Here is a 115,343-nt window from a genome sequence, read left to right on the forward strand (position 1 = left end):
AAAGCGGCCCAGCAGGCCGTCGCGCACCACGGCGGCGTAGGTGGTGCCGACGATTTCCTTGCGCGTGAAATCGATGGACAGGTATTTCTCGTGGATCAGGATGCTGGAGACATAAATCACCGCGGACAGGTCCAGCAGGTAAATCAGCATCAACTTGCGACCCACACTCAGGCGTCCCAACCAACTCGAAACCCGGTACATCAACGACATGGCGCCTCCGCGGCGGCCCGTCCTGCGCTGGCAGCGGCCGCCCTGTGGTGAATCTGACAAAGCCTGGAGGCTCTAGCAAATTCCGCACCCAATTGCACCGGCATGCGTGGCGGCGGTGGCCCCCAGGCGACAGCGAGCGCAGCGAAGCCCAGGCTGGAGGCGGGACACGACAGGAAACGATGGGCAGCGACTGGAAGCCACTGAGAACGACAGGAATCGGCAGGCGGCGCTGCGGGCCGGTTCCTGCCGGGGCCGCCCGCCGCATCAGCGCCTTCCAGAGGAATCCGCAGGCCCCCCTGCGCGCAGCGGAGACAGGGCGAAATGCGCTGGCTGCGGCCGGGCGGCTTGCATGCGCCAAGGATGCGGCTATAATGCTCGACTTTGCTGGCAACCCCGTCCGCCATACTAGTTCATAGAGACGGGGACAACCGCTGTACATGGCTCTTAGGCCCGATCTTCCCGAGAACCCGCTGGCAGCACAGATATATCTGGAAATTGAATGACTACCATCCGCGTCAAAGAAAACGAACCCTATGAAGTTGCTCTGCGCCGCTTCAAGCGCACCATCGAAAAGCTGGGCCTGCTGACCGACCTGCGCGCTCGTGAATTCTACGAAAAGCCCACCGCTGAACGTAAGCGCAAGAAGGCTGCCGCCGTCAAGCGCCACTACAAGCGCGTGCGCAGCATGCAGCTGCCCAAGAAGCTGTACTAATCAGCCTCTAGGATTCGTCGGCCCTTAAAAGCCGCAACCCGCGCTAGGGACGCCAAGCGCGGGTTTTTTGTTTTCTGGCCACTGCGAACACAGATTGCGGCGCAGTGACCTCCCCGCAGATGGAGCGCCACACCGAGGCAAGGCACTGCAACGCCGTGACCAGTGTCACGCCCCATCCGCCCGCACCCAGGAGAGAGCGATGAGCTTGAAGGCCCAGATTACCGAAGATATGAAAACCGCCATGCGTGCCAAGGACAGCGCACGCCTGGGCACCATCCGCCTGCTGCAGGCCGCGATGAAGCAAAAGGAAGTGGACGAGCGCGTGGAGCTCGATGATGCAGCCATCATCGCCATCGTCGACAAGCTGATCAAGCAGCGCAAGGATTCCATCGCCGCCTTCGAAAGCGCCAACCGCCAGGATCTGGCCGATGTCGAAAAGGCCGAAGTGGAAGTGCTGAAGGTCTACCTGCCCGAACGCATGGGCGAGGCCGAAATCACCGCCGCCGTGGCCGCGATCGTGGCCGCAGTCGGTGCCACCGGCCCCGGCGACATGGGCAAGGTCATGGGCGCCGTGAAGTCCCAGCTGGCAGGCAAGGCCGATATGGGACTGGTGTCGGCCGCCGTGAAGGCTGCGCTGAGCAAGTAAGCGCCGGACTCTTGGAGAGCCATGGAAAAAAGCGCCTGCGGGCGCTTTTTTTATGCCTGCAGCACAGCTACAGCCAGCTGCTCATCCGCTGCGGGCTTCACGCGCCAGGCCCCTGCAGGCCCGCCTCCTCCACCAGGTAGCGCTGCAGGAACTCCACCGCCACGCGCACCTTGGCCGAGCGGCTCAGGCGGCTGGGATAGACCGCCCAGACATTGGCCTCCTGGGTCCAGCCGGCCAGCACCGGCACCAGACGACCGTCGTCCAGCATGGGCTGCACATCCCAGATGGAGCGCAGGATGATGCCGTGGCCATCCACGGCCCATTGCACGGCCATCTCCCCGTTGTTGGTGGACAGCGGGCCGGTCACCTTCAGCGTGCGCTCCTCGGCACCGGCGCGCAGCTTCCACACGCCAAACGGGTGGTCGCGCTCCTTGATGACGAGGCAGTCGTGGGCCGGCAGCTCATCGATGCTGCGCAGTGCCCCGCGCCGCTGCAGATAGGCGGGTGCTGCGCAGAGCACGCGGTGGTTGGCCGCCAGCCGCCTGGCCAGCAGATGGGGGGCAATCTCGTCGCCCACCCGCACATCCAGATCGAACCCTTCGGCCGCCACGTCGACAATGCGGTCCAAGACTTCCAGCCGCACCTGCAGGCCGGGGTGCTGCGCGATCAGCCTGGAGCAGGCCGGCGCAATCACATTGCGGCCGAAGCCAAAGCTGCTGCTCACGCGCAGCAGACCACGCACTTCGGCGCGGGTGGTGCTCACATCCTGCACCAGATGGTCGATGTCATCCAGGATGCGCTGTGCCCATTGGAAGACGCGCTCACCCTCCTCCGTCACCGCCACGCGGCGGGTGGTACGGTGCAACAGCCTGACGGCCAGTTCTTGCTCCAGCAGGCGGATGCGCTTGCTCACATAGGCCGGCGAGGCCCCCAGCTCCTGCGCGGCCGCCACAAAGCTGGCGCGGCGCACCACGACCAGGAACACGCGCAGGTCTTCAGGCAGCAGGTTTTTAAACACGATATGTAAATAATCAAAGCACAAACAAAGGATTGGCTTCATTACATCATGGGTCAGAATCAGGCCCACGCACTTTGATGGAAAGCACGACCATGAGCATCCCCCCCAAGAAAATTGCCGTCATCGCCGGCGACGGCATCGGCAAGGAAGTCATGCCCGAAGGCCTGCGCGCGCTGGAAGCCGCGGCCGAGAAATTCCAGCTGCCGCTGGAATTCCACCACTTCGACTGGGCACACTGCGATTACTACGCGGCCCACGGCACGATGATGCCGGACGACTGGAAGGCCCAGCTCAGCGGCATGGACGCCATCTTCTTCGGCGCCGTGGGCTGGCCGGCCACCGTGCCCGACCATGTCTCCCTGTGGGGTTCGCTGCTCAAGTTCCGCCGCGAGTTCGACCAGTACATCAATCTGCGCCCGGTGCGCCTGTTCGAAGGCGTGCCCTGCCCGCTGGCCGGCCGCAAGCCCGGTGATATCGACTACTACGTGGTGCGCGAGAACACCGAGGGCGAGTACACCGCGCTGGGCGGCATCATGTTCGAAGGCACGGACCGCGAGATCTGCATCCAGGAATCGGTCTACAGCAAGCACGGCGCCCAGCGCCTGCTGAAATACGCGTTCGATCTGGCGCAGAGCCGCAGCAAAAAGCATGTGACCCTGGCCACCAAGAGCAATGGCATTGCCATCAGCATGCCGTGGTGGGACAGGCAGGCCGACGCCATGCACCAGGCCTACCCCGAAGTCACGCTGGACAAGCAGCACATCGACATCCTGACCGCGCGCTTTGTGCTGCAGCCGGGCCGCTTCGATGTGGTAGCGGCCACCAATCTGTTCGGCGACATCCTCTCCGACCTGGGCCCGGCTACCACCGGCACCATCGGCCTGGCTCCGTCGGCCAACCTGAACCCGGAGCGCAGCTTCCCGTCGCTGTTCGAGCCCGTACACGGTTCGGCCCCCGACATCTATGGCCAGAATATCGCCAACCCGATCGCCATGGTCTGGTCCGGCGCGCTAATGCTGGATTTCCTGGGCCACAGCGAGGGCAACTGGCGCGCCGCCCACGATGCCATCGTGGCGGCCATCGAAACCGTCATCAAGACCGGCCCCAAGACACCCGACCTGGGCGGCAGCGCCAACACCACGCAGGTGGGCGAGGCCATTGCAGCGCAGATTGCCCAGGGCTGATGCGCTGACAAAGGGGCGGCGGCGGTCAGCGCGGCCGTCCATCGGCATCGCCGGTCCTGCCTTTGGAACGGTTTTCCCGGCCTTTCAGACCGGAACCTTTGCGTTCCGGCCGCTCCGGCTCTAGAAAGCAGGTGGCCGCGTGCACAGCGACGGCTTCCTGCTTTTTCCTTTTCTGGAGCCGGTATGGACACAGACCAGCTGTTGCACTCCTTTCTGGAGGCGTCGCCCTGCACCCCTGCGCTGGGGGACAGCACGGCCCGCAAGATTTTCTTTGCGGCCCTGGGCCAGCTCAGCGGCGGGGCCATCCGCGTCGCACCGCGCGACCCGGCTGCGCTGCACATCCTGAAGCAACTGCAGACCCACTACGCAGACCGGCTGCTGTTGCATGAGGTCTACAGCTTTGGCCTGGCCGCAGACCGGTTCAAGGATGAATCCAAGCGCCACTGGCGCACCACCGGGCACCTGCTCACGCTGGACGGCACCCCCATCCTCGCAGTGCACTGCCACGAGGACGGTGAAGCCGCCGTGCAGGTGCTGCACCAGCCCGCGGTGGCGGCGCTGTGCAAGGTGGTCACCGACAGCCTGCATGCCATGCTCACCCGCCACATTGCGCAGCAGAACCCCGGCTTCAACGCGTTGGCCTTTTTCAGCGACTACCGCCGCGTGATGCCCCATGGCGGCGGTTTCTTCCAGCTGCACGCACCGCGCGAGCTGGACGACTTCAGCTCCGTCACCGACCGCTACCGCATGTACCTGCTGGGCAAGGAAGGCATGCCCACGCGCCTGAGCCGCTTTCTCGGCTGGAGCGCGGACAGCGGCACCCAGGCCCGCTTCGCCAGCGAGGCCGGCGAGGTGGAAGTGAATGCCCGCGACGTGCTGTTCTACGTGGGCGTGCAGGAGGACCGCCCGCGCCTGCTCAAGCTGGCCGAGCGGGCCGCACGCCCCACCTCCTGGGCGCTGCGCCAGCGCATCCACTATGTGCCGTTCGACGCCTCGCCCTACAGCGTGGTGCTGGAGCAGGCTTTTCACGGCCACCTGCGCCTGGAGGCCGTGTGGGCGTACTTTGTGAAAAAAGCCGACGCCGTGGCCTTCTGTGCGCATTTCCAGGGGCCACAGATGGGGCCGCTGGATGCGGTGGACCCCGCCACGCTGGCCGCGCTGGGCGTGACCCGGCTGGAAGGAGCGGCACTGGGCAAGCTGGACGGGCAAGCCCTGGCACCCGCCCCCCAGCCCCTGGTCTGGGGCAAAGCCTAGTCCCGCCCGCACCGGACTGCGGAGCGGCGGGCGCACCCGCATTCCCCCCCAGAGCCCGTAGCCCTTGCCGCAAGGCCACACACAGTCCTGACAGCCCGGACGGCCCCGCGTCAGCCTTGCTTGCGTGCCTCGTCGTCGTGGCGCGGCGGGGCAATGTGCTCGATATTGCCCAGCACCAGGGCCCGGCCGGCAAACATGCCTCCGGCGGTTTCCAGCGCAAAGCGTTCGGCATCGCGGCTGCGCACCTGTTCCAGCAGCAGGTCGGCCTCACCATCGTCCACGCCGATCACCTTCAGCGTCTGGCGGGCCATCACCATGGCCGATTCAAAGGTCTCGCGCACCACATGGTCGGCATCCTGGCGCACCAGCTCCAGCGCATGTTCCCGGTCGAAGGCCCGCACCACCATTTGCACATGCGGGCATTCGCGCCGCACGTTCTCCACGATGCGGGTGGCCGCGGCCTTGTCGTCCACGCAGACGACGATGGCCTGGGCGTGCTTGGCCCCTGCCGCATGCAGGATGTCCGGCCGTGCACCGTCGCCGTAATAGACCTTGAAGCCATACAGCGCCGCCGCGCGGATGGTGTCCGGGTCGTTGTCGATGATGGACAGCTGCACCCCCTTGGCCAGCGGGCCCTGGCTGGCGATCTGCCCCACGCGGCCAAAGCCGATGATCAGCACGTTGCCCTGCAGGTCCTGCGGCGCTTCCACGCCGTCCAGCGACAGCGCATCGGCCCGCGCCCAGCGCTTGTACAGCACCACCACCAGGGGCGTGAGGGCCATTGACAGCACCACGATGGCTGTCATATTGGCGTTCACCTCGGCGTCCATGACGCGCAGCTTCAGCGCTTCGGTGAACAGCACGAACGCGAACTCGCCACCCTGCGCCATCAGGATGGCGCGGTCCATGGCCTCGGCATGCGGGCTTTTGGCAAAGCGCGCCACCAGATAGATGCACAGCGCCTTGCCTACCATCAGTGCCAGCACCCCGGCCACGATCAGCGGCCAGTTGCGCCCCACCACCTCCAGGTTCAGGGCCATGCCCACCCCCAGGAAGAACAGGCCCAGCAGCAGGCCGCGGAAGGGCTCGATATCGGCCTCGAGCTGGTGGCGGAAGCTGGATTCCGACAGCAGCACGCCGGCCACAAAGGCCCCCAACGCCATCGACAGACCGCCCCACTCCATCAGCAGCGCCGCCCCCAGCACCACCAGCAGCGCGGCGGCGGTCATCACCTCGCGTGCCTTGGCCCGGGCCAGCACCTGGAACATGGGATTCAGCAGCCAGCGGCCGGCGGCCACCAGCGCGCCCAGCGACAGCACGGCAACGCCGATGCGCTGCCACAGCGGCGAAGCCGATGCACTGGCGGCGGCCGCATCGGCCGGCGCCAGAAAGGCCACCACCGCCAGCAGCGGCACGATCAACAGATCCTCAAACAGCAGAATGGACACGATGCGCTGGCCCTGTGGCGCATGCAGATCGCCCCGTTCGGCCAGCACCTGCATCACGATGGCGGTGGACGTCAGCACAAAGCCCGCGCCGCTGACGAAGGCCACCTGCCACGGGAAGCCAAACGACACCCCCACCCCGGTCAGCAGCAGGGCCGACAGCACCACCTGCATGCTGCCCAGGCCGAAGATCTGCCCGCGCAGGCCCCACAGATGGGAGGGTTTCATCTCCAGCCCGATGACGAAGAGGAACATCACCACCCCGAGCTCAGCCACATGGATGATGGTCTGCGCATCGGTCAGCAGGCCCATGCCGAATGGACCGATCACCAGACCGGCCGCCAGATAGCCCAGCACGGCGCCCAGCCCCAGGCGCTTGAACAGCGGCACACCGACGACGGCGGCCCCCAGCAAAGTCACGATTCCCACCAGTTGGCTGGTATTGCCGTCTGCGGCCATTGGCAGTTCCTTGTACGTGCATTCCGAATGCCACGGCAAGCGCGGCGGGGTCAGCGATGCTAACGCACATCCCATGCCATTTCGGCCGCTTCCGCGGGATGGCCATGCGGCAGAAATGCACCGGCTGAGGCCCCTCCACCGGCGGCCTCAGAGCCCGGGCAGCAGCGGCTCAGAGCTGCGCCACGGGCGCCAAGGCCGGCGCTTCCGCCTGGCGCCGTATCAGCCACTGCTCCAGGTCCTGGGGCGACAGCGGACGCGAAAACAGAAAGCCCTGGGCCACCGGGTAGCCTTGTTCACGCAGCATCACGTTCTGGGTGGCGGTTTCCACCCCTTCGGCCACCACGGTCAGGTGCAGGCTTTTGCCGATACCCAGGATGGCGCTGCTCAGTGCGCGGGCAGCTTCGTCGTGCTCCAGGTCCGCCACAAAGCTGCGGTCGAGCTTCAGCTCGCTGACCGGCAGGCGGCGCAGATAGCTGAGGCTGGAATAGCCGGTGCCGAAGTCGTCCATGGACAGGCGCACGCCGTGCGCATGCACCTCGTCGATGGTCTTCATGGTGCTGGGGTTGGTGTCCAGCAGAATGCTTTCGGTCAGCTCCAGCGTCAGATCCTGGGGGGCCAGCGCATTGCGGTCCAGCGTGTCGGCAATCATGCGCGGCAGGTCCAGGTTGTGGAAGCTCGACGGCGAGAGGTTGACCGACACCGCCGGCACCGCCAGCCCCTGGGTGCGCCACTGCGCCAGCTGGCGGCAGGCCTCGCCCAGTGCCCAGCGGCCCAGATCCGCGATCAGACCGCACTCCTCCGCCAGCGGAATGAAACGGGCCGGCGACACCTCGCCCAGCTCCGCATGGGTCCAGCGGGCCAGGGCTTCCACGCCGTAGAGCTGGCCGCTGGCCATATCAATTTGCGGCTGGTAGTGCAGGCGCAGCCCGCCTTCCTGCAGCGCCTTGCGCAGTGCGGTCTCCAATGCCAGCCGCTCCTGGGCCAGGCGGTTCATCTCGCTGCTGAAGAAGCTGAAGCGGCCGCGGCCCTGGCTCTTGGCCTGGTACATGGCCATGTCGGCGCGGTGTACCAGCGTTTCCATATCGCGTCCGTCGGCCGGGAACATGGCGATGCCGATGCTGGCGGACACGGCCAGCGAGGTCTCGGCAATGGTCAGCGGTGCGGCCAGCAGCTCCTGCAGCCGCTCGATGGTGTTGGCGACATGCTCGGCGTCACACTGCGGCAGCACCGCCACAAACTCGTCACCCGACAGGCGCCCGGCAATGTCGGAGCCGCGCAGCACCTGCTGCACGCGGCTGGCGACATTGCGCAGCAGCTCGTCACCCGCTGGATGGCCCAGGGAGTCATTGACCTGCTTGAAGCGGTCCAGATCGATGAACAGCACGGCCAGCTGTTCGTCGTTGCGTGCGGCCGAGGCAATGGCCTGGTCGGCCTTGGCCTGCAGCAGGCTGCGGTTGGGCAGGCCCGTCAAGCCATCATAGAACGCCAGCTGGCGGATGCGTGCGCGGGCATGTTCCCGCTCGAGCGCCAGCGCGCACAGGTGCGAGCAGGCATCCACCAGCTGCTGGTGAAAGGCCGACGAGGCATCGGTGCGGGGTTCACGGTAGTAGAAGGCAAAGGTGCCGATGGGATGGCCCTGGCTGTTGCGGATCGGGGTGGACCAGCAGGCGTGGTAGCCCAGCGGCAGGATTAGGTGCTTGTAGTTGCTCCACAGCGGATCCTGCGCGATGTCGTCCACCAGCACCGGCGCATTGCGCCATGCTGCCGTGCCGCAGGAGCCCACCTGGGGACCGATGGCCACGCCGTCGAGCTGCTGCGAATACGACGCTGGCAGGCTTAGGCCCGCCAGCGGGTGCATCAGGCCCTGCGCATCCACTTCCAGAATGGACGCCGTCACTTCCGGGGCGATGCGCTCCACCTCCTGGCAGACCATTTCCAGCACCTCGGCCAGCGGCCGCTCGCGCGCCATGGCTTCGAGCACCCGGTGCTGCAGCGCTTCGTGCATCTTGGAGCGGGTGATGTCGGTGAGCATGGACACCGTGTAGCGCCACTGCCCGTCGGCATCCAGAATCGGATTGCTGATGACCTTGGCCCAGTAGCGCTGGCCGTTCTTGCCAACCACGATCTCTTCGCGCCCCACCGGCCGGCCGGCACGCAGCTCGGTGCGGTAGATGTTGACGAATTCTTCCGACATCTGGGGCGCCAGCAGGGCGATCGGTGTGCGCCCGGCCACTTCTTCGGTGGTCCAGCCGAACATACGGGTAAAGCCGCCGTTGACGTGGAGGATGCAGGAAGCCCCGTCGCTGATGAGCACCGCCGTGTCGGAGGCGTCCGCCACCAGCGACAGGCGGCGCAAGTGCTCCTGCTGCGCCTGCTCGCGGGCATGGCGCGCCGTGATGTCGGTGGCGACCTTCAGGATCTGCAGCACCCGGCCCTGGGCATCCAGCACCGGCGAATAGGTGGCTTCCAGCCAGCAGCTGCTGCCGTCGCTGCGCAGGCGTTCCACTATGCCCGAATAGGCATGGCCCGCGCACAGACTAGACCAGATGGTCTCGTACTTGTCGCTGCCCAGCAGGGCGGGCGTGCAAAAGCTGCTGTGGCAGCGCCCCCGGGCCTGTGCCGCTGAGAGCCCCATCAGTTTCAGGTAATTGGCATTGGCATGGCACAAGGTGCCATCGACCTCGAACGCGGCTATGGCCATCACCCGGTCCAGGGCCTGCAACTGTGCCAGTTGCAGCGCCTGCGACAGTGCGCCGTGCGCAGCTCCCTCTTGCATGCTGATTCCTTTTGCTTCATCCGACGAATCGGTGGCGAGGCAACGGTCGGCAGCCCTCCTCTGCGTGGACCGGTGACTTTTTATATTGATCGCAATAATAATAAGGACGAACGCGATATTTACAAACTATATATCTGGTGTATTTCGCGCACCGGCGCCGCCCTGCTGCCGCCTGCAGACGACCGGCACGGCGTCCGCCACATGGACAGGCCGCAGCCGCCTGTCCATCTGTGAAAAGTAACCGCCCACCACAGCAGGAGCCACCAAGCCGACCCCCATGCCAGGAGTGCTGCACCCCATGGCCCCAAGCCACAGGGTTATCAGTTGCGTGTCAGCTTACTGACGATGCGGCCGCTCTTGCCGCGACCCCAGGCCGGAGGCGGCCTGTGCCGCCCGGCGCGCTCAGCGCCGCAGCCATTTCCCGCCGAACTGGTTGACCACCATGCCCAGCAGCACCCCGGCGGTCCCCAGCCACTGCAAGGCCGTGGGGAACTCCCCCAGCAGCAGCATGGCCGACAGCAGGCCGATCACCGGCACCAGCAGGGACAGCGGCGCCACGGTGCTGGCGGCATAGCGCTGCAGCAGGCGCGTCCACAGGCCATAGCCCAGCAGTGTGGAAAGGAAGGCCAGGTAGGCGATCACCCCCAGCTCCCGCACACCGATGGCCTGCAGCTGCTGCGCCACCTGGTCGGCGCCGTCCAGCCACAGCGACAGCAGCAGCAGCGGAACAATGGGAAACAGGCTGGTCCAGACGATGAAGGACACCGGCTCATACGGCCCCTGCTTGGCGGCCATGCGCGTGAGCAGATTGGAGCTGGCCCACATGGCAGCAGCCCCCACGGTGAAGAGAAAACCCAGCAGCGTCATCTGGCTGGCTCCGTCGCCATGGGCCGCGCCAATCAGCACCAGGCCGGCAATGGCCACCGTCAGGCCGATCCACTGCCAGCGCTGCGGCTTTTCGCCCAGCAGCGCAGCGGCCATCAGCATGGTGATGAAGGCCTGGGTCTGCAGCACCACAGAGGCCATGCCGGCCGGCATGCCCAGCTTCATGCCGGTGAACAGCAGGCCGAACTGCCCCACCCCTTGCACCAGGCCGTAGGCGGCCAGCAGCCCCCAGGACAGATTGCGCGGCGGGCGCACGAACAGCAGAAACGGCAGCGATGCCGCGACAAAGCGCAGCGCGCACAGCAGCAAGGGCGAGAGCGTGGCCAGGCCCCACTTCATCACCACAAAGTTCAGCCCCCAGACCACGATGACGATGAGAGCGCTGAGCCAGTCGGCGCGGGACATGCCCGCGGTGGCAGAAGGGGAGGCAGAAGTCATGAAGCTTTGTTGTTATGCGTGAATGGAAAGCAGCCGTTCAGTATCGCCCGACTGCGCCCGCCGTGCAGGCCAGATGGCATGCAGCAAATTGGATGCCACGGTGCCGCGTGGCCATGGCGGGTCCGCCGGGCTGTGTGCAAACCCCGGCCAGGCCCCCTGCGCGCTCGCCAGGCATGTGCGGGCCACGATGAAAAAAGCAGCCCGCAGGCTGCTTTCACGGAGACGGCCCTGTGCAGCGCTCAGCTGCCGGCCACCTTCATGCGGTTGATCAGGATGGAGCCCACGGTCTTGGCACCGTAGTTGTAGGCATCGGCGCCCACGGCTTCGATGCCCTGGTACATGTCCTTCAGGTTGCCGGCGATGGTGATCTCCTGCACCGGGAAGGCGATCTGGCCGTTTTCCACCCAGAAGCCGCTGGCGCCGCGCGAATAGTCGCCGGTCACGTAGTTCACGCCCTGGCCCATCAGCTCGATCACGAACAGGCCGGTGCCCAGCTTCTTCAGCATGGCGTCCAGGTCGTCGCCCGCGCGGGTCAGGCGCGAGGTCAGGCTCAGGTTGTGCGATCCGCCCGCATTGCCGGTGGTCTTCATGCCCAGCTTGCGTGCCGAGTAGCTGGACAGGAAATAGCCTTCCACCCGGCCGGCGTCCACCACCTTGCGCGCCTGCACCTTCACACCTTCGTCGTCATAGGGCGAGCTGCCCTTGCCGCGCAGGATGAAGGGGTCTTCCGCGATGTCGATGTGCTTGGGAAAAACCTTCTTGCCCAGGGAATCCAGCAAGAAGCTGCTCTTGCGGTAGAGCGTGCCGCCGCTGATGGCCTGCACAAAACCGCCCAGCAGGCCGGATGCCAGCGTGGACTCGAACAGCACCGGGCATTCGGTGGTGGGGATCTTGCGGCTGCCCAGGCGGCTCAGGGCGCGCTGGGCGGCATAGCGGCCCACGGCCTCGGGCGATGCCAGTTCCTTGGCATCGCGCATGGAGCTGTACCAGTAATCGCGCTGCATCTCGCCGTTCCGGCCGGGCAGCGAGGCAATCGGCGCCACCGACAGGCTGTGGCGCGAGCTGGCATAGCCGCCGCTGAAGCCCCGGGTGTGGGCACTGAAGAAATGGCTTTGCTGGGCCGAGACGCTGGCGCCTTCGCTGTTGGTGATGCGCTTGTGCGTGCCCAGGGCGGCCGCTTCGCATTCCAGGGCGATGCGTGCGGCTTCTTCGCTGCTCACGTCCCAGGGGAAGAACAGGTCCAGATCGCGGTGGGTGCCGGGCAGGGCAATGTCTTCGGCGTCGGGCAGACCGGCGGTCGGGTCTTCGGCCGTGAAGCGGGCGATGTCATAGGCGGCCTGCACCGTGCGCTTGACGGCTTCTTCCGAGAAGTCGGAGGTGCTGGCGTTGCCGCGGCGCTGGCCCACATAGACCGTCACGCCCAGCGACTTGTCGCGGTTGCGTTCCACCGTCTCCAGCTCGCCCTTGCGCACGCTCACGCTCAGGCCGCAGCCCTCGGAGGCATCGGCGCCGGCATCGGTGGCTCCCAGCTTTTTGGCATGTGCCAGCGCCTGGTCGACCAGGCCCTCAAAAAAGTCGCGGCGGTAGCTGAATCCGGAATCGGCCTGCACGCTGCTGGTGCTTGTGGAGCTGGGACGGGGTTTTTTCATAGCGGCAGCTATGATACTTGCCACTGCGGCGCTCCCTGCGCCGCCAAGACAATTGCCCCCTCACCATGTCACGCAAACCCACCAAGGGCTACTTCGTACGAGGCAAGTTCGTCGCCGAAGGCAGCGAACTCGACCTTGAACTGAAGGCCGAACTCAAAGGCACTTGGGATTCCACCAAGACCGACCTCAAGCGCGAAAGCGATGCCCTCCAGGACCTGGGCAAGGAGCTGCTCACGCTGCGCCGCGGCCTGCTGGAGCGCCTGCAACTGCCCGACAAGCTGGTCGAAGCACTGGCCGAAGCGCTGCGCATCACCAACTTCGAAGGCAAGCGCCGCCAGATGCAGTTCATCGGCAAGCAGATGCGCAAGCTCGACGAGCAGCAGATCGCTGCCATCAAGGACGCGCTCAATGAACAACGCAACGGCGCCAGCATCGGCAAGCAGCAGACGCAGATTGCCGAGCACTGGCGCGACCGCCTGATCGAAAGCGACGACCACCTGGGCGTGTGGATGGACCAGTTCCCGGCCACCGACACCCAGCAGCTGCGCGCGCTGATGCGCCAGGCCCGCAAGGACGATGCCGCCGCCAAGGCCAAGGCCGCCGAGGCCGAAGCCAAGGGCCTGACGCCCCCGCCCGCTACCAAGGGCCGCGCCTACCGCGAACTGTTCCAGCTGGTGCGCTTCCACATCACCGGTGGTGAAGCTGCCGAAGGCGGTGACGCCGAGGACGATGCCGATGAATGAGCCGGTGCACCAGGCGCCTGCCGCCGATCCGGTGAAGATCGGCATTGTCTCCATCAGCGACCGCGCCAGCAGCGGGGTCTACGAGGACAAAGGCCTGCCGGCACTGCAGGACTGGCTGGGCCGTGCGCTGCACAACCCCATCACCTTCGCCGCGCGCCTGATCCCCGACGAGCAGGCCACCATCAGCCAGACCCTGGTGGAACTGGTGGATGCCGGCTGCAGCCTGGTGCTGACCACCGGCGGCACCGGCCCGGCGCTGCGCGATGTGACGCCCGAAGCCACGCTGGCCGTGGCCGACAAAGAAATGCCCGGCTTTGGCGAGCAGATGCGCCAAATCAGCCTGGCCTTTGTGCCCACGGCCATTCTCTCGCGCCAGGTGGCGGTGGTCCGCGGCAACTGCCTGATCATCAACCTGCCCGGCCAGCCCAAGGCGATCGCCGAGACGCTGGAAGGCCTAAAGGACGCCGAGGGCGTGCAGAAGGTGCATGGCATCTTTGCCGCCGTGCCCTATTGCATCGACCTGATTGGCGGCCCCTACCTGGAGACCCAGGACAGCGTCTGCAAGGCTTTCCGCCCCAAGAACGCGGTGCGCGTGCGCGCCGCCTGACTGCCTGACTGCCTGACTCCGGCGCCGCGTGGCGCCGTGGCGGCCCTCGGCCACGCTTCCAGGGCCGCCCCACTCCCCGGGCGCCCTTCCCCCTGCCGCTCACGTGCCCCCGCTTGCGCACAGCCGGCCGCTTTACGCAGCGTTTACCGGCGGTGCCCAGCCACCTGCAGCGGTCTTGCGCGCCCGGCGCGCGGGCTGGTGCGTTTTCCCGTCCAATCGACCGCTAGCGCCACGCCAAGGCGCTGCCATCGCCAGTTATTCCAGAGCACCCAGCCCGGCTGTGGTGCCTGTCCCTGTTGCCGCTGCATGAAATCGTCCATCGCCCTGACCTTGCTGTTTGCCCTGTGCACCATGATCGGTCCACTGGGCATCGACACCTACCTGCCCTCGTTCCACGCCATCGCCCAGGAATTTGCCGTGGGCCCTGCGGCCGTGCAGCAGACGCTGAGCGCCTATGTGCTGGCCATGGCCATCACCATGCTGTTCTACGGCACGCTCAGCGACACCTTCGGCCGCCAGCGCGTGCTGCTGTGTGCGGCCATGGGCTTTGCCCTCACCTCCTGCGTGGCGGCCTTTGCCACCAGCATCGAGGCACTGATTGCCGTGCGCTTTGTCCAGGGCCTGACGGCCGGTGCCGGCATGGTGGTGGTGCGCGCCATGGTGCAGGACCGTTTCCAGGGCGCCGATGCCCAGCGCATGATGAGCATGGTCATGTTCTGCTTTGGCCTGGCCCCGGCGCTGGCGCCGATTTTCGGCGGCTGGCTGCAGACCCATGGCGGCTGGCGCGCAGCGTTCTTCTTTCTGTCCGGCTTTGGCGTGCTGCTGGCCCTGCTGTGCTGGCGTGCGCTGCCGGAAACCCTGGCGCCCGAAAAGCGCGTGCCGCTGAAGCTGCGGGTGATTGCCGGCAATTACCTGACCGCCCTGCGCAACGGCCGCTTTCGGCTGATGGTGCTGGGCCTGGCACTGATGGCCGGCGCCAATTCGGTCTACATCAGCTCGGCGGCGGAATTCATCCTGAACGTGCTGCACCTGGAGGAAACCTCGTTCGGCTGGCTGTTCATCCCGTTGATCGGCGGCTCCATGATCGGCTCGGCCCTGTCCGGCTCGCTGGCCAAGCGCATTCCCCCCCGCGTGCAAAAGGCCATGGGTTACACCTTTTTGCTGGCCGGCTGCGCCAGCAATGTGCTCTACAACGCCTTCACCGATGCGCCCGTGGTGCCCTGGGCCGTGCTGCCCATCACCTGCTACACGCTGGGCATTTCGCTGCTGATGCCCATCCTCACGCTGCAGGTGATGGGCATGTTCCCGCAGATGCGCGGCCTGGCCTCGTCGCTGCAGGGGTTCACGCAGATGAGCGTGTTCGCCACCATGGCCGGCGCCGTGGTACCCCACTTGTTTCACAGCGGCCTGGCCTTGGCGCTGGGCCAGGCCATCACCGTCTCGCTGGGGGCGCTGATCTGGTGGTGGGCCACGCGCACACCGGTCCCGCAGGCCGACCGCAGCCGCGTGGCCTGAGCGCCCTGCCTGCCGTGTCCACCGGCGCCACCGCCTGCATCGGCAGGGCCGGTTGGTGACCCGAGTTGGTGACCCGCGTTTGCCCCTCACGTCGGTGACCAGCGGCTGGCCTGACCTGGCAAGCCCGGAGTTTCCCCTGCGCACTTGCCCGCTATCCGGCCGCGGGCCGCAGTGCCAGCATGTGCAGTGCAGGTGGCGTTCAGCGCCACGGACCACAACATCTACAGGAGACACTCGCATGCGGCAGCAACTCACGCCCTTGGCCATGGCAATCTGTGCACTGGGCCTGGCCCACGGTGCGGCACAGGCCCAGTTCAAGGAACCGGCCACCGTCAAGATCGGCTTCATCACCGACATGTCCAGCCTCTACGCCGACGTGGAAGGCAAGCATGGCGCCACCGCCATCCAGATGGCGATCGATGACTTTGGCGGCAAGGTGCTGGGCAAGCCCATCGAGCTGATGACGGCCGACCACCAGAACAAGGCCGACATCGCCGCCAGCAAGGCACGCGAGTGGATCGACCAGCAGGACATCAGCTTGGTGTTTGGCGGCACCAACAGCGCCACGGCCCTGGCCATGGCCCAGGTGGCCGCCGAGAAGAAGCGCATCTTCGTGGACAACGGCGCCGGCAGCTCGGCCCTGACCAACGAGCAGTGCACGCCCTACACCGTGCACTATGCCTTTGACACCGTGGCCCTGGCCAAGGGCACGGGCCAGGCCGTGGTGGAAGCCGGCGGCAAGAGCTGGTTCTTCCTGACCGCTGACTATGCCTTCGGCCACGCGCTGGAAGCCGACACCACCAAGATCGTTCAGGCCAACGGCGGCAAGGTGCTGGGAGCCGTCAAGACACCGCTGAACGCCAGCGACTTCTCCAGCTTCATGCTGCAGGCACAGAACAGCAAGGCGCAGATCCTGGGCCTGGCGAATGCAGGTGGCGACACCGTCAACTCCATCAAGGCCGCCAAGGAATTCGGCGTCACCAAGAGCATGAAGCTGGCCGGCCTGCTGGTGTTCTTCAGCGACATCCACAGCCTGGGGGTGAAGAACACCGAAGGCATGCAGTTCACCGCCCCCTGGTACTGGGACATGAACGCCGAGTCGCGCAAGTTTGCCGACAAGTTCATGGCCAAGACCAAGCGCCGCCCCAGCGAGATCCAGGCCGCCGACTATTCCGCCACCATGACCTGGCTGCAGGCCGTGCAGCGCGCCGGCACGCTGGAGGCCGACAAGGTGATGGCCGAATGGAAGGGCAAACCCATCAAGGACTTCTTCGGTGAAGGTGTGATCCGCCCCGATGGCCGCTACGCCCACGACATGTACCTGATGGAAGTGAAGTCCCCCGCCGAATCAAAGGGCACCTGGGACTACTACAAGATCATCAAGAAACTGCCCGCCGACCAGGTGTGGACCACCAAGGCCGAGAGCAAGTGCCAGTACTGGAAATGAGCTGAGTCGGCGACAGGCAACCACCCCGGTGGCTGCCTAGAATGCACGGGCTGCACCCTTGCGGGTGTCAGCCTGTGTTTGTTTCTGCCTGCCGAACTGCCATGGACATCCGCCTGCTTGCCGCCACCGACGCCCCTGCGCTCTGGGATTTTGAAACCGCCCACCGCGCCTATTTCGAGCAATGGGTGCAGGCCCGGTCTGCGCGCTTTTACACCGCCGAAGGTTTTGCCGAGGAAATGGAAGCCTCGCTGCAGCGCCAGCAGCAGGACCAGGCTTTCCACTACCTGATGTGGGAGGGCCAGCGCCTGGCCGGCCGCATCAACCTCACCCAGGTGCGGCGTCCCTATTTCCACAGCGCCGCCCTGGGCTACCGCGTGGCACCGGATTGCGGCGGGCGCGGCCTGGCCAGCCAGGCCGTGGCCGCCGTGCTGCACCAGGCGTTCACCACGCACGGTCTGCAGCGCATCGAGGCCATTGCCCGCCCGGAAAACCCGGCCTCCGTGCGGGTGCTGTGCAAGCAGGGCTTTGTCCAGTTCGGCCATTCGCGCCGCAGCATGGAGCTGAACGGCCAATGGTTTGACCTGCTGCACTTCGAGGCGCACCGCCCGCAGTAAGGCAGACGCGGCGGCGGGACGACGCCCGCATTCGGCACGGGTTGAAAAGATTTTTTCAACCCCGTACCTCCCACCGTTTGCACACAGGCAGCTGCATGCTGCCGCTGCCGGCCAAGCCCAGCGCCCGGCACTGGGCCTACCCTGGTGAGGGCTGTGCGACTTACCGTGCCGTGGTATCCGAGGCAATGGGGATGTAGAAATCCCCGCCGGCCCGGTTGAACTCCGTCGCCTTGGCCTGCATGCCCACGGCAATGCCCTGCTCCGCCGCCACGCCTTGCTGCTTGGCGAAGTCACGCACTTCCTGGGTGATTTTCATGGAGCAGAACTTGGGGCCGCACATGCTGCAGAAATGCGCCACCTTGGCGCTGTCCTTGGGCAGGGTTTCGTCGTGGAAGGCGCGCGCGGTGTCGGGGTCCAGACCCAGGTTAAACTGGTCTTCCCAACGGAAGTCGAAACGCGCCTGGCTCAGTGCATCGTCGCGCGAACGTGCGCCCGGATGCCCCTTGGCCACATCGGCGGCGTGGGCCGCGATCTTGTACGCGATGATGCCCTGCTTGACATCGTCCCGGTCGGGCAGGCCCAGGTGCTCCTTGGGCGTGACATAGCACAGCATGGCGGTGCCCATCCAGCCGATCATGGCCGCGCCGATGGCACTGGCGATATGGTCGTAGCCGGGAGCAATGTCGATGGTCAGCGGGCCCAATGTGTAGAACGGCGCTTCATGGCAGTGCTTGAGCTGCTCCGCCATGTTCTGCTGGATCATGTGCATGGGCACGTGGCCGGGGCCTTCGATCATGGTCTGCACATCGTGCTTCCAGGCGGTCTGGGTCAGCTCGCCCAGGGTGTGCAGTTCGGCAAACTGGGCTTCGTCGTTGGCATCGCTGGCGCAACCGGGGCGCAGGCCGTCGCCCAGCGAGAAGCTCACGTCGTACTGCTTCATGATGTCGCAGATGTCTTCGAAATGCTCGTACAGGAAGCTCTCGCGGTGGTGGGCCATGCACCACTTGGCCATGATGGAGCCGCCGCGCGACACGATGCCGGTGCGGCGCTGCGCCGTCAGGTGGATATAGGCCAGGCGCACGCCCGCGTGGATGGTGAAGTAGTCCACGCCCTGCTCGGCCTGCTCGACCAGGGTGTCGCGGAAGATTTCCCAGGTCAGGTCTTCGGCGATGCCGCCGACTTTTTCCAGCGCCTGGTAGATGGGCACGGTGCCGATGGGCACGGGCGAATTACGCACAATCCAGTCGCGCGTGGTGTGGATGTTTCGGCCGGTGGACAGGTCCATCACGTTGTCCGCACCCCAGCGGATGGCCCAGACCAGTTTTTCGACCTCTTCCTCGATGCTGGAGGTGACGGCCGAGTTGCCGATGTTGGCGTTGATCTTGACCTTGAAATTGCGACCGATGGCCATCGGCTCGATTTCGGGGTGGTTGATGTTGGCGGGAATGATGGCGCGGCCGCGGGCCACTTCGTCGCGCACGAATTCGGGGGTGATGATCCTGGGAATGGCGGCGCCCAGGCTGTTGCCGGCCAGGCGGGCTTCCCGCGCAGCATCCTGCTGGTACTGCGCCATCCATTCGCGGCGGCCGTTTTCACGCAGCGCCACGTATTCCATCTCGGGGGTGATGATGCCGCGCCTGGCGTAATGCATCTGGGTCACGTTGGCACCGCTCTTGGCGCGGCGCGGCTGACGCTGCAGCGCGGCGGCTTCGGCACGCAGCTGGGCCACGCGCGCGTCTTCCTCGCCGCGCTTGCCCCCATCGTCCAGCGCCACGCGCTGGCGGCCCACATAGAACTCGCTGTCGCCCCGCGCTTCGATCCAGCTGCCGCGCACACTGGCCAGCCCCTGGTGCACGTCGATCTGCGCCGCCGGGTCGGTGTAGGGGCCGGAGGTGTCGTAGACGCTGACCTGTTCACCATTGGTCAGTGCGATATCGCGCACCGGCACGCGCAGACCGGGGTGGATGGCACCGCTCAGATAGCTTTTGGTGGATGCCGGAAACGGCTGGCGCGACTGGGTCAGCAGCTCGGCAAAGCGGGCGGTGTCGGGGGCATCGCCCGAGAAGTTGGACGCAGGGGGGGTGAAGATGGCATCAGGGGCGTTCATCGCAGTCTCCATAAAGCGGTTGAAGTACATCAAACGCTCCGTGGAGTGCTGGGCCTGCTCTGATGGCGCCGGAGATGGTCCTGTCCTGGTCCATCCACCAACCGCCTTGCACCCGGCTGCAGCGTCCCACTGGTGGCCCATTGGGGTGGTGCATCCACCGGAATCGGGTGATTCCGGCCAGGGCTGGTGCGCGCTGTGGACCGTCCAGAAAAGACAAAACCCCAGTGCGCGAGGCGCCTGGGGTTTGCTGTGCCTGTGGACGGGCTGCGTGGCGTGTGCGTTCGCACCCCCGCCTTCGCGCCTGCCTGTCCATGGCCCTGCATCAGGGTCCCGCTCTTCTTCCGCCGGTATGAACCGGATCAAGTTCGTCGGGTTCGCAGACCGCTGTTGTCACAGCAGCCGGCATCTCAGCGCTTTCGCACACCCCGGAGCAGCCGCGAGTATAGGCCAGCACAGTGCGCATGCCACCATTTTGCGGTTCCCATTGGGTTATGTGTTTCCCCAGTATGGGGCGGGGTGCACCGGAGCACGCCGGGGCGAGTACCCCGGTCACCCGGCTGCGGTGTATGTCAGCGCCTCACACCGCAATGGCCGTGGCCGAGCCCGCCAGCTTGCGCAGCTCGAACTTCTGGATCTTGCCGGTGCTGGTCTTGGGCAGCTCGCCAAACACGATGGCGCGTGGCACCTTGTAGCCGGCCAGGTGCTGCTTGCAGTGGGTGATGATGTCGGCCTCGGTCACCGTGGCGCCGGCCTTGATCTCCAGGAAGGCGCAGGGCGTCTCGCCCCACTTGGCATCGGGCTTGGCCACCACGGCCGCAGCCAGCACGGCCGGGTGGCGGTAGAGCACGTCTTCGACTTCGATGGACGAGATGTTCTCTCCGCCGGAGATGATGATGTCCTTGCTGCGGTCCTTGATCTTGATATAACCGTCCGGGTACTGCACCGCCAGGTCGCCGCTGTGGAACCAGCCGCCACGGAAGGCTTCGTCCGTGGCCTGCGGGTTCTTCAGATAGCCCTTCATGGCGATATTGCCCTTGAACATGATCTCGCCCATGGTCTCGCCGTCGTGCGGCACAGGCTGCATGGTTTCGGGGTCCAGCACCTGGGCATCGCGCTGCAGGTGGTAGCGCACGCCCTGGCGGGCATTCAGGCGGGCACGTTCGCCGATGTCGAGCTGGTCCCACTCCGCATGCTGGGCGCAGACGGTGGCCGGGCCGTAGGTTTCGGTCAGGCCGTAGACATGGGTCAGATCGAAGCCCATGGCTTCCATGCCTTCGATCATCGAGGCAGGGGGCGCGGCGCCGGCCACCATGGCCTTGACGCCGGCAGGCACGCCTTGCTTCATCGCCGCCGGGGCATTCACCAGCAGCGACTGCACGATGGGCGCGCCGCAGTAATGGGTGACGCCGTGGTTGCGGATGGCGTCGAAAATATTCTGCGGATCGACGCGGCGCAGGCAGACATTGACACCTGCGCGCGCGGCCACGGTCCAGGGGAAGCACCAGCCGTTGCAGTGGAACATCGGCAGCGTCCACAGGTAGACCGCATGCTTGGGCATGTCCCATTCCAGCACATTGCTGATGGCGTTGATGGCCGCACCGCGGTGGTGGTAGACCACGCCCTTGGGGTTGCCGGTGGTGCCGCTGGTGTAGTTCAGCGCAATCGCATCCCACTCGTCAGCGGGCAGCTCCCAGGCGAAATCCGGATCGCCCTGGGCGACAAAATCGTCGTAGGTGGTGTTGCCCAGCGGCACGGCGGCGTCGCCGTACAGCGCGTCTTCCACACGGATCACTGTCAGCGGGGCGGTGGACTTGCGCAGCGGCAGCGCCTTGGCCATCAGGGCGGTGAATTCCGGGTCCACGATCAGCACCTTGGCTTCGCCGTGGTCCAGCATGAAGGCCAGGGTCTCCGCATCCAGTCGGGTGTTGAGGGTGTTGAGCACGGCGCCGGACATGGGCACGCCAAAGTGAGCCTCCACCATCGGCGGGGTGTTGGGCAGCATCACGGCCACCGTGTCGTTCTTGCCCACGCCGGCCTGGTGCAGCGCACTGGCCAGCTGGCGGCAGCGGCGGTAGGTCTGTCCCCAGGTCTGGCGCAGATCCCCGTGCACGATGGCCAGGCGGTCCGGGTAGACGCTGGCGGTGCGCTCCAGAAAGCTCAGCGGGCTGAGGGGCGCAAAGTTGGCCGCATTGCGGTCCAGGTGCTCGTTGTACTTGCTCATGAAATGTCTCCGAAGCGTGTCTTTTTGTGCATTTTGCGCCAACGCCACAACACAGGCTTACAGCCCCTGGCTGCACTCATGCATTCCCAGGCCTCAGCCCGCATGCCACGGACGTGCCCCGCCGCACTTTTGATACTGCGCAATACCACCCGTCAGGTGATGCGGTGCAATGGTTACGCCATCTGGACTGAGTCCAAACCACGCAGAGGATGACGTGGCCGTACCGGCAGGTGGCGGGTGTGCCGCCTTGGCTGCGCACCAGGCATTCACCACACAAGCGTTTGGAAGCACACAATGAAAACCACCCTCCGACCCCTCGTTGCAGCCCTGGCCGCCGCGGCCGCCTTCCTGGCACTGCCCGCCCATGCACAAGGCGCGCAGGAACCCATCCAGCCCATCGCGCCTGCCGTGGTCAAGAACCCGGCCATGGTGGAACTGGGCAAGAAACTGTGGTTCGATCCCCGCCTGTCCAAGTCGGGCTTCATCTCTTGCAACAGCTGCCACAATCTGTCCATGGGTGGCAGCGACAACCTGAAGACCTCCATCGGTCACAACTGGCAGGAAGGCCCCATCAACTCGCCCACGGTGCTGAACTCCAGCATGAACGTGGCCCAGTTCTGGGACGGCCGTGCCGGCAACCTGAAGGAGCAGGCCGGCGGCCCCATCGCCAACCCGGGCGAAATGGCCTTCACCCACGAGCTGGCCGTGGACATGCTGAACTCCATTCCCGGCTACCAGGCGGAGTTCAAGAAGGTGTTCAGCAAGCAGAAGATTGACATCGACCAGGTGACCGATGCCATTGCGGCGTTCGAGGAAACCCTGGTCACGCCCAACTCGCGCTTTGACAAGTGGCTCAAGGGCGATGCCAACGCCATCACCAAGACCGAACTGGAAGGCTACAAGCTGTTCCGTGACAGCGGCTGTGTGGCCTGCCACAACGGCGCGGCCGTGGGCGGCAATTCCTTCCAGCGCATGGGTCTGGTCGAGGCCTACAAGACCAGCAACCCGGCCGAAGGCCGTGCGGCGGTGACCGGCAAGGACGCCGACCGCTTCAACTTCAAGGTGCCCACCCTGCGCAACGTGGAACTGACCTACCCCTACTTCCACGATGGTGCGGCCGACACCCTGGGCCAGGCGGTGGACACCATGGGCCGCGTGCAGCTGGGCAAGAACTTCACCAAGGATGAGAACGCCAAGATCGTGGCCTTCCTGAAGACCCTGACCGGCGACCAGCCCCAGATCGGCATGCCGGTGCTGCCGCCCTCGAGCGACGCCACCCCGCGCCCCACTCCGTTCGACAAGAAGAAGTAACTCCGGTCGGACTCTGACCCTGTTAGCTCCGCCCCGCCACAGCGCGAACTGCGGCAGAGCCTTTCCTCGCGCACCCGGTGTTTTGCCGGGTGCGCTTTTTTTCATCACAATAGCGACCCTGACCTTGATTGCCCGACTGCGACCCGCCATGCCCCCGCGCACCACCGCCACCACTGCTGCCACCCGCCTTGCCTCCGCACGCACCCGTCGTCCGCAGGCGCTGGCTGCACAGGCCCAGCAGCAGGCGCAGGACGCACAGCTGGCAGAGCGCCTGCGCCAGGCAGGCCTGCAGCCCACCCGCCAGCGCTTGGCCATGGCCCGGGTACTGCTGGGTGCGCCGGTGCACATGCATGCCGAACAGGTGCTGCAGGCCGCACGCCAGCACTACCCCAGCCTGTCGCGCGCCACGGTCTACGCCAGCCTGCCGCTGTTTGCCGAGCGTGGCCTGCTGCGCGCGCTGCCGCTGGGGCTGGAACACACGGTCTATGACTCCAGCACCGAAGTCCACCCCCACCTGCTGATCGAAGACAGCGGCGAGGTGCTGGATCTGCCGCCCGACTGCATCCGCTGGGATGCGCTGCCGCCCCTGGCCCCGGGCCTGGAAGTGGCCGCCATCGACATGGTGGTGCGCGTGCGCCGCACCGCGGCTGCGCCAGACGCTGCCGCCAGCGCGGCCTGATCGTCCCGCAAGGCAGGGCCACGCTCCACGCGCCTGCGCGTTCCCGCTCCACCCCACCGGCTTTCACACCCGCCTGGCGATGCCGCCCCGCGGTGGCATGCCACGCCTGCGCAGCCGCCACGGCCTGGCGCTGGCCCGGGGGCCCCTGCGCCTTTGAGACCAGGCGGCCGTGCGGGCATGTGCTTCTGCGGCCGGCATGCAGCCATGCAATTTCTGCACAAAATGATGCTAATCACATACACATTGCCCCCATGCAGCACTCTATTTTTGTGCACGTTCCGTGCCGCACCGCGATGGCAACCGGCCCCAAAAAACTGCAACCCACCCCAATGAATCAATCAGTTAGCGGCATCCACAACCCTGCTAGCACCATTCCAGGGATTGCACAAACTTACGTCTTATATAAGACATAAATTACACAAATAGCGGTTTATGCGTTTTCCTCCCTACAATGCGGCCATGGGTTGTGCAGACCCCGTCCGCAAGGGCAGTCGGCACCGTCCTTTGCATCCTGTGCATCAATGAGGAAACGCCCTGGCATGTACCAGGGCGGAGGAGACTGGCCCGCATCCACCGATGCGGGCCTTTTTTATGGCGCAACGCCCGGCCAGCCGCAGGCCGGCCCTCCAGACCCTGGCGGCTGATGGGCATCCGAGGTGTTTCCGGCACGCCACAGCCACCGCCCCTGACAGTATGTCCCCAAGCGGCGCCAGTCTGGGTGCCCCCCCTGCCGCAACGGTGCACGGCAGGCCCGGCACACCCCGGCGAAAGCAGGCTACTGGCAGCACTTCCGATACTGCTGTGGCTGCACCGGGTAGGCGCCTTGGCGCACAATACGGCCGGTGTCCATCCCCCAGTCTTTCCTCCAGGAGTTGCTTGCCCGCGTCGATGTGGTTGACGTGGTCGGCCGCTATGTGCCGCTGAAAAAAGGCGGCGCCAACTTCATGGGGCTGTGCCCTTTCCATGGGGAAAAGTCGCCCTCGTTCAGCGTCAGCCCCTCCAAGCAGTTCTACCACTGCTTTGGCTGCGGCAAGAACGGCAATGCCATCAGCTTCCTGATGGAGCACACCGGCATGGGCTTTGTGGAGGCGGTGCAGGACCTGGCCCAGCAGGTGGGCATGCAGGTGCCGCAGGACGACATCAGCCCGGCCGAGCGCGAGCGCCAGGCCGCGCAAAAGCGCCAGCAGGCGTCGCTGACCGATGTGCTCGAACGCGCGGGCGACTCCTACCGCAAGCAGCTCAAGGATTCCGCCCATGCGGTGGAGTACCTGAAAAAGCGCGGCGTCTCCGGCACCATCTGCAGCCGCTACGGCCTGGGCTATGCCCCGGCCGGCTGGCGCCACCTGGCGGGCGTATTCCCGCAGTACGACGATCCGCAGCTGCAGGAAGCGGGCCTGGTCATCGTCAACGAAGACGATGACAAGCGCTACGACCGCTTCCGCGACCGCATCATGTTCCCGATCCGCAATGTCAAAGGCGAGTGCATCGGCTTTGGCGGCCGCGTGCTGGGGGACGAGAAACCCAAATACCTGAACTCGCCGGAGACGCCGCTGTTCCACAAGGGACGCGAGCTCTACGGCCTGTTCGAAGCCCGCAACGCGCTGCGCGAAAAAGGCTATGCCCTGGTCACCGAAGGCTATATGGACGTGGTGGCCCTGGCACAGCTGGGCTTTCCGAATGCCGTGGCCACGCTGGGCACGGCCTGCACCCCCGAGCATGTGCACAAGCTGTTCCGCTTCACCGATGCGGTGGTGTTCAGCTTTGACGGCGACGCCGCCGGCCGCCGCGCTGCACGCAAGGCGCTCGAAGGCGCCCTGCCCTACGCCAGCGACACGCGCAGCGTGAAGTTCCTCTTCCTGCCTGCCGAGCACGACCCCGACAGCTTCATCCGCGAACACGGCCCGGATGCCTTTGCCCGCCATGTGGGCGATGCGCTGCCGCTGTCGCGCTTTCTGCTGGACGCCGTCAGCGAAGGCTGCGATCTGGGCCAGGCCGAAGGCCGCGCACGCATGGCCAGCCAGGCCCGGCCGCTGTGGAACCTGCTGCCCGATGGCGCGCTGAAACGCCAGCTGCTGGCCGAAATGGCGGGCAAGGCCCAGCTGTCCAGCAGCGACCTGACCGAGCTGTGGGAGCAGGCCGCTGCCCAGGAAAACCGCTGGCAGCGTGGCGGTGCCGGTGGCGCCAACCCCACCCCTGCGACAGGTTCACAGGCCTTCCCGGCCGCGTCCGTCCCCCCTTCGGCCGAATGGGCACCGCCGGACGCCGACTACGGCCACAGCGCCCATGACGGCTGGGGCGATGCCGGTGGCAGCACGTACACGGGCTATGCCGGCGGCGCGCGCGGCCAGGGCGGCAATGGCTATGGCAACCGGGGCAACTTTCGCAATGGCAACGGCCCGCGCGGCGAAGGCCGCAACGGCTGGGGCAAAAAGCCCTGGGGACGCGACCGCGCCGGCAACACGGGCTGGAACGAAGCCCCGCGCCCGCCCCGCATCGCCCAGCCGCTGGGCCCGGACCAGGCCGCCCGCCTGCTGCTGTCGCACATGGAGTTCATGGAAGAGCTGGCCAACGAAGACCTGGATGCCCTGGTCAGCCAGCCCGCCCCGCACGGCCCGCTGTTCGCCTGGGTGGAGAGCCAGTACCAGGAGCATGGCCCCCAATCCTGGGCGGTGCTGCAGTCCCGCCTGGGCAGCAGCGGCGAAGCCCAGCTGGCCCGCACCCTGATGGACGGCCCCCATGGCCAGCCCGAAGGCGAGCTGCCCGAGCTGCGCTGCGAGCTGCGCAGCGTGCTCAATCTGATGCTGGTCAAGCGCCTGAAGACGCTGGAAGCCCAGGCCCTGGCCGAAGTCGCCACCGACCCGCAGGCCGTGCACCGTTACCGCGCGCTGCAGGAACGCCGCAAGCAGCTGGCGGCGGCACCTGCGCCGCAGGTCGGCGAATAAGAGCGGCAACACGACCCAGCAAACCACAGGTTTGCGGTGGAGACGAGGCGCGAAGCCGCAGACAGTACAGCCGTACGACAAGGCGAAGCAACGGTGAATCAAGGGTTGTGGTTAGCTACTCTAAATACGCTGCTGGGGTCCTGGTGCACCATGCCCCTGGCTGCCGTACGGGCAGGATCAACGGCCATACAGCCCTCAAATTCATCAAAAACCGTAGCATCTTTAGCAAGCCACTATTGATCCGCAAGGTTTTTTTGAAAAAATAACGCCGAACCTCTTGATTTTTTCTGCCGAAGGTATAATTAAAGGCTATTCGGCAAGAGCGACAGCAGCACCTCCGGACCCGGCCCCCGTGACAGAACTCACGCGGATTGCAGCAAGTGCATGGCCAATTCCACCGCAAGGACTGCACACCAAATGTTCGCCCACCCATCTTGCCCCGGGAGCCCGTCCGCTCCCCACATGCCTTGGCGCGTCCATGGCATGTGTTGTGCGCGCCGGTTTTCGAGGCGCTTGCGAGTTTTCTTTGTGTGTCCGCTTTTGACCGTGAGGTATGCATGCCCGTTTCAAAGTCCGCGAAGTCCCAGCAGGCCCCCGATGCTTCCGCGAAGTCCAAGACCTCTTCCACGACTGCAGCTGCCAAAAAGACCGCTGCCGTGAAAAAGCCCGCCTCGTCCAAGGCGGCCGAAGCCAAGAAAGACACCAAAGTGGCAACCAAATCACAAGCTGAACTCAAAGCCCTGGCCGACGCGCTGCTCGCAGCGGATTCCAAGAAACGCGTCAGCAAGAAAGCTGCAGCTGTAGACGGCGACGAAGCCGAAGCCCCCGCCAAGAAGCCTGCCGCCGCCAAGAAGGCCGCGGCCAAGAAGACCACCACGGCCAAGGCCGCTGCAGCCGACACCGACAAGGCGCCCGCCAAGCGCGGCCGCAAGCCCAAGGCCGAAACGGCCGCCAAGGGCGGCAAGCCCAAGGACATGTCGGATGACATGGACGATGCCGATCTGGACGGTGACATTGACGGCGACATCGATGGCGATGTCGAAGTGGAGGCCGAAGCCGAAGTGGAAGTGGAGACCACGACCACCACCGAGAAGGCCAAGCCCCTGCGCATGAAGATCAGCAAGGCGAAGGAACGCGCCTTGATGAAGGAATTCGGCCTGGACGAAACCGTCCTGACCGAAGACGAACTGAACACCCGCCGCCAGCGCCTGAAGGCCCTGATCAAGCTGGGCAAGACCCGTGGCTACCTGACCAACGCGGAAATCTCCGACCACTTGCCCGACAAGCTGGTCGATGCCGAAACGCTGGAAGTCGTGATCTCCATGTTGAACGACATGGGTGTGGCGGTCTACGAGCAGACGCCCGACGCCGAAACCCTGCTGCTGAACAACACCGGACAATCGGCCACCACCGAAGAAGAAGCGGAAGAAGAAGCCGAAGCGGCCCTGTCCACCGTGGACTCGGAATTCGGCCGCACCACTGACCCTGTGCGCATGTACATGCGCGAAATGGGGACGGTGGAACTGCTGACGCGCGAAGGCGAAATCGAAATCGCCAAGCGCATCGAAGGCGGTCTGATGGACATGATGGAGGCCATCTCGGCTTCCCCCGCCACCATTGCGGAAATCCTGGGCATGGCCGAGGAAATCCGTGAAGGCAAGGTCGTGATCTCCACCGTGGTCGACGGTTTCGTGAACGCCAACGAAAACGACGACTATGTGGCCGAAGAAGACTTCGACGAGTACGACGAAGAGGACGACGACGACGGCAAGGGCGGCTCCAAGGCACTGACCAAGAAGCTCGAAGAGCTGAAGAACGAAGCCCTGTCGCGCTTCGACAGCATCCGCGGCCACTTCGAGAAGATGCACAAGGTGTACGACAAGGAGGGCTACGGCTCGGCCACGTACATGAAGATCCAGAAGACGATCACCGAGGAGCTGATGACCATCCGCTTCACGGCCAAGACGATCGAAAAGCTCTGCGATCTGGTGCGTGCCCAGGTGGACGATGTGCGCAAGAAGGAACGCGAGCTGCGCAAGATCATCGTGGACAAGTGCCGCATGCCGCAGGAAACCTTCATCAAGGACTTCCCGCCCAACCTGCTCAACCTGGACTGGGTCACCAAGCAAGCCGCCGCCGGCAAGCCTTGGAGCAACGTCATGGCCCGCAACATCCCGCCCGTGCAGGAGTTGCAGCAGAACCTGATCGACCTGCAGTCCCGCGTGGTGGTGCCGCTGGAAGAGCTCAAGCGCATCAACAAGCGCATGAACGACGGTGAACGCTCCAGCCGCGATGCCAAGAAGGAAATGATCGAGGCCAACCTGCGCCTGGTGATCTCCATTGCCAAGAAGTACACCAACCGTGGCCTGCAGTTCCTGGACCTGATCCAGGAAGGCAACATCGGCCTGATGAAGGCGGTGGACAAGTTCGAATACCGCCGCGGCTACAAGTTCTCGACCTATGCCACCTGGTGGATCCGCCAGGCCATCACGCGTTCCATCGCGGACCAGGCCCGCACGATCCGCATCCCGGTGCACATGATCGAAACCATCAACAAGATGAACCGCATCTCGCGCCAGCACTTGCAGGAGTTTGGCTTCGAGCCCGATGCGTCCATCCTGGCGGCCAAGATGGAGATCCCCGAGGACAAGATCCGCAAGATCATGAAGATCGCCAAGGAGCCGATCTCGATGGAAACCCCCATCGGCGACGACGACGATTCGCACCTGGGCGACTTCATCGAGGACGGCAACAACACCGCCCCCATCGATGCCGCCATGCAGGCCGGCCTGCGCGACGTGGTCAAGGACATCCTCGATGGCCTGACCCCCCGCGAAGCCAAGGTGCTGCGCATGCGCTTCGGCATTGAAATGTCCACCGACCACACGCTGGAAGAAGTGGGCAAGCAGTTCGACGTGACGCGCGAGCGCATCCGCCAGATCGAAGCCAAGGCACTGCGCAAGCTGAAGCACCCCAGCCGCAGCGACAAGCTGCGCAGCTTCATCGATTCGCTGTAAGCGCCAGCCTCCTCCCGCACCGTGTGCGGGAGCGATTCACCAAAGCCTGCCGGCCACCGCCGCGCAGGCTTTTTCATGTGCCCTGCCGCATGCCCCGGCGGCCCTGCTGCAGGGAATCTCCGGGCACAAAAAAGCCGCGCACTGCGCGGCTTTTTTTCCAGCTCAGGTGGCGCTCATTCCAGCGTCAGCTTCTGCTTGGCCACCACTTCCTTGTAGATGGTGAGTTCGTCCTTGGTTTCCTTGGCGAACTGCTCGGGCGTGTTGCCCACGATGACCGAGCCCGTGTCTTCGATGCGCTTGCGGATGGCGGGATCCTGCAGCGCCTTGCGGGTGGCGGCATTGATCTTGTCCACCACTTCCTTGGGCATGCCCTTGGGGCCGATCAGGCCGTAGAAGGCCATGCGGTTCACCGGCTCCAGGCCCACTTCCTTGAAGGTGGGCACATCGGGCAGCACGCTCAGGCGCTGGGGGGCCGCCACGGCGATGGCCACCAGACGCTTGTCCTTGATGAAGGGCAGTGCCGAAGGCAGGTTGTCCAGAATCATCGGGATCTGGTTGGCCACAGCGTCGTTCAGGGCCGGGCCCGCGCCACGGTAGGGTACGTGGGTCATTTCGATGCCGGTCAGGCTCTTGTACAGCTCCATCAGCATGTGCTGGATGCCGCCCGTACCCGAGGAACCGTAGGAATACTTGCCGGGATTCTTCTTGAGCTCGGCTTCAAATGCCTTGTAGTTGGCCGCACCGGCGAACTTGGGGTTCACCGCGATCACATTGGGCGTGGCCGCAATGTTGACGATGGGGGTGAAGGCCGTCAGCGGGTCATAGGGGTTCTTGGGGTTGATGGCCGGGTTGGTGGCCATGGTGGACACGGTGGCAATACCCAGGTTGTAGCCATCGGCCTTCTGGCGCGAGGTTTCCAGCGCGCCAATGACGCCGCCGCCACCGCCACGGTTTTCCACGATCACCGGCTGGCCCAGCTCCTTGGACAGGGGCTCGGAAATCACGCGCGCGATGATGTCGGTGGTGCCGCCGGCCGCAAACGGCACCAGCAACTTGATGGGTTTGTTGGGGAACGATGCATCAGCCATGGCGGCCGAACCGGCCAACGCCAACACAACACCCATCCAGCAACGACGATCCATGAAAGTACTCCTCAATTCTGTCTCCAAGGGGGGAATGGCGATGCTAAAGCGCCCTTTTATCCAGCCGACCACTGGCAATGGCCAAATACCTAGGTGTTTACCCCCGACTAGCGCAAACACTGACAAAAGCTGACATCGCAGGCCCTGTTTCTGCGCTAGGCATGCCGGGTTTTCACGCAGATTCGCGCCGTGGGCCGCTGTGCGCCGTCGCCGCAGCGCGGCATCGCTTGTCACTTCCGTGGCAGGGCCATCGCACCCCTGCTCCGGTGCTGCGCATTCCCGGCGTATGCTTGGCGCCCGTGAATTACGCCCAGCTCCTCTTCCCCGATTTCTCCCTGATTCTGCTGGGCTACCTGCTGTGCCGGTTCACGCCGCTGAACCGCAGCGTCTGGCAAGGCGCCGAAGCACTGGTGTACTACCTGCTGTTTCCGGTGCTGCTGTTTCACTCAATCGTCAAAAGCCCGCTGGACTGGGCGGCCACCTCCAATCTGATTGCGGCCGGCGTGCTGTCCGGCCTGGTGGGCGTGGCCCTGGCATACAGCCTGCCCTGGTGGCCGGGCCTGAAAGGCCATGTGAACCTGCGCGACCACGCCAGCGCGGCCCAGGTGGCGTTCCGCTTCAATTCTTTCATCGGCCTGGCGCTGGCCGACCGGCTGGCCGGGCCCGAGGGGCTGCTCTATATCTCGGTGCTGATCGGCTTTTGCGTCCCCATGTTCAACATCGCAGCCGTCTGGCCCATGGCCCGTGCGGGAGAACACAGCTTCTGGGGCCAGTTGGTGCGCAACCCGCTGATCGTGGCTACGGTCTGCGGTCTGGTGGCCAATCTGTTGGGCTTTCGCATGCCCAGCTGGCTGGAGCCACCGGTCAGCCGCATTGGCGCCGCCTCCATCGCACTGGGACTGATGTCCGCCGGTGCCGGCATGCAACTTGGCCTGCTGACCCACGCCAAGCGCCTGAGCGTGGGCGTGCTGGCCATCCGCCACTTCATCCAGCCGCTGATTGCGCTGGGTGCCATCCACCTGCTGGGCCTGGAAGGCACGCAGGCGCTGATCCTGCTGCTGTTCTCGGCCATGCCTACGGCCAGCACCTGCTATGTGCTGGCGGCGCGCATGGGCTACAACGGGCCGTATGTGGCGGGTCTGGTGACGCTGTCCACGGTGTTGGGGGTGGCCAGCCTGCCGTTTGCGCTGTCGCTGGTTCCTTAGCGCTCTACGCCTAGGCGCACTGCGCCAGCGCCCACTGCACATGCTCGCGCAGCAGGTCGCTGGGGTGGGCGGCCTGGGCCGCCAGGGCGGACTGCACCGCATCGCGCTCGGCGCCGGCCGGCAGGCTGCGCAGCGCATTGCCCATGGCCACGGCGATGTTGCGCTGCCAGCGCGCATGGCCGATGCGGCGGATGGGGCTGCCTTCGGTGCGGCGCAGAAACTGCGCTTCATCCCAGGCGAACAGCTGCACCAGGCTGCTGCCGGCCAGACCGTCGCGCGCATCGAAGTCCGCCAGGCGGCTGGGCTGGGCAAACTTGTTCCACGGGCAGGCCAGCTGGCAGTCATCGCAGCCGTAGATGCGGTTGGCCAGTTGCGGGCGCAGTTCCAGCGGAATGGGGCCGTCGTGCTCGATGGTCAGGTAGGAAATGCAGCGGCGCGCATCCACCTGGTGCGGCGCCACGATGGCACCGGTGGGGCAGGCCTGCATGCAGGCGCTGCAGCTGCCGCAGTGGCCGCTGACCGGTTCGGTCGGCTCCAGCGCCATGTCCACCAGGATTTCACCCAGAAAGAACATGGAGCCGGCCTCCCGGCTGAGCACCAGCGTGTGCTTGCCGCGCCAGCCCTGGCCGCTGCGCTGGGCCAGCTCGGCCTCCAGCACCGGCGCGGAGTCGGTGAACACGCGGTGGCCGAAGGGGCCGATCTCCTGGGCGATGCGGTCGGACAGCTTCTGCAGCCGCGCCCGCAGCACCTTGTGGTAGTCCCGCCCCCGGGCGTAGACCGAGACGATGCCCTCCTGCGGACGCTGCAGGCGCTCGAACTCCACGGCCTGCCAGCCCGCCGGGGTGGTCTGGGGCAGATAATCCATGCGGGCGGTGATCACGCTCAGCGTGCCCGGCACCAGTTCGGCCGGGCGGGCACGCTTGAGGCCATGGCTTTCCATATAGTGCATCTCGCCATGGCAACCGGCGGCCAGCCATTGCAGCAGCCCAGGCTCTGCAGAGGACAAGTCGACACCGGCCACGCCAATTTGGGAAAATCCCAACTCGCGAGCCCAGTCTTGTATGTGAGGAACGAGTTGACTGCTGCAGACCATAACCCCGCTATTTTAGAAATGACGCTCTCCCTTGCCTCGCGCCAGCTTATTTGGCACAGCGAGGACGACACCGCCGCCTTTGCCCGCCAGCTGGCCGCACTGCCCCAGCTGAGCAATGCCTACATCACCTTGCATGGCGACCTGGGCGCCGGCAAGACCACCTTTGTGCGCCATCTGCTGCGCACCCTGGGCGTGAGCGGCCGCATCAAAAGCCCTACCTATGCCGTGGTGGAACCGCATGAATGCGCAGCCATGCCGGTGTGGCACTTTGATTTCTACCGTTTTGACGATCCGCGCGAGTGGGAAGATGCCGGTTTTCGGGACATCTTTGCCAGCGATGGCCTGAAACTGGCAGAATGGCCGGAAAAGGCCGCAGCGCTCACGCCTCCTGCGGACATAGCTATCCATATCGAAGCAATTGATGACACGCAGCGCCGCGTGAGCTTGCATGCCCATACGCAGGCTGGCGCCCAGATGCTGCAGCAATGGCCCGCATGAGTGACGACACCACTAACCGTCCCGCCCCTTCTTCCCCGCTGACCCGCCGCCATCTGCTGCAGGCCGGCTCGCTGGTGCTGCTGCTCGGCAGCCAGCAGATCGCCCGTGGCGCCAGCATCGTGGCGGTGCGCGTCTGGCCTGCGCCGGAGTATTCCCGCGTCACGCTGGAATCCGACACGCCGCTGGTGGCCAAGCAGTTCTTCGTGGCCTCGCCGCCCCGGCTGGCGGTGGACATCGAAGGCATCGACCTGAACCCGGCCCTCAAGGACCTGGTGGCCAAGGTCCGCCCCGACGACCCGAACATCAAGGCCATCCGTGTGGGCCAGAACGCGCCCAATGTGGTGCGACTGGTCATCGACCTCAAGCAGGAAGCCGTGCCCCAGGTCTTCACCCTGCAGCCGGTGGCGGCCTACCAGCACCGGCTGGTGTTCGACCTCTACCCGGCCAAGGCCGTGGATCCGATGGAAGCGCTGATCAGCGAGCGCCTGCGCGACGCCGGCCCGCAGACCGCACAATCCCACCAGCCCGCCATGGGCAGCGGCGTGCCGCCTGAAGCTGACCCGCTGGGCGACCTGATTGCCCAGCATGGCAACAGGCCGGCCCCCAGCGTGCCGGCCAAACCTGCGCCGGCCCCGGCACCTGCCACGCCCCCTTCGGTGGTGGCCACGGCACCCACGCCCCCTGTCACACCGCCGCCCGAACCGGCACCTTCCAAGCGTCCGGTCGGCCCCACGGTGGCCACGGCCCAGCGCACGGACCGCATCATCATCGTGGCCCTCGACCCCGGCCATGGTGGCGAAGACCCCGGCGCCATCGGCCCTGGCGGCACGCGGGAGAAGGATGTGGTGCTGCGCATTGCCCATCTGCTGCGGGACCGCATCAACGCCAGCAGCGTGGGCGGCAGCCCCATGCGCGCCTTCCTGACGCGCGATGCCGACTTCTTCGTGCCCCTGGGCACGCGGGTGGAAAAAGCCCGGCGCGTGCAGGCCGATCTGTTCATCAGCATCCATGCCGATGCCTTCACCACGCCCGCCGCCAAAGGCGCCAGCGTGTTCGCCCTGAGCCAGAAAGGCGCCTCCAGCACGGCCGCGCGCTGGCTGGCCAACAAGGAAAACCAGGCCGACCTGGTGGGCGGACTGAACGTCAAAAGCCAGGATCGCAATGTGCAGCAGATGCTGCTGGACATGAGCACCACGGCCCAGATCAACGACAGCCTCAAGCTCGGCTCCCATCTGCTGGGCCAGATTGGCGACATGGCCAAGCTGCACAAGCCGCGGGTGGAGCAGGCCGGCTTTGCCGTGCTCAAGGCCCCCGACATTCCCAGCGTGCTGGTGGAAACCGCCTTCATCAGCAACCCGGAAGAAGAGGCCAAGCTGCGCAGTGCGGCCTACCAGACCCAGCTGGCCGATGCGCTGATGCGCGGCATCAAGCTCTACTTCGCCAAGAACCCGCCGCTGGCCCGCAGCCGCACGGTGTAAACCGACGGCCCCCGCGCCCCGACCAGGCCCATCCCCCGGATGGGCCTTTTGCTTGGCCGCCCCCGGCCTTTCCGGCCCTGCGCGTTGGCCGCAAACGACAGTCGACCCATACCCCTGCTTACACCGTCTGACGGGCGTTCACGGTGGGTATGACCGTCCTTTTGCCACCCTTTTCGCCGCCCTTTTCGCCGCCCTTTTCCTCCTTGCGGCAGCGAGCCGGCCCACGCCTTTGAGGCCAATCTGCGCTGGCCTGTCCCGGGGGGCTACGCCATCGGGCGCACCGCACCCTGGCACACACGTCCCGGTCTGAAACAACGTTTGCCACCTACAAAGCGGTAGGACTGGTCCGAAGTACCGCGGCGCACCAGAGCATAAAAATCAACTATCGATCCATAGATTTTCATCATCTCTATGCATTTCACCCTCCGTCTCTGCCGTGGCTGCGGATCGCCAGAGAGGAACAGCCGGTGCATTGATTTCTCACACAGCGCTTGAGATTTACAGGTGGTGCACGCTCACTTCACAGCAGCCAATCCTGTCGCCGCATCCCCGCCTTGCCAGCACCGCCACACCTTAGTGCAAACCCTAGGAAACATCAAATAAACGTCATTACCCATCCAAAGTCGCATCGGTTTTGCAAGGAAAAGTGCTTGAATACATGAATCAAATGCAAGCATCTACTTACATAGAAATTTTCAATTCTTGCGCACCGCATTGCCCATACGAGAGAGGCCATTTCCCATGCACATACGCTCTGCATCCAGCCCTTTCCTGCAGCGAGTGCCCCGGGCCATTTCTGTCGCCGTGCTGGTGACCTGCCTGGGCAGCGCCGCACTGGCACAAACGCCCTCCGCCCCGGCTGCCCGGGACCAGTTGCTGCAGCTGGCGCAGCAAAAGCGGGACGCCCAGCAGTGGGACGAAGCGCTGGCGTACTACCGCCAGGGCCGTGCGCAATACCCCCGGGACACGGCCTTCCAGTATGGCGAGATCTATGTGCTGACCGACAGCGGCCAGCAGGCGCAGGCCAGTGCCCTGGCCGATGGCGTGCTGCGCCAGGCCCCTGACAGTGCCGACGCCCTGCTGGTCAAGGCCTATACGCAGCTGCGACAAAACGGCAGCTTTGCGGCCCTGGAATATGTCGACCGGGCGCAGCAGATCGCCCCCGGCCAGGGCTATGTGCTGCGTGAATACATTTTTGCGCTGCAGCGGGCGGGCATGGCCCACCAGGCACTGGAACTGGCCGCGCGCCAGCCCGGCCTGCTTACCCCCGCCCAGTTCCGTACCCTGCAGGCCGATGAAGCGGCCGAGTGGGTGCGCTTTTCCCGCGTTACCGCCCGCAGCGAAGCCGAGCGCTTCGCGGTCGCCGACCAGGCCCTGGCACGCTACGACGCACTGCTGGCGCAATGGGCGGCACAGGGCCCGGAGACGGCGCCGCTGATCCAGCAGGCACGCATCGACCGGCTGCAGGCCCTGCATTCACGCGCCTACATGTCCGAGCTGGTGCGGGAATACGAAGACCTGCAGGCCGCGGGCGTGGACATCCCGGTCTTCGCCTTGGGTGATGTGGCATCGGCCTATCTCTACCTGCGCCAGCCCGAACAGGCCGAAGCGATCTACCGGAAACTGGCGGCATCCGGCTATATGCGCAACGACGACCAGGCACGTCTGGCCCAGGACCAGGGGCTGCTGTACGCCTATACCGACCAGGACCGGCTGGCCGAAGCACAGCAGCATGTGCGCGCCATGCAGCAGGACTATGCCAAGTGGCGCTATGTGGAAGGCGAAAAATCCAATGTGCCCAACGAGTCCTATCTGGAAGTGCAGCACACCGCCATCATGGTGGACCTGTATGCCAACGACCTGGCGGGCGGGCAGGCCCGGCTCAAGGATCTGGTGGATGCCGCTCCCTGGAACAACAGCCTGCGCACCGACCTGGCCTGGGCCTACCGCATGCGGGGCTGGCCGCGCCTGGCCGAGCAGGAACTGAAGATTGCCGAAGGCTACGAGCCGCGCGACCTGAATGTGGAAACCCACCAGGGCCAGACGGCGCTGGTGCTGCAGGAATGGCGCCAGGCCGAGCTGCTGAGCGCCGACACCATTGGCCGCTTTCCGGAAGCTCCCTCCGCCAAGCGCCTAGCCCGCGCCTGGGAGGTCCACAACATGGCGGAACTGCAGGTTTCCGGCTACAAGGGGCTGAGCAGGGGCGGCAGCAACGGCGACGGCAACCCCGTGTTCGGCAGCCGCGACTTCGGGCTGGAGACCACGCTCTACACCCCGCCGCTGAACTACAACTGGCGTCTGTTTGCAGGGGCGGGACACCGCACCGGCAACTTCCCCGAAGGCAAGGGGCAACAGAACTTCGGCCGTGTCGGCCTGGAGTGGCGCAGCCGCGACTGGTGGGCCGAGGCCGAAGTCTCCAGCAGCAGCTTCGGGCAGGGCTCCAAGACCGGGGCACGCGTGGCGGCGGCCTATGACATCGACGACCACTGGCAACTGAGCGCTGCGGCCAACTGGCGCTCCCGTGCCACACCGCTGCGCGCCCTGCACAACGGCATCACCAGCAACAGTGTGGAACTGGGCCTGCGCTGGCGCCAAAGCGAGCTGCGGGAGTGGAGCGTCGGCATCACCCCGTCGCGCTTCAGCGATGGCAACCACCGCACCGAGCTGCTGGTCACCGGCAAGGAACGCCTGCTGACCCGCACCACCTGGTTCCTGGACCTGGGGATCGAGGGCTACGCGGCGCGCAACTCCCGCACCGATGTGCCGTACTACAGCCCGCGCCGTGAAGTGGGGCTGATGCCTTCGCTGCAATGGAACCACACGATCTACCAGCGCTATGAAACGCAATGGACCCAGAAAGCCAGCATCGGCCTGGGTGGGGTGCACCAGCAGGGCTATGGCACGGGCGCCGCGCAATTCATCAGCTACGGGCAGCGCTACAAGCACAACGATGTGCTGGAGATGGGGGCCACGCTGTCTGTACTGCGCCGCCCCTATGACGGGGTGCATGAGCGCGAATGGCGTCTTGTGTTTGATCTGACTTACCGATTCTGAAGCAAGCCATGAACACACCCACCCGCTCCTTCCGCCGCCTGCTGGCCTTGCTGCTGTCCGCCGCCGCACTGCTCGGGGCTGGCTGTGCCAAAGACATTCCGGTGTTCACCCCGCCCGCCGAACGCACTGTCGCCAGCCATGACAAGGCCTGGCCCCGCAACCACTATCTGACCCTGGCCTACCACGCCATCCAGGACGGCGTGGCCGACCAGTCCTTCATTGCCGTGCGCACGGACCAGCTGGTGGCGCAGCTGCAATGGCTGCGCATGAACGGCTACCAGGCCGTGTCGGTGGACCAGATCCTGGCCGCCCAGAAAGGCGGTCCGGAGCTTCCGCCCAAGGCCGTGCTGCTGACGTTCGACGATGGCTACAAGGACTTCTACACCCGGGTGATCCCTCTGCTGCGCAGCTTCCACTGGCCGGCGGTGCTGGCGCCGGTGGGCAGCTGGATGCTGACCCCGGCCTCCCAGCCCGTGATCTTTGGCGATGAACCTGCCCCCCGGGAGCTGTTCCTGAACGCAAAGGAGCTGGGCCAGGTGGCCAAGTCGCCGCTGGTGGAAATCGGCGCCCACACCTTCGCCTCCCACAAGGGCAGCCAGGGCAACCCCCAGGGCAATCTGATGCCCCATATGGCCAACCACCAGTACCTGCCGGACCAGCAGCGCTACGAGACCTCGCAGGAATTCCAGCAGCGGGTGCGCGACGATGTGCGGGCCGTCACGCGCACCATCATCGAAACCACAGGCCGCAAGCCCCGGGTCTGGGTCTGGCCCTACGGCCGCGCCAGCGGCGAAGCGCTGCAGATCATCCGCGAAGAAGGCTACGAGCTGTTCCTGACCCTGGAAGTGGGTCTGGCCGATGTGCAGAAACCCGACAACGTGCCGCGCCTGCTGATGACGGGGCGCGACAACATCGAGTCGATTGCGGCACTGATGGTGGACGAGGCTCCCTCCCCCAATCTGCGGGTCGCGCACATCGATCTGGACTACCTGTACGACGCCGATCCGGCGCAGCAGGCCAAGAACCTGGACCTGCTGGTGCAGCGCATTGCGGACATGAAGATCAACACCGTCTTCCTGCAGGCGTTTTCCGATCCCGATGGCGACGGTCTGGTCCGGGAGGTCTACTTTCCCAACACGGTGCTGCCCATGCGTGCCGACCTCTTCAACCGTGTGGCCTGGCAGCTGGCCAGCCGCGGCGGTGTGCGCGTCTATGCCTGGATGCCGGTGCTGAGCCTGGCGCTGGACGACAGCTACCCACGCGTCAGCCGATGGAACCCGGCCGATGGCCAGGTGGCGGTCGATCCCGGGCAGTACCAGCGCCTGAGCCCTTTCAATGCCCGCAACCGCGCGGCCGTCGGCAGGCTGTACGAGGACCTGGCCCGCCATGCATCGTTTGCCGGGGTGCTCTACCACGATGATGCCCTGCTGTCCGATTTTGAGGATGCCGGCCCCGATGCCCTGGCGGCCTATGAGCGTGCCGGGCTGCCCCAGGACATCCGTGCCATCCGCGCGGATCCGGCGCTGATGCAGCGCTGGACACGCTTCAAATCCCAGGCCCTGGTGCAGTTCACGCAGGAGCTGACGGACAAGGTGCGCAGGATCCGCGGCCCGGAAATCAAGACCGCCCGCAACATTTTTGCTGCCCCGATCCTGGACCCCAAGGCCGAACAATGGTTCGCGCAGAACCCCGACGACTTCCTGAACGCCTATGACTGGACCGCACCGATGGCCATGCCCTACATGGAATCGGTGCCCCGGCAGGACGCCAACCGCTGGCTGGACCAGCTGGTGGACCACATGGCCCAACGCCCGGGCGCGCTGCAGAAAACCATTTTCGAGCTGCAGACGCGCGACTGGCGCCAACCCGGCGCGCACGCGTCTTCCACCGCTCAGCTGATCGACTCCCAGGTGATTGCCACCTGGATGCGCCGGCTGCAACTGCGTGGCGTGCAGCACTACGGCTATTACCCGGATGACTTCACCCAGGACCATCCCGTGCTGAAGGACATCCGTCCCCACATGTCCATTACCTGGTATCCCTACCCATGAAACACCGAATCTTTGCCTTTGTGCTCATGGTGTGTGTCATCGCCATGCCATTCGTGGTCGCCGTGGCTGTCACGGGCGACCTGGTCCTGGACTTTGTCTTCTTCTACCCGCTGCTGATGTCGGCGCTGTGGATGGCGGGGGGCCTGTATTTCTATCTGCACCTGGAGCGCGCATGGAAATGGGGTGACCGCCTGGAAGACCGCGAGGTGCCCCCCCTGCCCGGCTCACCCCAGGTGGCCATCATCATCCCCTGCTTCAACGAAGAAAAGAATGCCGAGGAGACCTTGCTGGCGGCGCTGCAGCAGCGCTACGCGAATGTGGAGGTGATCGCCGTCAACGATGGCTCCTCCGACGGCACGGCCGTCCTGCTGGAACGCATGGCAGCCGCCCACCCCCGCCTGCGCGTGGTGCACCTGGCCGAAAACCAGGGCAAGGCCATGGCGCTGCGCATGGGCGCGCTGTCGTCCAACAGCGAGTACCTGGTCTGCATCGATGGCGACGCCATTCTCGACCCCGATGCCGTGTCCTTTCTGGTGCGGCCCATGCTGGACAACCCGCGCGTCGGCGCCGTGACCGGCAACCCCCGGGTGCGCACGCGCTCCACGCTGGTGGGCATTGTCCAGGTCGGCGAGTTCTCGTCCATCATCGGCCTGATCAAGCGCACCCAGCGGGTGTACGGCCAGGTGTTCACCGTGTCGGGTGTGATTGCGGCTTTCCGCCGCCAGGCACTGGACCGCGTGGGCTACTGGAGCCTGGACATGGTGACCGAGGACATCGACATCAGCTGGAAGCTGCAGCGCGACCACTGGTCCATCTTCTACGAACCCCGCGCGCTGGGCTGGATTCTGATGCCCGAAACCCTGCGCGGCCTGTGGAAGCAGCGCCTGCGCTGGGCCCAGGGCGGCGCCGAGATCTTCCTGAAGAACTTCGGCAGCCTGCTGCGCTGGCGCAACCGCCGCATGTGGCCGCTGCTGGCGGAGTTTCTGGTCTCCACCCTGTGGGCCTACGCCTTTGTGCTGTCGATCCTGCTGTTCCTGCTGGGTAAGGTCATGCCGCTGCCGACCCATATCCATGTGGAAACCCTGTTCCCGCCGGCGTTCACCGGCCTGGTGCTGGGGGCCACCTGTCTGCTGCAGTTCGCGGTCAGCATCTACATCGACCGGCGCTATGAGAAAGGCCTGGTCGGCACCCTGTTCTGGGTGATCTGGTACCCGCTGGTGTTCTGGATGACCAATCTGTTCACCAGCCTGGTGAGCTTTCCCAAGGTCATGCTGCGCCGCCAGCCCCAGCGCGCCCGCTGGGTCAGCCCGGACCGGGGTATCCAACAACTGGAGACACCATGATGGCCACCCCCACCACACCGGCAGCCAACCACCTGCCGCTTGAAATCGATGCCTCCACCATGGTGATCCGCAGCCAGCGCTCCGCGTTCCGGCATGCGGTGGACTGGATCGTGACCCTGCTGGCCTGGTGCGCCTTTCTGTACCTGCTGGTCCGCGGCATCATGGCCGTGGGCAGCAACCAGATGCAGGGCGTGGACATGCCGTTCTTCTCCCGCGTCATGCCGTCCGTGGACACCTTGATCATCTACGCCCTGGCCATGGTGCTGCAGGGTCTGTTCCTGCTGGTCTGGGCGCTGTACAACTGGAGCCGTTTCCACGGCAAGACCCGCCGCAGTTCCGCCAGCGCCCTGGACGATGCACGTCTGACCCGCAGCTACGGCATCGACCAGGCGGCCCTCGACAACCTGCGTTCCCAACCGGTATCGGTGATCCACCATGCGCCTGACGGCTCGATCACGGCCATCGCCCAGGAGCGTGCAGCACCCCGCTCGCGCACGGAGCCGCCCAGCCTGCGCCAGGCATGAAACAACCGAGACAAAGCGTAGCCCTCCTTGCGTCCTACATGGATACCCGATGGATGTCCGACACGCTGGTGCAGCCCAGCAGGCAAGACTGTCTGCAATGGGGCTGCGCACTGCAGCTCACAGATGGATGAAAGGAGCTGAAATGCACACATTGCAACGCCTTGGTAGCTGTGTCGCCGTGCTGGCATTGGCAGCAGGCCTCGGTGGCTGTGCCAACAACCAGCAACTGGGGACGGGCGTAGGCGCCGTCGCCGGTGGGGTGGTGGGGGATGCCGTTTTCGGCGGCCCTGTCGGCACTATCGGTGGTGCGGCCGCAGGCGCCGTGATTGGCAACCAGATCGGCAAGAACCAGGACCGCCGCTGACCGCCTGGACGGGGGACTGCCAACCCCCGGCCACCGTGCCGGGCGTGGCTGGCAGCGCACCCGCCATGAAAAAAGCCACTGCAGCGCTGCAGTGGCTTTTTTTGTCCCGGCCCGCACGGCGCCGTGCGGGATCCGCCCTCCGGTCAGCGGATGGCGACCTGCTGCTCCTTGCGGCCGGCGCGCCAGGCGCCGTAGATGGCGATCAGGCCCGGCACCAGAATCAGCGCCCAGATGATCTTTTCCAGGTGCTGCTTCACAAATGCCAGATTGCCGAAGAAATAGCCGGCGGCCGTGATGCCCAGCACCCAGATCAGTGCACCCACCACGTTGAACAGCGTGAACTTGCCGCGTCCCATGTGCGCCACACCGGCCACGAACGGCGCAAACGTGCGAATGAACGGCATGAACCGCGCCAGGATGATGGTGATGCCGCCATAGCGCTCATAGAAGTTGTGCGCCTGGTCAAACGCCCGGCGGTTGAACCAGCGCGAATCCTCCCACTGGAACACCTTGGGCCCCAGAAAGCGCCCGATGCTGTAGTTGCTCTGGTCGCCCAGGATCGCCGCGGCCAGCAACACCCCGCAGGCCAGCGAATAGTCCATCATGCCGGCGCCGGCCAGCGCACCGACGATGAACAGCAGCGAGTCGCCCGGCAGAAACGGCATGACCACCACGCCGGTTTCCACAAACACGATGAGGAACAACAGTCCGTACACCCACGGACCATAGGCCAGCACAAACGCCTCCAGGTGCTTGTCCACGTGGAGGATGAAGTCGATCAGAAACTGGATGATTTCCAAAATGCGCTCTCTCAGTAATCGGTAGGGCGTGGGGCCGTCATTCCAGCGGATTTTTCGGCACACGCTCAGAACGCCCACCCATCGGTGCGCGCTTGCTGCGCGTACTGTAGCGCTGTCGGTGGTGCCGCTGCACCTTGCGTGGAATTTGCACACCTTTTCATGCAATAGAAACCTTTGCTTTCAAGCAATTCGATTTGCCCTGTCAACGCATGCGCTTTGTTACACATCTTTATGTGCCGGCGACAGGTTCTTCGCAAAACCCGGCCTGCGAGACGGCACAGTGCGCCCATGCGCCAACAACTCCGTTGGTGAGAGTTGGTGATTCCATAAGGAGGAATTGTTGTGATGAAGCGAACCCTGGCCCTGACCACCCTGACCCTGGCTGCCTTCGGCATGGCCGGATGTGCCCACCACCCATCGAACAGCCAGATCGGCACCGGTGTGGGTGCCGTCGCCGGCGGCGTGCTGGGCAATGCCCTCTTCGGCGGCCCGGTGGGCACCATCGGCGGCGCCGCTGCCGGCGCCCTGCTGGGCAATGAAGTGGGCAAGAACAGCGAAGGCGGCCGCCGTTACCGCCGCTGAGCCCCTTCCCGGTCGACCTGGTACTGATCCGCGCCGGCTGCCTGCGGCCAGCGCGTTCACTTCACCCGCCGCCCCCAGGGCTGCGGGTTTTTTTATGCCCGCACCTGTTCCACTCCGGCCCGCCCCTATCCCGGCCTGCGGTATGGCCGCCGCGGCGGGCACCCGGGCCGGCACTGCATAGAATCACCGGCAATGACTTCCTCTGACAGCACGCCCGCTCGCCGGCGCATCCAGGACCTTCCTGACGAACTCATCAGCCAGATCGCCGCCGGCGAGGTGGTGGAGCGCCCCGCCTCCGTGGTGCGCGAGCTGGTGGACAACGCCCTGGATGCGGGTGCCACGCAGATCACGCTGCGCCTGCTGGCAGGCGGTGTGCGCCTGATCTCGGTCGAAGACGACGGCATCGGCATTCCCCGCGACGAACTGCCGGTGGCCCTGCGCCGCCATGCCACCAGCAAGATCCGGGATCTGCACGACCTGGAAACCGTGGTCACCATGGGCTTTCGGGGCGAGGCACTGGCGGCCAGGGCACGACGCTGGAAGTCAAGGAACTGTTCTTCAGCACCCCGGCCCGCCGCAAGTTCCTGAAAAGCGATGCCACCGAGCTGGCGCACTGCATCGAAGCCGTGCGCCGCCACGCCCTGGCCCGCCCGGACGTGGGTTTTGCCATCTGGCACGAAGGCAAGCTGGTGGAGCAGTGGCGCGCCGTGCCCGCCGGCACCCTGACGGATGCGGCCCTGGCCCTGCGCCTGGCCGATGTGCTGGGCCAGGAGTTTGTGGACAACACCCTGCCGGTGCAGCGCACCAGCAGCAGCGGCATCACGGTGATCGGCCGTGCCGGTCTGCCGGACGCCGCCCGCTCCCGCCCGGACCAGCAGTACTGCTATGTCAACGGCCGCTTTGTGCGCGACAAGGTGCTGACGCATGCTGCCAAGAGCGCCTACGAAGACGTGCTGCACGGCCACAAACAGCCGCTGTATGCGCTGTACATCGACATCGATCCGGCCCGGGTGGACGTGAACGTGCACCCCACCAAGATCGAAGTGCGCTTTCGCGACAGCCGCGAAGTGCACCAGGCCGTGCGCCACGCCATCGAGGACGCCCTGGCCGCCCCGCGCGCCGCGCTGCTGGCGGCCCAGGCCGAGGCGCAGTCACCGAATCCGGACGGCGGCGTTCCTGCTGGTGCCACAGCGGCGACAGCCGCCTGGCAGCCCCAGACCCCAACGCCCGCCCGCACACCCCAGGTGCAGTACGCCATGCCGCTGACCGAGCGCGCCGGCCATGTGGTCAACGACATGACGGCGCTGTGGGCCCCGATGCGCGAAGCCAACCCGGCCGGCACGGCAGTCCCCGCAGCCGCTGCGACCGACGCAGCTGCCGATGCGCTTGCCGCCGCCTCCGCACCGGCCTTCGCGGCCATGGCGCCCCTGGCCGCAGAACCTGCCCTGGCCGGTCCGCAGCTGGCCCCGGCCAACACCGTGCCGGCACCGTCGCCCACGGCCATCCCGGGTACTCCCGGCACGCCGGCGGCAGAAAGCACATCCTCCGCCACCCAGGCCACCGCCGATGCGGCAGCCTGGCCGCTGGGTCGCGCCGTGGCCCAGGTGCATGGCGTCTACATCCTGGCCGAAAACGCCCAGGGCATGGTGATTGTGGACATGCATGCGGCGCACGAGCGCATCGTCTACGAGCGCCTCAAAGCCCAGCTGGGCAACGACCAGCCCATCGCCAGCCAGCCGCTGCTGATTCCCGCCACCTTTGCTGCCACACCGCAGGAAGTGGCCACGGCCGAAGCCCATGCCGACACGTTGCGCGAGCTGGGGCTGGAAGTGGCTCCGTTTTCGCCCAAGACCCTGGCCGTGCGGGCCGTGCCGTCCACGCTGGCCCAGGGCGATGCGGTGGAGCTGGCGCGCAGCGTGCTGGCCGAGCTGGAGCAGCAGGATGCCAGCGGCGTGGTGCAGCGCGCACGCAACGAGATTCTGGCCACCATGGCCTGCCACGGTGCCGTGCGGGCCAACCGCCGCCTCACCCTGGATGAGATGAACGCCCTGCTGCGCCAGATGGAGACCACCGAGCGCTCCGACCAGTGCAACCACGGCCGCCCGACCTGGCGCCAGCTGAGCATGAAGGAGCTGGACGCGCTGTTCCTGCGCGGCCGCTGATCCCGGGCGGCCCGTGCTGCAGCCTGCCTGCAGCGCGCGCCGCCATTTGTCTCTACACTGTCGCCCCAGTTTCCGCCGAACCGTCTGTTTTCATGGCCACCACCCCCCGCAGCCCTGCTCCCGCCGCCCCCTTCTTTGCCCGCGTGCGCCAGGCGCTGCCCGATTTCTCGCCCACCGAGCGCAAGCTCGCCCAGATGGTGCTGGACCAGCCGCTGAACCCGGCCGGTTACAGCGCCAGCGAACTGGCCCAGCTGACCGGTGTGTCCAACGCCACCGTCACCCGCTTTGTGCGCCGTCTGGGCTTTGAGAGCTATGACGAAGCGCGCCGCCAGGCCCGGCTGGACAGCACGCCCAGTGGCGTGCCGCTGTCGGTGCATGTGGCCGAGCATGCGCCCACCCCCATGCAGCTGTGGCAGCAGGTGCAGGAGAACGTGGCGGCCACCGTGGCCCAGATTCCCGCTCCGGTGATGGATGCCATGGCCTCCGCGCTGAACCAGGCCCCCCAGGTGTTCTGCATGGGCCTGCAGCAGAACCACAGCCTGGCCACGCACCTGCGCTGGCAGCTGCGCCATGGCCTGGGCAAGCGGGCCTTTCTGGTGCCCGACCTGGGCGAAACCGTGCAGGACGTGTTGCCGCGCCTGGACACCCACGATCTGGTGGTTCTGTTTGCGCTGCACAGCACCGACCCGCTGCTGGGCGAAGTGGCCCAGGCCGCGCGCACGGCCGGCGCCAAGGTGCTGTGCATCACCGATCTGGCCAGCACCGCCCCGGCATCCGACTGGCTGCTGCGCTGCCACACCAGCGCCTACAGCCGCAACCAGGGTGGGGCCGAACGCCATGTGCCCCCGGTCTTCGACACCACCGCCGCATCGGCCCTGATCTACAGCCTGACCGCCCACGCCGTGCAGTGGAGCAACCAGCCGTTCGAGCTGATCTGAGCAGCCGGCCAGCGCTGCAGCGCAGGGACTGAACCGCCTGGCCCGGACGGCACGCGGCACGGATTGGCCGCAGTGCCTGCCGACCCTGGGCGGCATCGGTGCGCAGCCAGCCACAGACACCGGCGCACCTGACATGAAGCGGCCCCGCCCGCCGCCATGCACGCCCGCAGCGCGGGCCACCAGAATCGCGCAGGCGGCAGAACAGCGTGAACAACCACCCGGTCTGGGCCACCGCAAGACCGCCTGACCAGACCCGCAACCGTACGGGACAGCGTCCCATGCGGCACCGGCATCGCCTACTGCCGCCGCACCCTTGCCGCTTGCTGCCGCTTTTTGCCAGTCTGCGCGACCGGCCTGTACCGGTGCGGCACGCCATTCCCCTTCAGGCACACACCATCGCCATTCGCGATGTCTTGCATCGCCCCTGCACATGGATTGGAAGCGCTGCCGCCACGCCAGCCCGGCAGCACGCCATGCAGCCCACCGGCCGCTGGCCGTTGCTGGGCGCCATCTCGGCGCGTGCACGGGCCGCTTCGCGGCCCGCACCTCAAATGCTCCAAATTTGTGCACAAACCCACAAATACGCACCAAAAACAATCATTCATGCACCAGTCTTGTAGAGGTTATGTCTTTTTTGGTGCATGCCGCCATACATTTTTGGCATAATTTTCTTCTTCGCATTTCCGCGATCGACCTTTTGTCTGCTGAAAGTTCCTGATGAAGTACGCCTCTCTCGACCAGTTCCTGCAAGAAGTTGCTGCCCGCAACCCTGGCCAGCCCGAATTCCTGCAAGCCGTCACCGAAGTGATGGAATCCCTGTGGCCCTTCATCGAAAAGAACCCCAAGTACGCTGACAACGCCCTGCTGGAACGCCTGGTCGAACCCGAGCGCATCATCCAGTTCCGCGTCAGCTGGACCGACGACAAGGGACAGGTCCAGGTCAACCGCGGCTTCCGCATCCAGCACAGCATGGCCATCGGCCCCTACAAGGGCGGTCTGCGCTTCCACCCCTCGGTCAACCAGTCGGTGCTGAAGTTCCTGGCCTTCGAGCAGACCTTCAAGAACGCACTGACCACGCTGCCCATGGGCGGCGGCAAGGGCGGTTCGGACTTCGACCCCAAGGGCAAGAGCCCGGCCGAAGTCATGCGTTTCTGCCAGGCTTTCGTGCAGGAGCTGTTCCGCCATGTGGGCCCGGACACGGACGTGCCTGCGGGTGACATCGGCGTGGGTGGCCGCGAAGTGGGTTACATGGCTGGCATGTACAAGAAGCTGTCGAACAGCGCTGCCTGCGTGTTCACCGGCAAGGGCCTGACCTTCGGCGGCTCGCTGATCCGCCCTGAAGCCACCGGCTACGGCACCGTGTACTTCGCTGACGAAATGCTCAAGACCCGCGGCAAGTCGTTCGAAGGCATGACCGTCTCCGTGTCCGGCTCCGGCAACGTGGCCCAGTACGCCGTGGAAAAGGCCATGGCCCTGGGTGCCAAGGTCGTCACCGTGTCCGACTCGTCCGGCACCGTGTACGACAAGAACGGCTTCACCACCGAGAAGCTGGCCATCCTGATGGACATCAAGAACAACAAGTACGGCCGCGTCAGCGACTACGCCGCACAGGTGCAGGGCGTGGAATTCCTGGCCGGTCAGCGCCCCTGGTCCATCAAGGTGGACGTGGCCCTGCCTTGCGCCACCCAGAACGAGCTGGACCTGGCCGATGCCAAGACCCTGATCGCCAACGGCGTGATCTGCGTGGCCGAAGGCGCCAACATGCCTTCCACCATCGAAGCCGCCAAGGCCTTCGAAGCCGCTGGCGTGCTGTACGCCCCGGGCAAGGCATCCAACGCCGGTGGCGTGGCCACCTCGGGCCTGGAAATGTCGCAGAACGCAGCCCGCCTGAGCTGGCCTGCCGAAGAAGTGGACGCCCGTCTGCTGCAGATCATGCAAGGCATCCACGCGGCCTGCGTGAAGTACGGCCAACGTGCCGACGGCTCCACCAGCTACATCGACGGCGCCAACATCGCCGGCTTTGTGAAGGTGGCCGAAGCCATGCAAGCCCAGGGCGTGATCTAAGCCCGGCGCTGCGCTGCCGCAGCGCGCAGTGCACGCACTCCAACAGGGACCTTCGGGTCCCTGTTTTGCGTGGTGCGGCACACCAGAATCCCAACCCGACTATTCCCTGGCCGCCTCGCCCTGCTGGTTCAGGATGCTGCCAGCAGTTGCGGCACTGCGGCCGCCAGCATGGCCACCCCCGACAGGGTCAGCAAGCCCAGCACCAGTTGCCGAAAGCGCGCCTCGCTGATGCCGATATACAGCCGGGTGCCCAGCCAGGTGGGCAGCAGCATGGCCGGCGCCACCACGGCACACAGCGGCAGCATCTCGCGGGTGACCATGCCGGTGCCCAGGTACACCGCCATGGTCACCAGCAGCATGGACAGGTTGAAGTTCTGGATCACCGCCCGCTGCAGCTCCTTGGGGTAGCGCCGCAGGGTGCACCACAGCGTGGGCACCACGCCGGTGAAGCCGCCCACGCCGCCCAGCACCCCACCGGCCATGCCGGCCAGCCCGTCGCCCCAGCGCCCGCCCACCACCAGTGCCGGCCAGCGCGGCGCCAGCAGCATCACCGGGCACCACAGCACCAGCAGGCCGCCCAGCAGCGCCTTGAACCAGCGCATGTCCAGCTGCGGCAGCAACCACACCCCCAGCGGAATGCCTGCCAGCCCCCCCAGCACAAACGGCAGCAGCAGCGCCCAGCTCCAGCCCCGGCGCACCGTGAACGCCGCCAGCAACTGGCCCAGCAGCGCCCCCCACACCACCAGCACCGCCGCCAGCTGCGGCGGCAGCACCCAGGCCCAGAGCGACATGGCCACCATGCCGAAAGCAAAGCCCGACAGCCCCTGCACAAACCCCGCCACCCCGGCACCCAGCGCCACCACCATCCACAGCGATTCCATGTCCTGCCACTCCCTCGTGTCTGCACCGCCCGCAACGGCGCGGGCCATGGCGGGGATTCTGGCCACTTGCCATAAGCAAAAAATCGCGTATTTTTATTGCTTCATATCTTTTTACTTATGGAATAACGCTTGCCATGCAGTCCCCTGCCGCGCCCGCCACACCGTTGCCCCAGCTGGCACTGGCCCGCCGCCTGGCCCTGCGGCTGAAGATGAAGCACCTGCTGCTGCTGGTGGCCATTGCCGAGCAGCGCTCGCTGACACGCGTGGCCGAGCAACTGTCCACCAGCCAGCCCGCCGTCACCCAGGCCCTGGCGGAACTGGAAGCCCTGTTCGGCGCGCCACTGTTCACCCGCTCTTCCCGGGGCATGGCCCCCACGGACCTGGGCGCGCTGGTGCTGGCCCGTGCCCGCACCCTGCTGGCGGATCTGGACCACTGGGCACTGGACATGGCCGCCGTGGCCCAGGAGCGTGCCGCCCACCTGCAGGTGGGGGTGATCCCCTTCCTGCCCGGACGCATGCTGGCCCAGGCGATCGACCGCACGCGCCTGCAGGGGCGGCGCATCACCGTCACGCTGCACGAATCCACCAGCGACCAGTTGCTGGAGCGGCTGCGTGCGCACGAGCTGGACTGCGTGGTCGGCCGCACCTCGGCCATCCTGAACATGGACGGTCTGCAGCACACCGTGCTCTACGCCCAGGCACCGCAGCTGGTCGCCCACCGCAAGCTGGCGGCACGCCTGGCCCGGCGGCCGCTGGACTGGGCCGGACTGGCCGAACTGGACTGGGTGCTGGGCCCGCGCAACACGCCCATGCGCGAACAGATCACCGACTTCTTTCTGCGCGCCGGCGTGGAGCCCCCGCCACCCTATGTGGAAAGCCTGTCTGCCAAGGTGATTGGCGAGCTGGTGGCGGCCAATGAACGCGCCGTCTCCATCGTGCCGGCCGATATTGCCCAGGAACTGGTGCGCATTGCCGGCGTGGCCATCGTGCCCCACCAGTTCAGCTGGCAGCTGCCGCCAATCACGCTGTTCCAGCGCAAAGCGGGCGCCCGCTACGCCGAGCAGCAACTGCTGGTGCAGGCCCTGCAGCAGGTCTGTGCCGATCTGCCGGGCCAGGCCGACCGCACCACCCCAAACCCATAGCCTCTGCTGCGCTTTGGCCTGGGCTGCCTGCACCCGGGCCCTGCTTGGCCTAGCATGTCGCCCCTTGCCGCATGGCCGGCCCGCGGTGCTGCCACCGTCCCGCCCCCCATGCGCGCCCGCTGTCCCGTCGCTGCCCAGCAGCGGCCTGGGCATGTGTTTTTTGCCTTTCTTTTCCCATCCCCGTGAACCTACGCACCCCTTCCGTGCTGGCCGTTGCCGCCAGCCTGGCAGCCCTGGCTTTGACCGCCCAGGCCGAAACCACCGGCCTGCAGATCTATGGCCGCATCAACACCTCGGTGGAACGCAGCACCCAGGACCATGTCAGCACCACCGGCATGCTGAACAACGAATCCTTTTTCGGCCTGCGCGGGCAGGAGGATCTCGGTGGCGGCCTGCGGGCGGGCTTCCAACTGGAAAGCGGCTTTGAATCCGACACCGGTGCGAACACCGACACCACGTTCTTCAACCGCAAGAGCGAAGTCCATCTGTCCGGCCACTTCGGCATGCTGCGCATGGGCCGCATCATCAGCGAGGCCTACTACGCCACCGCCGATGTGGTGAATGCGCACAACTTCGACACCGGCACCTCGGCGGATGCGCTGTACGCCTTTGTGTCGCAGGGCAGCAACCATGTGTCCTACCGCACGCCCACCTGGAACGACCTGACGGTGGAGATCGGCACCAGCCTGCACGAACAGGCCGCCGAGCCCGCCAGAAACGCCTGGGACCTGGCCGCCACCTACGCGCAGGGCGACTGGTCCTTTGGCCTGGGCTATGGCGACTGGGGACCGGCCCGCCAGGCCACGCTGCGTGCCACCTATGTCCTCAGCGAAAGCTGGACCTTCTCGGCCTACCACCAGTACAGCCGTGGCTGGGACCACGCCGGCTATGCGGTGGACGCGACCCAGGGCGGCCGCCACACCACGCGCATCGCCGCCATCCACACCCGCGGCGCCAGCGAATACCACGTCAACGTGGGCTATGCCGGCAAGGCCGGCAACGCAGCCGACACCCAGGCCCTGCAATGGACGCTGGCGTACAACTACAACCTGAGCCCGCGCACCAAGCTGTACGCCCTGTTCACCCGGCTGGACAACCGCGCCCATGCCAGCTACGGCACGGGCACCCCCGGCGGGGATCTGCGCTCCTTCGGCGTGGGGCTGCGCCAGTATTTCTGAGCCGCAACCCGGCCCCGCGGCATTCAGGCCGCAAGCGCGGATGCCAGGGGATAGTCGGTCAGCCCCTTGGCCGCACCGCCAAAGAAGGTGCTGCCATCGGGTGGGTTCAGCGCCAGCCCATGCTGCAGGCGGTAGGGCAGATCCGGGTTGGCGATGAAGGGTCGGCCAAAGCCGATCAGATCGACCCAGCCGGCCTGCAAGGCGGCTTCGGCCGTGGCGGCGGTGTATTTCCCCGCATAGATCAGCGTGCCGCGGTAGACCAGCCGCAGCGCTTCCTTGAACGCCACCGGCATCTCGGGCGCATCTTCCCAGTCGACTTCGGCAATGTGGATGTAGGCCACGCCCAGGTCGTCGAGCAGCTTGGCCGCCGCCAGGTAGGTGGCCTGGGGCGTGTCGTCCACCGCGCCATTGAGCGTGGTCAGCGGCGCCAGGCGCACGCCGATGCGGTCCTTGCCCACCACGGCCACCACCGCTTCCACCACTTCCTTCAGAAAGCGCAGGCGGTTGCCCAGGCTGCCGCCGTAGGCGTCGGTGCGGTCGTTGGCCTGGGAATCGATGAACTGGTTGATCAGATAGCCGTTGGCGCCATGCAGCTCGACGCCGTCAAACCCGGCATCCAGCGCGTTGCGGGCCGCGTGGGCGAACTGCTGCACGATGGCCGGAATCTCTTCCAGCGTCAGCGCGCGCGGCATGCTGTGCTGCACCATGCCGCCCACGCCGGCCTCCGGCCCCTGCTGGCCGGGATCCACAAACACTTTCACGCCCTCGGCCAGCAGGGCCGAGGACGACAGCGGCGGCACGCCACCGGGCTGCAGGTCCACATGCGAGATGCGGCCCACATGCCACAGCTGGGCAAAGATGCGGCCACCGGCCTGGTGCACGGCATCGGTCACCTGCTTCCATCCGGCCACCTGCGCGGGGCTGTAGATGCCCGGGGTCCAGGCATAGCCCTGGCCCTGGGGGCTGATCTGCGTGCCTTCGCTGACGATCAGCCCGGCCGAGGCCCGCTGGGCGTAGTACTGCGCCATCAGCGCGGTGGGCACGTCGCCGGCGGCGGCGCGGGAACGGGTCATGGGCGGCATGACCAGGCGGTTGGGCAGCGTCAGTGCGCCCAGGCGGTAGGGGGTGAACAACATCGGCGAAGGCCTTTCAGATGGCATGGCGTCCATAGTCGCGCAGACAGAAAAATGTTGCAGTGCACAGGATATGGCATCGGCGGGACGGCCGCATGGCCTGCTGCGGCACCTGGCGGTCCCGTCCCCGCAGCCCGACCTAGGGCCGCCCCCCTGGCCACCCCGCCCCACTCCCCGGTACAAGAGACAGGTTGTTCCCCTGTCACCCCAGCCTAGGAGAGTTCCATGCCTTTTTCTTCCCGCGCGGCCGTGGCCAGCGTGCTGTGCACCAGTGCCTTGTTCCTGCTGGGCGGCTGCGCCGCCCCCCAGGCCAGCCCGCCCGCCTCACAGGCCTCACAGGCCGCACAGCCCGCGCCTGCCAGCGGCCTGTCGCGCACCCTGGTGGGCAAGGCCGATGTGTCCACCCCCGGGCGTGAAGCCGTGGTGGCCCGGGTCGAAGTGGCCCCCGGCGCACGGGCCGGGCGGCACACCCACCCGGGAGACGAGATCAGCTACGTCAGCGAGGGCCAGGTCGATCTGCTGGTGGACGGCCAGCCGCCCCGTACCCTCAAGGCCGGTGAATCGTTTGTGGTGCCCGCCGGCGTAGTGCACGACGCGCACAACGCCAGCAATGCGGCCGTCAAGCTGATCGGCGTCTACGTGGTGGAAAAGGGCAAGCCGCTGGCCACACCTGCGCCTTGAGCGCACCGCCCCTGAACGCACACAGCCGCCCCAGGGCGGCTGTGTGGTGCCCGGAACGCATCTGCGGAATTCCGTCCCGGCTGCAAAGGCCGCAACTGCAGCAACCACCGCCAACGCGTTACCGCCTTAGCTCCCGGCGCGCCGCACTGCCGCATCGCACCAGCGCTGCGCCACGGCGGGCGAGGTGGCGCAGACCGCCTCGTGGGTGATGGTGGTCACGGCGCGCTCCAGCAGCTGGATGTCGGCCTCATGCTGGCGGGCCACATGTGGGTCTTCAAAGAAGATGGCGCGCTGGCAGCGGCGCTCCAGCACCAGGTCGGCAATCTGCGCGTCGCCGCCCAGCGGGCCGCTGTTGAAGCGGTCCACCCAGGGACGGTCGGCCGGCCAGCCCTTGCTCCAGGCCAGTTCATTGAGCTTTTGCCCCGTGGTGCCGGTACCCACCCGGCGCTGAAAGCGCGAGAGCAGCTCGAAATTGCGGGCCGCAAAGTCCAGCATGGCGGGCTTCATGGCATCGTGGGCGATCAGGGCCACGGTCTGGTGCCCGAAATCGTGAAAGCGGTCGGCGCTGCGGTCGGGCGCCAGACCGGCATGGATGCGCTCCATCTCCACCCAGTCGCGCGCGCTGGCCACGGTCGACAGAAACGGCTTGCCGTGGATCACGCACTGGCGCTTCAGGGCCAGCGCCTCGGGAAAGATGGACGAGGGATCGACCGGGTCGGTCAGATAGATGGCGCCGTCCAGCGTGCGCCCTTCCCCGGGCATGCCCACCACCTCGGCCACCAGCTTCATCAGCCCGCCGTCGCGCCCGTAGGGGTAGCGCACCAGGCCTTTGTAGCCCTTGAGCATTTCGGCCGCCGCAATGGCGTCGCAGGTGCGGCCCACCACATGCAGGCCCAGCTGCAGCTCGCGGATGCCCGGCTCACAGGCGCGCAGCAGGGCGAACAGGGCGCCATCTTCGGTTTGGTGGTGCAGTCGGTTGGCGGCAAGACCCAAGAGCATGTCGGAGCATTCCCATAAAACTGGTTGGATTACCGAGCATAGACCCAAAATACGACAGATCCTTGGCAGTTTTGCCGCATCTTTCCCCCCCTTTTCCTGGGCCGTCACCTCTTTATGCGCCTGCAACGTCTGTTCCTCGCCCTGGCCACGGCCGCCCTGCTGGCGGGCGGGGGCTGCGCCGCCATCGACGCCAAGCAGCGTGAAATGATCTTCCAGCCCAGCGACCGCCTCTGGCCGCGCAGCGACCAGCAAGGCATGCAGGAGGTCTGGATCACCCACCCCCACCGGGTGGAAGCGGACCAGGAGGACACGTCCCATGAAGCGCGGCTGCATGCCCTGTGGCTGGACGGGCAGCGCGCCGATGCCCCGGTGCTGCTGTACCTGCACGGCGCGCGCTGGAACGTCAGCGGCTCCACGGCCCGCATGCGCCGCATGCAGTCGCTGGGCTTTGCCGTGCTGGCCGTGGACTACCAGGGGTTTGGCCAGAGCAGCAAGGGCCTGCCTTCCGAAGCCTCGGCCCGTGCCGATGCACAGGCCGCCTGGGACTGGCTGGCCAGCCAGTACCCCGACCGGCCGCGCTTCATCTTCGGCCATTCGCTGGGCGGCGCGATTGCGGTGGACCTGGCCACGCGCGTGCCCGATGTGCGCGGACTGATCGTGGAAGGCACGTTCACCCGCATTGCCGATGTGGCGCGCACCTTCAAATGGGGCTGGCTGCCATTCCAGCCGTTCATCACCCAGCCTTTCGATTCGGTGGACAAGGTGCCGCAGCTCAAGGCACCGCTGCTGGTGGTGCACGGCAGCGCGGACCAGCTGATTCCCTCGAACCTGGGGCAGCGCCTCTACGAGGCCGCCCCCACGCCCAAGCGCTGGGTGCTGGTGGACGGTGCCACCCACCACAACGCGGGAGCCCTGGGCCTGGCCCAGTACCGCGTGGCACTGCAGCAGCTGTGGCCATCCGAGCTGGGCCAGGGGCACAGCACCACCGCCGACAAAGGCAGGGACAGGAACTGAACCCGGCCCCGGCGCCTGCCGCAGCCGCCCGCCGGGAAAGCACGACCGGCCGGTCGCGCCGCACCCAGACCGGCGGGCAGAACGACCTGGGTCGGCTCCGCTACATTGCAAGCCTCTTGGACACCTTGGCATCGGGAGTGTGGCAAGGTGAAATCGGGGCTGGTATCTGTGTCCGCAGGAGTTTGGCCCGCTGGGCCAGACTCCTGCGGACACAGATGACCGGCCCCTGCTCCACGAGCGGCTGCCCGGCCCGCCGCGCAGCCTTGCGCAATCTGATAGGCTCGCGGCCCTGTATGCCTGCCGCGCCCGCTTCTTCTTCGGTCCCTGCGGACCCTGTCCCTGCCCACCACCTCGACACCCCGCTGCGCGGCATGTCGCCGCTGCTGGTGATCGGCCTGCTGGCGCTGCTGCTGGGGCTGCAACCCATCACCACCGACCTCTACCTGCCCGCACTGCCGCTGCTGACGGCGCAGCTGCAGGCCCCGGTGGCGCAGACCCAGCTCACGCTCACCGCCCTGCTGCTGGCCTTTGGCGGTTCGCAGCTGGTGTGGGGCCCGGTGTCCGACCGCTGGGGCCGCCGCCCGGTGCTGCTGGCCGGTCTGGCCCTGTATGTGGTGGCCGCCCTGGGCTGCGCGCTGGCGCCCAGCATGGACTGGCTGGTGGCTTGGCGCACCTTGCAGGGCGTGGCCACCGGCGCGGGGGTGATGGCGGCGCGCGCCATCGTGCGCGATCTGTACACCCCCACGGCCGGCGCCCAGGCCATGTCCAAGGCGCTGACCGGCCTGGGCGTGATCGCCTGTGCCAGCCCGATCGCCGGCAGCCAGCTGGCCCAGCACTTCGGCTGGCGCGCCACCATGGCCGCGCTGGCGGTGTTTGGCGCGGCCACGCTGGTGCTGGTGGCTCTGCGCTTTCGCGAAAGCCTGGCCACGCCGCGCCCGGATGCGACCCAGCCGCACCAGCTGGCCCGCACCTGGGCAGCCATCGTGCGCCACCCCACTTTTCTGGCCTACACGGCCACCACCAGCGGCTCCTATGCCGGGCTGTTCACCTTCCTGGCGGCCTCGTCCTTCACCTTCATCGGCGTGCTGGGCTGGACCGCCGCCGATGTGGGCCTGCTGCTGGGCGTGAACGGTGCCTGCTATATCGCCGGCACCATCCTCTGCCGCCGCCTGCTGCAGCGCCTGGGCGTGCGCCGCACCGTGGCGGTGGCCGGACTGCTGGCCGTGCTGGGCACCGGCAGCCTGCTGGCCGCCGCCCTGCTGGATGTGGCCAATGCCTGGGCCTATGCCCTGCCGTTCAGCCTGTACATGGTGGCCCACGGCATCCAGCAGCCCTGCGGGCAAAGCGGAGCCGTCAGCGCCTTTCCGCAGGCGGCCGGCACCGCCGCGGCACTCAACGGCTGCGCCATGACCCTGACAGCCTTTGCCATGGGCGCCTGGCTGGGCCAGCACCTGGACGGTACGGTGTACCCTCTGGTCTTCGGCACGGCCTTCTGGGCAGCCTGGACGGCCCTGGCCTCCTGGGTGCTGGTGCGCCGCTGGGGCGTGGCCCCGGCCGCCTGAGCCTTTGTCTGCCCTTTTTCCTGCCCCGCTCTTGATCTGTTTTCTGTGACCGTGACCGCTTCCGCCTCTTCCCTGCCCTGCATTGCCATTGCCGGGCCCACCGCTTCCGGCAAAACCGCTGCCGCGCTGGCGCTGTCTGCCGTGCTGCAGCAGCGCGGCCTGGCCGCTGAAATCGTCAGCGTCGATTCCGCGCTGGTCTACCGGGGCATGGACATTGGCACGGCCAAACCCACACCGGCCGAGCTGGCCGCCGTGCCCCACCACCTGATCGACATCCTGGAGCCCACACAAAGCTACTCCGCCGCCGAATTCGTGCGCGACACCGAACGCCTGGTGGCCGAGATCCGCGCCCGTGGCGCCGTGCCGCTGCTGGTGGGCGGCACCATGCTGTACTTCAAGGCGCTGTTTGAGGGACTGGATGAGATGCCGGCCGCCGACCCGCAAGTGCGCGCCGCGCTGGATGCCCAGGCTGCCGACATCGGCTGGCCCGCCATGCACGCCCTGCTGGCCCAGGTGGACCCGGTCACCGCCGAGCGCCTGGCGCCCGGCGACAGCCAGCGCATCCAGCGCGCCCTGGAAGTGTGGAAGATTTCCGGCAAGCCGCTGTCCAGCTTCCATACCGCGAAAGATGCATCGGCGCCGCGCTTTGATGCCACGCTGTTTTCGCTGGAGCCGACCGACCGGGCCTGGCTGCACCAGCGCATTGCCCAGCGCTTCGAGCAGATGCTGGAGCACGGCCTGGTGGACGAGGTGCGCACCCTGCGCGCCCGTCCCGATCTGCACCTGGACCTGCCCAGCATGCGCTGCGTGGGCTACCGCCAGGTGTGGGAAGAACTGGAATGGCAGGAGCGCCGCGACAAGCCCGCGCTGAACATGCACCTGGTGCGTGAAAAAGGCATTGCCGCCACGCGCCAGCTGGCCAAGCGCCAGATCACCTGGCTGCGCAGCATGCCCCAGCGCCACCCGATCGACTGCCAGGCCCCCGACGCCATCGTGCAGCTGGTGCAGGCTGCCTGGGGCGTGGTGCAGGCCAGCCTGCCCAGGTAAGCCGCTTCTCCCCCCACCCCGTATCCCCTCTTCGCCATGTCCTTGCCAGCTGCCAGCACACCGCCCGCCAACGTTCAGGTCGTGGACCTGGCCAAACGCTATGGCACAGGGGCCGATGCGGCCACGGTGTTCGAGCAGGTCAACCTGGAGGTGGCGGCGGGCGAGTTTGTCGCCATCGTCGGTGATTCGGGCGTGGGCAAGTCCACGCTGCTCAACTGCCTGGCCGGGCTGGACCGCTGGGACCAGGGCCAGGTGCTGCACCAGGGGCAGGACATCGGCAGGCTGGACGAAGCCGGTCTGGCCGTCTGGCGCCGTGCCCATGTGGGTTTTGTGTTCCAGGCCTTTCACGTGCTGCCGCATCTGAGCGTGGCGCAGAACGTGGCCCTGCCGCTGATGCTGCTGGCGCGTGGCACCCCCGCCGAGCAGGATGCCCGCGTGCAGGCCATGCTGGCGGCCGTGGGCCTGGGCGATAGGGGGCAGCGCCTGCCCCAGCAGCTCAGCGGCGGCCAGCTGCAGCGAGTGGCCATTGCTCGCGCCCTGGTACACCGCCCGGCCCTGCTGCTGGCCGACGAGCCCACCGGCAATCTGGACCCGGACACGGCCGCCCGCACCATGGACCTGCTGGTGGCCCAGACCCGCGAAGCCGGCGCCAGCCTGGTGCTGGTCACCCATTCCCCGGACGCTGCGGCCCGCGCCGACCGGGTGCTGCGGCTGACGGCCCGGGGCATTGCGGCGGCCTGAACAGCGCCGCACAGCGGGGCCGTGCTAGCGGCGTGGCCTCAGCGCGGCGTCCACTTCAAGGTGACAAAGCCGGCACGGCCACGCTGGTTGTAGCCGTAGGCGGTTTCATAGACCTTGTCGGTCAGATTGGCCACACGGGCCTGCACCGCCCAATCCTTGGCGAACTGGTATTCGGCGTGCAGGTCCATGGTGGTGTAGCCACCCAGGTCCACGGTGCCCTGCTTGTCGGTGCGCTTGCCGGCATACAGCGCGCTGGTGCCGAACTTCCAGGCGCCGATGCGCTTGTCCACCGACAGCGTGGCCTGGTGCTCGGGCAAACGGTCCGTCAGGCGCTGGCCCTTGCCATCGACCGCATCCAGGTGCTCGTAGCGTGCCGACAGATCCCAGCCCTGCCACTGGGTGCTGTAGCCCAGCGACCAGCCCTTCAGGCGTGCGCTGTCGATATTGAAGGGGAACCACATGCCGGTGCCGTCGTCGGCCCAGGAGATCAGGTTCTTGACCTTGTTGTCGAAGCCCGTCAGCTTGAACTCGTGGCCGCCCACGCTCCAGTCCAGCCCGATTTCGTTGCCCTTGGAGCTTTCGGGCTGCAGGTTGGGGTTGCCGGACATGGGGTAGTACAGGTCGTTGAAGGTGGGCGCCTTCATGCTGCTGGCCCGTGCCACGCGCGCACGCAGACCGGACAGGACTTCGTAGCCGTAGCCAATGCCCCAGGTGTTGTAGCCGCCGAACTGGGAGTTGTCGTCGCGGCGCAGGTTGAGCTGCCAGGAATGCGCAGCGTGGCTGCCGTTCAGGCCGGCATAGGCGGCATTGGTCGAACGGTCCTTGTGGTCGTAGCGCTCGGACGAGGCAATCTGCTGCTCCAGACGCTCCAGGCCGGCCACCACCACGCCCACCGGGGTCTTGATCTCGTTGCCCCATTTGTATTCGGTCTGCTCGGTCTGGAACAGGTCCTGGTAACGGTCGGTGCGACCCTCCAGGCGGTGGTGGGAACGCTGCTTGTCATTGGAACGCGACACGCTCAGGGTGCTGTTCCAGTTGGCAGAGAGCCTGCCCGACAGCTTGAGCTGGCTGGTGGCGGCACGGAATTCGTTGTACGAACCGTTCACCAGCGGCATGCTCCAGTCGGGCATGAAGATGTAGTCCTGGTCAAATTCGGAATAGCTGTCCGCCCGCATCAGATTGGCATCCAGGCGCCAGTCGGCATTGAAGGCATAACCCAGCGCCGCCGTGACCGAGGTCTGGTTGAACTTGTCGGCATCGGAACGGAATTCGGCGCTCTTGCGGTTGGTGGCCGAGAAGCCGGGATCGATGACGCGCGCCATGTTCAGGCTGTAGTTCCAGCCGGACTGCTCGCCCGCAAAACCGCCATCGGCCTTCTTGTAGCCCGCGCGGCCCCAGGTGAGCGCGGCATGGGGCACGAATGCCTGCTTCACGCCCTTGCCCTGCTTGGTGAAGATCTGGATCACCCCGCCAATGGCATCGCTGCCATACAGTGCCGATGCCGGGCCGTGCACCACCTCGATGCGCTCGATGGCTTCCAGCGGCAGCGACTCCAGCGTGGGCGTGCCCAGGGTGGCCGAACCGAAGCGCACCCCGTCCACCAGCAGGACCACCTGCTTGCTGCCACGGATGTAGACGCTTTGCGTGTTGCCGCGGCCACCGTTGCTGGACATCTGCACGCCGGCAAAGCGCTGCAGCACTTCGGCCAGCGAGCGGCCTGCCGAGTTGCTGATCTGCGCTTCGGTGATCACGCGCACATCGGCCAGGGTTTCGTCCAGCGGCGTTTCAGAGCGGGTGGCGGTCACCACCGTGGTGGACAGGGGCACGCTCTGCGCCGCAGCATGCTGGGCCAGGCAGGCTGCGGCCAGGGCCACGGCCGCCAGAGGAAAGCGCACGGAAGCGCGCTGGCCTTCCGCAGGGGATGGTTGGAAATTTCGCATGGATGCACACATGGTTGGCACCGGCGTCCCCGCCCGTGCTTCACACAACCAGCAACCCGGGTCTGCATGCACAGCGGCACGCCAGCGGATGCTGGACCTGTTTTGGCCGGTATCCAGACTGGCGCACGGCTTGCCAAGCCTTCCCAGAGCGCATGGCTCCAGTGGCAAGAGATGGCAAGCGGGTCCTGCGGGACCTGTGCGCTCACTGTTGCGGGGGCAGTACATGCTGTGCCAGCGCGGGCGCCGGCGTCCATGTTTCCCGTTTAACCGCAGCGCCAGAACAGCGCTGCAAGCACCAAAACCCCGCATTGTAGGCAGCAGGCTGACACGGGGCTTGTAGGATGGCGAATGCCCTGCCCATGGATCCCTGGGCCGCGCAGGCGTGCCCACCCGCCCTGGGGCGGTGCACACCGCTGTTTTGCCCTGGAACCTCCGTGCCCGCCTCACCCTCTCTCACCGCTTCTCCGCTGCCGCGCCTGCTGGCCAGTTTTTCGCTGCAGGAGTACCGGCGCCAGCCCTGGCGCAGCCTGACTGCCCTGCTGGCCATTGCGCTGGGCGTGGCCCTGGGTTTTGCGGTGCATGTGATCAACCAGTCGGCGCTGGATGAGTTTTCCCGCGCGGTGCGCAGCGTCAACGGCCAGCCGGATCTGGAATTCCGAGGCATGCGCGCCAGCCTGCCCCAGGCCATTTACCCACTGATTGCGCTGCGGCCCGAGGTGCAGCATGCCGCGCCGTGGATCGAGGGCACGGTGCAGATCGACAGCCCGCCCTCCACGGGCGGTGCGGCCGGCCAGGCGCCGCACGCCCCCCCGGAACCGCTGTCGCTGCACCTGCTAGGCGGCGACGCATTGCAGTCGGCCCCGCTGGCCCCTGCGCTGCAGCCCCGGCTGTTTGCCGGCCAGGACCGGTTGCAGCTGTTCGCGCCCGACGCAGTGTTTCTGAACCCGGCGGCACTGCAGGCCCTGGGCCTGGACGAAGCCAGCGCCCCCGGCGCCCTGCTGCCGGTGCGCGTGCACACCCATGCCGTGACGCTGCGCGTGGCCGGCACGGTGGCAGCCGGCGGCGCCCCGCTGGCGGTGATGGACATTGGCGCCGCCCAGGACCTGCTGGGCCAGGACGGCCAGATCCAGCGCGTGGATGTGCTGCTGCGCAGCGGCACCGACCGCAGCGCCTTCACCGCCACGCTGCGTGCCCTGCCCGGCTGGCCAGCCCAGGTGCTGGTGCAGCAGCCGGGCGGTGAACAGCAGCGTGCGGCCGAGATGTCGCGCGCCTACCGCGTCAACCTGACCGTGCTGGCCCTGGTGGCGCTGTTCACCGGGGCGTTTCTGGTGTTTTCGGTGCTGGCGCTGAGCGTGGCGCGGCGCGCACCGCAGCTGGCGCTGCTGGCGGTGCTGGGGCTCACGCCCGCACAGCGCATGCGCCTGGTGCTGTGGGAAGCCGCCCTGCTGGGCGTTGCCGGCAGCGCGGCCGGCATTGCGCTGGGCACCGGACTGGCCTGGCTGGCCCTGCGTATGCTGGGCGGGGACCTGGGCGGCGGCTACTTTGCCGGCGGCCAGCCCCCGCTGCTGTGGAGCGCGCCGGCCGCCGCCACCTTCTTTGCCCTGGGCCTGGCCGCCACCGTGGCCGGCGCCTGGTGGCCGGCACGCACCGCGCGGGCGCTGCCGCCCGCCGCCACGCTCAAAGGGCTGGGGGACGTGGTCCAGGCGCCTGCGCGCGCCTGGACCGGCCTGGCCCTGGTGGCCGCCAGTGCGCTGCTGGCCAGCGTGCCGCCCATTGGCGGCATTCCCCTGGCCGCCTATGGGGCCGTAGGGCTGATGCTGCTGGGCGGCATGGCGCTGCTGCCCTGGCTGCTGGAGCGCGTGCTAGGCGGCCTGCAGCGGCTGTGGCCGGCCACGCTGCGCCAGCCGCTGTCCATGCTGGCGCTGGAACGTGCCCGCCGCATGCGGGCCAGCGCCAGTGTGGCCGTGGGCGGCGTGGTGGCCAGCCTGAGCCTGGCCGTGGCGCTGACGGTGATGGTCACCAGCTTTCGCGGCAGCATGCTGGACTGGCTGGACGCCGTGCTGCCCTCGCCGCTCTACCTGCGTGCGGCCGGCGGCTCGTCCAAATCCGACGCGGCGCTGCTGCCACCCACGCTGCTGCAGGCCGTACGCGACCTGCCCGGGGTGGAACGCGCCCAGCCGATGCGGGCCACCAGCCTGTGGCTGGACCCGCAGCGCCCGGCCATCAGCCTGCTGCTGCGCCCGCTGCACGGCCCGCAGGCCCAGCAACTGCCGTGGGTGGGGGCAGCGCCTGCGCAGCCGGTTCCGGCCGGCATGGTTGCCATCTATGTGAGCGAAGCCGTGGCCACACTGTATGGCGTGCAGGCCGGCCAGCCCTGGCCGCTGCTGGACCGTGCGTTCAGCACCGGGCTGGCCGACGGCAGTGCTGCCGGGGCAGACAGCCCGGCTACCGCCCCCATGGCCGGCGCAGCGGAAACGCACTTTTTCATTGCCGGCATCTGGCGCGACTACATCCGCCAGTTCGGCGCGGTGGCCATGGACTGGGGCGACTACCAGCAGCTGACGGGCGATGCCCGCATGTCCGAGCTGTCGCTGTGGCCTGCTGCGGGCGAAGACCAGGCCACGCTGCAGCCGCGCATCGAAGCCGCTTTGGCCCGGCTGTCCGGCGGACAGGCACCGCCGCTGGAGTTCACCAGCAGTGCCGCACTGCGCCAGCGCTCGCTGGAGATTTTTGACCGCAGCTTTGCCGTCACCTACTGGCTGCAGGCAGTGGCGATCGGCATCGGGCTGTTCGGCATTGCCGCAAGCTTCAGCGCCCAGGTGCTGGCACGGCGCAAGGAGTTTGGGCTGCTGACCCACCTGGGGCTGACGCGCCGGCAGATCCTCACGGTGGTGGCCGGCGAGGGGGCGGCCTGGACGGCCATGGGCGCGCTGGCCGGCACCTTGCTGGGCCTGGGCGTGGCCGCCATTCTGGTGCACGTGGTCAACCCGCAAAGCTTTCACTGGACCATGGAGCTGCGCCTGCCCGCCGGGCGCCTGCTGGCCCTGGCCTGTGCCGTGGTGCTGGCCGGCACGCTGACGGCCTGGTGGGCCGGCCGCCAGGCTACCGGGGAGGACGCGGTGCTGGCGGTAAAGGAAGACTGGTAACAGCGGCATGGCGCCTGCGGCGGCGGCACACCTCAACCACGTGCCACCCGACATTCCCGCCATTACCGACGTGCCCGCCACGCTGCTCCGGCCATTGGTCGGCCCGGCTACGTTCTGTCATACCTGCATTGACGCCGCTGCCGTACAACCGCTGTCTAACCACCGGAGGCATGCATGCAAGTCCAGACCTATCTCCTGTTCCAGGGCCGCTGCGAAGAGGCCCTGAACTTTTACCGCGATGCGATCGGGGCGACCATCCAGGCGCTGATGCGCTACAGCGAAAGCCCGGAGCCGCCCCCACCCGAATGCACCCCCGCACGGCCCGACATGGTGATGCATGCCAGCCTGCAGGTGGGTGACAGTCAGATCATGGCCAGCGATGACCCCAGCCCCGGTACCCGCCCCTTCAGCGGCTTCAGCCTGACCTTGAGCTGCGCCGATGCCGCCGAGGCCCGCAAGCACTTTGATGCACTGTCCGCACAGGGCGAAGTCACCATGCCATTGGGGCCGACGTTTTTCTCGCCGTCTTTCGGCATGCTGAAAGACCGTTTCGGCGTGCACTGGATGTTGATGGTGGCGCAGGAACAGGCGGGCTGCGGCGCCGCCTAGGCAAGCCTTTGCCCGCCTGGTGACACAGCGGCATGCACAAGGCGCCTGGCATGGCTGCGCAGGCGCCGGCAGTGGGAGGCGACAGGCCGCCGCCATGCCTGGGGGACTGGGTGCGCCCTAGACCTTGGTCACCGGCTTCGCCAACGCCGCGCCGGGGACGGCCGCCGCCTGCGACGGCTTGCCTGGTGCCAGCAACGGGGCCTTGGTGCCCGCCGACGCACGTGCCTGCTCGCGTGCCTTGCGGCGCTGGAAACGCAGCAGTTCCTTGTCGTTGCGGCGGATGTGCAGCGACAGCCAGTCACGCAGCACGGCGGACAGCTGCGCCGCCACGGTGATGCTGCCGGCCTGCAGCTTCTTTTCCAGGTCCCACAGCTGGTCCATGAAGTGGTTGTGCCCGATCTTGTGGTTGTCCAGATCGGGGAAGCCCATCTGCGCCATCAGGTGCTCTTCGTTGCGCAAATGGTCCTGGGTACTGGTGATGACGCGGTGCAGGATGGACGCCACCACCGCCCGGCCCTGGCCTTCGCGGGTGGCGGTGTGCAGTTCATTGACCAGATCCACCAGCAGGCGGTGGTCTGCATCGATGGGGCCACCATCGATCACCATGTCATCGGCCCACTCGAAATAGGCCATCGCTCAAGCCTCCAGCGCCGGCACCACCGGGCGCATGCCCAGCGCAGGCGCGCTGCGCTGCACCAGCACGGCATCGGCCTTGAACACGCTGATGGCCTGCACCAGGGCCTGGGCCTGGCCTTCCAGCGACTGGGCGGCGGCGGCGGATTCCTCCACCAGGGCCGCGTTGGACTGGGTGACCTGGTCCATCTGCATCATGGCCTGGTTGATCTGCTCGATGCCATGGGTCTGGTCTTCGCTGGCCTCGCTGATCTCGTTCATGATGTCCGCCACCCGGCGCACGCTGACCACGATCTCGTCCATGGTGCTGCCGGCTTTCTCCACCAGCGTGCAGCCGTTGCTGACGTTGCTGACCGACTCGTCGATCAGGCCCTTGATCTCCTTGGCGGCTTCGGCGCTGCGGCCGGCCAGGGAACGCACTTCCGACGCCACCACGGCAAAGCCGCGGCCCTGTTCGCCGGCACGGGCGGCTTCCACGGCGGCGTTCAGCGCCAGGATATTGGTCTGGAAGGCAATGCTGTCGATGATGCCGATGATGTCGGCGATCTTGCGCGACGAGGTGTTGATGGCTTCCATGGTGTGGACCACGTCGCCTACCACCTGGCCGCCGCGCACGGCCACCTGCGAAGCGGTCTCGGCCAGTTGGGCCGCCTGGCGGCCGTTGGCGTAGTTCTGGCCCACGGTGCCGGCCAGCTCCTGCATGGCGGCCGTGGTCTGCTCCAGCGCACTGGCCTGCTCTTCGGTGCGGCCGGACAGGTCCAGGTTGCCGGTGGCGATCTGCGAGGTGGCGGTGGCGATTGCGTCGCTGCCGTTGCGCACTTCGGTCACGATGCCCGACAGGCTGTGGTTCATGGTCTGCAGCGCCTGCAGCAACTGGCCGGTTTCGTCCGTGGTGCGCACGGTGATGCGGCTGTTCAGGTCGCCGGAAGCCACGGCCTGGGCCACCTGCACCGCCTCACCCAGCGGCCGGACGATGGCGCGGGTGATGCGCCATGCCAGAAACAGGCCCAGGCACATGGCGCCAAAGCCGATCACCGACACCCACAGGCGGGCGGATTCGGTGTCCTCGGTGGCCTTGTGGCCGGCGTCCACCACCAGCTGCTTTTCAATCAGGGCCAGGGCGTCAGCGTTCTGCTGCACCAGCCCCAGCTGGACCAGGGTGGTGCCCAGCATTTCCTGGCGGGCGGCGTCTTCCTGGCCGGCGTCCAGCAGTTCGTAAAAGCGCTTTTGCGATTCCACATACAGGCCGCGTGCGGCTTCGGCCTTCTTCAGCAGCTCGCGCGCTTCGGGGCGCTTGACCTGCTCGCTCAGCAGCTTGAAGGCGGCGATGAAGCGCTCGCGGCCTTCGGTGATCTCGTTGCGCAGCGCCTGGCGCTCGGCCGGCGCGCTGACCAGTTGCTGCACGGTGCGCCGGCCATTGGCCAGGGCGATGCTGCTGAGGGTGTTGGCCGCTTCGGTCTTGACCCATTCCACCTCGATGATGTCGCGCGTGGTGTGGGTCACGCCGGTCAGGCGCACCACCGATACCACGATGATGATGAACATCAGCACATTGATCGTAAAAAAGCCAAACCCAGCTTGGCACCGATGCGCAGGCCACGGCCTGTCGACAAAAAATGAGGAAGTGACATGAAAAGCGTGAGGAGGAAAAACAAGAAATCCGCAGACCACCCTGCAGAGGTGCGCGATTGATACACGAAGTTACGAACCGACTTCTGATCCAGCGCAAACCTGCAAGCTTTTCACCCCATCCCTGGGGGAACCGCCCGCCCAGCGGTCGTTACCAAGACCTTCCGGTGCGCCTGGGTGGGGCCGTCTGCGCGGCCTGCCCGCTTTGTCAAACCCGTGCCGTGCGCAGGGGCCGCTACCATGACGCCAGAGACTGGATGGCAGACCCTGTGGCCTCTGCGCGCCCCATGCCACCGCACGGCAGTGCATGCCCGCCCATCCCATCCGCCAGCGCCACCCCCGCGCCGCGCCCAACCCATCCCCTTTTCAGGAGCCTTCCATGTTGCGACGTCTGCTTTTCACCACCGCCACCCTGCTCTGCCTGGGCCTGAGCGCCTGCGGCGGCACCATGCCCAGTGCCTCCAGCAGTTCCGGCAGCGGCATCACCGTGTTCGGCGACATCGACGCCAACGTCAGCCACACCCGCTGACTTCCTTTGCCCCGGCAAGCCCTGCCGGCCTGCACGGGACTTGGGGCGCTGCACAATCCCTGCTTTCCTGTGGATGAGGCAAGTGATGCAGATTTCTGAGCAATGGGTGTTGGTGACCGGCGGTGCCCGCGGTCTGGGTGCACATATCAGCCGCGCCGTCGCGCGCGAAGGTGCGGGCGTGGTGATCAACTACCACCGCAGCGACAAGGCAGCCGCAGCGCTGGCCGAAGAACTGGGTCCCCGCGCAGTGGCGCTGCAGGCCGATGTGACCGACGCCGCAGCGATACAGCATCTGGTGCGCACCGCCCAGGAACGCACCGGCCACGCCATCACCAGCGTGGTCAACAACGCGCTGACCAGCTTTGCCTTCGACGGCGATGCCCGCCCCAAGCTGGACACCATCGCCTGGGAGCGCTTCAGCCAGCAGTTTGACGGAGCGGTCAAAGGCGCGCTCAACACCATGCAGGCCACCTTGCCTGCCATGCGCGCGGCCGGCTTTGGGCGCGTGGTGAATGTGGGCACCAACCTGTTCCAGAATCCGGTGGTGCCCTACCACGACTACACCGCAGCCAAGGCGGCACTGCTGTCGCTGACACGCACCGCCGCCAACGACCTGGGCCCGGACGGCATCACGGTGAACATGCTGTCCGGCGGTCTGCTGCGCACCACCGACGCCAGCAGCGCCACCCCGGAAGCGGTGTTCGACCTGATCGCCAGCATGACCCCGCTGCGCCGCGTGACCACGCCGGCCGAGTTTGCCGATGCCGTGCTGATGCTGCTCTCGCCCTGGTCGCGTGCCGTGACCGGACAGAACCTGATCGTGGACTGCGGCCTGGTCAAAGGCTGAAGCCGGCCACGCAGGCCGCCCACAAAAAAGCCCGCCCGGCTGCAAGCCGGCGGGCTTTTTTTCGGAGAGCGCAGCCGCTCACTCGCCCTGGGCGGCGATCTCGGTTTCCACCTCGGCGTGGGTCTTTTGCACCGCAGCCGAAGGCATCTTGCCCAGCAGGCTGACCATGACGATGGCGACGGTCGACAGCACAAAGCCCGGCACGATCTCATACAGCTTGAACCACTGGTAGTGCTGCCAGACCAGCACCGTGACCGCGCCCACCACCATGCCGGCCAGCGCGCCATTGCGCGTCATGCGCGTCCACAGCAGCGACAGCAGCACGAGCGGGCCGAAGGCCGCGCCAAAGCCGGCCCAGGCGTTGCTGACCATGCCCAGCACCTTGCTTTCGGGGTCCTGGGCGATCACGATAGCGATCACCGCGATCACAAACACCATGGCGCGGCCGAACCAGACCAGTTCCCGTTCGCTGGCCTGCTTGCGCAAAAAGGTTTTGTAGATGTCCTGCGTCAGTGCGCTGGAGCACACCAGCAACTGGCAGGACAAGGTGCTCATCACGGCCGCCAGCACGGCGGCCAGCAGCACGCCGCTGATCCAGGGGTTGAACAGCAGCTTGGCCACTTCCAGGAACACGGTTTCGGCATTGGCATTCACGCCGCCAGCCAGATCGGGTCGGCCGTTGAAAAAGGCGATGCCGAAGAAACCCACGGCCACGGCGCCGCCCAGGCACAGCACCATCCAGGTCATGCCGATGCGACGGGCATTGGGAATGGTCTGCACCGATTCCGCCGCCATGAAACGCACCAGGATGTGCGGCTGGCCGAAGTAGCCCAGCCCCCAGGCCAGCAGCGAGATGACGGCAATCACGGTCTGGCCCCGGAACATGTCGAACGCGCCGCTGCGGGCGGTGTCGATGATGGCCGCACTGGGGCCCACGCCACCGTCGGCGTAGATCACCATCAGCGGCGCCAGGATCAGCGCGGTGATCATCAGCGAGGCCTGGATGGTGTCGGTCCAGCTCACGGCCAGGAAGCCGCCGATGAACACATAGGCCATGGTGGCCACGGCCCCCACCCACAGCGCGGTCTGGTAGTCCATGCCGAACATGGACTCGAACAGGCGCGCGCCGGCCACCACGCCCGAGGCGCAGTAGATGGTGAAGAACACCAGAATCACCAGCGCCGTGACGATGCGCAGCAGATTGCTCCGGTCTTCAAAACGGTTGGTGAAGTAGTCCGGCAGCGTCAGCGCGTTGCCGACCTTCTCGGTGTAGATGCGCAGGCGCGCCGCCACAAAGCGCCAGTTCAGCCAGGCCCCCAGGCACAGGCCGATCGCAATCCACGAGGCCGACAGCCCTTGCAGAAATACGGCACCAGGCAGGCCCATCAGCAGCCAGCCACTCATGTCCGAGGCGCCGGCCGACAGGGCCGTGACCACCGGGCCCAGGCTGCGCCCGCCCAGGATGTAGTCGGAAAGGTTGTCCGTGGCTTTGTAGCCAGCCCAGCCGATGGCAAGCATGCCCAGCAGGTAAATGGCAAACATCACCACGGTGGGTGTATTGGCGGTCATAGGTTGTCGTCGGTCGAAAAATGGGAAAAGCCGGGCGGCAGCGGCGCGCTCCCCACCCACCCGCTGGTGGTCGGTGGGGCCACTGCGGCGGAGGCGGAAGTGTCCGCACGCCGGCATGCCCTTGCAGGCCAGCGTGCATTGCGGTGCCGCAGCTGGCTATGGGCTTGCAGCCGCGGCAGCGCCCACCAGCACAAAAAGCTGCACGGGCTGCGTATGGGCCACCCCGCAGGGGCACCGCACCTGCGGTGCTGGCGAACGGCCAAAGGGTCTATTCTAGGTACTTACCCTAGACCTTCCCCACAGCTTCCCTGCACAACCCTGTGGACAAGTCGTTTCCCGCGGGTGCAAACCGTCCCCAAGTGTTTGATTTCATTGCCGACGGCTTAGCCTGCCCAGAAAGCAGGCAGGCGGCGCTGACTGTCGCGTGCGCACAGCAGCCAATGCCCAGCCGGCCTAGACTGCCAGCCTGCGGCAGTGTTAGCCACGGCTGCGTCCCCCTCCCTGTGCCCCGGCGGGCAGGGGCAGGCTTCCTCTTTCACCTTGAATTGACGTTATTGGCATGTTGCAGGCCTTGCTGGTTCTTTTGGTATTTCAATGGCTGGGCCAGGTGCTGGTCACCGCCCTGGGCATCCCCTTTCCCGGTGCGTTGGCGGGCACCTTGCTGCTGCTGATCGCGCTGCTCTACAAGCGCACGCTGCCCATGTGGCTGGAGCAGTCGGGCCATTTCCTGCTGCAGAACATGATGCTGCTGTTCATCCCCACCATTGCGGGCGTGATGCTGCACTTTGACCGCCTCTCGCGCGAATGGCTGCCGTTTGTGCTGTCCTGCGTGGTGGGAGCTGCGCTGACGCTGGTGGCCACGGCGCTCACCTTCAAATGGATGATGGGCCGCGAGCGCGCCCGCCATGGTAGCGCCGTGGAGGACGAGGCATGAACGAGCTTCTCACCCGCACCCTGGCCAGCATGACCGCCGGCCCCCTGCCCTGGCTGGTGCTGACCATCGCCTGCTACCTGGGCGCTGTCTGGCTGTACAAGCGCAGCGGCCAGCAGCCCTGGTTGATTCCGGTGTTCACCGCCGTGCCGGTCATCGTATGCGTGCTCTTGCTCACCGGCACGCCCTACGCCACCTACCAGCAGGGCACGGCATGGCTCAGCCTGCTGGTGGGCCCGGCCACCGTGGCCCTGGCGCTGCCGCTGTATGCCCAGCGCGATCGCATCCGCCGCCTGTGGCGCCCGATTGCCGTGTCGCTGGTGGTGGGCTGCGTGGTGGCCTTGCTGTCGGCCATGGGCATTGCCTGGCTGTTTGGCGCTTCCATGGAAAGCATGGTCTCACTGGCGCCCAAGTCGGCCACCATCCCCATCGCCCTGCCGCTGGCCGAACGCTTTGGTGGACTGCCTTCGCTGGCGGCCGTGGCCGTGGCCATCACCGGCATTGCGGGCACCATCGTCGCCCCCTGGCTGCTGCGCGTGCTGCACTGCACCGACCCGGCTGTCGAAGGCTTTGCCCTGGGCCTGACGGCGCACGCCATCGGCACGGCCCGCTCCATCCAGCAGCACCCCACGGCCGGCGCCTTTGCCGCCCTGGCAATGGGCCTGAACGGCGTTGCCACAGCGGTGGCCATGCCGCTGCTGATGGCCCTGCTGTAAGCCCCCCGCGCAGCACCAGGGCACTGCGCGCGTACGGGTGAACGGCGGAAGGCGGCAGGGTGCCGCCCCTCTTGCACAGCCTGACCGGGAACACACCGGCGCCTGCACGTCTGCGCTCCGGACCTGCGTACCCGTCGTCGTCAATCCAACTGGTAGCTGAGCAGCACGCTCACCCGCAGTTTGCGGTCGGGGTTGTTGAAGGCCGGATCGCCCAGTGGCTTGGCCAGCGCAAAGTCGGCACTGTAGTAGCGCTGGTTGTTCAGCCGGACCCCCACGCTGGCCGAGCGCAGGCTGGCCGACGGCACGCCCCGCTGCTCCTGCCGGGTCCGGGCGGCTTCGTACAGCACATAGGGCTGCACCTGCTTGAGCCACTTTTGCTGGACCGGCCAGCTGTAGTTCAGCTCCACGGCAGCGCCGATGCCCGAATCCCCGGTGACTTCCCCGGCCTGGTAGCCGCGGCCAAAACGGCTGCCGCCAAAGGAGATGCGTTCGGCGATGGGAAGGATGTCCGGGCTGTACTGGCCGCCGAAGGACACCGCTGCGCCCACTCCGCTGGCCTTGTTGCTGCGCAGGCCGGCATCCCAGGCCAGCCGCCAGAAAGCGAGCTTGGCCGGATTGGGTGCTGGCTCCACCCCGAAATTGGTGCTGCGCTCGGTGCCCGCGCCCAGTGCATTCAATCCATGCACCAGCATGAGCGAAGCATTGCGCACGGTGCGCTCCTGCGCGGAAGTCCAGTCCAGCTGCGCATACAGGGCCCGCACATGCTCTTGCGTCACAAGCTGCGCACCGGAGGCTCTTTCGGTGAAACCGCGCTGGTAGTTCAGCCCATAGATGCCGGCAGCCGCCATTAGCACCGTGCGCTGGTCCAGCCGCAGCGGATGCTGCACCGACACATCGATCCGCCGCTGCTGGGTCAGATCATCAATGCCGACCAGGCCCGGGCCATCCTGTACGGTCTGGCGGTATTCCGAGGCGTTGACCCTGAGCATGCTCCCCTGCCGGTTGAGCCACTGGCGGTAGCCCACGGCCAGAAACCGTTCTTCATCCCAGGGACGCAGCAAGCTGGTGGCCGTCAGCTGGCTGCCGGCTCCCAGCAGATCATTGGCCAGCACGGTGGCCATGGCCTTGGAATGGCCCTGTCGCAGGTCTGCGCCCAGGGACACGCTGACAGGCTGGTGGGAGGACGCCAGCACCAAGGTGGTGGCGCCATCGGTGGTGGTGGGCAGCTGCGCGGATGCCGTCACGCGGACGCCGGGAATGCGCGCCATCAGCTGCGTCTGGCAGTGGAAGGTCTCGCTGCGCAACGGCTTTTCCGCCAGCAGCGGCTCTGCCAGTTCACGCAGCAGGGCTTCGGACTTGCCGGCCTGGCCCTCTATGCGCAGCTGGGCGATGTGGCCTTCCACCACGGTGACTTTCACCACCCCGTTGCGAAAATCCTGCGGGGGCACGAAAGCGAAGGACAGCGCGTAACCGGCCTGTTGGTAGATGCGGGTGATCTCGGTCCCCGTCTCCACAATCCGCGCCAGGGTGACCGGCTGGCCTGCCAACGGGGCAAAGACCTTGGCCACGCTGTCGAACGGGACCGAGCGCACCCCCACGATATCGAACTGGCGCGGCACCACGGTCTGCGCCAGAAAGTCTGCACTCTGCTGTGGCGGCGTGATCTGCACCTGGGGCTTGGGCGGAGGGGCCACCGCCGGTGTCTGCGGCAGCGAATCCAGCGGATTGCCCGCCGGAGCCACTGCCTGGGCATATGCCCCCCAGGGGCACACCGCCCACCCGACCACCAACACACGCAGGTACAGCTTCATACAGGCCAGTTCTCCTCCTCAGCCCTGGCAGCCGGCCGTTTCAGGCCGGCTGCAGGACCATGCGGTTCAACGCTTGCCCAACAATCCACCCAGCACATTGCTCAGCACATTGCCGGTCTGCGCAGCCGGTGTGGTGGTGGTTCCTGCGGAAGCCGTTCCCGTGATGGCAGCCTGGGTTCCGGTTCCTGTCGTCGATCCTACCGTGCCACCGACGGCACCTGTGACGCTGCTGACGAGCGTAACGACAGGCGTTGCCGTGACCCCTGCCGTCGCAGTGCCGCTGACAACGGGAAGGCCGGTGCTGCCGCCCAGCAGATTGCCCAGGCCACCCGCCGCACCGCTGCCGGCGCCGCCATTCAGCACCCCGCCGACGGCCGCCACGGTCTGCCCGGCGCTAGAGACCACCTGCCCCAGCGGCGAAGCCAGCGGGGCCTGCGACTGGCCGATGGACTGACCCAGCTGGTTGACCGCGCCGCCGGCGGTCTGCAGCAGGTTGTTGACCGGGGCGCCCAACTGGGTCGCCCCACCGATGGACTGGGTGGCACCAATGGCCGTGACCAGCAAGGGAGTGACCAGCTGGCTGCCCGTGGTCGTCAGCTGGTTGACCGCCGTGCTGTCCAGGACCGAGCCGACCCGCGCCGACAGCTGCGAGACGCCTTGGCCCACGCCGTCCACCGCACTACCGGCCAGGCCCACCACATCGCCCACCGGACCCAGTGCCGGGGTGTTGAGTGTGGACAGGGTCGTGCCCACACCGGAAACGGTCTGCCCCAGCTCATTCACTACGGGCTCGATCACCTTGGCGGTGGTGCCAATCACGTCCGGATTCGTGCCGATGGAGCCCAGACCATCGCTCAAGGCAGTACCCACCGCCTGGACGGCTGCAGCCGGATGGGAGAGTGTGTCACCCAGCGCCGCCGTGGTGGGCGCCAATGCCGTGTTGGACCCGACGCCTCCGACACCGGATGCCACGCTGTCCAGCAGATTGCCGGTGGACGTGACGATGTTGCTGGTGCCGCCCGTCAGGTCGTTGATGGCCGCCACCGGAGCCGAGACCCCTCCTCCGGTGCCGCCGCCATCACCACCGCCGGTACTGCCACCACCGGTGCCGCCCGTTCCGCCACTGCCGCCGCCCGTGCTGCCACCACCGCCAGCCACCTCCGCTCCGCCCCCTGAGCCGCTTGGCCCGGCGTCCGAACGCAGCGATCCACTGGAAGAGCAGGCCGCCAGCCCCAGGGCCAGCACGATGGCCGTGGCAGCGCGCCAGCGGGTGGATGTGACGGCAATGCGAGATTCCTCGGACAAGCCGCGAATCGCGGCTAACCGAACTGTCAATTGTTTCGTACGCATGTTGACCTCCTACAGCGGTGCTGCGTGCTGCCCGCAAGGAACCAGCGGACTTGGTAGGGCGGATGGTCTGGTCGATACCGTTGGTCTTCCAATTTAAATATTGGCTCGCACGCTTACGAACAATTACCAAAAACTATCGAATTACGAACAACTTAATAAACAAACTACATGCTAAAAATCCCATTTCCTATTGATATTCCATCGATATTCATTTAGGAAATTATTCATGCCTTGCGCCGGTATGCCGCCACCGCACCCAGAATCAGGGCCATGCCGGCCCACTGCGCCAAGGTGGGCCTGGCGCCAAACCACAGCAGGTCCACCCCCAGCGCCACCACCGGGTAGATGAAGGACAGACCGGCCACCGCCTGGGCCGGCAGCCGCTGAAAGGCGGCATACATCAGCGTGTACATGCAGGCCGTGTGCACCAGGCCCAGTACCAGCACGGTCCCCCAGGCCCTGGCGCTGAACACGGCTGCCCCACCCCACACAGCCACCGGCACCCCCAGCACCAGCACGCCCAGGCCCATTTGCAGCATGGCGATCTGGGCCGGCGCCAGACGGCGCAGGCGCTGTGTGGCCAAGGTGGCCACGGCATACAAGGTGGCGGCCCCCAGGGCCAACGCCACACCGGGCCAGGCCGCACGGCTGGCCTGCGTGCCATCCAGCCCGCTGCTCAGCGCCACCCCCAGCAGCGCCAGGCCCAGCCAGGGTAGCTTCCTGAACGGCAAGGCTTCGCCCTGGAACACCGCCGCCAGCACCAGCAGCACAAACGGCTGCACGTGGTAGACCACGGTGGCCACCGCAATGCTGCTGTAGCGGTAGGCACTGAACAGCCCCACCCAGTTGCATACCAGCGCCACGCCACCCACGCCCAGCCAGCCCCATTCCCGGCGCGAGGGCGAACGCCATTGGCGCGCCCACGCCACCCAGGCCGCCAGGCCCAGGCCACCGAACAGGCAGCGCAGCCACACCACCCACAGCGCAGGCAGCCCGCTTTCCACCACCAGCAGACCGATGGTGCCGGACAGCGCCATGGCCAGCACCATGCGCCAAGTGCCCCCCGGAGCGAAGCAGGCTGAAGCACCGTCGGAGCTGCGGCAGCCGTTGCTGCGGCAGCCGGTGGCGCCTGGGTCGTTGCAGCAGGCCGGTTTGCCCCGGAGGCCGCAGAAAAGAGAGAGGAAATGTGCATGGCCGCAGCGTGACGCATTGCCTGCAAAGCATCAATAAGCCATCATGCAAAGCACTGTTGCATCTGATTCAACAACTACCCTATTTACCCCTGCTCCCATGCTGACCGAACACACGCTGGTGCCTGAAATGCTGGTCTTTGCCAAAGTGGTGGAGCTGCGCGGCTTTGCCGCCGCCGCACGCCAGCTGGGGCTGACCACCTCGGCCATCAGCCGCAGCGTGGGCCGGCTGGAAGCGCACTGGGGCGCCAGGCTGCTGCACCGGACCACGCGCTCGGTCTCGCTGACCGAGCTGGGGGCCGAGGTCTATGCCGGCTGCGCCCAGATGGCACGCCTGGCGCGCGAAGTGCATGCCACCGCCGGCCACTACGGCGACATCCCGCGGGGCACGGTACGCATCAGCGCACCGGTGGTGTTTGGCGACACCTGGCTGGCCCCGCAGCTGCCGGCACTGCGCCAGCGCTGGCCGGCCGTGGAAATCGCCATGCAACTGAGCGACCGCATGGTGGACCTGACCGAAGAAGGGCTGGACCTGGCCCTGCGCATCACCACCCCCGACCAGCTGCCTCCTGGCCTGGTGGCACGCGCGCTGCGCACGGTGCGCTACATCCCCGTGGCATCACCGGCCTGGCTCCGGCAGCTGCCCGCCCCCATCACCCACCCGCGTGCGCTGGCCGGCCTGCCCTGCATCACCCTGGGCTACGGGGATTTTCAGAACCAGCTGCGCTGGGAGCCGGTAGCGCAGGCCAAAGCCCCATCCGCCGCACCTGCCCCGCCATCGGCTGCGGGCACCTCACCGACCGCAGCCCCTGCCACCGACCGCACACCGCTGGAGCTGGCCGTGCACACCCCCATCACCGTAGCCAGCAGCACCGGCATCGTCACCCTGGCACTGCAGCACCAGGGTGTGGGCATTGCCGCCGACTTTGCGGCAGAACAGGCACTTGCAGAAGGCCGTCTGGTGCAGCTGCTTCCCGACTGGCAACTGGGCGGCAGCTATACGGAACGCACGGCCTACGCCCTGTATTCCCCCACACGCCATCTGCCGCTGAAAGTGCGGGCGCTGATCGACCATCTGGTGCAGGCGGCGGCGTGAGGGCCGCCGCGCCGCTCTCGTCCATAGCTCCCGGCCATGGGCCACGGTGTGTGATCCCCACAGGCAGATCTTCCATGCAGATGCTGAACCGCAAGCGCGAGCCTGCCGGCACGGCTCAACGGGAGCGACGGATCCGGCCTTGCCTGGCCTTCACCTCGCGGCGGTATGCCCGCAGCATCTGGCGGGGGTAAGCGCTGCCGGGCGCAAACAGGCTCTCTTCGTACTTCCGGCGCAGGTACTTGCCGTCCAGGTCCGCTTTGGTCACCCAGCCCAGACCCGCCTTCCGGCGCAGGACAGCAGCCTTGTGCCAGGCGCAGAAGGCCGCCCACACCATCAACTGGTGCGCTTCGCTCCACGTCTGAGCCTGGGCTTCGGCCCGGTCCCACAGCCTGGACAGTTGCGGAAACACGCCGCCACTGCCGGCAGTGGGCTTGCCGTCGGCAATCGGTATCTGCGACGGCCAGAACCGCAGCGTTTCACGCAGCACCCGCTTGAATTTCATGGCTTTGATGGAGGTAAAGACCTACGGCGAAGGCTCCTGCCCCACTGCTCGGGGAGCCCAGGTGCTGGAGTGGGAGGGTCCATCCGGCCCCTTCGGGCGGAAACAAGTGTGCTGCCAGCCCCAGTTGCGCGCTGTTCCGCCGAACGGATCGGCAGGCAATGTAACAGCACCGGTCAGAGCGGTGCCTTCGCCGCTTGTGGAAGGACGCATCTCGAAGTTGCATCGAAAAAGAACACCACGGTCTGCCTGCGCGCACTGGCGCCATGTCGCTGCACACCATCTGTCCCTGATAAAAAGCAGGTCTCCACACCGGCCGCCACTTGTCCCCGCCACACCCCATCAAACTTGTGGAAAAGTCTGCACCGACACCTGGATAAGTGAGACAAGCACTTGATTCACATGGATTTTTCTGCGCAAGCTTAATTTTTAAGCAACATCTATCCTACAGAGAAAATCAGGGACAGAAACCGCAGCCTCCGCCTCGCTCACCCCGTGCACGCGGCTGTTTTCCCCAGTTGGGCTGCCCAAGCTTGTGGACAAATGCCCACCGCCTGCGGGATAAGTGGCTTAAGTGACTGCCAGCACAGGGGTTTTTGGTTGCTGCTTATTTTTTATGCAAACCGGCCTCGGTATGGCAATCAGGGGCAGAAATCATGGCATGGAAGCACTCCGTGGCCTGTCGTTGGCACGTTGAGGGACAGATCCAGCCCGGTGTCGCAGTGTCCGCACCGGTTGTCCCCACCCGATCTGATCAAGCTTGTGGACAAGCTCATTGCCCACATGGGATAAGTCAATTAAGCACTTGTCATCATTGGACAATATGGTTTCTGATTATTTTTTAGGCACAACCACTGCGGGCGGGCGTGCGGCTTCGGCCCGCTGCAGCAGCCACTGGCTGAACACGCGCAGCGCAGGCGCCTGGGGTGCGCCTTCGGCCAGTGCGGGAGTGACCAGGTAGTAGGCACGGTTGCCGCGCAACGGGCGGTCACAGGCAATGACCAGATCGCCCCGCGCCAGCTCCTGCTCAATCAGCATGGGCGGAATCAGTGCCACGCCCAGGCCCTGGCCGGCGGCCACGGCCAGCATGGAGAACAGCTCCAGCCGCGCGCCATCCAGCGCGCGCGGGGCGCTGACGTCCATGGCATCGAACCATTGTTGCCAGCCGTAGGGCCGCGTGCTTTGCTGCAGCAGCGGCATGCCGGCGATCACGGCAGGGCTGACGGGCTGCCAGGCGCGGCCCAGGTCGCGCTCCTGGGCGGTGGCCAGCAGCTGGGGGCTGCACACCGGCAGGGTTTCCTCGTCCATCAGCCACTGGGCCTGCACGCCCGGCCAGTGGGCCACCTGTTCCGGGGTGCCGGCGTACAGGGCAGCGTCGAAGCCGGTGTCGGCGAACAGAAAGGGGCGGGTCTGCACATCGATGTGCACACGGATGTCAGGGTGGGCCTTCATCAGCTGCGGCAGGCGCGGAAGCAGCCAGCGCGTGGCAAACGTGGGCACGGCCGCCAGGTTGATGGTGCCGCCCTCGCCCTGGTGGGCCATGAGGTCGAGCGTGTCGCGCTCCAGCCCCTGGAGCCAGCGGGCCACCTGCTGGGCGTACTGGCGGCCGGCTTCGGTCAGCAGCACGCCGTGGCGGGTGCGCTTGAACAGCGGAAGGCCGACAAACTCTTCCAGCGCAATGATCTGGCGCGAGACCGCGCTTTGCGTCAGCGCCAGCTCTTGCGCCGCCTTGGTATAGCTCTCGTGGCGGGCGGCGGATTCGAAACAGGCCAGGGCTTGGGTGGAGGGAATGGCACGACGCATGCAAAACCTTCATGCAAAAAATCAATTACAGACTCAAGCATACCTAAATCCGGCAGAAATCAGCTTAATAAATGCGGTTTACGCATACATGGATGCAATCAAATCGTTTGCGACACCGCTCCGCGCCACCTACCATGCGTTCCCATCCAGTTGTCGTCGGCAATCCCTGCGGGCGACAAGCACCTCTTCCCCCCACCTTCACGGATTCAAGGAGACACAACATGGCCAACTTCCAATGGGACGATCCCTTCCACCTGGACGAGCAACTGACCGAAGACGAGCGCATGATCCGCGACGCGTCGCGCAGCTACTGCCAGGACAAGCTGATGCCCCGCGTGCAGTCCATGTTCCGCAATGAGTCCGTGGACACCTCCATCTTCCGCGAGATGGGCGAACTGGGCCTGCTGGGCCCCACCATCCCGACCGAATACGGCGGTGCCGGCCTGAACTATGTGAGCTACGGCCTGGTGGCCCGCGAGATCGAACGCGTGGACAGCGGCTACCGCTCCATGGCGTCGGTGCAATCCTCCCTGGTGATGGTGCCCATCAACGAATTCGGCACCGAAGCCCAGAAGCAGAAGTACCTGCCCAAGCTGGCTTCCGGTGAATTCATCGGCTGCTTTGGCCTGACCGAACCCGACCACGGCTCCGACCCCGGCTCCATGGCCACCCGCGCCTACAAGGTGGACGGCGGCTACAAGCTCAAGGGCAGCAAGATGTGGATCACCAACTCGCCCGTGGCCGATGTGTTCGTGGTCTGGGCCAAGGAAGTGTCCGAAGGCGGCAACGTGGGCCAGATCCGCGGCTTTGTGCTGGAAAAGGGCATGAAGGGCCTGTCCGCCCCCGCCATCCACGGCAAGGTGGGCCTGCGGGCCTCCATCACCGGTGAAATCGTGATGGACGATGTGTTCGTGCCCGAAGAAAACGCCTTCCCCGAAGTCCGCGGCCTGAAAGGCCCCTTCACCTGCCTGAACAGCGCACGCTTCGGCATTGCCTGGGGTGCCATGGGTGCCGCCGAGTTCTGCTGGCACACCTCCCGCCAGTACACGCTGGACCGCAAGCAGTTCGGCCGCCCCCTGGCTGCCAACCAGCTGATCCAGAAGAAGCTGGCCGACATGCAGACCGAAATCACGCTGGGCCTGCAAGCCGCCCTGCGCGTGGGCCGCATGAAGGACGAGCACCAGAACGTGGTGGAAATCACCTCCCTGATCAAGCGCAACAACTGCGGCAAGGCCCTGGACATTGCCCGTCTGGCACGCGACATGATGGGCGGCAACGGCATTTCCGACGAGTTCGGCGTGGCCCGCCATCTGGTGAACCTGGAAGTGGTGAACACCTACGAAGGCACGCACGATGTGCATGCCCTGATTCTGGGCCGCGCACAGACCGGCATCGCCGCCTTCGCGAACTGAGGTCGCGGCGCCCGCACGCTCGGGTGCGGGGTGGTGGGGCCCGGTCGCAGCGCTGCGACGGCCTGCGGCTCCACACCCCTCACCTTAGCGCCTGTCGGCACCGCTGGGGCGGCACCGCACCGTGCACCGCTGCCCCGGCGCTAGCTGATTGGGTTCTGGTTGTGCTTTGCCTCCAGAGCCCAATCACCTAGCGCACCAGTTGCCCTGGTTGGGAGAGCCCCCGGGCTCTCTGGCTTTATCCCCCTCACATCCCGCCGGATCGGATCCTCCATGACCGCCTCCTCCCCTGCTTCCACACCCGCTGCTTCCCGTCCCGCCGCGCTGGCCGGTATCAAGGTGCTGGACCTGTCACGTGTGCTGGCCGGTCCCTGGGCCACGCAGCTGCTGGCCGATCTGGGCGCCGATGTGGTCAAGGTGGAGCGGCCAGTGGCCGGCGACGACACCCGCCACTGGGGCCCTCCGTTCCTGAAGGACGCAGCCGGCAACGACACGCGCGAGGCCAGCTACTTCACGGCCTGCAACCGCAACAAGCGCTCCATCACCGTGGACATGGCCCACCCCGAAGGCCAGGCCCTGCTGCGCCGCATGGCAGCCGAGGCGGACGTGGTGGTGGAAAACTTCAAGGTCGGCGGCCTGCAGCAATACGGGCTGGACTACGACAGCCTGAAGGCGCTGAACCCCAGGCTGATCTACTGCTCCATCACCGGCTTCGGCCAGGACGGCCCGTATGCCGAACGCGCAGGCTACGACCTGATGGTGCAGGCCATGTGCGGGCTGATGAGCATCACCGGCCACGCCGACCACGAACCCGGCGGCGGCCCGCTGAAGGTGGGGGTGGCGGTGATCGACGTGTTCACCGGGCTGTACGCCAGCAATGCCATCATCGCTGCGCTCCATGCCCGCGACAACGCAGGCCATGGCTCTGGGGAAGGCCAGTACATCGACATGGCGCTGCTGGACGTGGGCATGGCCGTGCTGGCCAACCAGGCCGCCGGCTACCTGGCCACGGACAAGGCGCCGGGCCGGGCTGGCAACATCCACCCCAGTCTGGCGCCCTACCAGGACTTCAAGACCCGTGACGGCAATGTGCTGCTGGCCATTGGCAACGACGGCCAGTTCGCCCGTTTCTGCGCCGCTGTCGGCCACCCCGGCTGGGCCCAGGACGCACGCTTTGCCACCAACACCGCCCGGGTGCAGAACCGCTCCGATCTGCTGATACTGATGACCCCGCTGATGCAGACGCGCGGCACCCAGGACTGGATCACGCTGCTGGAAGACAAGGCCGTGCCCTGCGGCCCCATCAACACCGTGGCCCAGGCCTTCGACGACCCACAGGTTCGGGCGCGCGGCATCCGCAAGGAGCTGCCGGCCGCAGGAGGACTGGGCACGGTGGGCACGGTGGCCAGCCCGATGCGCCTGTCGGGCACCCCGGTGGTCTACCGCAGCGCGCCCCCGTCCCTGGGCCAGCACACCACCGAGGTGCTGACCGAAATGGGCCTGGACGCCGCCCAGCTGGCCCAGCTCCAAGCCCAGCAGGTGATCTGACACGCAGTCCCCCGCTGCCCTGGGGCAGCTGCTTTCAGAGGCACCTTCCCTGCAGCGCCACCGGCGCCACACGCGCTCGGCGCTGCAGGATTTTCTCCTCTGCCTTTTATATCCTTCGCAGCATATTCATGCGCGAGGGATAATCGTATTTCTTGATTATCTACATAATCCATTCACCCCAGGGTAACTACCGAATCAAAACCGCATTTCGCATATAGCGCTTTCAGAAGCCGGGCCGTACGATTCTTCCCACGTTTTACCCAAACGGCAGCTTCAACAAAACAATACGGAGATGACAACATGATTCGTCGCAGCCTGCTCGCCCTGGGCATCCTGGCCGCGTTCGGCACCGCCGCCCACGCCCAGAGCTACCCCACCAAGCCCATCAAGCTGCTGGTGCCTTTTGCCGCCGGCGGCACCACCGACCTGGTGGCCCGCGTGGTGGCCGACCCCCTGAGCCGTGAACTGGGCCAGCCCGTGATCGTGGAAAACCGCGGCGGTGGCGGTGGCGCCATTGGTGCCGCCGAAACCGCCCGCGCCCCGGCCGATGGCTACAACCTGGGTATTGCCACCGTGTCCACCACGGCCACCAACCCGGCCATCAACCCCAAGATCCCGTACAACGTGTTCACGGATTTCACGCCCATCGTGAACATCGCAGCCACACCCAACGTGATTGCGGCCAACCCCAAGTTCGTGGGCAAGGACTACAAGAGCTTCCTGGAAGAAATCAAGAAGAATCCCGACAAGTACTCCTACGGCACGCCCGGCACCGGCTCCATCGGTCACCTGATGATGGAAATGTTCATGCTGGCCACCGACACCAAGATGCTGCACGTGCCCTACCGTGGTTCGGGCCCCGCCATCAACGACGCGGTCGCGGGCCAGATTCCACTGCTGTTTGACAACTTCCCCTCGACGCTGCCCTTTGTGAAGGAAAAGCGCCTGACCGCCCTGGTGGTGGCTGCGCCCCAGCGTCTGGCAGTGCTGCCCGATGTGCCCACGCTGGCCGAAGTCGGCGCCCCTGGCGTGAACCGCATGGCCTACTACGGCATCGTCGGCCCCAAGAACCTGCCCAAGGACATTGTCAACAAGGTGAATGCCGCCGTGCACAAGGTGCTGCAGGATCCGGCCGTGCGCAAGCGCATCGAAGACACCGGCTCGCTGATCGTGGCCGGCACGCCCGAGAAGTTTGCCCAGGAAATCAAGGCCGAATACACCGCGTACAAGGCCGTGGTCGACAAGCAAAAGCTGACGATGGAATAAATATTTCCTGACCAGTATCAAAAAACCCCGCACTGCGGGGTTTTTTATTTTCCAAGCCCATGGCATGCGTGGTGATCAAAATACCCATTCAGGTGTGCCTTATATAAGGAATAAATAATCGCACCGGCTGCCCTGTATCTCCAGCAATATGCGGTATCCATGCGTGCATGGCGATTGCGGTGCACCGACCGTGGCTCCTGTGAAAAAAAGACTGCCAGAGCAGTCTTTTGCATGCGGACCGGTGCGAAGGCTGCAGCTTGGCAGACCCTGGATCGACTGTTTTATGCCCGAGCCCCCGCCTGCTGGCCACCGCTTTTCACCGGTTGCGCCACACGCTCACCCCCGCGCTGCTGAACGTCAGCCCCACCAGCAGCCACAGCACCCCCACCAGCAACTGGCTCACGCGCGGCCCCACCATGTCGGCAAACACCTGTTCCACCGCACACAGCGCCACGCAGTTGCTGCCCTCGGCCACCTGCTGGAGCGCCAGCAGCGACATGCCGCCCACCAGCATGCCCAGCAGCCCCAGCGCCAGCAGAAAGAAACTTGTCCATTTGGTCTCGCGGTCCATGGTGCGCCTCCACGTGGTGACGAAGTTCACGCCTGAAAACCAGCCTCCGGCCTGGGAGAAAAACGCTTCAACCGCCACTCCGGATGGACTGGATTTCATCTTGACACCATGGCCTGCGCCCTGCCAGCACCGCCCGCCCGGGTGCGGTGGTGTCTGACCCGGTGACGCGCTCCACAGGGTGTTGCAGCGCACCAGCGGTCATTGCGCAGGGCGGTGTTGCAGGCACGCACTCCCCCAAAAAGAGCAGCCCGTCTGCCCGGGATGCGGGCAGACGGGCTGTTACATCATCGGTGGGCCGGATTTACCGTCCATCACCTTGATTACACGCAGGCAACAAACTGGATGAGCGTTCAGCGCTGCGGCGCGGGGTGAAAGCTGCCCGCCCACTTCCAGGTGGCATATGCGCACCACAGCAGGCCCAGCACGGCCAGGCTGCCGCCCACGGCACCCAGGTGCTGCAGGCCGGCATGCGTGCCCACCTGGCTGCCCAGCAGCGCACCGGCGCCGATCCCCACGTTGAACAGGCCGGAGAACAGCGACATGCCCACATCCGTGGCATCCGATGCCAGCCGCAGCACCTTGGCCTGCAATGCCAGCGCCATGCACAGCATGGCCACCCCCCAGATGGCGCACACCAGGTACAGACCCGGCAGCCAGGCCGTGCTGGGCAGCAGCAGCCACAGGCTGGCAGTCAGTACCGCCAGCGCCAGCAGCAGAAAGCTGCGCGGAAAGCGCAGACCAAAGGCGCTGAAGCACATGCTGCCCACAATGCCCATGCCGCCAAACAGCAGCAGCACGATGGTGGTCACATGGTTGCTCAGCCCGCCGACCTGCTGCACCAGCGGCTCGATGTAGCTGTAGACGGTGAACTGCGCCGTCACCATCAGGATCAGCAGCGCGTAGGTGGCCAGCAGGGCCGGGCGGCGCAGCAGCACCGGGATGGAGCGGGCGGATCCGGCGTTCTCGCTGGGCAGCAGCGGCAGCAGGCGCCACAGCACCAGCATCACGGCCAGCGCCGCCACCCCGATGGCGCCGAAGGTGGTGCGCCAGCCCAGGGCCTCGCCCACCACACGCCCCAAGGGAATGCCCAGCACCATGGCCAGCGTGGTGCCGGTGGCCAGCAGACCCAGGGCCTGGGCCTTGCGTCCGGCCGGTGCCACACGCACCGCCAGGGCCGCGGTGATGGACCAGAACACCGCATGCGCCAACGCAATGCCGATGCGACTGACCAGCAGCACCGGGTAGCTCCAGGCCACCGCCGACAGCGCATGGCTGGCAATGAACAGCGCGAACACGCCCATCAGCAGGCGGCGGCGCTCCCAGTGGCGGGTCAGCAGCATGCCGGGCAGTGAGGCCAGCGCCACCACCCAGGCGTAGATGGTCAGCATCAGACCGATCTGTTCGGTGCGCATGCCAAAGCTTGCGCCCATGTCGCTGAGCAGGCCCACGGGAACGAATTCCGTGGTGTTGAAGACAAAAGCGGCCAGCGCCAGCGCGATCACACCCACCCAGGCACGGGCGTCGGACACGGGAGCCGGCGCAGATGCGGAGGCAGCGGAGGAAAGAGATTCGGACATAGAGATTCACACAGGCCGGCGCACAGCCCACAGAAGAAGGACGACAGGCAGACCCTGCGCCCCTGCTGCGCCTTGCGGCAATCGGTCTGCATGCGGTGGCGCGCCCTCAGACAGGCCCTGGCGGCCTGTTGCCCACCGCTGCAGCACACGCCGCGCAACCTGGGATGGTACGGCGTTCAGCCAGCACACGCGGCGCTAGCCGCAGCAATGCCCTGCGGGGCGTGGCACTACGGGCCGCACGGACCCGGACGCGCGCATTCACAGCCGGCTCCGCGCTTCACAGGCCCGCGGGGGGGCGTCGCTGGTGCAGCGGCGCTCACTCCGGCGACCACACCGCCAGTTCATTGCCTGCCGGGTCATGAAAGTGGAAACGCCGCCCGCCAGGGAAGGGAAAAATCGCCTTGCTGATGGTGCCGCCGGCGGCCTGCACCGCCGCCAGGGCCTTTTCCAGATCCACCGCAAATATCACCGGCAGCGGCTGCCGGGGCGCCTGGGCCGCATCGGCATTGAAACCGGCGCCCAGACCGCTGGAGGCGGTGTCCACATAGGTGCCTCCCCAGTCCTGGAACTCCCAGTCAAAGGCCTTGCAGTAGAAGGCTTTCACCCGTTGCAAGGTGGCGGCATCGGCGCCGGGAAATTCGATGAAATCGATCTGACCGATACGGGCTGACATGGGGGTTCCTCCATGGCGACAGGCTGGTGCATGCCCCACCCGCTGTGGCGCAGGCAAGGCAGATGACGGACAGGCGCCAATATGCCATGGCATCTGCCGGACGTCTGCCCGGCGTCTGCGCCCCATGACGCTGTCTGTGCCATCCCCATGCTGGGCCAGGCCCTGGCTATCCAGGTACACAGCGCACGCAAACAGTTGTACGATACAACCATTATTTTTCGACTGCCCCTTATGTCCACCGATACCGATCTGGTTGCCCTCGTCCGTTCTGCCTCGCGCACCATGGTGCGCGAACTGGGCTTCATGCAGACCACCCTGGCGGCCACGGACTACTCCCCGTCGGCCGTGCACACCTTGCTGGAGCTGGACATGCAAGGCGCACTCACTGCCGCCCAGCTGGTACAGCTGCTGGGGCTGGAGAAATCCAGCGTCAGCCGCATGCTGGCCAAGCTGGCCGCTGCAGGCGAAGTGACCGAGTGCGCGCCACCGGCCGGCATGGCGGCGGATGCCCGTATCAAGCCCTTGCAGCTGACCGCGCAAGGCCGGCGCACGGCGGCCGCCATCCACCGCTTCGGCGGGCAGCGGGTAGAGGCTGCGCTGCAGCAGCTCAGTCCCACCGTGCAGCAGACCGTGGCCCAGGGCCTGAACGCCTACGCCGGAGCGCTGCAAAGCTGCCGCCAGGGACAGACGCAGGAGCCCACCCAGGGGCAGGCCATACCGCCTCTGGTGACCCTTCATGCCGGCTACCGGCCGGGGGTGATTGGCCGCGTGGCGGAAATGCATGCCCGTTTCTATGCCCGGCATGCCGGCTTCGGAGCGCTCTTTGAAAGCAAGGTGGCCGGCGGTCTGGCGGAATTCGTCGGCCGGCTGGACCAGACCGGCAACCAGATATGGTGCGCCATGCAGCAGGACCGGATCGTGGGTGCCATCGCCATCGACGGGCAGGATCTGGGCCAGGGCCAGGCCCATCTGCGCTGGTTCATTCTGGATGACGGCTGCCGGGGCAGCGGTACAGGCCGCCGCTTGCTGCAGCAGGCGCTGGCCTTTTGCGATCGGCAGGACTTTGCGGCCACGCAACTGTGGACATTCCAAGGGCTGGATGCCGCCCGCGCCCTGTATGAAGCCCACGGCTTTGCCCTGGTGCACGAGGCCCCCGGCAGCCAGTGGGGCCACGCCGTGACCGAGCAGCAATTCACGCGCACCCGCCCCAGCGCCGGCGCCACCCCACCGGCGGCCAAGGCCTGACTCCAGTGCCGGTACTGATCGGGATGCTCCCCCTACCTGGCTTCCCGGCACAGGGATAGCACAAGGCAGCGGCGGCTGTGCCGCTCACTGCCCCATGCCCATGCCTCAGTACGCCACCGTGAAGCGCTGCTTGCTGTGCAGGTGCTGCTCCAGCGCATCGACCAGGGCCACGGCCAGGTCCTGCGCCGAGATATCGCCAGGCTGGCCGTCGGCCTGCATCAGCGGCGCATCCTGGCCGGTACGGTACTGGCCGGTGCGACCCCGGGATTGCGCGTCGGAGCCGCCGTGGAAGCCCACGGCCGGGCTCAGCAGCGTCCAGTCCAGCGCGCTCTCCTTCTGCAGTTCGGTGTACATATCGCGGGCGGCGCTAGCGCCGGGCTTGATGAAAGCCGGGAATTCCGGGGTGTCCACCAGTTGCACGCCGGGCGCCACATACAGGCTGCCGGCACCGCCCACCACCAGGTAACGGGCCACGCCAGCAGCCTTCACCCCCTGGACGATGGCGCGCGAGCCACGCAGGAAGTCCTCATAGATGTTCGGGTTGGTCCAGCCGGCGTTGTAGGCGCTGAGCACGGCATCGCTACCGGCCACGCACTGCTGCACCTGCTGGGCATCCAGTACATCGGCCTGCACGACCTTCAGCCCGGGCTGGGCGGCGAGCTTGGCCGGGTCGCGCACCAGGGCCACGACCTGGTGGCCGCGCTGCAGCAATTCCTTCAACACGGCGGCGCCGACAAAACCCGTGGCACCGATCAGAGCGACTTGCATGAGAGAACTCCTTGAGAGTGGTTTGTTTCAACAGGGTGCAAGATTACGCCGCGGCCTGCGCCTGAAACAGCCCTCTGGACCACCATTACTTTGAAGCACAGCTTCATAATCAAGCGCCATGGAAGACCTCAAACGCATGGCCATCTTTGCCACCGTGGTGCAGCAGGGCAGCATGAGCGCCGCCGCACGCCTGCTGGACATGAGCCCCTCGGCCGTCAGCCAGCACATCCGCCAGCTGGAGCGCGAAGCCGGCGTCAGCCTGCTGCACCGCTCCACGCGCCAGCTGGGCCTGACCGATGCCGGCCAGCGCTTCTACACCCAGTGCGCGGCCCTGAGCGAGGCGGCCACCCGCGCCCGGGCCGAGCTGGCGGCCGAGCGCCAGCAGCCCAGTGGCGAGCTGCGTCTGTCCGCCCCCGTGGGCTTTGCCCGCCATGCCGCGCCCGCACTGGGCGCCTGGCTGGGCCAGCACCCCCAGCTGCGCCTGCGCCTGCTGGTGGACGATGCCCCGATTGACCTGATCCAGGCCCGGGTGGACCTGGCGTTGCGCTTTGGCCCTCAGCAGGACTCCAGCTGGGTAGCCCGCCATCTCGGGGCTTCGCCTACGGTGCTGTGCGCCGCGCCACAGTGGCTGGAAACCTGGAACCTGCAGGCCGGCCGAGCACCCGGCGCCCTGCCCGCCCATCCGGCCGATCTGGCCACCGCCACCTGGCTGGAGCAGTCCCGCACCGAGCCCCCGCAGCTAGCCCAGGAATGGCGCCACAGCGCCACCGGTGACGTTGCCGCACTGCAGGCCCAGCCACGCATGACCAGCAACCACCGCGGCACGGTGCAGTACCTGTGCGAAGCCGGCCTGGGCGTGGCCCAGCTCACGCTGCTGGACGTGGTTCGGCCGCTGCGCGAAGGCCGGCTGCTGCGCCTGCTGCCCGACTGGGAGATGGGCCTGCTGGACCTGTGGGCCGTTACCCCGCAGCGCGACGCCCTGCCCGCCAAGGTGCGCCAGGCCGTGGAGGTGCTGCGCGCCTACTTTGGCCAGCTGGAAGGGGTGGTCCGCACCGCCTGAGGCGCTGCGGTGACCCGTCCGCCAAAGGGCAGGCCCGGGCCGCCAGCAACGCCGGCATGTGCAGGGGACAGGCCCCAGCCACCGTCGGTGGCCGCGGCCTGTCCCTCACCAGTCATCAGGCATCGTTTTCGTTGTCGTTGCGGCTGTGCGGCTCGCCGCGTTCGTAGATGGCGTGCGCACGGCCCACGATCAGCGGGTCCACACGGCCGATGCGGGCGACATCGCGCTGGGTGTAAGGCAGGCGGGTGAGCACATAGCGCAAGGCATTCAGGCGTGCGCGCTTCTTGCAGTCGCTCTTGACCACGGTCCACGGCGCATCGGCCGTGTCCGTTTCAAAGAACATGGCTTCCTTGGCGCGGGTGTAGTCGTCCCACTTGTCCAGCGAAGCGGTGTCGATGGGTGACAGCTTCCACTGCTTGAGCGGGTGGGCCTCGCGTTCCTTGAAACGGCGGCGCTGCTCCTTGCGGCTGACGCTGAACCAGAACTTGATCACATGGATGCCGCTGCCCACCAGCATGCGCTCGAACTGAGGCGCCTGGCGCATGAATTCGCGGTACTGCGAGTCGGAGCAAAAGCCCATCACCCGCTCCACGCCGGCGCGGTTGTACCAGCTGCGGTCGAACAGCACGATCTCGCCGGCCGTGGGCAGGTGCTGCACATAGCGCTGGAAGTACCACTGGCCCTGCTCGGTCTGGCTGGGCTTTTCCAGAGCCACCACACGTGCGCCACGGGGATTCAGATGCTCCATGAAGCGCTTGATGGTGCCGCCCTTGCCGGCTGCGTCACGCCCTTCGAAGACGATGACCACGCGCTGGCCGGTTTCCTTGACCCAGGCCTGCAGCTTGAGCAGTTCAACCTGCAGGCGGAATTTCTCTTTTTCATAGACCGAGCGGCGCAGCAGGTTGGCATAAGGGTAGCCGCCGTCCTTCCAGTCCTTGGCCAGCTCTTCGTCGGGGTTGGCCTTGCCTTCGGGCTCGCTGCCCAGCTTGTTCAGCGCCTTGGCCAGCGCACGCTTGTCGTCAGCGTCCGCACCTTCCAGCAGGGTGCGCAGCGCCTTGGCGCGCTCCTGTTCGGACCCCGGGCCATCGAGCACTGCCATGACGGCGGCAATGCGCTTTTTCTGCGCGGCCTGGGTGGCCTGGCCGGCCACATATTCCTCCAGCGCCTTGCCGCTGTGAATGCCCTGCGCCACATCGCCCTGGTCGGCCGGGCGCGGGCCATGCATGGGCTTTTTGCCGTGCAAAGCCTTGCCCAGCACCTTCTGCGCGGTGGCAACGGGCACCGGCGCCGCAGCACCGGTCGCGGCAGGTGCGGTCACTGTGGGCACGGTGGCCGCCGCCTTGCCTGCCGTGGACTTGCGTGCCGCGGTGCTGCCGGTCACCACCTTGGCCGCAGGCTTGGAGGGTGCGGCCACCTGGGAAGCTGCACTGCGCTTGCCGGGGGCAGCCTGGGGTGCTGGCAGCGGCAGTTCCACCGCGGTGCTGGCACTGCTTTTTTCGATGGCAGCTGCCAGGGTCTTGGCGGGCTGCGCGGCGGAGGCGCGCGCGGTGCGGGCCGGAGTGGAGGTGGATCGGTGGGTGGTTCGGGTCGTCATACAGCTTTCCTGGCAGTGGCGGGGCGGACTGCCATCGGGCAGCCACCGCCCATCGCCACAAGGGTTCTGGCAATGACCTTAGCACTTGCCGGGTCTTGGGTCTGCAGGTGTTTTCAGCGGCCCAAAACAAAGGCCCGCCGAAGCGGGCCCTGACTTGTGCGGCAGGCAGCGCGGGCTGCGCACCGCCACGACCGGCGGCTTACTCGATGGCCGTCTTGTTGCCACCCACAAAGCGGCTGAGCGTGTAGGTCGGGTTTTTCATTTCGCCGTTGGGTTCGAACGCGATCTTGGAGGTCACACCCTGGTAGTCGGTCTTCTGCAGGAAGGGGATGTAGACCTTGGGATCCCAGGAATTGGCACGCTTCATGGCGTCAGCCAGCAGCATGGTCGCGTCATAGAAGTACGGGCTGTAAACCTGGAACTGGCCCGGGAACTTGGCGTCATAGCGCTTCTTCCACTCGGTGCCGCCAGGCATCTTGGCCAGCGAAGAGCCGCCATCCGCGCAGACCACGTGGTCCAGCGGCTTGGCGCCGGCCGCCACCTTGGCCAGCTCGGGCACGCACATGCCGTCGCCGCCGAACATCTTCACTTCGCCCATGCCCAGCTGGGCCATCTGGCGCAGCATGGGGCCGGCTTGGCCGTACATGCCGCCGTAGAAGATGGCTTCGGGCTTCTTGGCCTTGATGGAGGTCAGGATGGCCATGAAGTCGGTGGCCTTGTCGTTCGTGAACTCGGTGGCCACGATCTTCACGCCCAGCTTTTCGGCTTCCTTCTTGAACACATCCGCCAGACCCTGGCCGTAGGCGGTGCGGTCGTCCACCACCGCCACCTGCTTCAGACCCAGGGTCTTGGCAGCGTAGGTGGCCAGCGCAGCGCCCAGGGCGTTGTCGTTGGCGATCACACGGTAGGTGGTCTTGTAGCCGGGCTTGGTCAGCGCGGGGTTGGTGGCGGCGCCCGTGATCATGGGGATGCCGCAGTCATTGAAGATCTTGGACGAGGGAATAGCCACGCCCGAGTTCACGAATGCCACCGCGCCGGCGACCTTGCTGTCGCACAGCTTCTGCGAAGCGGCCGTGCCTTGCTTGGGATCGGCACCGTCGTCTTCCGCCACCAGCTGGAACTTGACCTTCTTGCCGCCGATTTCGGGGTTCTTGGCGTTCAGGTCCTCGATGGCCATGCGCACGCCGTTTTCGTCGTCCTTGCCGAAGTGGGCCTGGGGACCGGAGACAGGGCCGATGTGGCCGATCTTGATGATTTCCTGGGCATTGGCCACAGACATTGCCAAACCACCTACCAAGCCCACGATTGCGAGCGAAACTGCCTTAACGCGCATGCGACTATCTCCATTGGTTGAACAAGTTGCCAAGCTATTGCCTTGGCCCGCGATTCCACATCGGTGCTTTCCCTTTGCAGAAACCGTGCCTGCGGCGGCTGTTTTGGCCCCATGGGCGACATTTTTCCTCGCTCCTGCCTTCCACAACGTGTGGCGTCGCGCCGCGGAAACGCGGGGATACCCCAAGGTGCGCACCGTCTTCGGCTGCGCTACAGCAGCGCCTGCACCAGGCCTGTGCCACCCTTGCTGCAGCGCAAGATGGCGCACAGCGCTGGTGCTGCGCGGGCCGCCCCTGCAATACCGGTCTTCAGCCGGGTGTCAGCTTGCGCCCGGCCGACCCCGCTGCGCCAGGACTGCACGACCGCCGGCGGTGCCTGCGGTTGCGACCACTGGCGCCCGCCCCGCGAACACGGGCCGCGCTCAATCCGCCGTCAGCCCCGCCAGTCCCTGCACCACCGTGGGATAGTGCAGCTGCACGCGCAGCTCGGTCTTGAGGCGCCGGTTGCGCAGACGGCGCGATTCGCCCATGAAGCTCAGCAGCGACACCGGCAGGCTGCCCTGGGCTTCGGTCCGGCTGATGCGCGGCGGACGCGGCAGGCCGCACAGGTCGGCGGCCAGGTCCACGTAGTCGGCCATGTACATCTCGGTGTCGTCGCTGGCATGCACCACGCGCTGGGGCTTGCCGCGCCACAGCGCCGCCACACACGCGCGGGCCAGGTCATCGGCCTGGATGTGGTTGGTGTAGACGTCGTCGTTGGCCTGCAGCAGCGGCAGCCCCTTGCGCAGCCGTGCCACGGGCGTGCCGCCTTCGCGGTCCAGGGCGTAGATGCCGGGCACGCGCAGCACCGTGGCACGCACCCCGCTGTGCAGCGCCCAGCCGCGCACCGCACGCTCGGCGTTGGCGCGGCGCTGACCGCGGGCATTGCCGGGAGCGATGCCACGGGTTTCGTCAATCCAGGCCCCACCGCAGTCGCCATACACGCCGGTGGTGGAGGCATAGACCAGGGCCTGCGGCAGCGTACGCCGTGCCAGGGCCTGCAGCAGGTGTTCGGTGCGCGGATCGCGCCACCAGGCCTGGGGGCCCGCCCCTTCCGTGGGCGGCGGCGCCAGGTGCAGCACACGCTGGGCCAGACCGGCCAGCCGGGCCAGGGTGGCCGGCTGGTCCAGATCGCCCGCCAGGGGCTGCACGCCGGCGGCGCGCAGCAGGGGCGCCCGGTCGCTGCTGCTGGTCAGCGCCAGCACGCGCGGGCCGTGGCGGCTCGTGCCGCCGGCCTGCAGGGCACGTACCACGCGCAGGCCCACGTCACCGCAGCCCACGATCAGCAGGCGCTGGCGGCGAAAGCGCGCTGGCAGCGCACCGAGAGGATTTTGGTTTGAAGGCACAATGGAAGGTTGTTTTTTCGCGCGAGGTTTTCACGCATTGCAAAAAGCAGGCGCAGCAGCAGCCCGTGACAGCCGCCAAGGATAGCCAAAACCCATGACCGATACCGCCAGCTCCACCCACCAGATTTCCGTCCAGCCCAGTGGCCGCCAGTTTGCCACCCAGGGTGCAGAGACCATTCTGGCCGCCGCCATCCGCAGCGGCGTGGGCCTGCCCTACGGCTGCAAGGACGGCGCCTGCGGCTCGTGCAAGTGCAAGAAGCTCAGCGGCAGTGTGGTGCATGACACCCATTCCGACAAGGCGCTGACACCGGCCGAAGAGGCCGATGGCTATGTGCTGACCTGCCGCGCCACGCCCCTGAGCGATGTGGTGCTGGAGTCGCGCCAGGTCACCGATGTGAATGCCTACCCCATCAAGAAGCTGCCGGTGCGCGTGGCAGGTCTGACCCCGATGTCGCACGATGTGATGCAACTCAAGCTGCAGCTGCCGGCCGCCGAGAAGTTCCGCTACTACGCCGGCCAGTACATCGAATTCATCCTGCGCGACGGCAGCCGCCGCGCCTATTCCATGGCCACCGCCCCGCACCTGCAGGAGACGGCCCCCGGCGTGGAGCTGCACATCCGCCACATGCCGGGCGGCAAGTTCACGGACCATGTGTTCGGCGGCATGAAGGAAAAGGAAATCCTGCGCGTGGAAGGCCCGTTCGGCAGCTTCTTCCTGCGCGAGGACTCGGCCAAGCCCATCGTCCTGCTGGCGTCGGGCACCGGTTTTGCGCCCATCAAGGCGCTGCTGGAACACATCCAGCACCAGGGCATCACCCGCCCCGTGGCCCTGTACTGGGGCGGTCGCCGTCCGGCCGACCTCTACATGCACAGCTGGCTGCTGGAACTGGCCGCCGCCCTGCCCACGCTGACCTATGTGCCGGTGGTCTCCGACGCCCAGCCCGAAGACGCCTGGACCGGCCGCAGCGGCTTTGTGCACCAGGCCGTGCTGGACGACTTTGCCGACCTGTCCGGCCATGAGGTCTACGCCTGCGGCGCCCCCATCGTGGTGGATTCGGCCCGCGCCAGCTACACCAGCCAGCGCGGCCTGCCGGAGGAAGCCTTCTTCGCCGACGCCTTCACCTCGGAAGCCGACAAGTAAGCCCGGCAGCCCGGCCGGGGCAGCACACGCCCGGACCGGCTGCGCCTGACCGCCGCAGGGGCTGGCCTGGCCGCCTGGCACACCGCGCAGCCGCCCGCAGGCCTACGGCACCGGGGCCTCGCCCGGTGTGCACGGAAATGGGCTCTGTGTTAGCGCGCACGATTCCGCACCACTGCAGTGCATTTGTGCCGCACAGCACCTGCATGACCACCATTCATGCAAGAAAACGCAGAAATGCAACCATGCGAAACATGGTCACGCAATTTTTTTGCACAATACCGTCACCATGATGAAGCGTAGAACCCTTGCCCTGGCCACCGCGGCTTTCGCTGCGACCGCATTCGCCCCCCTGGCCCAAGCCTTTGGCACCCAACAGCAGCCCATCCGCCTGATCGTGCCGTTTGCACCCGGCGGCCCGCTGGATGTGACCTCGCGCGCACTGGCCGAAAGCGTGCGCAACACCCTGGGCACCGTGATCATCGAGAACAAGGCCGGCGCCGGCGGCAACATTGGCGTGGACGCCATTGCCAAGGCCGCTCCCGATGGCCTGACCATCGGTCTGGCAACCACGGCCACCAACGCCGTCAACCCCTGGCTCTACACCAAGCTGCCGTTCGACGTCGAGAAGGACTTTGTCGCCATCACCCAGATGGTGCGCGTGCCCAATGTGCTGGTGATGAATGCCGCCCGCGCCGAGCAGCTGAACATCCATTCCGTGGCGGACCTGATCAAGTACGCCAAGGCCAATCCCGCCAAGCTGAACTACGGCAGCGGCGGCAATGGCAGCGCCGGCCACCTGGCAGGCGAGCTGCTCAAGCAGCGTGCCGGCATCCACGCCCTGCACATACCCTACCGCGGCGCCAACCCCGCCCAGCTGGCCTTGCTGGCGGGCGAAGTGGACTTCAACATCGACAACCTGGCCGCTGCTGCCCCCAACATCAAGAGCGGCAAGCTCAAGGCCCTGGCCGTGACGTCGCTGCTGGCCTCGCCCATGCTGCCCGATGTGCCGCCGCTGGCCGCCACGCTGCGCGGTTTTGCGATTGACACCTGGTGGGGCCTGATCGCCCCGGCGGCCACCCCCAAGGATGTGGTGGCCAAGCTGAACAAGGCCTTCACCGACGCCCTGAACACGCCCGAAACCCAGACCCGTTTCAAGACCCTGCTGGCCGAGCCCGTGGCCACCACACCCAAGCAGTTCGAGGACTTCATGGCCGCCGAACGCGCCAAGTACAAAGGCCTGGTGGCCGCTTCCGGCGCCAAGGTGGACTGACCTCCAGTCTGCTGCCCTGCTACCTGCACAGCTGCTTCAAAGAGAACGCCCTGGGTGCCCGCACCGCAGGGCGTTTTTGCAGGCGCGGCGGGGACGGTACGTACCGTGTCACACGGGACGGTGGCGCACCGCCTGAGCGCAGAGGCTGGCACAAGCAGCACGGCCTCGAACGGCCTCGATCAGATGGGCTACATCAGTTGCACGGCATGGCGCTGCGGTAGCAATGCCTGCCGCAGCTCCACGATTTCCAGCATCGCGCCCAGCACGCAGTCGCATTCCGCCTCGCCCAGCGGCAGCGACAAGGCCATCATCCCGCGCCGCGCCAGGAAGATGCCGCGCGCCATCAGGTCGAAGAACAGCAGATCTTTCACGCGCAGGTCGCTGCCAGCCAGATCGCCTGCGTTACGGATGGGCCGGTCGGTGGCATGCAGCGTCAGCAGCGATCCCAGGCCCGTGGCCTGCAAGGCCACGCCTTCGTAGGCGAACAGGGCATTCAGCCGCTCACGCAGGTGATCACCCCGCGCGTTCAGCGCATCCAGGGCCTCGGCCGTCAGCACCCGGGACAGGGCGGCATGGCCTGCGGCCATGCTCAGCACATTGTTGTTGAAGGTGCCAGCATGGGCCAGCGCATCGCTGCGGCGCGGATCGAACCGGTCCATCACGTCCGCGCGTCCGCCGAACACGCCGAACGACAGCCCGCCGCCCAGGTATTTGCCCGCAGTGGTCAGGTCCGGCGTGATGTCCAGCAGCGCCTGCCGCCCGCCAAAGGACAGGCGCGAGGTCATCACCTCGTCCAGAATCAGCAAGGCATTGCAGTCGCTGGCCAGATCCCGCAGCCCGCGCAGAAAGGCCGGCGTGCCGGGAATGCAGCCGCCCGAGCCCAGCATGGGCTCCACCAGGATCGCGGCCAGATCGGCGCCATGCCGGCGTACCAGCGCCGCGGCGTATTCCAGATCGTTGTAGGGCGCTACCAGCCAGTCGTGGGGCACATTGACCGGCGATCCACCGCCTGCAAAGCTCAGCACGCCACCGTGGTAGGCGCCGTCGAACACCATTACCTTGCGCCGGCCGGTGTGCACGGTGGCGGCGGCCACGGCCATCAGATTGGCTTCGGTGCCGGAATTGGTGAAGCGCATCAGTGCCATGGAGGGAAAGCGGCGCTGGATCTCGTGCCCCAGCCGCGCCTCCCGTGCCGTGTGGGAGGACAGGTTGAGCCCGCCCACCAGCGCTTCCTGCAAGGCAGCGCGCACCGTCTTGTCGGAGTGACCGAAGAGGCCGGCGGTGAATTCGCCCAGGGTGTCGATGTAGACATGGCCATCCGCATCCCAGAGCCAGCAGCCTTCACCGCGCACCATGGTCAGGGGGAAAGGCGGGTGGTAGAGCACCGAGCGGGTGTTGCCGCCGGGCAGCACATGGGCCGCCACCTCGCACAAGGTCTGGCTGCGCGGGTTGTGAGCCACATAGTCGGCCACCGCTGCGTGCAGGGCCACATCCAGAGCGTTGTGCACAGACATGGTGATTCTCCTGAAGCCAGCACCCTGTACAGCCCGCCGGTGGGGGCGTGCCCCGCCACTAGCGCCTGCGCGATCTCCCACCATTAGGCGCCTGTGCGGCGCGCAGCGCCAGTCGGGCCCTGTCCAATCACCCACTGCCAGGCGTGGCATTGCCTGCCGGATCAGGCGCAACGCCGCCCTGCGCGGCACCAGCCGCTATGCATTCCGGTACAGGTCGGGCACACGGCACATGATCCTCTGGCAGCGACAGTTCCCACTAGCACCGGGGGCACACAATGCAGCGCGCACCGGCGCCGGATTTCCCATAAAAAAAAGCCCAATGGCGCTGAAGGCCTTTGGGCAGCCATGGAGCCTGCAAGCGGAGGCTTCAGTGCGGTGTGGTCACCTGCGGACACCAGTCGGCGGCGGTCTGGAAGCGGTCGATGCGCTGCTCCGCCACGGCGGCCAGCTGTGCGGCGGAAACACGTTCCGGCGCCAGCTCGGCCAGCGGCCGCAGCACAAAGGCACGTTCGGCCAAGCGGGGATGGGGAATGGTCAGCACCGGGCTGGCGATCTGCTGGTCGCCATAGAGCAGCACGTCCAGATCCAGCGTGCGCGGGGCATTGCGGTAGGGGCGCTGGCGCCCGGCGGCCTGCTCGATGGCTTGCAGCGCGTGCAGCAAGGCCAGGGGCGCCAGCGCCGTCTGCAGCGCCACCACGGCGTTCAGGTAGTCCGGCCCGCCGGCATCCACCGGCGCGCTGACATACAGCGACGACACGCCAACCACCTGCGTGTCGGGCAACAGGGCCATGGCCTGCACGGCCTGGGCCAGGGCCTGGCCCCGGTCCCCCAGATTGGCGCCCAGACCGATGAAGGCGGACTGCGCGAGTTGGCCGGACGGGCTGGCGGCCGCCACGCTCACTCGCCTGCGGCCTCGGCACCGCCCGCGCCGGCGGGCTTGCGGCGACGGCGGCGGCGCTTCTTGGCCGGGGCATCGCTGTCGCCCAACAGGGCATCCAGCGTGTCAGCACCGGGTGCAGCCGGGGCGGCCGCGGGGCCGCCTTCCGCTGCTGCGGCCTTCTTGGGCGCACGGCGGGCTGGTGCCGGTACTTGGCTCTTCTGGCGCTGGCGTTGTTCTTCGCGGGCCTGGGCCACCAGGTCTTCGCGGCGGGCATCGTCGGCCTGCTGGAACTCCTGCCACCAGCTGGCCAGCGATTCCTCGACCTCTCCCACATCGGCGCGCAGGCGCATGAAGTCGAAGCCTGCGCGGAAGCGGCCCTGGGCCACCATGCCGAACGGCGTGGAACCGGTGCGCTTGTCGAAACGCGGCTGCATGACCCAGATTTCGCGCATGTCGGCGGCCAACTTGCCGCGGCCGGAGACATCGCCGATGCGCTGGTCGAACACCTCGTCAATGGCTTCCTGCAGCGCGGGGAAGGCGTGGAAGCCCTTGTTCAGGCGCTTTTCCCAGCCGGTCTTCACGTCCTGCCACAGCACGCAGGCCAGCAGGAAGCTGGGCGCCACGGGCTTGCCTTCGCCCACGCGGCGGTCGGTGTCGGTCAGCGCGGCGGTGACGAAGGGATGGTCGGCACGTTCCACCACCACATCCAGCAGCGGGTAGATGCCTTTTTCCAGACCCAGCTTCTTGAGCTGCTCGACGGACGACAGCGCATGGCCGGTCTGCAGCAGCTTGAGCATTTCGTCGAACAAACGGCTTTGCGGCACTTCCTTGAGCAGCGGCTCGCATTCGAGCAGCGGCTTGGCGGTCTTGGGCTCGAGCTTGAAGCCCAGCGGCGACAGCTTGGCGGCAAAGCGCACGGCACGGATGATGCGCACCGGGTCTTCGCGGTAGCGCGTGGCCGGGTCGCCGATCATGCGCAGCATCTTCTTCTGCGCGTCCTGGATGCCCTTGTGGAAGTCCACCACGACCTGGGTTTCCGGGTCGTAGTACATGGCGTTGATGGTGAAGTCGCGGCGCGTGGCGTCCTGGTCCTGCGGACCCCAGACGTTGTCGCGCAGCACCCGGCCGCTGGCGTCCACCGCATGCTGCATGTGGGCCAGCGCGGCCTTGCTGGTGCGTTCGTTGCCGCTGACCTGCTCGGCCAGGCTGTTGTCCAGGAAGGCGCGGAAGGTGGAGACCTCGATCACCTCGTTCTCGCGGCCGCGGCCATAGACCACGTGCACGATGCGAAAGCGCTTGCCGATGATGAAGGCGCGGCGGAACAGGTTCTTCACCTGCTCGGGCGTGGCGTCGGTGGCCACGTCAAAGTCCTTGGGACGCAGGCCCAGCAGCAGGTCGCGCACGGCGCCGCCAACGATGTAGGCCTCGTAGCCGGCATCCTTGAGGGTGCGCACCACATCCACGGCGCGGCGGTCCACCAGCTCGGGATCGATGCCGTGCACCTCGGCCGGCACGTCTTCACGCTTGCCGAATTGCGGCTTGCGCGAACGGGTGGCGGCCGGGGCCTTGCCCAGCAGTTTGTCGATAAAGGTTTTGATCATGGTGTCTCGGTAAACAGGTCCAGCACGCGCCAGCCACGCTCCTGGGCCAGGGCGCGCAAGCGCGTATCAGGATTGGTGGCGACCGGATGGTCCACTTTCTCAAGCAGGGGCACGTCGTTCATGGAGTCGCTGTAGAACGTGGTCTCCACATCGCTCCAGGACAGCCCCCGTGCGGCCAGCCAGGCGTCCATACGCACCACCTTGCCTTCGCGCATATTGGGGATGCCGTCGATCTCGCCGGTGAACCAGCCCTGGGCGTCGCGGGCCAGCGAGGTGGCCACCAGCTCCTGCACGCCAAAGGCTTCGGCAATGGGGCGGGTGACAAATTCATTGGTGGCCGAGGTGATGACCACGGTATCGCCCGCGTCCAGGTGGCCTTGCACCAGTTGCAGGGCTGCGGGCGTCATGGCCGGGCGGATCACCTCGTCCATGAAACGTGCATGGGCCGCCGCAGCGGCTTCGGGTCCGCGCTGCACCACGGCGGCGGTGGCAAAGCGCACGTAATCGGGCACATCCAGGCGGCCAGCCAGGTAGTCGGCAAAGAATTCATCGTTGCGGCGGCCGAACTCGGTGCGGTCGCACCAGCCGATGGCAATGGAGAATTCGCCCCAGCCGTGGTCGGAATCCAGCGGCAGCAGCGTGTGGTCAAGATCGAACAGCGCCAGCCGGGGGCGCTGCGGTGCAGTGGGTGCGGACATGGTGTCGAAAGAAGTTGCAGGTTGCGGCGAAATGGCCATGGCCTACTCGGTTTCCAGCATGGTCTTGAGCAGCGGAATGGTGATGGCGCGCTTGTTGCGCAGCGCAAAACCGTCCAGCATGCCCAGCAGCTGCATCAGGCTGCCCAGATCGCGCGAGAAGCGATTGAGCATGTAATCCATCACATCATCGCTCAGGAAGACACCGCGTGCATCGGCCTCCTGCCTCAGCACGGCCCGGCGTTCGGGCTCGTCCAGCAGGTGCAGCTGGAACACATGGCCCCAGCCCAGGCGGCTGCGCAGGTCGTCGCGCAAGGTCAGATCGGCCGGCGGCGCATCGCCTGCGGCCAGCACCCAGCGCGGCGAGCCGGACGGCGGTGCAATCGCATTGACGAACCAGTTGAAGGCCCGGGACTGCTGCATGGGGGTGTACAGGTGCACATCGTCCATGATGACGGCGGCCCAGCGCTCATCGAATTCCGGGGGGAAGCCGGTGCTGGCATCCATCCAGCCCACTTCGGCGCCCTGCTCGCGCAGCGCGGCGTACACCGCCTTGAGCAGATGGCTTTTGCCCGAACCGGAGACGCCCCACAGGTAGGTGGGCACCGGAGCGCGGGCGGCATCCGAGGACAGGCCTTCGCCCACCCAGGTGCGCAGATGCTGCACCACGGCGGCGTTGCTGCCTTCGTAAAAACGCGACAGCGAGGGGCCGGTCGCCAGGCCGATGTCCAGAGCCAGCTGCTTCATCGCGGCCATGCGCAGGCCTCCTCCCGGGGAAGGACCGACAGGGTCCAGACGATCAAAGCAGGCACAGACAAGGGTGGCAGCATTCCAGACAGAACAAGGGACAGGCAGTGCGCCCCACCGAAGCAGAGCATCTTGCACACAACCCGTAACAAGGCTGCGCTGGGGGATTTTAGACCGTAGCGCACGACCCCATGGACAGAAGGCATGCAACGCAGGGCTGGCGACAAGGACAAAAGGCCTTGCAAACGCCGTACCTCCAGCCCGGTGAATGGGGTCTCGCCTTAGAATCAGCAGATTCAGCCCGCCCCAGGGCATCTCCTGCACTGACGACCCCATGAGCTCCTCCACCTCTGCCTCCCCCCCCATTTCCTACAAAGACGCTGGCGTTGACATCGATGCGGGCGACGCCCTGGTCGAGCGCATCAAGCCGCTGGCCAAGAAGACCATGCGTGAAGGCGTGATGGCAGGCATCGGTGGCTTCGGCGCCCTGTTCGAAGTGCCCAAGCGCTACAAGGAACCGGTGCTGGTCTCCGGCACCGACGGCGTGGGCACCAAGCTCAAGCTGGCGTTCGAGTGGAATATGCACGACACCGTCGGCATCGACCTGGTGGCCATGAGCGTGAACGACGTCCTGGTGCAAGGCGCCGAACCCCTGTTCTTCCTGGACTACTTTGCCTGCGGCAAGCTGCATGTGGACACGGCCGCCGCTGTGGTGGGCGGCATTGCCAAGGGTTGCGAGCTGTCCGGCTGCGCCCTGATCGGCGGCGAAACCGCTGAAATGCCCGGCATGTACCCCGATGGCGAATACGACCTGGCCGGCTTTGCCGTGGGCGCGGTCGAAAAGTCCAAGATCCTGACCGGCCAGAACGTGAAGCCCGGTGACCTGGTGCTGGGCCTGACCTCGCACGGCGTGCACTCCAACGGTTTCTCGCTGGTGCGCAAGTGCATCGAGCGCGCCGAAGCCAACGGCACGGTGCCTGCCACGCTGGACGGCAAGCCTTTCAAGGCCGCCATCATGGAACCCACCCGTCTGTACGTGAAGAACGTGCTGGCCGCGCTGGAACAGCACCCCATCAAGGCCCTGGCCCACATCACCGGTGGCGGCCTGCCGGAAAACATCCCCCGCGTGCTGCCCGAAGGCACGGGTGCCGACCTGAAGGCTGGCAGCTGGCCCCAGACCGAGCTGTTTGCCTGGCTGCAGACAACCGCCGGCATTGACGATGTGGAAATGAACCGCACCTTTAACAACGGCATCGGCATGGTGCTGGTCATCGACGCCGAGCACGCCGAAGCCACCGCGGCCACGCTGCGCGGCCTGGGCGAGACGGTCTACCAGATCGGCCAGATCGTCGAGCGCAGCGAAGGCGCTGCCGTTCAGGTTCGCTGATCGCGCAGCAGACAGCAGCAGGGCGCGGACACCATGGGCCAGAACTCTTCCCAGCTTCCCAGCATTTGTCCTTCCCTGCCCCCCACGCCGCCACGCGGCGTAGTGATTGCCAGCTATCTGCTGATGGCAGGTGCCTTGCTGCTGGTGATGTGGCGCGGCCTTCTGCCCGGCCTGCTGTGCGCCTGCGTGGGCTTTCTGCTCACCCGTGCGCTGGCCGGCGGCATCACCCGGCTGCAGCGCCGCCCCCAGGGTGCCATGCCCGAGCGCTGGGTCCAGAATCTGGCGGCCGGCATCATCATGCTGGCGCCGCTGCTGCTGCTGACCGGCGCCCTGACCCACACCCGCAGCTACATCGTCGACGCTCCCCAGCAGTACCGCGAACTGCTGGACTACCTGGCACGCACGGTGCTGGAACTGCGCGACAAGCTGCCCCATGACCTGACGGCCCAGTTGCCCCAGGGCGCAGCCGAGATCCAGCACATCATTGCCAACTACCTGGCCAACAAGGCCGGCACCCTGGCCATGGCCGGCAAAGCCTGGCTGGCCGGCGTGCTGCACGCCTATGTGGGTCTGCTGATCGGCGCTCTGGCCGCCGTGCGCCCGCGCACCGTGCCGCACCATCCGCTGACCCAGGCCCTGCACCGCCGCGTGACGCTGCTGGGCGAGTCCTTCCGCCAGATCGTGGCCGCCCAGTTCTGGATTGCGCTGTTCAACACCTTGCTGACCGCGCTGTTCCTGCTGATCATCTTGCCGGTGTGGGACCTGTCCCTGCCCTACACCCCGGCCCTGATCACCCTGACCTTTGTGGCCGGCATGATCCCCATCGTGGGCAATCTGCTGTGCAATGTGGTGCTGACGGTGGTGGGCCTGTCGGTCTCCCCGATTGCCGCGGCCGCCTGCCTGGCCTTTCTGATCCTGATCCACAAGGCCGAGTACGTGATCAACGCCAAGGTCATCGGCCAGCGCACCCACATGGCCGTGTGGGAACTGCTGTCGGTGATGTTCGTGGCCGAATCGGTGTTCGGCCCCGCTGGCCTGGTGGCCGCCCCGCTGTTCTACGCCTACCTGAAAAAAGAGCTGCACGACGCGCGCATGATCTGACGCAGCGCGCGCCATGCTGCCTGCAGCGCCGGGGCACAGGGCAACGCCCCATCCCTCCTGCCGCCTTTCCGCCACAAGGGCCTGTTGCACCGGAGCCCGCAGCGCGTTTTTTGCGGCGGCCCCGCCTTCTCGCACGGAGGGAGCGGACCGCCACCCTCACGCAAAAAAAAGAGCAGTGCCTGTGCACTGCTCTTTATCTTTATCTTTTTCTGTCCAAGGCTTTCACCTTTCAGCCCTTGCCATCTGTGCAAGGGCAGCTCACAGGCTCGCCAGCACCGACTCAGGAACTGGCACGCAGCTGGGCCAGCTGCTCTTCCACCATGTCCAGATCCTGCGCGGCCCCGGCGTGCTGGGCATAGGTTTGCAGATCCTGCATGGCGGCGCGGCGCTCGCCACGCTCCATGCGCACCAGACCGCGATCGCGGTACTCGCCCCAGGCGGTGGGTGTCAGCGTGATCAGGCGGTTCATCACGGCCAGCGTCTGCGCCTCATCGCCCTGCTGCTGGTGGATGTTCTTCAGGTTGCGCAGCATGCGCTCCAGAATGCCGCGGTGGCCGGCCGGCTGCAGGTACATGGCCAGCGGCGCCATGTCCTCCTGCTCCAGGCCCCAGGCCTGCTTGAAGGGCTCCAGGCGCTCGCCCAGCTGGGCATGCGACAGCCCCTGGCCGGTCAGCGGGTCCTGCACGATGATGCCTTCCTTGAGCTGCACCTTGACCAGGAAATGCCCCGGGAACGACACCCCGTGCGCCGTCAGGCCGATGCCATGGGCCAGCTCCAGCCACAGCACGCCCAGCGAGATGGGAATGCCGCGGCGCGTGTCCATCACCCGGTGCAGATAGCTGTTGTCCGGGTGGAAGAAGTCGTTGTGGTTGCCGGCATAGCCCAGGTCTTCGTAGAAGAACTGGTTCAGGATGGTCAGGCGCTGCAGGCCATTGGCACCCCATGGCACGCAGTCGCGCAGCAGCTTGAGCGTGCGTTCGTACTGGTAGAGCGCGTCTTCGATATCCAGCTGCGGATCGGCATCCTGCCCCAGGCTGATGGCCGCCTCGAGCAGCAGGCGCGGCTCATCACGGCGCACCAGGGTTTCAAAATATTCCAGGGGAGTAGGCAGTCCAAAATCAAGCGTCATTCGATTCACTTCACGCTGCTGAGCACGGGATCACCGGCGCAACAGCTTGCGCAAGGGCAAGCCAGTCACTGCCAATACCCCGAAATACACACAGGAGGAGAGCGCCAACGCTCCCGCCATCAGGCCGACGCGCTTCCATTCGCCCAGCGCCAGCCAGTCAAAAGATTGTGCAAACCACAGCAAGGGTACCGCCAGCAAAATGGCCGCCGCCGTGACCTGCATCAATAGTTTGCCCCAGCCCGGCGCCGGCACGAAGGCCTTGCGTCGGATAAGTCCTACAAGCAGCCAGGCGGCATTCACCAACGCCGCCAGCCCTATCGACAGTGCCAGACCAGCATGGGCCAACCAGGGCACCATCAGCAAATTGAAAATTTGCGTCAACACCAGCACACAGATAGCAATCTTTACCGGGGTGCGGATGTCCTGGCTGGCGTAGTAGCCCGGCGCCAGCACCTTGATGGCCACCAGCCCCACCAACCCCACGCCATAGCCGATCAGGGCGATGGCAATCTGGCCCACATCGCTGGCATGCAGGGCGCCGCGGTGGAACAAGGTGGCCACCAACGGCGTGGCAAAGGCCAGCAGCCCCACGCCACAGGGCACGGCCAGCAGCAGCACCAGGCGCAGGCCCCAGTCCAGCATGGCGGAGTATTTCTCGCTGTCCCCCGCCGCCTTGGCGGCAGCCAGCTGTGGCGTCAGCACCACCCCCAGCGCCACACCCAGCATGGCCGTGGGAAATTCCATCAGGCGGTCCGCATAGAACAGCCAGGTCACACTGCCGGGCGCCAGGTGCGAGGCAATCTGGGTGTTGATCATCAGGCTGATCTGCGCCACGCCCACGCCCAGCAGCGCAGGGCCCATCAGGCGCAGGATGCGGCGCACCCCGGCATCGCTCCAGGCCTGGCGGATGGCCGACCACGACATGCCGATGCGCGGCAGCAGACCCAGGCCGCGCAGTGCGGGAATCTGCACCCCCAGCTGCAGCACGCCGCCCAGCATCACCCCGGCGGCCATGGCGTAGATGGGTTCGATCCCGCGCGACTGGAAGTACGGTGCCAGCCACCATGCCGTCGCAATCATGCTGAGATTGAGCAGCACCGGCGTGGCCGCCGACACCACAAAGCGCCGCCAGGTGTTCAGCACCCCGGCCGACAGCGCCACCAGCGACATGAAGCCGATATAGGGAAACATCCAGCGCGTCATCTGCACGGCCGCATCCATGCCACCGGGGTCCTGCTCCAGCCCGCTGGCCAGCAACCACACCAGTGCCGGGGCACCGACCACGCCCACCACACACACCAGCAGCAGCACCCAGAACAGCACTGTGGCCACGTCGGAGATCAGTGCCCGCGTGCGCTCCTCGCCGTCCTGGGCCTTGGTGCTGGCCAGCACCGGCACAAAGGCCTGGCTGAAGGCCCCTTCGGCAAACAGCCGGCGAAACAGATTGGGAATGCGAAAAGCGACATTGAAGGCGTCCGTCAGGGCATTGGCCCCGAACATGGAGGCCATGATCAGATCGCGCAGCAGGCCTGTGACGCGGGAGGCCAGCGTGAACAGGGAGACGGTGGAGGCAGCTTTGAAGAGTGACACCCCGGCAGTGTAGCGAGAGCGCACACCCACTGCCGGCGCCCGGGCTGTGCCGCGTGCCGCCGTGCATGCCCACCTGCGTGGTGCCGGCCCTTCGCAGAGGCGGAACCCAGGGGACCACCGGGAATGCTATACTGCTCGGCTTCGCTGGCATCATCCCAGACACACTCAAGGAATATACATCATGGCAACCAAAGCCAAAAAGAACCCCCGCCTGGCCTCCGGCCGCAAGCGCGCTCGCCAAAACGTCAAGCTGAACGCAGCCAACACCTCGCTGCGTTCCAAGTACCGCACCGCTGTCAAGAACGTCGAAAAGGCTGTTCTGACCGGCGACAAGGCCAAGGCCACCGAACTGTTCGCCAAGGCACAATCCGTGCTGGACACGATTGCCGACAAGGGCATCTTCCACAAGAACAAGGCTGCTCGCGACAAGAGCCGTCTGTCCGCCAAGGTCAAGGCCCTGGCCGCCGCCTAAAAGTCACTTTAGGCATCGCACGGATGGCTTAGGCCATCTGCTGTTTGCTTCGGTGCGCTGCCAGCGAAACAAGAAAACCGCCCTCGGGCGGTTTTTTTGTGCCTGCATGCTTATGCTTGTGGGTCCGCAGTGGGCCTGGGCCGCTGTGGCGGTGGCCCGCCCCTGGCTGCAGGGCATTCCCCCTCAAAAAATTGCGGGCATAAAAAAGGCTTCCTGCGGAAGCCCTCGGTCTGTTCTGTCGCCTCAAAAGGCCGTGGTCAGGCCTCGGGCGCATCCGGCAGCGTGCACGCCTCCACCACCTGCAGGCGGTTGTCCTTGGCAAAGTTCAGCACGAAATCCCAGGCCATGGGCTCATGGGCGCGCAGGTCGGAATGGATGATCACGCACTTGACCCCGTCGATCGAGGTGGGCACGCACCAGGGCGAGTAGCTGAGGTGGCTGCCGCGCGTGGCACCACCAGGCCGGAACTGGCTCATCACCCCTGCCAGGCGCTCGGCCCAGTCACTGGGGCGGAAGGTTTTTCCATCCAGGGTGACACCCTGGATAAAGAGTTCTTTGGAGGTAGGGGAGACCATCGGATCGATTTCTAAGAGAGACAGGCCACAACTGCAGGATCGCCGCCAGGTGTGCCAAGCCCTGGGATTCTAGCTCTTATACAAGACCGGCCTTATTGCGCGGCAGCTACCCGACCAGAACCTGGGTGCGTTCGCATGGCTGTGATGCGCAATCCTCAACTCTCGCACAGCACGCGCACTCTAGAATTGCGCTTTGCCAACCTGGCGCTCCATCGTGCAGCAAGTATCCAAAATACCAGCAAGATATGCGCCACCACTGCTTTGTCAGGAGAGTATTCATGACCGCTCACATCGAGGCAACCTCGCCCCACGTAATGAACACCTATGGCCGCGTTCCCATCGCGCTGGAACGAGGCCAAGGCTGCCGCGTGTGGGATGTGAACGGCAAGGAATACCTGGACGGTCTGGGCGGCATTGCCGTCAACACCCTGGGCCACAACCACCCCAAGCTGGTGCCTGCGCTGCAGGAGCAGATCGCCAAGCTGATCCACACCAGCAACTACTACCACGTGCCCGGCCAGGAACAGCTGGCCCAGATGCTGACCGAGCGCGCCCAGATGACCAATGTGTTCTTCTGCAACACCGGTCTGGAAGCCAATGAAGCCGCCATCAAGATCGCCCGCAAGTACGGCGTGGACAAGGGCATCGAAAAGCCGGTGATCGTGGTCTATGACCATGCTTTCCATGGCCGCTCCATCGCCACCATGACCGCCACCGGCAACCCCAAGGTGCGCAACGGCTTCGGCCCGCTGCTCGATGGCTTCATCCGCGTGGCCCCCAACGACATCGAAGCCCTGAAGGCGGCCACCGCCGGCAATCCCAACATCGTGGCCGTGATGATGGAGCCCATCCAGGGCGAAGGCGGCCTGCACCCCATGCGCGCCGACTACCTGAAGGAAGTGCGCGCCCTGTGCGACGCCAACGAATGGCTGCTGATGCTGGACGAAGTGCAGGCCGGCATGGGCCGCACCGGCAAGTGGTTTGCCCACCAGTGGTCCGGCATCGTGCCCGACGTAATGACCCTGGCCAAGGGCCTGGGCTCGGGCGTGCCCGTGGGTGCCGTGGTCACCCATGGCAAGGCCGCCACCGTGCTGCAGCCAGGCAACCATGGCTCCACCTTCGGTGGCAACCCGCTGGCCATGCGCGCCGGTGTGGAAACCATCCGCATCATGGAAGAAGACAAGCTGCTGGACCATGTGGCCGCCGTGGGCGAACACCTGAAGGCCAAGCTGCAGTCCGAACTGGGCAGCATCCCGGGCTTTGTGGAAGTGCGCGGCCAGGGTCTGATGATCGGCGTGGAGCTGTCCAAGTCCTGCGGCCAGCTGATCGGCCAGGCGGCCGAAGCCGGCCTGCTGATCAGCGTGACCGCCGACACCGTGATCCGTCTGGTGCCGCCGCTGATTCTGACCACCGCCGAAGCCGACGAACTCGTCACCCGCCTCAAGCCGCTGGTGCAAGCCGTGCTGGCAGCCTGAACGCGTTAGGATGGACTGCATGAAGCATTACCTGCAATTTAGCGACTTCACCGCCGACGAGTACGACTACCTGCTGGCCCGCGCCGCCCTGATCAAGAAAAAGTTCAAGGGCTACGAGAAGCACCACACGCTGAGCGACCGCACGCTGGCCATGATCTTCGAGAAGGCCAGCACCCGCACCCGCGTGAGCTTTGAAGCCGGCATGTACCAGCTGGGCGGCTCCGTGGTGCACCTGACCACGGGCGACAGCCAGCTGGGCCGCGCCGAGCCGATCGAGGACAGCGCCCGCGTGATCAGCCGCATGACCGATCTGGTGATGATCCGCACCTTCGGCCAGGACAAGATCGAGCGCTTTGCCGAATACTCGCGCGTGCCCGTCATCAACGGTCTGACCAACGAGTTCCACCCCTGCCAGATCCTGGCCGACATCTTCACCTTCATCGAGCACCGCGGCTCCATCAAGGGCAAGGTGGTGGCCTGGGTGGGCGATGGCAACAACATGGCCAACACCTGGCTGCAGGCGGCCGATCTGCTGGGCTTCAAGGTGCACCTGTCGACCCCCGGCGGCTATGAAGTGGACGAGCAGCTGGCCTTCAACGGCAAGCCCGTGCACCCCGGCTGCTACGAAGTCTTCCAGAACCCGCTGGACGCCTGCAAGGGCGCCGACCTGGTCACCACCGATGTGTGGACCAGCATGGGCTACGAGGCCGAGAACGAAGCGCGCAAGAAGGCCTTTGCCGACTGGTGCGTGGACGCCGAGATGATGGCCGCCGCCAAGGCCGATGCCCTGTTCATGCACTGCCTGCCCGCCCACCGCGGCGAGGAAGTGGAGGCCGACGTCATCGACGGCCCGCAATCCGTCGTCTGGGACGAAGCAGAGAACCGCATGCACGTGCAAAAAGCACTGATGGAATACCTGCTGCTGGGCCGCCAACCCGGCTGATCCAGCACGCCCGGGCTCACCTGCATACCCCCACACCATGCATCCGAGCCCCGGCACACCACACCGCCTGCAGGCCTTGCGCCGGCTGGCGGTATTTTTTTGGCCGCTGCGCCCCAGCCTGGGGGACGCACGCTACGGCCAGTGCGGCGGTGCACAGGCCCTGCGCCAGCCGCACATCGCACGCCACAGCCGCGTGCCCTCCGTCTACGGGCCGCGCAAGCGTTTTGCGGCCCGGGTGCGCGCGCTCTATGTGCGCATCCACACCTTCTATCTGAAGTTTCTTCAAGGCCACACCTAGTGGGCCGCAAGCGGTCACGCCCCCGGCGTGGCTTTTGCTTTCCCTGTGACAGGCGGCTTTCCGGCGCGGAAAGGCTGCCGGTTGCCTGTGCCCCGATCCTGAAGAAACACGATGAGCCAATCCCTCCACCCCTGCGTGACCTGCGGCGTGTGCTGCACCAATTACCGCGTGGAATTTTCCGTCTACGAGCTGCAATCCATGGGCGGCACCGTGCCCGACCACCTGGCCCATGAAGTGCCCGGAAAAGGCAACCGGGCCCGCATGAACGGCACCGAAAAGCACCCGGTGCGCTGCGTGGCCCTGACCGCCCTGCCCCACCTGGGCGAGAACTGCGTGGGCTGCGGCATTTACGAGCAGCGCTCACGCCCCTGCCGCGACTTTCCGTTTGCCTCCTACGGCTGCCACGACACCCGCGCCAAGTTCGGCCTGCCCGCACTGAGCGAGGAAGACGTGGCCCCCTGGCTGGAAACCGCCTGAGTGCGCCGCCGCCGCACTGCCCGACATCCCGGTTGGTGCAGGAGGCTGCGGAAGCCGCTTTCCCGTGACTTCCGTGCTTTTCTGCACCGCAAGCAGGTGCCGCAGGGCACAGACAGCTCCTGTTTTTGAAAAACCTGCCACGCCGCTTTGCCGGCGTGCCCGCAGGCTGCGCCGGCGGCACGCTGCAGGCACAATCCGCCACCCACTTTTTGTAGCCGCCCGCCTGCCATGACCCACCCCTGCCTTGCCTGCGGCGCCTGCTGCGCCGCCTTCCGTGTGGATTTTTCGGTCTATGAATCCGAAGCCCATGGCGGACGCGTGCCGGCCGGGCTGGCCGACGAGATCACCGAGCACAGCTGCCGCATGCGCGGCACGGACTACGCCCGCCCGCGCTGCGCCGCACTGGTGGGCACGGTGGGCGAAAAAGCCCACTGCGGGATCTACGAGTGGCGCCCTTCGCCCTGCCGGGAATTTGCAGCCGGCTCCGATGCCTGCAACCGCGTGCGGCTGCGCATCGGCCTGCCGGCGCTGGAAAGCGGCCTGCTGTAGGCCGCCGCTCACCCTGCTGCGCCGCAGGGTGGACGGCAGGGGCGGCAAGCCCCTGGGGGGCGCGGGTTACAAGGACTTGCGCGTATCCGAGCAGCTGTCGCCGCCGCAGGCGCTGCAGCCACCGCAGCTGCCGCTGGACGTGGACGGCGCGAGTGCCGGGTGCACGCGCCCGGCACGTTGGCGCCAGCGGGCCGGCAGATAGCGCCACAGCAGCGAGGCAGCTGCCACGGTGACGACGATGCCCACAATGATTTCCTGCCACATGGCCTGACCTCCTTTAACCCCAGCCCAGCGCCACCGCCACCCGGTAGGTGACGAAGCTGGCGGCATAGGCCAGGCCGAACAAATACGCCGTCATGATCAAGGGATAGCGCCAGCCATTGGTTTCCCGCTTGACCATGGCCAGCGTGGAAATGCACTGGGGCGCGAACACGAACCAGACCAGCAGCGACAGGGCCGTGGCCAGCGACCAGCTGCTGGCAATCAGCGGGCCCAGCTGCTGGGCCATGGCGTCGTCGCCTGCGGCCGACAAGGCATACACCGTACCCAGTGCACCCACGGCCACTTCGCGCGCGGCCATGCCGGGCACCAGGGCGATGGCGATCTGCCAGTTGAAGCCGATGGGCGCCAGCACCACTTCCAGCCAGCCGCCGATCTGGCCGGCAAAGCTGTAGCGGATGGCCGCCTCGGTCACCCCGTCCGGCGCCGACGGGTAGCTGGCCAGAAACCACAGCACGATGCTCACCGTCAGGATGATGCCGCCCACGCGGCGCAGGAAGATCAGCGCGCGTTCATACAGCCCCAGCACCAGGCTGCGCAGGCTGGGCCAGCGGTAGGCCGGCAGCTCCAGCATCAGCGGCGTGCGGGATTTGTCGGTGCGGGCCAGCTTGGCCACCCAGGCCACCGCCATGGCACTGGCGATACCGCCGATGTACAGCGCAAACAGCACCAGGCCTTGCAGATTGAAGATGCCGCCCACGCTCTGCTCCGGGATGAAGGCCGCGATCAGCAGTGCGTACACCGGCAGACGGGCCGAGCAGGTCATCAGCGGGGCGATCATGATGGTCAGCAGGCGGTCGCGCCAGCTGGGGATGGAGCGCGTGGCCATGATGCCCGGCACGGCACAGGCAAAGCTGGACAGCAGCGGAATGAAGGAACGCCCCGACAGGCCCACCGTGCCCATGATGCGGTCCAGCAGAAAGGCGGCACGCGGCAGATAGCCCGAGTCTTCCAGCACCAGGATGAAGAAGAACAGGATCAGGATCTGCGGCAGGAACACCAGCACCGCGCCGGTGCCGGCGATCACGCCCTCGACCAGCAGGCTGCGCAGCACGCCTTCGGGCATCACGCTGCCCACCCATTCGCCGACAAAGCCCACGGAGCCTTCGATGCCGTCCATCAAGGGCTCGGCCCAGCTGAACACGGCCTGGAACATCAGGAACAGGGTGGCCAGCAGCAGCAGCGTGCCCCATACCGGGTGCAGCACCACGGCGTCGATGCGGTCGTCCCGCTGGTTGTCCACCGGCGGCACCTGCACGGCAGCCTGCAGGATGGCGGTCACCTCCTGGTGCAAAGCCAGCAGACCGGCACGGGTGTTGTGACCGGCTTGGGCCTGCGAACGGCCGTCCAGCGCGGGAGCCTGGAGCTGGTGGGCGGCATCGCTGTCCAGCCAGGCCAGCAGTTCCTGGGCGCCGTCCTGGCGCACGCCCACGCTTTCGAGCACCGGCACGCCCAGCGCGGCACTGAGGCGGGCCTTGTCCACCACAATGCCCTGGCGACGGGCCATATCGCTCATGTTGAGCACCACTACCATGGGCAGACCCAGGGCGCGGGCTTCCAGCACCAGGCGCAGGTTCAGGCGCAGGTGGGTGGCATCGGTCACGCAGACCAGCAGTTCGGGCGGCGCCTCGCGCGCATGTTCGCCGGTGACGATGTCGCGGGTGATGCGCTCGTCTTCGCTGTGCGCATGCAGGCTGTAGGTGCCGGGCAAATCCAGCACCCGCACCCGCCGGCCAGCGGGAGTGTGCAGCCAGCCTTCCTTGCGCTCCACCGTCACGCCGGCGTAGTTGGCCACCTTCTGGCGGGCACCCGTCAGCAGGTTGAACAAGGCGGTCTTGCCGCAGTTCGGGTTGCCCAGCAACGCTGCCCGCAGGGGCTGTGCATCGGTGGACGGCGCGGCGCTGGGGATGATGGAGGTGATGGCAATGGGCTGCACCGTGGCGCCTTGCGGTGTGCGGTCGTCGCGCGCGTTCATGCTGCGGCCTCCACGCTCACCCGCACCAGAGCGGCTTCCTGGCGCCGCAGCGCAAACGTGGCCTGGCCAATGCGCACGGCTAGCGGGTCTCCCTGCGGAAAACCGGTGGCGATGATGCGCACCGGCTCGCCCGGCAGAAAACCGATTTCCATCAAGCGCAGCAGCGCTTCCTGACTGGCAGGTTCGTCGCTGGCCAGCAAATCCACCACCCGTGCCGGCACCTGCCGCGCGAGTTGGTCCAGGCCAATGGTGGCCGCTGCGCCGGAGGGCAAAGCAAAACTATTCATGAAACACGCAATCAATCGCTACTTATTCTCATTTTCACTCCAAACAGCCTGGTCTGTCTTGCGCCAGGACAGAACTGGAGTGTCAGCGGCCACCCTGTGAACAGGGCCATAGGGGCGGAAGCGCCCCGTCCCGGTGGCGTGTGCTCCCGAGTCGCCGTGGCCGGCCGTGCGCAATTGCGTTCAATACAGATCCAGCGCCGCCGCGCACAGTGCGCCGCTGTGACCGAACTCCCCTCCCCCTCCCTGCTGTCTTCGCTGCTGGCCATGGCCAGTTTCGCCCTGGTGGGCGCCATCACGCCAGGCCCGGTGAATGTGCTGGCCCTGCGCCATGGCAGCCAGGCGCCGCGCCATATTGCGCTGCTGTATGTGCTGGGCGCCAGTGTCAGCTACGCCGCCGTGGTCTGGTGCATGGGCCAGGGCGCCCGGCAGCTGGTGGACGGGTTGCCGCGCCTGGCAGGCACCGCGCAATGGCTGTGCGCAGCCTATTTGCTGTGGCTGGCCTGGCGCCTTGCCCGCTCCGCAGCCCACCCCGCTGCTGCCGATGGCACCACCCTGCCCCACCAGCCCACCCCGGCCGCCCAGGCCTTTGTCCAGGGTGTGGCGGTGCAGACGCTCAACCCCAAGGCCTGGCTGTTTGCCCTGTCGGCGGTGGGCGTGTTTGCCCTGCCCAGCGCAAGG

The 115,343-nt window shown here is 66.5% G+C and carries 95 protein-coding genes, 1 pseudogene and 2 riboswitches (2 of these 98 running past the window's edge); of the genes and pseudogenes, 55 read left to right on the forward strand and 41 right to left on the reverse strand.

What is annotated here, in order from left to right; translation table 11 throughout:
- Positions 1 to 210 carry the beginning of an EAL domain-containing protein gene (locus CT3_RS15830; protein ID WP_083520424.1) on the reverse strand. The gene continues 3,042 nt to the left of window position 1, outside the view, so only the first 210 of its 3,252 coding nucleotides appear in the window; the start codon lies at positions 208 to 210; its stop codon lies off the left edge, out of view.
- Positions 211 to 709: 499 nt separating this feature from the next.
- Here CT3_RS15830 and rpsU point away from each other — a divergent pair, with 499 nt between their 5' ends.
- Both rpsU and CT3_RS15840 read left to right on the forward strand, forming a co-directional pair.
- Entirely contained in the window at positions 710 to 922 is a 213-nt protein-coding gene (gene rpsU / locus CT3_RS15835) for a 30S ribosomal protein S21 (protein ID WP_003052999.1), read from the forward strand.
- Positions 923 to 1,121: 199 nt separating this feature from the next.
- Positions 1,122 to 1,568: a GatB/YqeY domain-containing protein gene (locus tag CT3_RS15840; RefSeq protein WP_066536352.1), complete on the forward strand. Its 447-nt coding sequence runs from the start codon at positions 1,122 to 1,124 to the stop codon at positions 1,566 to 1,568.
- A gap of 97 nt (positions 1,569 to 1,665) precedes the next feature.
- Here the strand turns inward: CT3_RS15840 and CT3_RS15845 are convergent, their stop codons facing one another.
- Positions 1,666 to 2,586 carry a LysR substrate-binding domain-containing protein gene (locus CT3_RS15845; protein WP_227657915.1) on the reverse strand — a complete coding sequence of 307 codons (921 nt, stop codon included), beginning with the start codon at positions 2,584 to 2,586 and terminating at the stop codon, positions 1,666 to 1,668.
- Between the two features lie 92 nt (positions 2,587 to 2,678).
- Here CT3_RS15845 and CT3_RS15850 point away from each other — a divergent pair, with 92 nt between their 5' ends.
- Positions 2,679 to 3,770, forward strand: coding sequence for a tartrate dehydrogenase (locus tag CT3_RS15850; RefSeq protein ID WP_098066235.1), 1,092 nt, complete (start codon positions 2,679 to 2,681; stop codon positions 3,768 to 3,770).
- Positions 3,771 to 3,953: 183 nt separating this feature from the next.
- The gene (locus tag CT3_RS15855) at positions 3,954 to 5,024 is read left to right on the forward strand and encodes a hypothetical protein (RefSeq protein ID WP_066536357.1); all 1,071 of its coding nucleotides are present in this window, start codon (positions 3,954 to 3,956) and stop codon (positions 5,022 to 5,024) included.
- Between the two features lie 110 nt (positions 5,025 to 5,134).
- Here the strand turns inward: CT3_RS15855 and CT3_RS15860 are convergent, their stop codons facing one another.
- From CT3_RS15860 to pmbA, 4 genes are all read right to left on the reverse strand, one after another.
- Entirely contained in the window at positions 5,135 to 6,928 is a 1,794-nt protein-coding gene (locus CT3_RS15860) for a monovalent cation:proton antiporter-2 (CPA2) family protein (protein WP_066536359.1), read from the reverse strand.
- A 169-nt stretch (positions 6,929 to 7,097) separates the two neighbouring features.
- Positions 7,098 to 9,704 carry a sensor domain-containing protein gene (locus CT3_RS15865; protein ID WP_083520425.1) on the reverse strand — a complete coding sequence of 869 codons (2,607 nt, stop codon included), beginning with the start codon at positions 9,702 to 9,704 and terminating at the stop codon, positions 7,098 to 7,100.
- A gap of 402 nt (positions 9,705 to 10,106) precedes the next feature.
- Positions 10,107 to 10,994 carry an EamA family transporter gene (locus CT3_RS15870; RefSeq protein ID WP_424949078.1) on the reverse strand — a complete coding sequence of 296 codons (888 nt, stop codon included), beginning with the start codon at positions 10,992 to 10,994 and terminating at the stop codon, positions 10,107 to 10,109.
- Positions 10,995 to 11,266: 272 nt separating this feature from the next.
- Positions 11,267 to 12,676, reverse strand: a complete 1,410-nt coding sequence (gene pmbA / locus CT3_RS15875) for a metalloprotease PmbA (protein WP_066536363.1) — start codon at positions 12,674 to 12,676, stop codon at positions 11,267 to 11,269.
- A gap of 65 nt (positions 12,677 to 12,741) precedes the next feature.
- Here pmbA and yjgA point away from each other — a divergent pair, with 65 nt between their 5' ends.
- The 5 genes from yjgA to CT3_RS15900 all read left to right on the forward strand — a co-directional run bounded on the left by yjgA (position 12,742) and on the right by CT3_RS15900 (position 17,602).
- Positions 12,742 to 13,419, forward strand: coding sequence for a ribosome biogenesis factor YjgA (gene yjgA / locus CT3_RS15880; RefSeq protein WP_066536365.1), 678 nt, complete (start codon positions 12,742 to 12,744; stop codon positions 13,417 to 13,419).
- The gene (gene mog / locus CT3_RS15885; RefSeq protein WP_066536368.1) at positions 13,412 to 14,026 is read left to right on the forward strand and encodes a molybdopterin adenylyltransferase; all 615 of its coding nucleotides are present in this window, start codon (positions 13,412 to 13,414) and stop codon (positions 14,024 to 14,026) included. The genes yjgA and mog overlap by 8 nt, the downstream gene beginning before the upstream one ends.
- Before the next feature lie 306 nt (positions 14,027 to 14,332).
- On the forward strand, positions 14,333 to 15,541 hold the full coding sequence (locus CT3_RS15890; protein ID WP_066536370.1) for a multidrug effflux MFS transporter: 1,209 nt from the start codon (positions 14,333 to 14,335) through the stop codon (positions 15,539 to 15,541).
- 238 nt (positions 15,542 to 15,779) lie between these two features.
- On the forward strand, positions 15,780 to 16,988 hold the full coding sequence (locus CT3_RS15895; RefSeq protein WP_066536372.1) for an ABC transporter substrate-binding protein: 1,209 nt from the start codon (positions 15,780 to 15,782) through the stop codon (positions 16,986 to 16,988).
- A gap of 101 nt (positions 16,989 to 17,089) precedes the next feature.
- Positions 17,090 to 17,602: a GNAT family N-acetyltransferase gene (locus CT3_RS15900; protein ID WP_066536373.1), complete on the forward strand. Its 513-nt coding sequence runs from the start codon at positions 17,090 to 17,092 to the stop codon at positions 17,600 to 17,602.
- Between the two features lie 160 nt (positions 17,603 to 17,762).
- Here CT3_RS15900 and thiC read toward each other — a convergent pair whose 3' ends face one another.
- Positions 17,763 to 19,709, reverse strand: a complete 1,947-nt coding sequence (gene thiC, locus CT3_RS15905; RefSeq protein ID WP_066536374.1) for a phosphomethylpyrimidine synthase ThiC — start codon at positions 19,707 to 19,709, stop codon at positions 17,763 to 17,765.
- Positions 19,710 to 20,028: 319 nt separating this feature from the next.
- Positions 20,029 to 20,147: riboswitch (TPP riboswitch) on the reverse strand.
- Positions 20,148 to 20,286: 139 nt separating this feature from the next.
- A complete protein-coding gene (locus tag CT3_RS15910; protein ID WP_066536376.1) occupies positions 20,287 to 21,930 on the reverse strand; it encodes an acyl-CoA synthetase in 1,644 nt (547 codons plus the stop codon).
- A 294-nt stretch (positions 21,931 to 22,224) separates the two neighbouring features.
- Here CT3_RS15910 and CT3_RS15915 point away from each other — a divergent pair, with 294 nt between their 5' ends.
- From CT3_RS15915 to rpoD, 4 genes are all read left to right on the forward strand, one after another.
- A complete protein-coding gene (locus CT3_RS15915) occupies positions 22,225 to 23,241 on the forward strand; it encodes a cytochrome-c peroxidase (protein WP_066536378.1) in 1,017 nt (338 codons plus the stop codon).
- 148 nt (positions 23,242 to 23,389) lie between these two features.
- On the forward strand, positions 23,390 to 23,920 hold the full coding sequence (locus CT3_RS15920) for a Fur family transcriptional regulator (protein ID WP_083520427.1): 531 nt from the start codon (positions 23,390 to 23,392) through the stop codon (positions 23,918 to 23,920).
- Between the two features lie 842 nt (positions 23,921 to 24,762).
- The gene (gene dnaG / locus CT3_RS15925) at positions 24,763 to 26,862 is read left to right on the forward strand and encodes a DNA primase (protein ID WP_066536379.1); all 2,100 of its coding nucleotides are present in this window, start codon (positions 24,763 to 24,765) and stop codon (positions 26,860 to 26,862) included.
- 557 nt (positions 26,863 to 27,419) lie between these two features.
- The gene (gene rpoD / locus CT3_RS15930) at positions 27,420 to 29,879 is read left to right on the forward strand and encodes an RNA polymerase sigma factor RpoD (protein ID WP_066536386.1); all 2,460 of its coding nucleotides are present in this window, start codon (positions 27,420 to 27,422) and stop codon (positions 29,877 to 29,879) included.
- A 173-nt stretch (positions 29,880 to 30,052) separates the two neighbouring features.
- On the opposite strand, the gene CT3_RS15935 is transcribed toward rpoD, so the two are convergent.
- Complete coding sequence (locus CT3_RS15935) at positions 30,053 to 31,021, reverse strand: tripartite tricarboxylate transporter substrate binding protein BugE (RefSeq protein WP_066536388.1); 969 nt, start codon at positions 31,019 to 31,021, stop codon at positions 30,053 to 30,055.
- Positions 31,022 to 31,320: 299 nt separating this feature from the next.
- On the opposite strand from CT3_RS15935, the gene CT3_RS15940 reads away from it, so the two are divergent.
- On the forward strand, positions 31,321 to 32,226 hold the full coding sequence (locus CT3_RS15940; protein ID WP_066537324.1) for an AEC family transporter: 906 nt from the start codon (positions 31,321 to 31,323) through the stop codon (positions 32,224 to 32,226).
- Between the two features lie 10 nt (positions 32,227 to 32,236).
- Here the strand turns inward: CT3_RS15940 and queG are convergent, their stop codons facing one another.
- Positions 32,237 to 33,319: a tRNA epoxyqueuosine(34) reductase QueG gene (gene queG, locus CT3_RS15945; protein ID WP_172591778.1), complete on the reverse strand. Its 1,083-nt coding sequence runs from the start codon at positions 33,317 to 33,319 to the stop codon at positions 32,237 to 32,239.
- Here queG and tsaE point away from each other — a divergent pair.
- From tsaE to CT3_RS15980, 7 genes are all read left to right on the forward strand, one after another.
- Positions 33,302 to 33,817 (forward strand): tRNA (adenosine(37)-N6)-threonylcarbamoyltransferase complex ATPase subunit type 1 TsaE, encoded by a 516-nt coding sequence (gene tsaE / locus CT3_RS15950; RefSeq protein ID WP_066536393.1) that lies wholly within the window; start codon positions 33,302 to 33,304, stop codon positions 33,815 to 33,817. The genes queG and tsaE overlap by 18 nt on opposite strands.
- Positions 33,814 to 35,295: an N-acetylmuramoyl-L-alanine amidase gene (locus CT3_RS15955; RefSeq protein WP_098066429.1), complete on the forward strand. Its 1,482-nt coding sequence runs from the start codon at positions 33,814 to 33,816 to the stop codon at positions 35,293 to 35,295. Before tsaE ends, CT3_RS15955 begins: the two co-directional genes overlap by 4 nt.
- A 741-nt stretch (positions 35,296 to 36,036) precedes the next feature.
- Positions 36,037 to 38,349 (forward strand): poly-beta-1,6 N-acetyl-D-glucosamine export porin PgaA, encoded by a 2,313-nt coding sequence (gene pgaA, locus CT3_RS15960; RefSeq protein ID WP_083520429.1) that lies wholly within the window; start codon positions 36,037 to 36,039, stop codon positions 38,347 to 38,349.
- A gap of 8 nt (positions 38,350 to 38,357) precedes the next feature.
- Positions 38,358 to 40,400 carry a poly-beta-1,6-N-acetyl-D-glucosamine N-deacetylase PgaB gene (gene pgaB / locus CT3_RS15965; protein ID WP_066536407.1) on the forward strand — a complete coding sequence of 681 codons (2,043 nt, stop codon included), beginning with the start codon at positions 38,358 to 38,360 and terminating at the stop codon, positions 40,398 to 40,400.
- Positions 40,397 to 41,743, forward strand: coding sequence for a poly-beta-1,6-N-acetyl-D-glucosamine synthase (pgaC, locus tag CT3_RS15970; RefSeq protein ID WP_066536408.1), 1,347 nt, complete (start codon positions 40,397 to 40,399; stop codon positions 41,741 to 41,743). Before pgaB ends, pgaC begins: the two co-directional genes overlap by 4 nt.
- Positions 41,740 to 42,267, forward strand: coding sequence for a poly-beta-1,6-N-acetyl-D-glucosamine biosynthesis protein PgaD (pgaD, locus tag CT3_RS15975; protein WP_066536409.1), 528 nt, complete (start codon positions 41,740 to 41,742; stop codon positions 42,265 to 42,267). Before pgaC ends, pgaD begins: the two co-directional genes overlap by 4 nt.
- Before the next feature lie 142 nt (positions 42,268 to 42,409).
- Positions 42,410 to 42,631: a glycine zipper domain-containing protein gene (locus CT3_RS15980; RefSeq protein ID WP_066536412.1), complete on the forward strand. Its 222-nt coding sequence runs from the start codon at positions 42,410 to 42,412 to the stop codon at positions 42,629 to 42,631.
- Positions 42,632 to 42,774: 143 nt separating this feature from the next.
- On the opposite strand, the gene CT3_RS15985 is transcribed toward CT3_RS15980, so the two are convergent.
- Positions 42,775 to 43,431 carry a DedA family protein gene (locus CT3_RS15985; protein ID WP_066536414.1) on the reverse strand — a complete coding sequence of 219 codons (657 nt, stop codon included), beginning with the start codon at positions 43,429 to 43,431 and terminating at the stop codon, positions 42,775 to 42,777.
- A 345-nt stretch (positions 43,432 to 43,776) separates the two neighbouring features.
- Between CT3_RS15985 and CT3_RS15990 the strand changes: the two genes are divergently transcribed.
- The 4 genes and pseudogenes from CT3_RS15990 to gdhA all read left to right on the forward strand — a co-directional run bounded on the left by CT3_RS15990 (position 43,777) and on the right by gdhA (position 49,177).
- Positions 43,777 to 44,013: a glycine zipper 2TM domain-containing protein gene (locus tag CT3_RS15990; protein ID WP_066536417.1), complete on the forward strand. Its 237-nt coding sequence runs from the start codon at positions 43,777 to 43,779 to the stop codon at positions 44,011 to 44,013.
- A 192-nt stretch (positions 44,014 to 44,205) separates the two neighbouring features.
- Positions 44,206 to 46,175: pseudogene (gene mutL, locus CT3_RS15995) on the forward strand (DNA mismatch repair endonuclease MutL).
- A 92-nt stretch (positions 46,176 to 46,267) separates the two neighbouring features.
- Positions 46,268 to 47,113, forward strand: a complete 846-nt coding sequence (locus tag CT3_RS16000; protein WP_066536420.1) for a MurR/RpiR family transcriptional regulator — start codon at positions 46,268 to 46,270, stop codon at positions 47,111 to 47,113.
- Between the two features lie 717 nt (positions 47,114 to 47,830).
- Positions 47,831 to 49,177, forward strand: coding sequence for an NADP-specific glutamate dehydrogenase (gdhA, locus tag CT3_RS16005; protein WP_066536423.1), 1,347 nt, complete (start codon positions 47,831 to 47,833; stop codon positions 49,175 to 49,177).
- Between the two features lie 128 nt (positions 49,178 to 49,305).
- Here gdhA and CT3_RS16010 read toward each other — a convergent pair whose 3' ends face one another.
- The gene (locus CT3_RS16010; protein WP_083520446.1) at positions 49,306 to 50,058 is read right to left on the reverse strand and encodes a sulfite exporter TauE/SafE family protein; all 753 of its coding nucleotides are present in this window, start codon (positions 50,056 to 50,058) and stop codon (positions 49,306 to 49,308) included.
- Positions 50,059 to 50,192: 134 nt separating this feature from the next.
- Here CT3_RS16010 and CT3_RS16015 point away from each other — a divergent pair, with 134 nt between their 5' ends.
- Positions 50,193 to 51,200: a LysR family transcriptional regulator gene (locus CT3_RS16015; protein ID WP_066536428.1), complete on the forward strand. Its 1,008-nt coding sequence runs from the start codon at positions 50,193 to 50,195 to the stop codon at positions 51,198 to 51,200.
- A gap of 182 nt (positions 51,201 to 51,382) precedes the next feature.
- Entirely contained in the window at positions 51,383 to 52,378 is a 996-nt protein-coding gene (locus CT3_RS16020; protein WP_066536429.1) for a porin, read from the forward strand.
- Positions 52,379 to 52,401: 23 nt separating this feature from the next.
- Here CT3_RS16020 and CT3_RS16025 read toward each other — a convergent pair whose 3' ends face one another.
- Entirely contained in the window at positions 52,402 to 53,514 is a 1,113-nt protein-coding gene (locus tag CT3_RS16025; RefSeq protein WP_066536431.1) for an alkene reductase, read from the reverse strand.
- A 222-nt stretch (positions 53,515 to 53,736) separates the two neighbouring features.
- Between CT3_RS16025 and CT3_RS16030 the strand changes: the two genes are divergently transcribed.
- Entirely contained in the window at positions 53,737 to 54,192 is a 456-nt protein-coding gene (locus CT3_RS16030; RefSeq protein ID WP_066536433.1) for a cupin domain-containing protein, read from the forward strand.
- A 126-nt stretch (positions 54,193 to 54,318) separates the two neighbouring features.
- Here CT3_RS16030 and CT3_RS16035 read toward each other — a convergent pair whose 3' ends face one another.
- Complete coding sequence (locus CT3_RS16035; RefSeq protein WP_066536436.1) at positions 54,319 to 55,191, reverse strand: methylglyoxal synthase; 873 nt, start codon at positions 55,189 to 55,191, stop codon at positions 54,319 to 54,321.
- Between the two features lie 114 nt (positions 55,192 to 55,305).
- Here CT3_RS16035 and CT3_RS16040 point away from each other — a divergent pair, with 114 nt between their 5' ends.
- The 4 genes from CT3_RS16040 to CT3_RS16055 all read left to right on the forward strand — a co-directional run bounded on the left by CT3_RS16040 (position 55,306) and on the right by CT3_RS16055 (position 59,555).
- Positions 55,306 to 56,205 (forward strand): alpha/beta hydrolase, encoded by a 900-nt coding sequence (locus CT3_RS16040; protein WP_066536444.1) that lies wholly within the window; start codon positions 55,306 to 55,308, stop codon positions 56,203 to 56,205.
- A gap of 371 nt (positions 56,206 to 56,576) precedes the next feature.
- The gene (locus tag CT3_RS16045; protein WP_066536446.1) at positions 56,577 to 57,767 is read left to right on the forward strand and encodes a multidrug effflux MFS transporter; all 1,191 of its coding nucleotides are present in this window, start codon (positions 56,577 to 56,579) and stop codon (positions 57,765 to 57,767) included.
- A gap of 51 nt (positions 57,768 to 57,818) precedes the next feature.
- Positions 57,819 to 58,814, forward strand: coding sequence for a tRNA (adenosine(37)-N6)-dimethylallyltransferase MiaA (miaA, locus tag CT3_RS16050; RefSeq protein ID WP_066537332.1), 996 nt, complete (start codon positions 57,819 to 57,821; stop codon positions 58,812 to 58,814).
- 36 nt (positions 58,815 to 58,850) lie between these two features.
- Entirely contained in the window at positions 58,851 to 59,555 is a 705-nt protein-coding gene (locus CT3_RS16055; RefSeq protein WP_066536449.1) for an ABC transporter ATP-binding protein, read from the forward strand.
- A 38-nt stretch (positions 59,556 to 59,593) separates the two neighbouring features.
- Here the strand turns inward: CT3_RS16055 and CT3_RS16060 are convergent, their stop codons facing one another.
- On the reverse strand, positions 59,594 to 61,495 hold the full coding sequence (locus CT3_RS16060) for a TonB-dependent receptor domain-containing protein (RefSeq protein ID WP_172591777.1): 1,902 nt from the start codon (positions 61,493 to 61,495) through the stop codon (positions 59,594 to 59,596).
- 87 nt (positions 61,496 to 61,582) lie between these two features.
- Positions 61,583 to 61,810: riboswitch (cobalamin riboswitch) on the reverse strand.
- Positions 61,811 to 61,962: 152 nt separating this feature from the next.
- Between CT3_RS16060 and CT3_RS16065 the strand changes: the two genes are divergently transcribed.
- A complete protein-coding gene (locus tag CT3_RS16065; protein WP_066537333.1) occupies positions 61,963 to 64,641 on the forward strand; it encodes an ABC transporter permease in 2,679 nt (892 codons plus the stop codon).
- Between the two features lie 174 nt (positions 64,642 to 64,815).
- Positions 64,816 to 65,250, forward strand: a complete 435-nt coding sequence (locus tag CT3_RS16070; RefSeq protein ID WP_066536454.1) for a VOC family protein — start codon at positions 64,816 to 64,818, stop codon at positions 65,248 to 65,250.
- Between the two features lie 117 nt (positions 65,251 to 65,367).
- On the opposite strand, the gene CT3_RS16075 is transcribed toward CT3_RS16070, so the two are convergent.
- Entirely contained in the window at positions 65,368 to 65,883 is a 516-nt protein-coding gene (locus tag CT3_RS16075; RefSeq protein ID WP_083520432.1) for a bacteriohemerythrin, read from the reverse strand.
- A 3-nt stretch (positions 65,884 to 65,886) separates the two neighbouring features.
- Positions 65,887 to 67,428 carry a methyl-accepting chemotaxis protein gene (locus CT3_RS16080; protein ID WP_083520433.1) on the reverse strand — a complete coding sequence of 514 codons (1,542 nt, stop codon included), beginning with the start codon at positions 67,426 to 67,428 and terminating at the stop codon, positions 65,887 to 65,889.
- Between the two features lie 463 nt (positions 67,429 to 67,891).
- On the opposite strand from CT3_RS16080, the gene CT3_RS21465 reads away from it, so the two are divergent.
- Positions 67,892 to 68,041, forward strand: coding sequence for a hypothetical protein (locus tag CT3_RS21465; RefSeq protein ID WP_172591776.1), 150 nt, complete (start codon positions 67,892 to 67,894; stop codon positions 68,039 to 68,041).
- Positions 68,042 to 68,126: 85 nt separating this feature from the next.
- The gene (locus CT3_RS16085; RefSeq protein ID WP_066536464.1) at positions 68,127 to 68,888 is read left to right on the forward strand and encodes a 3-oxoacyl-ACP reductase; all 762 of its coding nucleotides are present in this window, start codon (positions 68,127 to 68,129) and stop codon (positions 68,886 to 68,888) included.
- Between the two features lie 78 nt (positions 68,889 to 68,966).
- Here CT3_RS16085 and putP read toward each other — a convergent pair whose 3' ends face one another.
- Positions 68,967 to 70,457: a sodium/proline symporter PutP gene (putP, locus tag CT3_RS16090; protein WP_066536467.1), complete on the reverse strand. Its 1,491-nt coding sequence runs from the start codon at positions 70,455 to 70,457 to the stop codon at positions 68,967 to 68,969.
- Positions 70,458 to 71,016: 559 nt separating this feature from the next.
- Here putP and CT3_RS16095 point away from each other — a divergent pair.
- Together CT3_RS16095 and CT3_RS16100 are read left to right on the forward strand one after the other, a co-directional pair.
- Positions 71,017 to 71,391, forward strand: coding sequence for a CidA/LrgA family protein (locus tag CT3_RS16095; RefSeq protein ID WP_066536470.1), 375 nt, complete (start codon positions 71,017 to 71,019; stop codon positions 71,389 to 71,391).
- The gene (locus CT3_RS16100; protein ID WP_066536475.1) at positions 71,388 to 72,104 is read left to right on the forward strand and encodes an LrgB family protein; all 717 of its coding nucleotides are present in this window, start codon (positions 71,388 to 71,390) and stop codon (positions 72,102 to 72,104) included. The genes CT3_RS16095 and CT3_RS16100 overlap by 4 nt, the downstream gene beginning before the upstream one ends.
- Positions 72,105 to 72,244: 140 nt before the next feature.
- Here CT3_RS16100 and CT3_RS16105 read toward each other — a convergent pair whose 3' ends face one another.
- From CT3_RS16105 to CT3_RS16120, 3 genes are all read right to left on the reverse strand, one after another.
- Positions 72,245 to 73,915, reverse strand: a complete 1,671-nt coding sequence (locus CT3_RS16105; protein ID WP_066536481.1) for a ShlB/FhaC/HecB family hemolysin secretion/activation protein — start codon at positions 73,913 to 73,915, stop codon at positions 72,245 to 72,247.
- A 66-nt stretch (positions 73,916 to 73,981) separates the two neighbouring features.
- Positions 73,982 to 75,220: a collagen-like triple helix repeat-containing protein gene (locus CT3_RS16110; protein WP_066536483.1), complete on the reverse strand. Its 1,239-nt coding sequence runs from the start codon at positions 75,218 to 75,220 to the stop codon at positions 73,982 to 73,984.
- A gap of 269 nt (positions 75,221 to 75,489) precedes the next feature.
- Positions 75,490 to 76,314: a DMT family transporter gene (locus CT3_RS16120; protein WP_066536486.1), complete on the reverse strand. Its 825-nt coding sequence runs from the start codon at positions 76,312 to 76,314 to the stop codon at positions 75,490 to 75,492.
- A 241-nt stretch (positions 76,315 to 76,555) separates the two neighbouring features.
- On the opposite strand from CT3_RS16120, the gene CT3_RS16125 reads away from it, so the two are divergent.
- Positions 76,556 to 77,551 carry a LysR family transcriptional regulator gene (locus tag CT3_RS16125; protein ID WP_066536489.1) on the forward strand — a complete coding sequence of 332 codons (996 nt, stop codon included), beginning with the start codon at positions 76,556 to 76,558 and terminating at the stop codon, positions 77,549 to 77,551.
- 115 nt (positions 77,552 to 77,666) lie between these two features.
- On the opposite strand, the gene CT3_RS16130 is transcribed toward CT3_RS16125, so the two are convergent.
- Positions 77,667 to 78,053, reverse strand: a complete 387-nt coding sequence (locus tag CT3_RS16130; RefSeq protein WP_066536493.1) for a hypothetical protein — start codon at positions 78,051 to 78,053, stop codon at positions 77,667 to 77,669.
- Positions 78,054 to 78,884: 831 nt separating this feature from the next.
- On the reverse strand, positions 78,885 to 79,853 hold the full coding sequence (locus tag CT3_RS16135) for a LysR substrate-binding domain-containing protein (protein ID WP_066536496.1): 969 nt from the start codon (positions 79,851 to 79,853) through the stop codon (positions 78,885 to 78,887).
- A gap of 221 nt (positions 79,854 to 80,074) precedes the next feature.
- On the opposite strand from CT3_RS16135, the gene CT3_RS16140 reads away from it, so the two are divergent.
- From CT3_RS16140 to CT3_RS16150, 3 genes are all read left to right on the forward strand, one after another.
- Positions 80,075 to 81,265: an acyl-CoA dehydrogenase gene (locus tag CT3_RS16140; protein WP_066536498.1), complete on the forward strand. Its 1,191-nt coding sequence runs from the start codon at positions 80,075 to 80,077 to the stop codon at positions 81,263 to 81,265.
- Positions 81,266 to 81,535: 270 nt separating this feature from the next.
- Positions 81,536 to 82,810 (forward strand): CaiB/BaiF CoA transferase family protein, encoded by a 1,275-nt coding sequence (locus tag CT3_RS16145; RefSeq protein WP_066536500.1) that lies wholly within the window; start codon positions 81,536 to 81,538, stop codon positions 82,808 to 82,810.
- Positions 82,811 to 83,110: 300 nt separating this feature from the next.
- The gene (locus CT3_RS16150; RefSeq protein WP_066536502.1) at positions 83,111 to 84,076 is read left to right on the forward strand and encodes a tripartite tricarboxylate transporter substrate binding protein BugE; all 966 of its coding nucleotides are present in this window, start codon (positions 83,111 to 83,113) and stop codon (positions 84,074 to 84,076) included.
- Positions 84,077 to 84,392: 316 nt separating this feature from the next.
- Here the strand turns inward: CT3_RS16150 and CT3_RS16155 are convergent, their stop codons facing one another.
- The 3 genes from CT3_RS16155 to CT3_RS16165 form a co-directional block, all read right to left on the reverse strand.
- Positions 84,393 to 84,647, reverse strand: a complete 255-nt coding sequence (locus CT3_RS16155) for a hypothetical protein (RefSeq protein WP_066536505.1) — start codon at positions 84,645 to 84,647, stop codon at positions 84,393 to 84,395.
- A gap of 350 nt (positions 84,648 to 84,997) precedes the next feature.
- On the reverse strand, positions 84,998 to 86,224 hold the full coding sequence (locus tag CT3_RS16160; RefSeq protein ID WP_066536508.1) for a sugar transporter: 1,227 nt from the start codon (positions 86,222 to 86,224) through the stop codon (positions 84,998 to 85,000).
- Between the two features lie 316 nt (positions 86,225 to 86,540).
- The gene (locus CT3_RS16165) at positions 86,541 to 86,897 is read right to left on the reverse strand and encodes a VOC family protein (protein ID WP_066536511.1); all 357 of its coding nucleotides are present in this window, start codon (positions 86,895 to 86,897) and stop codon (positions 86,541 to 86,543) included.
- Between the two features lie 231 nt (positions 86,898 to 87,128).
- On the opposite strand from CT3_RS16165, the gene CT3_RS16170 reads away from it, so the two are divergent.
- Positions 87,129 to 88,142 (forward strand): bifunctional helix-turn-helix transcriptional regulator/GNAT family N-acetyltransferase, encoded by a 1,014-nt coding sequence (locus tag CT3_RS16170; RefSeq protein WP_066536514.1) that lies wholly within the window; start codon positions 87,129 to 87,131, stop codon positions 88,140 to 88,142.
- Positions 88,143 to 88,247: 105 nt separating this feature from the next.
- Here CT3_RS16170 and CT3_RS16175 read toward each other — a convergent pair whose 3' ends face one another.
- Positions 88,248 to 88,910: an NAD(P)-dependent oxidoreductase gene (locus CT3_RS16175; protein WP_066536516.1), complete on the reverse strand. Its 663-nt coding sequence runs from the start codon at positions 88,908 to 88,910 to the stop codon at positions 88,248 to 88,250.
- Between the two features lie 118 nt (positions 88,911 to 89,028).
- Between CT3_RS16175 and CT3_RS16180 the strand changes: the two genes are divergently transcribed.
- Entirely contained in the window at positions 89,029 to 89,970 is a 942-nt protein-coding gene (locus CT3_RS16180) for a LysR family transcriptional regulator (protein ID WP_066536520.1), read from the forward strand.
- Between the two features lie 115 nt (positions 89,971 to 90,085).
- Here CT3_RS16180 and ppk2 read toward each other — a convergent pair whose 3' ends face one another.
- The 3 genes from ppk2 to CT3_RS16195 all read right to left on the reverse strand — a co-directional run bounded on the left by ppk2 (position 90,086) and on the right by CT3_RS16195 (position 94,280).
- On the reverse strand, positions 90,086 to 91,564 hold the full coding sequence (gene ppk2, locus CT3_RS16185) for a polyphosphate kinase 2 (protein WP_083520434.1): 1,479 nt from the start codon (positions 91,562 to 91,564) through the stop codon (positions 90,086 to 90,088).
- A gap of 199 nt (positions 91,565 to 91,763) precedes the next feature.
- Positions 91,764 to 92,843: a branched-chain amino acid ABC transporter substrate-binding protein gene (locus tag CT3_RS16190; protein WP_370510786.1), complete on the reverse strand. Its 1,080-nt coding sequence runs from the start codon at positions 92,841 to 92,843 to the stop codon at positions 91,764 to 91,766.
- A gap of 474 nt (positions 92,844 to 93,317) precedes the next feature.
- Positions 93,318 to 94,280 (reverse strand): SDR family oxidoreductase, encoded by a 963-nt coding sequence (locus tag CT3_RS16195; RefSeq protein WP_066536524.1) that lies wholly within the window; start codon positions 94,278 to 94,280, stop codon positions 93,318 to 93,320.
- A 94-nt stretch (positions 94,281 to 94,374) separates the two neighbouring features.
- Here CT3_RS16195 and CT3_RS16200 point away from each other — a divergent pair, with 94 nt between their 5' ends.
- Positions 94,375 to 95,421 (forward strand): CDP-6-deoxy-delta-3,4-glucoseen reductase, encoded by a 1,047-nt coding sequence (locus CT3_RS16200; RefSeq protein WP_066536527.1) that lies wholly within the window; start codon positions 94,375 to 94,377, stop codon positions 95,419 to 95,421.
- A gap of 289 nt (positions 95,422 to 95,710) precedes the next feature.
- Complete coding sequence (locus CT3_RS16205) at positions 95,711 to 96,691, forward strand: Bug family tripartite tricarboxylate transporter substrate binding protein (RefSeq protein ID WP_066537338.1); 981 nt, start codon at positions 95,711 to 95,713, stop codon at positions 96,689 to 96,691.
- A 188-nt stretch (positions 96,692 to 96,879) separates the two neighbouring features.
- Here the strand turns inward: CT3_RS16205 and CT3_RS16210 are convergent, their stop codons facing one another.
- The 5 genes from CT3_RS16210 to hda all read right to left on the reverse strand — a co-directional run bounded on the left by CT3_RS16210 (position 96,880) and on the right by hda (position 102,128).
- Positions 96,880 to 98,205, reverse strand: coding sequence for an aspartate aminotransferase family protein (locus CT3_RS16210; RefSeq protein WP_066536531.1), 1,326 nt, complete (start codon positions 98,203 to 98,205; stop codon positions 96,880 to 96,882).
- A 367-nt stretch (positions 98,206 to 98,572) separates the two neighbouring features.
- A complete protein-coding gene (folK, locus tag CT3_RS16215) occupies positions 98,573 to 99,100 on the reverse strand; it encodes a 2-amino-4-hydroxy-6-hydroxymethyldihydropteridine diphosphokinase (RefSeq protein ID WP_066537339.1) in 528 nt (175 codons plus the stop codon).
- A 2-nt stretch (positions 99,101 to 99,102) separates the two neighbouring features.
- Entirely contained in the window at positions 99,103 to 100,686 is a 1,584-nt protein-coding gene (gene pcnB / locus CT3_RS16220; protein WP_066536533.1) for a polynucleotide adenylyltransferase PcnB, read from the reverse strand.
- Complete coding sequence (locus CT3_RS16225) at positions 100,683 to 101,384, reverse strand: HAD family hydrolase (protein WP_066537340.1); 702 nt, start codon at positions 101,382 to 101,384, stop codon at positions 100,683 to 100,685. Before CT3_RS16225 ends, pcnB begins: the two co-directional genes overlap by 4 nt.
- 42 nt (positions 101,385 to 101,426) lie before the next feature.
- Positions 101,427 to 102,128 (reverse strand): DnaA regulatory inactivator Hda, encoded by a 702-nt coding sequence (gene hda / locus CT3_RS16230; protein WP_066537343.1) that lies wholly within the window; start codon positions 102,126 to 102,128, stop codon positions 101,427 to 101,429.
- Between the two features lie 334 nt (positions 102,129 to 102,462).
- Between hda and purM the strand changes: the two genes are divergently transcribed.
- Together purM and CT3_RS16240 are read left to right on the forward strand one after the other, a co-directional pair.
- The gene (purM, locus tag CT3_RS16235) at positions 102,463 to 103,515 is read left to right on the forward strand and encodes a phosphoribosylformylglycinamidine cyclo-ligase (RefSeq protein WP_066536536.1); all 1,053 of its coding nucleotides are present in this window, start codon (positions 102,463 to 102,465) and stop codon (positions 103,513 to 103,515) included.
- Between the two features lie 33 nt (positions 103,516 to 103,548).
- Positions 103,549 to 104,616: an AI-2E family transporter gene (locus CT3_RS16240; RefSeq protein ID WP_066536538.1), complete on the forward strand. Its 1,068-nt coding sequence runs from the start codon at positions 103,549 to 103,551 to the stop codon at positions 104,614 to 104,616.
- 280 nt (positions 104,617 to 104,896) lie between these two features.
- On the opposite strand, the gene CT3_RS16245 is transcribed toward CT3_RS16240, so the two are convergent.
- Both CT3_RS16245 and murJ read right to left on the reverse strand, forming a co-directional pair.
- Positions 104,897 to 105,745, reverse strand: a complete 849-nt coding sequence (locus tag CT3_RS16245; protein ID WP_066536540.1) for a SirB1 family protein — start codon at positions 105,743 to 105,745, stop codon at positions 104,897 to 104,899.
- Between the two features lie 30 nt (positions 105,746 to 105,775).
- Positions 105,776 to 107,335, reverse strand: a complete 1,560-nt coding sequence (murJ, locus tag CT3_RS16250; protein WP_066537345.1) for a murein biosynthesis integral membrane protein MurJ — start codon at positions 107,333 to 107,335, stop codon at positions 105,776 to 105,778.
- A gap of 181 nt (positions 107,336 to 107,516) precedes the next feature.
- Here murJ and rpsT point away from each other — a divergent pair, with 181 nt between their 5' ends.
- Positions 107,517 to 107,807 (forward strand): 30S ribosomal protein S20, encoded by a 291-nt coding sequence (gene rpsT, locus CT3_RS16255; RefSeq protein ID WP_066536543.1) that lies wholly within the window; start codon positions 107,517 to 107,519, stop codon positions 107,805 to 107,807.
- Positions 107,808 to 108,064: 257 nt separating this feature from the next.
- On the opposite strand, the gene CT3_RS16260 is transcribed toward rpsT, so the two are convergent.
- Positions 108,065 to 108,382 (reverse strand): DUF3579 domain-containing protein, encoded by a 318-nt coding sequence (locus CT3_RS16260; protein WP_066536546.1) that lies wholly within the window; start codon positions 108,380 to 108,382, stop codon positions 108,065 to 108,067.
- 278 nt (positions 108,383 to 108,660) lie between these two features.
- On the opposite strand from CT3_RS16260, the gene CT3_RS16265 reads away from it, so the two are divergent.
- The 5 genes from CT3_RS16265 (at position 108,661) to CT3_RS16285 (ending at position 112,124) form a co-directional block, all read left to right on the forward strand.
- Positions 108,661 to 109,857, forward strand: a complete 1,197-nt coding sequence (locus CT3_RS16265; RefSeq protein WP_066536548.1) for an aspartate aminotransferase family protein — start codon at positions 108,661 to 108,663, stop codon at positions 109,855 to 109,857.
- A 19-nt stretch (positions 109,858 to 109,876) separates the two neighbouring features.
- Positions 109,877 to 110,800: an ornithine carbamoyltransferase gene (gene argF, locus CT3_RS16270; protein WP_066537347.1), complete on the forward strand. Its 924-nt coding sequence runs from the start codon at positions 109,877 to 109,879 to the stop codon at positions 110,798 to 110,800.
- 37 nt (positions 110,801 to 110,837) lie between these two features.
- A complete protein-coding gene (locus CT3_RS16275; RefSeq protein WP_066536551.1) occupies positions 110,838 to 111,098 on the forward strand; it encodes a hypothetical protein in 261 nt (86 codons plus the stop codon).
- 111 nt (positions 111,099 to 111,209) lie between these two features.
- Positions 111,210 to 111,575: a YkgJ family cysteine cluster protein gene (locus tag CT3_RS16280; RefSeq protein ID WP_066536555.1), complete on the forward strand. Its 366-nt coding sequence runs from the start codon at positions 111,210 to 111,212 to the stop codon at positions 111,573 to 111,575.
- Between the two features lie 228 nt (positions 111,576 to 111,803).
- Positions 111,804 to 112,124, forward strand: a complete 321-nt coding sequence (locus CT3_RS16285) for a YkgJ family cysteine cluster protein (RefSeq protein ID WP_066536558.1) — start codon at positions 111,804 to 111,806, stop codon at positions 112,122 to 112,124.
- Between the two features lie 66 nt (positions 112,125 to 112,190).
- On the opposite strand, the gene CT3_RS16290 is transcribed toward CT3_RS16285, so the two are convergent.
- Genes CT3_RS16290 through CT3_RS16300 form a run of 3 tightly spaced genes read right to left on the reverse strand, consistent with a single transcriptional unit; the run spans position 112,191 to position 114,665 of the window.
- Positions 112,191 to 112,388, reverse strand: coding sequence for a hypothetical protein (locus tag CT3_RS16290; RefSeq protein WP_066536563.1), 198 nt, complete (start codon positions 112,386 to 112,388; stop codon positions 112,191 to 112,193).
- Between the two features lie 13 nt (positions 112,389 to 112,401).
- Positions 112,402 to 114,378, reverse strand: a complete 1,977-nt coding sequence (gene feoB / locus CT3_RS16295; protein ID WP_083520435.1) for a ferrous iron transport protein B — start codon at positions 114,376 to 114,378, stop codon at positions 112,402 to 112,404.
- Entirely contained in the window at positions 114,375 to 114,665 is a 291-nt protein-coding gene (locus tag CT3_RS16300; protein WP_066536565.1) for a FeoA family protein, read from the reverse strand. The genes feoB and CT3_RS16300 overlap by 4 nt, the downstream gene beginning before the upstream one ends.
- A 243-nt stretch (positions 114,666 to 114,908) precedes the next feature.
- Here CT3_RS16300 and CT3_RS16305 point away from each other — a divergent pair, with 243 nt between their 5' ends.
- Positions 114,909 to 115,343 carry the 5' portion of a LysE family translocator gene (locus CT3_RS16305; protein WP_066537357.1) on the forward strand. 186 nt of this gene lie beyond the right edge of the window, so only the first 435 of its 621 coding nucleotides appear in the window; it begins with the start codon at positions 114,909 to 114,911; the stop codon falls past the right edge of the window.

Source organism: Comamonas terrigena NBRC 13299, assembly GCF_006740045.1.
Lineage (GTDB): Bacteria > Pseudomonadota > Gammaproteobacteria > Burkholderiales > Burkholderiaceae_C > Comamonas > Comamonas terrigena.

Coding starts and splice junctions, on each gene's coding strand:
- rpsU (WP_003052999.1), top strand. CDS start 710: ATGACTACCATCCGCGTCAAAGAAAACGAACCCTATGAAGTTGCTCTG.
- CT3_RS15840 (WP_066536352.1), top strand. CDS start 1,122: ATGAGCTTGAAGGCCCAGATTACCGAAGATATGAAAACCGCCATGCGT.
- CT3_RS15850 (WP_098066235.1), top strand. CDS start 2,679: ATGAGCATCCCCCCCAAGAAAATTGCCGTCATCGCCGGCGACGGCATC.
- CT3_RS15855 (WP_066536357.1), top strand. CDS start 3,954: ATGGACACAGACCAGCTGTTGCACTCCTTTCTGGAGGCGTCGCCCTGC.
- CT3_RS15860 (WP_066536359.1), bottom strand. CDS start 6,928: ATGGCCGCAGACGGCAATACCAGCCAACTGGTGGGAATCGTGACTTTG.
- CT3_RS15865 (WP_083520425.1), bottom strand. CDS start 9,704: ATGCAAGAGGGAGCTGCGCACGGCGCACTGTCGCAGGCGCTGCAACTG.
- CT3_RS15870 (WP_424949078.1), bottom strand. CDS start 10,994: ATGTCCCGCGCCGACTGGCTCAGCGCTCTCATCGTCATCGTGGTCTGG.
- pmbA (WP_066536363.1), bottom strand. CDS start 12,676: ATGAAAAAACCCCGTCCCAGCTCCACAAGCACCAGCAGCGTGCAGGCC.
- yjgA (WP_066536365.1), top strand. CDS start 12,742: ATGTCACGCAAACCCACCAAGGGCTACTTCGTACGAGGCAAGTTCGTC.
- mog (WP_066536368.1), top strand. CDS start 13,412: ATGAATGAGCCGGTGCACCAGGCGCCTGCCGCCGATCCGGTGAAGATC.
- CT3_RS15890 (WP_066536370.1), top strand. CDS start 14,333: ATGAAATCGTCCATCGCCCTGACCTTGCTGTTTGCCCTGTGCACCATG.
- CT3_RS15895 (WP_066536372.1), top strand. CDS start 15,780: ATGCGGCAGCAACTCACGCCCTTGGCCATGGCAATCTGTGCACTGGGC.
- CT3_RS15900 (WP_066536373.1), top strand. CDS start 17,090: ATGGACATCCGCCTGCTTGCCGCCACCGACGCCCCTGCGCTCTGGGAT.
- thiC (WP_066536374.1), bottom strand. CDS start 19,709: ATGAACGCCCCTGATGCCATCTTCACCCCCCCTGCGTCCAACTTCTCG.
- CT3_RS15910 (WP_066536376.1), bottom strand. CDS start 21,930: ATGAGCAAGTACAACGAGCACCTGGACCGCAATGCGGCCAACTTTGCG.
- CT3_RS15915 (WP_066536378.1), top strand. CDS start 22,225: ATGAAAACCACCCTCCGACCCCTCGTTGCAGCCCTGGCCGCCGCGGCC.
- CT3_RS15920 (WP_083520427.1), top strand. CDS start 23,390: ATGCCCCCGCGCACCACCGCCACCACTGCTGCCACCCGCCTTGCCTCC.
- rpoD (WP_066536386.1), top strand. CDS start 27,420: ATGCCCGTTTCAAAGTCCGCGAAGTCCCAGCAGGCCCCCGATGCTTCC.
- CT3_RS15935 (WP_066536388.1), bottom strand. CDS start 31,021: ATGGATCGTCGTTGCTGGATGGGTGTTGTGTTGGCGTTGGCCGGTTCG.
- queG (WP_172591778.1), bottom strand. CDS start 33,319: ATGGTCTGCAGCAGTCAACTCGTTCCTCACATACAAGACTGGGCTCGC.
- CT3_RS15955 (WP_098066429.1), top strand. CDS start 33,814: ATGAGTGACGACACCACTAACCGTCCCGCCCCTTCTTCCCCGCTGACC.
- pgaA (WP_083520429.1), top strand. CDS start 36,037: ATGCACATACGCTCTGCATCCAGCCCTTTCCTGCAGCGAGTGCCCCGG.
- pgaB (WP_066536407.1), top strand. CDS start 38,358: ATGAACACACCCACCCGCTCCTTCCGCCGCCTGCTGGCCTTGCTGCTG.
- pgaC (WP_066536408.1), top strand. CDS start 40,397: ATGAAACACCGAATCTTTGCCTTTGTGCTCATGGTGTGTGTCATCGCC.
- pgaD (WP_066536409.1), top strand. CDS start 41,740: ATGATGGCCACCCCCACCACACCGGCAGCCAACCACCTGCCGCTTGAA.
- CT3_RS15980 (WP_066536412.1), top strand. CDS start 42,410: ATGCACACATTGCAACGCCTTGGTAGCTGTGTCGCCGTGCTGGCATTG.
- CT3_RS15990 (WP_066536417.1), top strand. CDS start 43,777: ATGAAGCGAACCCTGGCCCTGACCACCCTGACCCTGGCTGCCTTCGGC.
- CT3_RS16000 (WP_066536420.1), top strand. CDS start 46,268: ATGGCCACCACCCCCCGCAGCCCTGCTCCCGCCGCCCCCTTCTTTGCC.
- gdhA (WP_066536423.1), top strand. CDS start 47,831: ATGAAGTACGCCTCTCTCGACCAGTTCCTGCAAGAAGTTGCTGCCCGC.
- CT3_RS16010 (WP_083520446.1), bottom strand. CDS start 50,058: ATGGAATCGCTGTGGATGGTGGTGGCGCTGGGTGCCGGGGTGGCGGGG.
- CT3_RS16015 (WP_066536428.1), top strand. CDS start 50,193: ATGCAGTCCCCTGCCGCGCCCGCCACACCGTTGCCCCAGCTGGCACTG.
- CT3_RS16025 (WP_066536431.1), bottom strand. CDS start 53,514: ATGTTGTTCACCCCCTACCGCCTGGGCGCACTGACGCTGCCCAACCGC.
- CT3_RS16030 (WP_066536433.1), top strand. CDS start 53,737: ATGCCTTTTTCTTCCCGCGCGGCCGTGGCCAGCGTGCTGTGCACCAGT.
- CT3_RS16035 (WP_066536436.1), bottom strand. CDS start 55,191: ATGCTCTTGGGTCTTGCCGCCAACCGACTGCACCACCAAACCGAAGAT.
- CT3_RS16040 (WP_066536444.1), top strand. CDS start 55,306: ATGCGCCTGCAACGTCTGTTCCTCGCCCTGGCCACGGCCGCCCTGCTG.
- CT3_RS16045 (WP_066536446.1), top strand. CDS start 56,577: ATGTCGCCGCTGCTGGTGATCGGCCTGCTGGCGCTGCTGCTGGGGCTG.
- CT3_RS16055 (WP_066536449.1), top strand. CDS start 58,851: ATGTCCTTGCCAGCTGCCAGCACACCGCCCGCCAACGTTCAGGTCGTG.
- CT3_RS16060 (WP_172591777.1), bottom strand. CDS start 61,495: ATGCGAAATTTCCAACCATCCCCTGCGGAAGGCCAGCGCGCTTCCGTG.
- CT3_RS16070 (WP_066536454.1), top strand. CDS start 64,816: ATGCAAGTCCAGACCTATCTCCTGTTCCAGGGCCGCTGCGAAGAGGCC.
- CT3_RS16075 (WP_083520432.1), bottom strand. CDS start 65,883: ATGGCCTATTTCGAGTGGGCCGATGACATGGTGATCGATGGTGGCCCC.
- CT3_RS16080 (WP_083520433.1), bottom strand. CDS start 67,428: ATGTTCATCATCATCGTGGTATCGGTGGTGCGCCTGACCGGCGTGACC.
- CT3_RS21465 (WP_172591776.1), top strand. CDS start 67,892: ATGTTGCGACGTCTGCTTTTCACCACCGCCACCCTGCTCTGCCTGGGC.
- CT3_RS16085 (WP_066536464.1), top strand. CDS start 68,127: ATGCAGATTTCTGAGCAATGGGTGTTGGTGACCGGCGGTGCCCGCGGT.
- putP (WP_066536467.1), bottom strand. CDS start 70,457: ATGACCGCCAATACACCCACCGTGGTGATGTTTGCCATTTACCTGCTG.
- CT3_RS16095 (WP_066536470.1), top strand. CDS start 71,017: ATGTTGCAGGCCTTGCTGGTTCTTTTGGTATTTCAATGGCTGGGCCAG.
- CT3_RS16100 (WP_066536475.1), top strand. CDS start 71,388: ATGAACGAGCTTCTCACCCGCACCCTGGCCAGCATGACCGCCGGCCCC.
- CT3_RS16105 (WP_066536481.1), bottom strand. CDS start 73,915: ATGAAGCTGTACCTGCGTGTGTTGGTGGTCGGGTGGGCGGTGTGCCCC.
- CT3_RS16120 (WP_066536486.1), bottom strand. CDS start 76,314: ATGGTGCTGGCCATGGCGCTGTCCGGCACCATCGGTCTGCTGGTGGTG.
- CT3_RS16125 (WP_066536489.1), top strand. CDS start 76,556: ATGCTGACCGAACACACGCTGGTGCCTGAAATGCTGGTCTTTGCCAAA.
- CT3_RS16130 (WP_066536493.1), bottom strand. CDS start 78,053: ATGAAATTCAAGCGGGTGCTGCGTGAAACGCTGCGGTTCTGGCCGTCG.
- CT3_RS16135 (WP_066536496.1), bottom strand. CDS start 79,853: ATGCGTCGTGCCATTCCCTCCACCCAAGCCCTGGCCTGTTTCGAATCC.
- CT3_RS16140 (WP_066536498.1), top strand. CDS start 80,075: ATGGCCAACTTCCAATGGGACGATCCCTTCCACCTGGACGAGCAACTG.
- CT3_RS16145 (WP_066536500.1), top strand. CDS start 81,536: ATGACCGCCTCCTCCCCTGCTTCCACACCCGCTGCTTCCCGTCCCGCC.
- CT3_RS16150 (WP_066536502.1), top strand. CDS start 83,111: ATGATTCGTCGCAGCCTGCTCGCCCTGGGCATCCTGGCCGCGTTCGGC.
- CT3_RS16155 (WP_066536505.1), bottom strand. CDS start 84,647: ATGGACCGCGAGACCAAATGGACAAGTTTCTTTCTGCTGGCGCTGGGG.
- CT3_RS16160 (WP_066536508.1), bottom strand. CDS start 86,224: ATGTCCGAATCTCTTTCCTCCGCTGCCTCCGCATCTGCGCCGGCTCCC.
- CT3_RS16165 (WP_066536511.1), bottom strand. CDS start 86,897: ATGTCAGCCCGTATCGGTCAGATCGATTTCATCGAATTTCCCGGCGCC.
- CT3_RS16170 (WP_066536514.1), top strand. CDS start 87,129: ATGTCCACCGATACCGATCTGGTTGCCCTCGTCCGTTCTGCCTCGCGC.
- CT3_RS16175 (WP_066536516.1), bottom strand. CDS start 88,910: ATGCAAGTCGCTCTGATCGGTGCCACGGGTTTTGTCGGCGCCGCCGTG.
- CT3_RS16180 (WP_066536520.1), top strand. CDS start 89,029: ATGGAAGACCTCAAACGCATGGCCATCTTTGCCACCGTGGTGCAGCAG.
- ppk2 (WP_083520434.1), bottom strand. CDS start 91,564: ATGACGACCCGAACCACCCACCGATCCACCTCCACTCCGGCCCGCACC.
- CT3_RS16190 (WP_370510786.1), bottom strand. CDS start 92,843: ATGTCTGTGGCCAATGCCCAGGAAATCATCAAGATCGGCCACATCGGC.
- CT3_RS16200 (WP_066536527.1), top strand. CDS start 94,375: ATGACCGATACCGCCAGCTCCACCCACCAGATTTCCGTCCAGCCCAGT.
- CT3_RS16205 (WP_066537338.1), top strand. CDS start 95,711: ATGAAGCGTAGAACCCTTGCCCTGGCCACCGCGGCTTTCGCTGCGACC.
- CT3_RS16210 (WP_066536531.1), bottom strand. CDS start 98,205: ATGTCTGTGCACAACGCTCTGGATGTGGCCCTGCACGCAGCGGTGGCC.
- pcnB (WP_066536533.1), bottom strand. CDS start 100,686: ATGATCAAAACCTTTATCGACAAACTGCTGGGCAAGGCCCCGGCCGCC.
- CT3_RS16225 (WP_066537340.1), bottom strand. CDS start 101,384: ATGTCCGCACCCACTGCACCGCAGCGCCCCCGGCTGGCGCTGTTCGAT.
- hda (WP_066537343.1), bottom strand. CDS start 102,128: ATGAAGCAGCTGGCTCTGGACATCGGCCTGGCGACCGGCCCCTCGCTG.
- purM (WP_066536536.1), top strand. CDS start 102,463: ATGAGCTCCTCCACCTCTGCCTCCCCCCCCATTTCCTACAAAGACGCT.
- CT3_RS16240 (WP_066536538.1), top strand. CDS start 103,549: ATGGGCCAGAACTCTTCCCAGCTTCCCAGCATTTGTCCTTCCCTGCCC.
- CT3_RS16245 (WP_066536540.1), bottom strand. CDS start 105,745: ATGACGCTTGATTTTGGACTGCCTACTCCCCTGGAATATTTTGAAACC.
- rpsT (WP_066536543.1), top strand. CDS start 107,517: ATGGCAACCAAAGCCAAAAAGAACCCCCGCCTGGCCTCCGGCCGCAAG.
- CT3_RS16260 (WP_066536546.1), bottom strand. CDS start 108,382: ATGGTCTCCCCTACCTCCAAAGAACTCTTTATCCAGGGTGTCACCCTG.
- CT3_RS16265 (WP_066536548.1), top strand. CDS start 108,661: ATGACCGCTCACATCGAGGCAACCTCGCCCCACGTAATGAACACCTAT.
- argF (WP_066537347.1), top strand. CDS start 109,877: ATGAAGCATTACCTGCAATTTAGCGACTTCACCGCCGACGAGTACGAC.
- CT3_RS16275 (WP_066536551.1), top strand. CDS start 110,838: ATGCATCCGAGCCCCGGCACACCACACCGCCTGCAGGCCTTGCGCCGG.
- CT3_RS16280 (WP_066536555.1), top strand. CDS start 111,210: ATGAGCCAATCCCTCCACCCCTGCGTGACCTGCGGCGTGTGCTGCACC.
- CT3_RS16285 (WP_066536558.1), top strand. CDS start 111,804: ATGACCCACCCCTGCCTTGCCTGCGGCGCCTGCTGCGCCGCCTTCCGT.
- CT3_RS16290 (WP_066536563.1), bottom strand. CDS start 112,388: ATGTGGCAGGAAATCATTGTGGGCATCGTCGTCACCGTGGCAGCTGCC.
- feoB (WP_083520435.1), bottom strand. CDS start 114,378: ATGAACGCGCGCGACGACCGCACACCGCAAGGCGCCACGGTGCAGCCC.
- CT3_RS16300 (WP_066536565.1), bottom strand. CDS start 114,665: ATGAATAGTTTTGCTTTGCCCTCCGGCGCAGCGGCCACCATTGGCCTG.